The following is a 108,844-nucleotide window of genomic DNA, read 5'->3' on the forward strand; positions in this document are numbered from 1 at the left end:
AGGCGTACGGGCAGGGCGACGAGGGCGTCGCCGACGGCGGCGCGGCCGGCCGGGCGCACGGTCAGGGGGCCGTCCGCCTTGAGGGCGTGAACCGCCTCGCCGCCGGTCGGCCGGGGTGCGGGCGTCAGGGTTTCCTGCGGCGAAGACAGGAGGAGCGCCAGCGCGCCCCCGATGATCCACGAAGCCACGACCTGACCGAACTCCCCACGCTGAGGCGGGCAAGCTCGGCCAGGCGGCGATCTATTTCAAGCCTGCGATCAGACGTTGAAGCGGAAGTGCATCACGTCGCCGTCCTTGACGACGTATTCCTTGCCTTCCGAACGCATCTTGCCGGCTTCCTTCGCGCCGGCTTCGCCGTTCAGCTTGACGTAGTCGTCATAGGCGATGGTTTCGGCGCGGATGAAGCCCTTCTCGAAGTCGGTGTGGATCACGCCGGCGGCCTGCGGGCCGGTGGCGCCCACCGGGATCGTCCAGGCGCGGGCTTCCTTGGGGCCGACCGTGAAGTAGGTCTGCAGGCCCAGCAGCTTGTAGGCCTCGCGGATCAGGCGGTTGAGGCCCGGCTCTTCCAGGCCCAGGGTCTCGAGGAACTCGGTGCGCTCGGCCTCGTCCAGCAGAGCGATCTCGCTCTCGATCTGGGCCGAGATGACCACGCTCTTGGCGTTGTCCTGCTTGGCGCGTTCGGCCACCAGGTCGGAGAACTTGTTGCCCTTGTCGGCGCTGCCTTCGTCGACGTTGCAGACATAGAGGGCCGGCAGCGAGGTCAGGAGCTGCAGCATGGCCCAGGCCTTGGCGTCTTCCTTGTCGATCTGGGCGGCGCGGGCCGGACGGCCGGCGCGCAGCTGCTCCAGCGCCAGGTTGATCAGGCGCAGGGTGGCGATCATTTCCTTGTCGCCGCCGCTCTTGGCGCGCTTCTCGACGTTGGGCAGGCGCTTTTCCAGGCTTTCCAGGTCGGCCAGCATCAGCTCCATCTCGATGATCTCGAGATCGGCGATCGGGTCGATGCGGCCTTCGACGTGGGTGATGTCGCCGTCTTCGAAGCAGCGGGCCACGAAGGCCACGGCGTCGCAGTCGCGGATGTTGGCCAGGAACTGGTTGCCCAGGCCTTCGCCCTTGGAGGCGCCGCGGACCAGGCCGGCGACGTCGACGAAGTTGATGCGGGCCGGGATGATTTCCTTCGAACCGGCGATGGCGGCCAGCGCGTTCAGGCGCGCTTCCGGCACGGCCACGTCGCCGGTGTTCGGCTCGATGGTGCAGAACGGGTAGTTGGCGGCCTGGGCCGACGCCGTCTGGGTCAGGGCGTTGAACAGGGTGGACTTGCCGACGTTGGGCAGGCCGACGATGGCGACTTTCAGGGCCATGGAACTCTCGTGAATTTCGTTGGGCGGGCGCTTAGCACGGATTGTGCTGGAAGTCGCGGGGCGCGGGCGCCGAGGGCATGGCGGTCCGCCGGATCGCTTGCGGGCGACATCGGCCAGCGGCGGTCCTGTCGTTTCGCCAGGGTCAGCCGTCGATGATCGCGCGCATTTCGGCCTTGCCCAGCGCCGTGCCGTTGCCGGTGCGCTCGTTTTCCTGCAGCGCCAGGCGTGCGAAAGCCCTGGCGGCGTCGTCCTGGCCTTCGGCCTTTCTGGTCGTGGCGAAGATGGAGGCGGCGAAGGCCTTGTCGATGGCGAAGCCCCGCAGGTCATAACTCCCCGTCGCCAGGGCCTCGGCGGTCATGATGCGTATCGGCGAATCCGGAGCGGCAAGGGCGGCGAAGGCCGGGCGGCCGATTTCGACATAAACCCGCGCGGCCTTGGCGACGGCGGCGTCCATGCTGGCGCGCGACTTGCCGTAGCGCCACCACTGGTCCGTACCCCGCAGGGCGAGGCGGCGGCCGAACCGGCAATGGATGTCGGTGATCTTGCGAATGTCCTTCAGGCCCTCGATCGGCAGGCTGAGGGGATGGAGGCCGAGATTGATCGCGAACCGGTCGCCGTAGGTCGAGCCCTGCACCTGGACGGTCAGGGCCAGGCCGTCGACGAAGCGGCGGTAGTTGCGTCCCGAGCCGGTGAAGCCGTCCTCGCGCAGCAGCGGCGCGAGGTGCTCGCGGATCGAGGTCTCCAATTTATGTGGAGGCTCGGGCGCCGCCGGCGGGGCAGGGGCGGGCCGCAGTCGGCCGATAAGTCGCGCCAGCCAGTCCATGCTCACCACATCGGGTCGATTTCGGCGCCCTTCAGGGCTTCGGCGATGCGTTGGCGGGTGGCGTCGGTGACGTCGTCGGGCAGGGCGTCGGGGTGGAACCAGCCGATCTCGTGGATCTCGCCCTGCTCGGCAGCCTGGCACGGCTCCCAGGCATGGATGCGGTAGACCAGCACGTGGTCGCCCGGGTGGCGCGGTTCGTTACTGTGGATCGACAGCAGGGTGGGGCGGCCGATGACGCGCACGCCGGCCTCTTCCTTCATCTCGCGCACGAGAGCGGTCTCGGCGACCTCGCCGCGCTCGACCCCGCCGCCGGGCAGGTACCAGCCGGGGACGTAGGTGTGCTGGATCATCAGCACGCGGCCCTCGGCGTCGGTGGCCAGGCCGCGCACGCCCAGGGTCAGCCCCCGGCTCATGCGGAACCAAGCGTAGACGAAGGGGCGGGTGTAGGGTTCGACTTTTCGGCGCCAGAGCATGGGCGCCAGACTAGGCTGCTTCGACGCCGGGCGGCAGGCCTTGCTCCGCCGAACATTGGCCGCTAAAGCCGGAGGCGAGGAAACAACAACCAAGCCGGAGCGGCGCCAACATGCTCGCGATCCTGATCATCGCCATCTTCCTGGGCGTCATCGTCGGCCTGAACGCCTTCGAGTTCGGCCGCATCGACTGATCCGGTCCGCGCGGCGGTTTCCCGCCGCGCTGCTTCTAGTCCCCGACCCGCGCCATCAGCCGCCGGCCGCCGGCGCGCATCAGGAAGCGGGTCTCGGCGTTGGCCGGGATGCGGGGATCGTCCCACAAAGCCAGCTGCAGCCAGGCCTCGATGCGCAGGCGGCGGGTGAGGCCGCGCGCCGTCTCGAAAGCGTCGCCCAGGTCGCGCACGGCCCGGGCCTCGACGGCCTCGGCCACCGCCTCGCCGTCGGCCAGCATCGGATCGGCGCCGGCCAGCACCCAGGCGCGAACGTCCTCGCGGGCCTCCAGCGACGGCGACAGGTCCTCGGCGAAGAACAGCGGCCAGTGCGACAGGGGGCGACGGCCCTCGGCGAGATCGCCGGCCGCCAGTTCCAGGGCGCGGCTGAGCAGCTGGTCGCGGGCCACGGGCGAATGGGCCAGGTCCTCGGCGTGCAGCGACAGTCGCGTGGCGGCCTCGCGCGGCGAAGTTCCGGAAGCGGCCTGGTCCACGTGATCGGCGGCGGCCAGCAGGGCCGCCGCGGCGGCCGCGCCCACGCCATGTCCGGGACTGGGGCAGGGGCCCAGCACGTCGTCAGCCGTCATTGCGCACCGCCAGCACCAGGATGGTCCGCGTCCGGCCGCCGGCTTCCGTCCAGGAAAAGCGCTGGCGGGGTTTGAGGCCCAGCAGGGCCGCGCCGATCGGGGCGGTGACCGACACGCGACGCTCGTCGATGCTGGCCTCCTGGGGCATGGCCAGGCGGATGGTGCGCACCCGGTCGCGGTCGAGGTCGTGATAGTCGACCTCCGAACCCAGGCGCACGCGGTCGGCGGCGGGCCTGCCCTCGACCACGGCGGCGCGTTCCAGTTCCACCGCCAGCAGCGCCTGGCCGGGCGCTGCGCTGGGGTGGGCGATCAGGGCGGCGAGGGCGTCGTAGTCCGCCGCGCAGACGGTGATCGGCGGGCGCGGGTCGCGCTTGGTCGCCCCAGGGGCGGCGCGTGGAGAGAGGGGCGGGGAGGCGGGCATGAAGGCGCTCCTGGCGTTTGGCCATGCGGCATGGCGCGGCGTCGCGGCCTTGGTCGCGCGCCGTAGTAATTGGGGTAGGCGCGCAAGTTTTCTGGACCTCGACCGGTTATGTGTCGAAGTCTTGCGCAACGCTGTTGTCGATGTGGTTTTCGTCCCGAGCCCGGCGCACACGCGTCGATAGGGGCTCGGGACTAGGCTCCTGCGATGAGGTGGCCCGCCCTGTGCTGTTCGCGATTGAAGAATTCGATGCGATACATGGTGACGACATCATAGGTAAGGCAGCGCTGCTGTCAAATCAGGCAATCGGTGTGATCGTCGTTCGCGCGACGCGGGTCGCCGAAGCGGCCGCGGGCGGCTAAACGAGGCGCTGGTCCTTTGCGCCGGAGAGTCGCCCATGTTCCATCGCCTGCCGGCGCTCGCCGCCGCCGTCGCCATCCTGCTGGCCGGTCCCGCCCTCGCCCAGGACCCGAACGCGCCGCCCCCGACCGAGGCGCACTACGCCACCGCCCGGGCGATGATCGCCGACCGCCAGAAGATCGTGGCCCCGAACGGGATCCAGGTGCTGGAGCAGGTGAACCTGAACGGCCTGCCGCAGTGGGTCTCGATCCGCGGCGTCGACAAGGCCAATCCCGTGATCATCTACGTCCACGGCGGTCCGGGCGCGACCGAGATGGGCCGGTCCTGGCCCTACCAGCAGGGCTGGGAGGACTGGTTCACCGTCGTGCAATGGGACCAGCCGGGGGCGGGCAAGACTCTGCGCTCGGGCGGCGAGGCGGCCAACCGCGCGCACCTGTCGCGGGCCCAGATGACCAAGGACCTGCTGGCGCTGATCGACGACGTGCGGGCCCGCGTGGGCGCGCGCAAGGTGATCCTGCTCGGCCACTCGTGGGGCAACGTCATCGCCCTGGACGCGGCCATGGCGCGGCCCGACCTGGTCGCGGCCTATGTGGGCGTCGGGCCGCTGTTCGCCCTGCGCGCCAACGAGGCCGCCCAATACGAGGCGCTGCTGAAGATCGCCGCCGAGCGCAAGGACGAGACGGCCCTGGCCGAACTGAAGGCCATCGCCCCCTATCCCGGCGACGGCGAGATCCCGTTCGCCAAGGTCAATGTCGTGCGCAAATGGGTGATGGCCTACGGAGGGCTGGCCGCCTATCGCGACAACGCCGACTTCTATTTCCGCGCCGCGCGCCTGTCGCCGCTCTATGACTATGCCGACCGCCTGGCCATCGACCAGGGCGGCCAGCTGTCGGTGCCGGCCCTGCTGCCCGACATGACCGCTGTGGATCACACGAAGATCGCGGCGACCAAGTTCCCGGTCTTCATGTTCCTGGGTCGCCACGACATCACCACGCCCTCGTCGGTGATCGAGCCGTGGCTGGGCCGCCTGAAGGCGCCGAAGAAGCAACTGGTGTGGTTCGAAAACTCCGCCCACCTGCCCCCGCACGAAGAGCCCGGCAAGTTCCTGGTCGAACTGGTCGACAAGGTGCGGCCGCTGGCGGTGGAGAAGCCGGCGAAGTAGGAAGGCTGGATGTCCAGCTCTTCCCCCTCACCATCCCCGCGCGGCGGCGCGCTCGTCACCGGCGCGGGGCGCAGGATCGGGCGGGTGCTGGCGCTGGAGGCGGCGCGGGCGGGCTATGACGTGGCGGTGCACTACCGCACCGCGCGGGACGAGGCCGAGGCGGTGGTGGCCGAGATCGCGGCGCTGGGCCGCCGGGCGGTCGCCCTGCCGGGCGAACTCGCCGATCCGGACATCGGCGCGGCCCTGGTCGGGGCGGCGGCAGAGGCGATCGGGCCGCTGACCCTGCTGGTCAATTCGGCCTCGACCTTCGAGGACGATCGCATCGCCGACCTGACCGTCGACAGCTGGGACCGCCACATGGACGCCAACCTGCGCGCGCCGGTGCTGCTGGCCCAGGCCTTCGCCGCGGCCCTGCCCCGGGGGAGCAAGGGGCTGGTGGTCAATCTGGTCGACCAGCGCGTCCTCAAGCCCAATCCGCAGTTCTTCAGCTACAGCGTCTCCAAGGCGGGGCTCTGGTGGGTCACGCGCACCCTGGCCCAGGATCTGGCGCCGGCCATTCGCGTCAACGCCATCGGCCCAGGACCGGTGCTGGCGTCCATCCACCAGGCCCCCGGCGAGTTCGAGGCCGAGGCCGCCGCCACGCCCCTGGGCGGGCCCGTCGATCCGGCCGAACTGGCCGCGGCGATGCGCTATCTCATTGACGCGCCGTCGGTCACGGGCCAGATGATCGCGGTCGACGGCGGCCAGCATCTGGCCTGGCGCACGCCCGACGTCCTCGGTTCCTGAAGGCCCCCGCCCTTGTCCGCCTCCCCCCTCTCCGAAACGCCGTTCCCGGCGCCCGTTCTCGCCAAGGTCATCGTGACCAAGGTCTTCGTGCGCGGCCTCAAGGTCGAGGCCCAGATCGGCGTCTACGACCACGAGCACGGCCGCGTGCAGCCGCTGGTCATCGATGTCGAACTCGACGTGGCCGCCAGCCACTGCGAAGAGCTGGGCGACACGGTCAATTACGAGACCATCCGCACCGCCGCCCAGGACATCGCGGCCGCCGGTCATATCGACCTGGTCGAGACCTTCGCCGAGCGTCTGGCCCAGGCCTGTTTCGACGACCATCGCGTCACCCGCGCCCGGGTGCGGGTCGAAAAGCCCCTGGCCCTGGCCCCCCACGCCGCCGCCGCCGGCGTCGAGATCACCGCCGTCCGCGGGTGAGCGAACTTTCCCACAGCGCCCGCCTGGCCCCGTTCCAGCCTGAGACGGCCTGGAGCCTGGAGGACGGGACGCTGGTGGAGCGCCGCGGCGGGCGTGAACGCCGTTTCGAGCTTTCGCATCTGCGCCGCTTTCGCCTGGCCATGCCGCGGGGCGGCGGCCGCCAGCGCGCCCTGATGCTGAGCTTCGGCCGCCAGCGCGTGGCCATCGCCTCGCAGAGCTGGCGCGGTCCGGGCCTCTATGACGACCGGCTGGAGAGCTTCGCTCTGCTGGCGCGGGCGATCGCCGCCGTCGGCGCTGACCTTTCGCCCCATGCCCGCTTCGAGACCGCCGGCTTCAAGCTGCGCGACGCCACGACCCTGGTCGTCGGCCTGCTGGCGGCGGGCGCGCTGACGCTTCTGATGCTGGCGATCTCGTCGTCGATGCGCGACATGGCCATCGGCCTGGCCGCCCGGATGGTGTTCCTGCTGCTGCTGATCTTCGCGGCCCTGCCGTGGCTGCCCAGGGGCGAGGCGCTGGATCCCCACGACCTGCCCAGGCGCTGGCTGCCCTAGGCGAGGGACGCGGCGGGCCTTCCCTTTCGGAAGCTTCATTTGCATCGCCGCGCGTTTTTGGCGAGCATCCGCGAAACATCGCTTTTCAAGCCAGGAACACCGTGACCGACGTCCAGCCCGATCCCGCCGTCCCGCCCGCCCTGCAGGACGACAAGACCATGCCGATCATCGTCTATGCCTGCTACATCGGCGGCTGGGTGACGGGCGGCGTGTCGGCGATCATCGGCCTGATCCTGGCCTATGTCTCCAAGGGCGCGGCGCCGGAATGGCTGCAGAGCCACTATGTCTTCCAGATCCGCACCTTCTGGCTGTCGCTGCTGTTCGGGGTCATCGGCTTTGCGACCGCGTTCCTGGGCATCGGGCTTCTGATCCTGGCCGGCATCGGCATCTGGGTGACCGTGCGCGCGATCATCGGCCTGTCGTGGCTGCTGAAGGGCCAGGCCTATCCGACGCCCCGCAACTGGATGCTCTGAGGACCGATGACCGACCTTGCTCCCGCCGTCGAACGGCACTCCGAGGACAAGATCGTCCCGGCCGTGGTCTACGGTCTCTACCTGCTGGGCTTCAGTAACGGCCTGACCTTCTTCATCGGCCTGATCGTGGCCTATGTGCAGCGCGGCCAGGCCGGGCCGATCAACGAGAGCCACTACACCTTCGCGATCCGCACCTTCTGGCTGTCGATCGCCTGGTTCCTGGTCGGCGGGGCGCTGGTGCTGTTCGGCATCCCGCTGTCGCTGGTGCTGATCGGTGTGCCGATGATCATCGCGGGGGTGGCGATCATCTCGGCGATCAGCATCTGGTTCATCGTCCGGTGCATCGCCGGAATCGCCTTCCTGGTGCGCGGCGAGGCCTATCCCAGGCCGCGCACGTGGTTGATTTAGAGGCAGGAACGCGCCTCGGCGCCCGCGCGGGCGTCTTCCAGGTTATCAACGTTCCCCTGGCAGGCGAGTATGCTCGACGCCGGTCGCCCGGTCCTATGACTTTCCGCCCCTGGCGGAAGTGCGTCGTGGAGGGGGCGACATGCTGGCTCGCATCGTAGGGATCATCTTGGGGCTGATCCTGGCGACGTCGGGATACGTGATCTCAGGCCTGGGCACGCTGGGGACGTGGGCCGTCGGCTGGGATCTCGGCCCGTTCGAGCCGCATCGGACGACCGCCGGTTGGGCGGCGATGACGTTGGGGGGAATCCTTCTCGTCGCCGCCCTGATACCCCGCATGGGGACGTCGCGTCGGGGGACGCGACGCAGGAAGGGGAGCGCTCGCGGGGGCGAGCGTTCCCTGACCAAACCCTTCGACATGGGCGGGCCCGAGCCGGCGGCGGCGATTCCGGCTATGACGGCGCCCGTCATGACGACCGCTTCCACCGTTCAAGCCGCGCCGGCGCCCGCTCAAGCTCCCGCCAGCGCGCCCGCGCCCGCCGCACCTGTCGGGGCCACCGAATTCGAGATCCTGCGCGCCGAGATGCTGGCGCTGTGCGGCTCGGAGGCCTGGAACCCGGCCGCCCGGGTCCTGGCCAGACTGGTCCGCGCCGCCGAAACCGACCGTGAGCGGACGATCGCCTATCGCGACCTGGGCGACTTCGCCGCCGCGCAGGGGCGGCACGACGACGCCGCCGAGGCCTATGAGGAAGCCGTGTCCTACGCCCGCATGGTCAGGAAGGCCGCGCCGAACGATCCGACGGCGGACGAGCTGCTGGCCGGCGCGCTGGCCGGGGTGGGCGACACGGCCGAGGCCGAGGGACGCCTGAACGAGGCGCTGTCGGCCTTCGAGGAGGCGCTGGCCCTGCGCCGCTCGCCCGGCGGTCGTGAGGCCGCCGATCCCGGCGCGCAGCGGGCGCTGTCGGTGGCGCTGGAGCGCCTGGCCGACCTGCGCGAGGATCGCGGCCACCGCATGCGGGCGCTGGATCTGTATCGCGAGAGCTACGACGTCACCGCGCGCCTGGCCGCCGCCGATCCGGCCCGGTTCGGCCTCGACCTCGTCGCCACCCGCGCGCGCCTGGAAGAGATCGAGGCGCGGGTCGCGGGGTAGGAGAAAGTCTGGCGCCTTGTGGCCAAGCTTTCCCCCCGCCATCATCGCCTGCTTCGGGGACGGTCCCCGCTCTGGGGAAAGTCATGGTCTATCTGCGCTGGCGGCGCTTCATCGAGATGGCGTCGCTGGATCGTCCGTGGCTGGGCGACCTGATGGAGAAGCGCAAGGGCGAGGCCTTCCGCGCGGCTCCGGTCGAGCGCTGGGACCAGGAATATCGTGACGGCGTCTACGACCGCCTGCACCGCTCCGACCAACGCCACCATCACCGCCTGCTGGCCGCCATGATCGCCGACCGCTGGCCCAGCCCCCGCGTGCTCGAGATCGGCGCCGGCGAGGGGGTGTTCTTCGAGGCCCTGCGTAATCACCGGCCCGCGCGCTATGTGGGCGTCGACTTCTCCGAGCCGGCGGTGGCGATGGGGCAAAAGCGCCTGTCGGCCGAGATCGCCTCGGGCCAGGTCCAGATGCTGCTGGGCGACGGCCGCGCCTTCGCCGTCGACGAGACCTTCGACGTGGTGGTGTTCTCCGAGTGCATCGAGCACCTGGGCGAGGTCGAGCCGTTGATCGACCACTACCGCGCCATGCTGGCGCCCGGCGGGGCGGTGGGCTTGACCATGTGGCTGTCGCTCAAGCCCCTGCGCCTGTGGCGACGCCTGAAGGCCATGGGCCAGGTTCGCGACGAGGCGGTGGTCAACACGCCCTGGGGCGGCGGCTGGCTGGTGGCGACGGTGGAGCCCCGCTGAAGCGGGGTCCCCCTCCGGCCTTCCGGGCCACCTCCCCCAGAGGGCGAGGATCTTGGCGCACAGATGCTCCCCCTCTGGGGGAGCTGTCGCGGAGCGACTGAGGGGGTCCTCCTCACACAAAGAAAAACCCCGGAGCGTTTCCGCCCCGGGGTCTTCAGATCAACAGTCCGAACCAGGCCTTACGCCGGCACGACTTCCTCGCGGCGGACCAGGGCGGCGTAGGCGTCCATCAGGTCCAGCGACAGCTTGCCGGGGGTGAAGGTGAACTCGCCGATCTCGGCCACCGGGGTCACTTCCGCGGCGGTGCCGACGATGAAGCATTCGGTGAAGTCGGCCAGCTCCTGCTTTTCGATGTGGCGCTCGACCACCTCGATCCCCTTGCCCTTGGCGATCTCGATCACCGTGCGGCGGGTGATGCCGTCCAGGAAGCAGTCGGGCTTGGGCGTGTGCAGCACGCCGTCCTTGACGAAGAACACGTTGGCGCCGGTCGCCTCGGCCACGTAGCCGCGGTAGTCCAGCATCATCGCGTCGGTGTAGCCGTCCTTCTCCGCGGCGTGCTTGGAGATGGTGCAGATCATGTAGAGGCCGGCGGCCTTGGCGGCGACGGGGGCCGTCTTCGGATCGGGGCGGTTGTACTTGGCCCAGGTCAGGCGGATGCCCTTGGCCTTCAGCGCCGGGTCGAAATAGCTGGGCCAATCCCACACGGCGATGGCCACGTGGATCTTGGTCTGCTGCGCCGAAACGCCGATCATCTCGCTGCCGCGCCAGGCGATCGGGCGCACGTAGCAGTCGGACAGGCCGTTCTTGGCGGCGGTCGCCTTGCAGGCCTCGTCGATCTCGGCCACCGTGTAGGGGATCTCGAAATCGAGGATTTCCGCCGACTTGAACAGGCGCTCGGTATGCTCGGTCAGCTTGAAGATCTCGCCGCCGTACATGCGCTCGCCCTCGAACACCGACGAGGCGTAGTGCAGGCCGTGCGTCAGTACGTGCACCTTCGCCTCGCGCCAGGGAACGAACTGGCCGTCCAGCCAGATCCATCCGTCGCGATCATCGAAGGGAACGAGAGACATCGGTCCAAGACCTCCTTATTTGGAACCCGGTCCTTAGACGCCCGAGGAGCCCGAAGGTCAAACGAAATGGACACCCTCGCATGACGCCACACGCTGATCCCCGCCTGATCCTGCGCGAGGAAGAGCTCGACGGCGGCCTGGAGTTGATTCTCCTGGCCGAGGCGGCGCTGTGGGCGGCGGTCGACGGCGTGCTCGAGACTGAAGGTCCGGGCCTTGGCCGGTCGCACTGGCGGGCGGCGTTCCTGCTGCGGCGGCGTCCGGGCATCGGCGTGCAGGACCTGTCGAAGCTGACCAGCCTGTCGAAACAGGCCGCCAGCAAGACCCTATCGGACCTGCAGCGACTGGGCCTGGCCGAGAAGGCGGCCGGCGACCTGGACGCGCGCCGGCGGCCCGCGGTGCTGACCGAGGCCGGCAAGGCCTTCGAGGCGCGGGTCAGCGAGCGGCTGCGGGCGCTCCTGGGGCGCGCCTATCGCACGGGCGGGCTGGACGGCGTGCCCGGCGCGCGCAGGATCCTTGCGGCCCTGGCCGGTCCGCGCCAAGGGGTTGGCGTCAATCGAAGGGAGGCGCTGTGAGCCCCGAGGAAAGACGCGACCGCCACCTGCTGGTGGTCGACGACGACGACCGCATCCGCGACCTGCTCAAGCAGTTCCTCAGCCGCGCCGGCTTTCGGGTCAGCGCCGCGGCCGACGCCGCCCACGCCGATCGCCTGATCGGGGTGATGGACTTCGACCTCCTGGTGCTCGACGTGATGATGCCGGGCGAGGACGGGTTCTCCTTCACCAGGCGCGTGCGGGCCAAGGGCGGCGAGGTCGGCCGCATGCCGATCCTGATGCTGACCGCGCGCGACACCACCGGCGACCGCATCGAGGGCCTGACGCACGGCGCCGACGACTACCTGGCCAAGCCGTTCGAGCCGCAGGAACTGCTGCTGCGCATCGAGTCGATCCTGCGTCGCGCCGCGCCCAAGCCGATGGGCCCGCAGGAGATCGTCATGGGCGACTGCGCCTTCCTGCCGGATCGGGGCGAACTGACCCGAGGCGGCGCGCCGGTGCGCCTGACCGAGGCCGAGGTCGCCCTGCTGCGTCGCCTGGCCCGCGCCGTGCACGAGCCGGTCGACCGCCTGGAACTGGCCCGCGACACCGCCGACGCCACCGGTCGCGCCGTCGACGTGCAGGTCACCCGCCTGCGCCGCAAGATCGAGCCTGACCCCAAGAACCCGAGGTACCTGCAGACCGTGCGGGGCGTGGGCTATCGGCTGGCGCCGGATTGAAGATGGTCGTGCATCGAGGAACCTCCCCCCTTGGGGGAGGCGGCCGTAGGCCGGTGGGGGGGCGTTTTCAGCTTCCGCAGCGCTGGGCTGATTTCGCAAGAACGCCCCCCACCGATCGCTGCGCGATCGCCTCCCCCAAAGGGGGAGGTTCCTTACCCGCTTACCTCTCCCGCCTCGCGTGGAAGGCCTAGATGCGCCTGCGCACCCGCCTGTTCATTCCCCGCCAGATCAAGCGCTGGCTGCCGACCTCGCTGTTCGGCCGCAGCCTGCTGATCATCGTCCTGCCGGTGGCGGTGATGCAGATCGCCGTCACCTGGGGCTTCTTCGACGCCCACTGGGAGACGGTGAACAGCCGCCTGTCCGAAGGCCTGGCCGGCGACATCGCCTGGGCCGTGGCCACCTATCAGGACGATCCCAGCCCCGCCGCCGTCGACCGCATGGCCCAGCGGGCCGAAGACACCATGGACCTGTCGATCGCCCTGCTGAGGGGGCGCGAGCTGCCCACGGGCAAGCGGCCGGCCATGTTCGCCTCGCTCGACCGCTCGATGCAGCGGGCCCTGGAGGAGCGGCTGGACGAGCCCTTCTGGTTCGACGCGTCGGACCGCTACACCGCCCACGTGCAGATCCAGGTGAAGGTCAAGGAAGGCACGCTGCGGATCTACGCGCCGCGCGATCGCGCCTTCGCCACCCAGGGCCACATCTTCATCCTGTGGATGGTGGTGGCGACGATGCTGCTGACCGCGATCGCCATCCTGTTCATCCGCAACCAGGTGCGGGCCATCGAGCGCCTGGCCGACGCCGCCGACGCCTTCGGGCGGGGGCTGGACCCTGAGTTCAAGCCGCACGGCGCGCGCGAGGTGCGCCAGGCGGCCCAGGCCTTCCTGGCCATGAAGGCCCGCATCCAGCGCCACATCGAGCAGCGCACGGCTCTCCTGGCTAGCGTCAGCCACGACCTGCGCACGCCGCTGACCCGGCTGAAGCTGGAGATGGCGCTCTCCGAGCCGGGGCCGCAGGTCGAGGCCATCAAGCGCGATCTCTCCGAAATGGAGCACATGATCGACGAGTACCTGGCCTTCGCGCGCGGCGAGGGCGGCGAGGCCCTGCAGGCGGTCGAACTGGCGCCGCTGATCGCCGGGGTCTGCGCGGCGGCCGAGCGCGGCGGGGCGCGGGTCGAGACCGTGCTGGAGCAGGACCTGACCGCCAACCTGCGGCCCAGCGCCTTCAAGCGGGCCCTGGCCAATCTGGTCGACAACGCCGCCGCCCACGGCGACACCGTCCGCGTGACGCTGGAGGCGCGGCTGACCGGCGGGGTCAACATCGTGGTCGACGACGACGGGCCGGGTATTCCCGAAGACCGCTACGAAGAGGCCTTCAAGCCCTTCAACCGCCTCGACGAGTCGCGGAACCAGAACGAGAAGGGGGTCGGCCTGGGCCTGGCCCTGGCCCGCGACATGGCCCGCGGGCTGGGCGGCGATCTCGTGCTGGAGCGCTCGCCGATGGGCGGGCTGCGGGCGGTGATGCGGCTGCCGGGCTGACCCTGGACGACGTCCGTTTCCGTCGTCCCGCCGACACAATATCACCGGGTAATTCCGTGAATGCTACTATCGGTTGACTCGCCTTGATGCGTGCGCTTCCGATACCGGCGTTCCTCAAGGAAGGGCCGGGTCATGAAGATCAAGGACATCCAGCAGCAACTGGCCGCGCGCGGCTACACGCCAGGGCCGATCGACGGCATCTGGGGGCGGCAGACCATCGCCGCCGTTCGCCGGTTCCAGAGCCGGCACGGACTGGAGGCCGACGGCGTGGTCGGGCCCCTGACCCTGGCGGCCCTGTTCCAGGGAGCGCCGGCCGCGGCCGCCCCGACGCCGTCGTCGCTGACCGGCTTCGACGATCCCAGCCTGGTGTGGTTCCAGGAGGCGCGCCGCCTGATCGGCACGCGCGAGAAGCCCGGCGCCGGCAACAATCCGGAGATCCTCGACTGGGCCACCGAGCAGGGGCTGAAGAACAGCTACACCGGCGACGACATCCCTTGGTGCGGCCTCTTCGTCGGCCACTGCGTCAGCAGCACCCTCGACCGCGAGGCCACGCCCTCCAGCCTGCTGTCGGCCAGGGCCTGGGAGCGGTTCGGGATCCCGATCGCGCCGACGCCGGGGGCGGTGATGGTGTTCTGGCGGGAAAGCCGGACCAGCGGCAAGGGCCATGTCGGCTTCTATGCCGGCGAGGACGACACCGGCGCCTTCCGCATCCTGGGCGGTAACCAGTCCGACAGCGTGTCGCTGGCCTGGCTGGGCAAGGACCGCTTCCTCGGCGCCCGCTGGCCCGCCACCGTGCCGCCGCCGATCCCGCGCCCGGTCAAGGTGGCCCGCAACGCCAGCCTGTCGTGGAACGAGGCCTGAGGGGTCATGCCCCGGACGCCCTGGCGGGGAGCTCGGTCGGCCTAGAACCCCGCGCCGACCTTGGCCAGTTGCTCGGCCATCTGCTTCAGGCGCTTGTCGAGCTCGGCCATGGTGCGGTTCAGCGCGCCCTCGTCGTCGCGCCAGATCTGCAGGGTGCGGGCCCAGACGGCGGTCATGGCCGCCAGGCGCACGGGCGTGGCCTCGACCCCGGCGGCTTCGAGGATCGCCCGGGCGGTCCTGGGAAAGCGCAAGGCGGCGTGCGGCAGGCCCTCGGACTTGGCGATGGCGATCAGGGCGTGGCGATGCGGCTCCATCGCCTCGACCCGGGCCATGGCCGCGTCGAACAGGCGGTCGTGGGCGGCCGCGCCCTCGCCGGCGTCGGCGTTGAGGGCCGCCTGGTCGAAGCGGCGCGACAGGTGGGAGAGCACCTTGGCCTTGCTGTCGGCCTTCACGTAGAGCTCGGCGAACGGCGCCCCGGCGGCCACGGCGATGTCGCGCAGGGCGATCTGGGGCCAGGGGCGGTCGGCGGCCAGCGACAGGGCGGCGGCGGCCGCGCGGTCGAGCAGGTCTTCGGCGGGCGTGGTCATGGAGGAAGACATGGCCGTGCGGCAGCCGTCGAGCAAGAGGCTACCCGCAGCAGTAGTCCGAGCGGAACGTCTCCAGAATCTTTGCTGCCTGCTTTAGGTTCCGCGCCGCGGTCCGATCTTCGTTCGGTCCCAGACCCTCCTCAAGGGCTCTGTAAGCCGCCTGAGCGTCCACCAGGAGAGTTAGAATTTCCGCTGACGCTTTCTGCAGTTCATGCAGCTTGGAGTTTGCCATTGCCGGCTCCGTCTATGGGAAAGGGCGTCATCCGACGGCCAGTACGACTAGGTATGCCGAGCACTTTGGAGGGCGGGAAGGGGGCTCTTCCGGCTTGCGGAAGTTTTTTTGGCGAGGGAAAGGAGCCGCCATGAGCCTTTCCCACTACCGCTGCGACTGGACCCACGCCCACGCCGACGAGCCGGTCACCCTGTTCTACGAGGTCGACGAGGAAGGCCGCGTGCTGCGGATGGTCGACATCTACCGCGACGGCCGCCGCGAGCGCGACACGGTCGCCAACTATTTCGGCCCCGACGCCGAGAACCTGACGGACGGCGACTTCTTCGAAAGCACCGAGAACCTGCGGGCGGGCTACGAGGCCGTCGACGGCGACGAGCGGATGTCGCTGGTCCAGGTGGACGCCGCGGCCTTTGACGCCGCCTGGCGGCTGGACGCCTGATCTCAACTGAAGCCTAAAGAAACTTGTCATCCCGGCCGGAGGAGCGCGTTAGCGATCCGCAGAGCCGGGATCTCCCACGTCGGCAGGCTCGGCAAGCGTGGGAGGTCCCGGCGCTCCGCTTCGCTACGGCCGGGATGACAGGCAACATCGTACGATGCCCTGGGCTTGGGCAATGGGTTAGGCCCTCTAGCCCAGCAACCAGCGCAGCCCGCCGGCCGCGATGACGCCGATCGGCACGACGGCCAGCATCGGCAGGCGCAGGGCCGCCAGGAAGGTGACGGCCAGGGCCAGCAGGTCGGCCGGGCGGGGCGAGACGAAGTGCGGGGCGATCACCGCGATCAGCACGCAGCCGGGCGCGGCCTCCATCACTGCCGTGGCGCGCGGGCCCAGCGTGCGGTTGCGCAGCACCAGATAGCCGCCGATGCGGGTCAGGTAGGTGACGGCGGCCATGGCCAGGATGGTCGCCAGGACGGGCAGCGAGATCATGCGGCGGCTTCCTTCCTGTTCGGCGCGGCCCACAGCCAGGCGGTCAGCAGGCCGGCCAGCGCGCCGGCCGCCACCGTCCAGGCGCCCGGCGCCAGAAGGTGGCCGCTCGCGGCGACGGCCAGGCTGACCAGCCAGGGGCGGGCGGCCCGGAAGGTGGTCCACATGCCGCGCAGCAGCACCAGGAAGATCGCCGGGAAGGCCATGTCGAAGCCGAGGGTCTCGACGTTCCCCAGCACCGGGCCGACCATCGCGCCCAGCGTCGTGAAGGCGATCCAGGCCAGCCACATCGGCAGGGCGACGCCCAGATAGTGCGCCAGGCTGAAGGTCCCGCGGGCCTTGGCGTCGGCCAGGGCCATGGCCCAGCTTTCGTCGCACATCAGGAACAGCGCCGGCAGCACCCGGCGCTTGGGCAGGGATTTTAGGAACGGCGCCAGCGCCGCGCCCATCAGCAGGTGGCGGCTGTTGACCATCAGGGTCACGGCCGCGATCAGCAGCAGGTGCGGCGGCGAGGTCCACAGGCCGATGGCCGCGAACTCCGATCCGCCGGCGAAGTTCAGGCCGGTCATCAGCGGCGTCTCGACGGCGGACAGGCCCTTCTGGGCGGCCTGGGCGCCCAGCACCAGGGCGAAGGGCGTGAACCCGGCGGTCACCGGCAGCGAGGCCAGCAGGCCGCGCCGAAATTCGGATCGCGATCGGTCGCGCCCGGATTCAGGACGCAGTTCGGAGAGCCGCTCGCCAGGCATGGCGGCGGGAGCGCAGGTTTCGATTGTCATGGGCGACCGGGGGAGGGCGGTTGCGGGAAGGATTGGCAGCCTAGCGCAAACCTCGCGCAATCGGGTTGCGATCATGCTCCCATATGATCAATGATTGGCATCAGGGCGAAATTGATCGCCAAATCTTGGTTCTGGATTCCATGAAGCTCGACGACATCGATCGCCGCATCCTTCGCGAACTGCAGAAGGACGGCCGCATCCAGAACGCCGAACTGGCCAAGCGGGTGGGCCTGTCGCCCTCGCCCTGCCTGCGTCGGGTGAAGATCCTGGAGGAGGCGGGCGTGATCGCCCGCTACGTGGCGGTGCTCGACGCCGCCAAGGTCGGCCGGGGGCAGACCTTCTTCACCCGCATCTGGCTGAACGCCCAGCACGAGGACGCCGTCGACCACTTCGTCGCCGAGGTGAACAAGCTGCCCGAGGTGGTCGAGTGCTACGTCATGCTCGGCGACTGCGACATGCTGCTGCGCGTGGTCGCCGCCGACATCGCCGACTATCGCCGCTTCCAGGCCGATCACCTCAGCCGCATCCGGGGCGTGCTGAACGTCAAGACCGACGTCCCGGCCCAGACGGTCAAGCAGACCTTCGCGGTGCCGCTCTAGAATTTCACCTTCTCCCATAGGGAGAAGGGGGGGCGCGCCGTCAGGCGTGGGAGGATGAGGGGTTACGCCTTCGACCGGCGTGCCGGCACGCCGTCGGGCGCCGTCACCCCTCACCCTCCCGTCGCGATGCGACGGGCCCCTCCCTCTCCCCTCCGGGAGAGGGTTGTTATTCCGCGGCCGCCGCCAGTTCAGCCGCCGGGCGGTACTTGTCCAGCCAGTGCGCGTACGGGGCCGGCAGGGTGGCCCAGGTCGGACGATCCACGCCCAGGATCTGTGCCAGCTCGTAGGGGTAGTGCGGGTTGGCCAGATGGGCGCGGCCGATCATCACCAGGTCCATCTGCTCGCTGGCGACCAGGCTTTCGGCCAGCTTGGGCGCGTCCAGGCCCCATGACGAGGCCACCGGCAAGCCGGCTTCCTCGCGCACGCGCTTGGCGATCGGGCCCAGGAACGGCGTGCCCCACGGAATGCTGGTGTTGGGGATGGTGAAGCCGACGCTGACGTTCAGCAGGTCCAGGCCGCCGGCCTTCATCCGGCGGGTCAGGTCGATCGACTCGGCCAGGGTCTGCTCGTCGTGGCCGTCATATTCCAGCACGCCGAAACGGGCGGTCAGCGGCAGGTTCTCGGGCCATTCGGCGCGGACAGCCGCCAGGGTCTCTTCCATGAACCGGCCCCGGCCGTGCGCGTCGCCGCCGTACTGGTCGGTGCGGTGGTTGGAGTGGTGCGAGAAGAAGCTCTGGGCCAGGTAGCCGTGGGCGAAGTGCAGCTCCAGCCATTCGAAGCCGGCCTCGCGGGCGCGGCGGGTCGCGGCGGCGAAGTCGGCCTTCACCCGCTCGATGTCGGCCAGGGTCATCTCGCGCGGGACCTTCGGCAGGCCCGCGCCGTAGGCGATGGCCGAGGGGGCGATGGTCTGCCAGCCGCGCGGATCGCCGTCGGCGATGTGGTCGTCGCCTTCCCAGGGACGGTTGGCGCTGGCCTTGCGGCCGGCGTGGGCGATCTGGATGCCGGGGACAGCGCCGGCCGCCTTGATGGCCGCGGCGATCCTGGCCAGGCCTTCAGCCTGCTCGTCGGTCCAGATGCCGGTGCAGCCGGGGCTGATGCGGCCTTCGGGCGAGACGGCCGTGGCCTCGACGATCACCAGGCTCGCGCCGCCGCGCGCCAGGCCGGCGTAGTGGGGCAGGTGCCAGTCGGTCGTGACGCCGTCCTCGGCGCTGTACTGGCACATCGGCGGAATGGCGATGCGGTTGCGAAGCTGGGCGTCCTTCAGGCGGAAGGGCGTGAACAGTGCGGACATGCGGGCGGGTGCTTTCGGGGAGGAAAGGGAATGGAGGCGGCAGAGGTGTAGGCCCGACCGGTGCGTCTCAAGTGCCGTTCGGGCGCAAGACCTGTGCCCTGGGGGCACAATGCCCGTTATTCGAGCGGCGCTTGCGAGCGCGCCGCGCGGGCCAGGCCGTGGAGCCAGGCCTGGTGGGCGTTGAGCATCGGGTTGGGCAGGGTGGCCGCCAGGTCGCGGGCCGGCCCGCCGTTCTGGGTCTCCTGGGTCAAGATCCGCAGGCGGCCGCCCGGCAGGTCTTCCAACAGCCAGGCGTGGTGGACGTCGAGCCGGGCCTCGCCTTCGCCCTCGACCCAGCCGCGCCAGGCGATACGGGCCGGCTCGCCCGCGACCGGCGGGACGAACTCGACCACCTGTCCTTCGACGGCGAAACCGAAGGTGGTGAAGGAAAAGCGGGCGCCGTCCGCCAGCCGCGGGCCGGGAACGTCGTGAAACGCAATGTCGGCGGCGTTCTCGTAGTAGGTCGGCCAGGCCGTCGCGGTGGCGAGATAGGGCCAGGCGTCGGCGGCGGTCAGGTCCGGGACGATGATCTCGTTGGAGACGAAGTTGTCGGTGGTTCCGGGCAGGTAGCCCTCGGGCCAGCGGATGGCGTGCATGGGGGAAAGCCTTCAGGCGGGGCGGGGAGGCCCCTGGACCCGGCGAGGGATGCGCCCTAAGCCATCATAAGGCCAATCGTCATTCGATATCGGATCCATCAGCATGCGCGATATCAAAACCCTGGATCTCAATCTGCTGAAGGCGTTCGACGCCCTGATGGACGAGCGCAGCGTCACCCGCGCGGCCGAGCGCCTGGCCCTGACCCAACCGGCGGTCAGCGGCATGCTGGCGCGCCTGCGCGAGGGGTTCGATGATCCGTTGTTCGTGCGCGCCCAGCGCGGCGTCACCCCCACGGCGCGGGCGCTGGAGCTGGCCGGGCCGGTCAGGCAGGTGTTGGCCGAGGTCGAAGCCTTGCTGCGCCCTGCGGCCTTCGATCCGGCGACGGCCAGCTTCACCCTGACCCTGGCGGCGACCGACTACGCCCTGCAGGCCATCGTCGCGCCGTTCATCACCGCCCTGCGCGCCCGGGCCCCGAACATGGTCGTCGCCGTCAGGCCGATGGAGGACGCGCGGGTGCTGACGCAGTTCGAACGGGGCGAGGTCGACATCGGCTTCATGTCGCCCGAGACCCTGCCGCCGGGCGTGCATTCGCGGCGCCTGTTCGACGAGTCCTATGTCTGCGCCTTGCGCGCCGACCATCCCGACGCCGCCGGACCGATCCTGCTGGATCGGTTCTGCGAACTCGACCACGCGCTGGTCTCCTATTTCGGCGAGCCGTTCTTCGGCCCCACCGACGCCGCCCTGGCCAAGCTCGGGCGGCGGCGAAAGGTGGCGCTGTCGGTGACCAGCTTCCTGATCCTGCTGAAGCTGTTGCGGACCACCGACCTGATCGCGGTCGCGCCGCGGCGCCTGCTGGACGACGCCGAGGGCCTGGTCTTCCGCGATCCGCCGGTGGCGATCCCGGGCTTCACCAAGCTGGCCGTCTGGCACGAGCGCACCCACCGCGATCCCGGCCGCCGCTGGGTGCGCGAGCTGTTGTTCGAGATCGCGGGCGAGAAGGTCTAGGGCAGCAGGGCGGCCACGGCGTGGTGGCCGGCGTCCTGCGCCACCTTGCGCGCGGTGCGGCCGCTGTCGTCCTTCAGCGACGGATCCGCGCCATGCGCCAGCAGCCAGCGGACGGACTGCGCCTGCCCGAACTGCGCCGCGCCCATCAGCGGCGTGAAGCCGCCGTCGGGCGCCTGCAGATCGATCTTGCCGCCGTGCTTGAGGCAAAGCTCCAGCGCGGCGATGTCGCCCAGGGCGGCGCTGCCCATGAAGGCGCTGGCGGCGCTCTGGTTGAAGTAGTTGGGGTCGGTTCCGTGGGCCAGCAGGTAGGCGCGGATGGTCGCGGGATCCGCGGCAGGGCCGCCCTTGATCGAGTGGAGGTCGCCGACGACCATGAAGGCCGTGTCGCCATAGGCGTTGAGGCCGTTGGGATCGGCGCCGGCTTCGATCAGCATGCGGACCATCTCGAGGTCGGCGTGGCTGGCGGCCAGGGCCAGCGGCTTGCAGATGTCGTAGGGGCCGCAGGGCGGTTCCAGGTCGGGCTTGGCGGCCAGGGCCTCGCGCAGGGCCGCGACGTCGCGCGCCTGGATGGCGGCCTTGGTCGCCTCCTCGGCGGAGGGCGCGCAGCCCGTCGTCAGGATCGCGGCGACAACGGCGCCGGCCAGTTTCCAGCGGGTCATGCTCACGCCTCCGGGCCGTAGCGGTTGTCGTCGGGCTGCCCCGCCCGGCACAGGAAGACCACCAGCATGACCAGCGAGGCCATGTAGGCCAGGTTGTTGGCGAACAGCGGCAGGAACAGGAACATGGTCGTCTCGTCGCCGGCGATCGCGCCTTCGAAGAGGACCGGGAACAGCGCCAGGCCGATCGCCAGGAACACCGCCGGAGGCAGGCCCCAAAGGCCCGAGCGGCCGATGTCGTGCAACCGGCGGGTCACGGCGGCCGCCAGCAGGGCGACGATCGCGGCCGTGCTCGCGCCCATGATCCAGAAGAACGGGCGGAAGCCCGAGCCGCCGTCCGCGAACGGATCGGCGGCGACGAAGGCGGCCGTGAAGATCGGCAGAATGGCCAGGTTCATCCCGATCAGGCCGCCGATCACGACGAGGCCCGCGAACGGCCAGAACCGACCGCGCCGGTCGCGGCCGGAAAACCGGCAAAGGTTCGAGAAGCCGTGGCGGATCGAGGCGAGCATGAACGCGCTCCAGTGAAGCTTGCGCACCAGCCTTAAGCGCCGTCGCCGCTGCAAGGCAAGCGGGTCGTCCTCGTCTCGGAAATCGTCGGTTGACTTCGGTCGCGCTACAAATGTAGCGTCATCGCTAATGAAGTCGTGAGGCGAGCGCATGGGTGATCCGTCCGAACTGGAGCTGGAGGTCATGAAGGCCTTCTGGCGCGATGGCGCGATGAGCGCGCGCGAGGTGCAGGCCGCCGTACAGGCCTCGCTGGGCTGGAGCGGCTCGACCACGCGCACGGTGCTGGAGCGCATGGTCGCCAAGGGGCTGCTGGAGCGCGGGGCCGTGCACGGCCTGGCCGTCTATCGTCCGCGCAAGGCCAAGGTGGCGGTGATCGGCGGGGTGCTGCAGCGCCTGCGCGGCCTGCTCGACATCGACGGGCCGCTGCCGGCCTCGGCCTTTTCGGGCAGCCAGTTGCTCAGCGCCGCCGAACTGGACGAGCTGCAGGCCCTGCTGGCCGCCGCGGACGACCAGGTCCGGGACGAGGAGCCTTCGAAATGAGCCCCCTGCTCGCCGCCTTCGGCTTTGGCCTCGTCGCCGCCTTTCCCGTGGGGGCCCTCGGCTTCCTGCTCGGCTGGAGCGTCGAGGGGCTGACGCCCGCGCCGCGCGTCCGGGCGCTGGTCTGGGGCCTGGCCTTCCTGCTGCCGGCCGCCGTGCTGGCCGCCACCCTGCTGGGCGCGGCGATCCCGCTGCCCCAGCCGCAGCGGGTGTTGCTGCCGGCGCCGCTGTCGGTCGACCTGACCGAGTTCGGCCCGTCCGGTGCGGAGCGCCCGCGCTACTGGGCCGCCTCGGCCGCCTGGATCGCCGGCGGGTTGCTCGCGCTGTCGCTGGCCGGCGTGCTGTTCAGGGCGACGGGTTGGCTGCTGGCCCGCGGGCGTCTGGCCGCGGTGGTCGCCCGGGCGAGGCCGGCCGACGCCGACCTGGCCCAGGCCGTCGCCGTCGAGGCCGGCGCGCTGGGCGTTGCGCCGCCGCGGGTGCTGATCGGCGCCGGCGTGGCCGAGCCGCTGCTGGCCGGCGTGCGCCGCCCGGCCATCCTGCTGCCGGCCGGACTGGTCGAGACCCTGCCGCGCGAGACCCTGATCCGGATCTGTCGCCACGAACTGGCCCACCTGGTTCGCCGCGACAACCTGCGCCTGCCGGTCGAGGAGCTGCTGGCCGGCCTCTTCTGGCTGTCGCCGCTGACGAGCCTGCTGCGCCGGCGGATGCTGGCCGCCCGCGAGGCCGTCTGCGACGAGATCGCCGTCGGCGCCGCCCCGCCCGAAGCCCGCCGGGCCTATGCCCAGGCCCTGGTCGACGTGCTGCGCCAGGCCGCCGCCGACCCTTCCCTGCACCCCGCGTTCACTGGCCGAGAAAGGACCCCGACCGCCATGCGCCTCGACTCCATCCTGCACCCCGCCGCGCCGATCTCCGGCGCCCGCCGCATCGCCGTCGCGGCCCTGACCCTGCTGGTCGCCGGCGGCGGCGTCATGGGCGCCAACGCCCTGGCCGACGAGGCCCGCCACGCCCAGCCCCGGCCCGAGGCGGCGCCCGCCCGGTCGGTGTCGCTGCCGACGATCAGCCTGCCCTCGGGCGCTTCCTTCAGCCCGGTGCGCATCGAGGCCGACAGCATCGAGACCTTCAAGGACAAGCCCGATCGCGTCGTCTACCAGGGCGACGTGCACGTGAAGGGAAACACTGAAAGCACCGAGTTCCGGCTCGACGGCAAGCCGGCGCCGGCCGGCTTCAATCCGCGCGACCTGCCGCCCGGCGCGGTCAAGCGCATGGAGATGTTCCGCGAGGGCGACCGGACGATCATGGACTTGAAGACCAACTAGGCTCGGATCGTCGCGAAAACGAAGAAGGCGGCCTCTCCTGCGAGGGGCCGCCTTCGATCGTTTTTCCGAGGTTCTGGAGGCGGGTCCTTACGCCACCTTCACCCGGGCGGCGCTTTCCGGCAGGTCCTGGCCGAAGGCGCGCTGGTAGAACTCGGCCACGGTGGGGCGCTCGAGTTCGTCGCACTTGTTGAGGAAGGTCAGGCGGAAGGCCAGGCCGATGTCGCCGTCGAAGATCTCGGCGTTCTGGGCCCAGGTGATCACCGTACGCGGGCTCATGACCGTCGAGATGTCGCCGTTCATGAAGGCGTTGCGGGTCATGTCGGCCACGCGGACCATGGCCGCCAGGGTGCGCTTGCCCTCGGCGGTGTCGTAGTGCGGGTTCTTGGCCAGCACGATGGCCGCCTCGACGTCGTGCTCGAGGTAGTTCAGCGTGGTGACGATCGACCAGCGGTCCATCTGGCCTTGGTTGATCTGCTGGGTGCCGTGGTAGAGCCCCGTGGTGTCGCCCAGACCGATCGTGTTGGTCGTCGAGAACAGCCGGAAATACGGGTTGGCGCGGATCACCCGGTTCTGGTCGAGCAGGGTCAGCTTGCCGCCGGCCTCCAGCACGCGCTGGATGACGAACATCACGTCGGGACGGCCCGCGTCATATTCGTCGAACACCAGGGCGATCGGGCGCTGCAGGCTCCAGGGCAGGATGCCTTCGCGGAATTCGGTGATCTGCTTGCCGTCCTTCAGGACGATGGCGTCCTTGCCGACCAGGTCGATCCGGGAAACGTGGCTGTCGAGGTTCACGCGGACCAGCGGCCAGTTCAGGCGCGCGGCGATCTGCTCGATGTGGGTCGACTTGCCGGTGCCGTGATAGCCCTGGACCATCACCCGGCGGTCTTTGGCGAAGCCGGCGCAGATGGCCTTGGTCGTCTGCGGGTCGAAGCGGTAGGCCGGGTCGATCTCGGGCACGTGCGGATCGCGGTGCGAGAAGGCGGGCACCTTCATGTCGCTGTCGACGCCGAACGCGTCGCGCAGCGTCACCCACTTGTCCGGGACCAGGGTGATCAGGGGATCGGCGGCGTGGCTGTCGGTCAGTTCGGGCATGGGTTTTCGATTAGCGCTCCGCCCCTGGGAGGGGAAGGGGGAATTGCGCCAATTATCCTTCTCCCCTTGCGGGGGAAGGTGGCGCGAAGCGCCGGATGAGGGGTGTCTCAAAAGCGAAACGCCGCGACGGCCTTTCGGCTGTCGCGGCGTTCGGGCCGGTGCGACCCCTCACCCGACCCCGCTCTGCGGGGCCACCCTCTCCCGCAAGGGGAGAGGGGTCGGTTGGGCGCCCTAGTTGTTGGCGATGATCACCGAGGCGATGATGCCGGTGGCGACCGCGGCCAGGATGTACTGGTCGTTCACGCGCTGCCAGCGGTAGCCGCGGGGCGGGGCGCGCAGGCCGTGGCGACGGTAGTCGCTGACATAGTAGCCGTTGCCGCGATAGCGGGCGTCGAGGCGTTGGCCCTTGGCCCAGCGGCGGTACTCGCGGCGATCTTCCTTGCGCTCGTAGCGAGCCTGGTCGCGGCGGCCCTTTTCGTAGGCGCGCTGCTGCTCGTAGCGGTCGTGACGGTCGTCGTGACGGGGCTGGGCCATGGCGGTCCCCGACAGGGCGGTCCCGGCCAGCAGCGAGGCGGCGACGGCGGTGATGATGAGACGTTTCATGACAAGTCCTTTCCCTTCGATGCCTCCACCTTAGTGAGGTCGATTTGGACTGGTGATGAACGAAGCAACTCAGGAACGGTTCATGTTTCTTTCATGAAACATTGTAGCTATACACGACGAATACCGGTTGCGGCCAATCTGCTTTTCGCGCGTTGAGGGTGCATGCCGCTCAAGCTCCGCCTGAACCCCCGTCGCGATCTGCCCCTGCTGCTGCGGTCCGCCCGGCGCGAGATCGCCGCCACCGCCGCCCTGCTGGTGGCGGGTCTTGGCCTGCTGGCCTTCCTGAACATCGCCGACGAGGTGGCCGAGGGCGACACCCGCGCCCTCGATTTCCAGATCCTGAAGGCGCTGCGCGTGCCGGGCCAGCCGCACCAGCTGATCGGTCCGGAATGGCTGCACACGGCCGCCGCCGACGTCACGGCCCTGGGCTCGGTGACGGTGCTGACCCTGCTGGTGCTGCTGGCCCTGGCGATCTGCGCCAGCCTGCGCCGCTGGGCCGAGGCGCTGGTGCTGGTGGTCGGCGCGGTGGGCGGTGTCAGCATCAGCCAGGGGCTGAAGCACCTCTTCCTGCGCGAGCGGCCCGATCTGGTCTATCGCGCCGTCGAGGCGGCCAATCCCAGCTTTCCGTCCGGCCACGCCATGCTGTCGGCGGTGGTGTTCCTGACCCTGGGAACCCTGGCTGCGCGCTTTGCGCCCAGGCGCCGGGTCAAGGCCCTGGCCCTGGCGTCGGCGGTGTTCTTCTCGGTGCTGGTGGGGCTTAGCCGCGTCTATCTCGGCGTCCACTGGGCCAGCGACGTGCTGGCCGGCTGGTGCGTCGGCGCGGCCTGGGCCATGGCCTGCTGGCTGGCCGCCTGGGCCTGGGCGCGGTTCTTCCGCTCGCCCCTGGCGGAGACTTGAAGATCCTCCCCCTGGTGGGGGAGGTGGCCCGAAGGGCCGGAGGGGGAAGTCCCTTCTGACGTCAAGGCCGTCGCCGGTTCACAGGCCACATCCCCCTCCGTCGGCTTCGCCGACACCTCCCCCTTCAGGGGGAGGATTGTTCCAGCCGGGCCTTCAACGCCTCAAGGTCGCGGGTCACGGCGGCGGCGTCGCGCTCGAAGGCGGCGTCGTCCATGTCGGGCAGACGAAAGAGCGTGAGGGTCACCTCGGCCCCGTCGCCGTTGGCCACCACGCGCAGGGGGACGGAGATCTCGGTTCCGTCCGGCAGGATCACCCAGTGGTCGAGCACGCCGAACGGGTTTGCGGGAGAGAACCGCACGCGGACCTCGCCGGCGGGGGTGTCGGCGATCCATACCCCGTCTTCGTCGGCCGATCGGCGCAGGCCCTCGCCCAAGCCCGCGGCCCATTCGGACATGTTTTCGGGATCGGCCGCATAACCGTAGACGGCGTCGGCCGGGCGGGCGACGCCGATGGTGATCGGGCGGCAGGGATGCACGGTCATGCGACGCTCCTCGTCATGGGCGAAGGAACGCGCGGGCCCAGAGCCGTTTCGGTGAAAAGGGCCGTTTCCGTGAAATCAGAAGAGGACGGTGGCCAGGGCGATAAGGCCGGCCCAGAGCACGATGCTGGCGCCGACGACGGCGACTCGGCTCCAACGGACTCGGCGGCGCGAGGGCGCGGTATCGGGGCGCGCGCCCATGCTGAGATAAGCCATGTCTTCCTCCCCCGCCTCTGTTCTCCCTCGGGGGCGGGAGCGGGCGGTTTCATTTGATACGATCTCCTGGGTTGCAACGCTTGGCAAGGGCGAACGGAGCCGCGCAGTCACAAAAATGTGCGTTACCACACAGGGGGTTGCGTCGACTCCCCGACTTGGCGGTTCGTCGCCAGGCGCTCAGATCGATCCGGTCCCATGATATGGGCGGCCGACCACCTGGTCTTCGTCGCCCTCCCAGGCCTCGTCGTCGGGCATCGAGACGTTGGCGTCCCAGTGCTCGGCCTGGCTGGAGCCCGAGCCGCTGTCGGTGTGGCGCACGATCTCGTCGATGTCGCGGGCGTTGCGCGGAGCCGTCCCGGGCGGGATGACCGCCGTCTCGGCCGGGCTCAGCGCGTCGTTCTGGAAGTCGACGTGCTGGGGATAGAAGGCCAGGCGTCCGGCCAGGCGCTCCATGCCCGGCAACGGGGCCTCGTAGGACCACACCGCGTCCTCGATGATCTGGCCGTCGCGATAGATCGTGTAGTAGCTGGCCGAGCCCTTGTAGGGGCAGCGGGTGGTCTTGTCCGAGCGGCGCAGGAAGGCCATGGCCACGTCGTCGCGCGGGAAGTAGCGGACGGGCGGATAGTCGGCCTCGCGCAGCACCAGCACGTCGTCGCTGTCGGCGATTTCGTGGCCCTCGAACAGCACGCGGACGCGGCCGCTTTCGCGGGCGCAGGTGATCGGATGGTTGGGGTCTGACGATTGCATGGGCGTTCCCCAGGCGTTGAAGGTGTCGTTGCGGAACTTGCAGCCAATGAAACGCGCGGCGCGCCCCAACCGCTCCCTCCCGGCAAGCCTTTGCTTGTGAAACGGAAAGCCGCGTGATCTTCTCCCCGCGAACCGGGGAGGGAAGGGCGAAACGACCGTTGGCGTCGCCCTATCTGACTTGAATATAGTCAAGGTCGAGAATGAATAGCATTGTCGTTGTCGCCGGCATTCTCGTCACGTTGGTGACGGGCCTGCCGGTCTTTTTGCAGCTCATCAAGGAGCACCCGAAAGGGCTGATCATCCTGTTCTTCGCCGAGATGTGGGAGCGGTTCTCCTACTACGGCATGCGGGCCATCCTGATCTTCTATCTGACGCAGCACTTCCTTTTCGACCCGAAGGTCGCCAACGGCCATTACGGCTCCTATACCTCCCTCGTGTACCTGCTGCCGCTGATTGGCGGCTTCCTGGCCGACAAGTGGCTGGGCACCCGCAAGGCCGTGGCCTTCGGCGCCATCCTGCTGGTCGCCGGCCACCTGGCCATGGCGGTGGAAGGCAAGCCCGCCACCCAGACCCTGACCTACGCCGGCCAGACCTACAGCTTCCAGGCCGAGGGCCGTGGTGGCGAACGGGTCGCCAAGCTGGTGGTCGCGGGCAAGCCCTACGACGTCTCGGCCACCAAGGCCGGCGACTTCGAGATCAAGGATCTGCCGGCCGCCGCGCCGCTGCCCGCCGTGCTGCCCAAGGGCCAGTACCAGCTGGGCGTCGAGGGGCGTGATCCGACCTACCTGAACATCTTCTGGCTGGCCCTGTCGCTGATCATCGTCGGCGTCGGCTTCCTCAAGCCCAACATCTCGACCATCGTCGGCCAGCTGTACCCGCAGGGCGACCCGCGTCGCGACCCGGGCTTCACCCTCTACTACTACGGCATCAACCTCGGCTCGTTCTGGGCCTCGATCCTCTGCGGCCTGCTGGGCATCAAGGTCGGCTGGTGGGCGGGCTTCGGCCTCGCGGGCCTCGGCATGCTGGCCGGTTTCGTCGTCTTCGTGCTGGGCAAGCCCTGGCTGCTGGGCAAGGGCGAGGCGCCCGAGCCCAAGAAGCTGAAGGAGAAGGTCGCCGGCCCGCTGACCCGCGAGCACGTGATCTACGCCCTGTCGCTGGTGGGCGTGCTGGGCGTGTTCTTCCTGGTCCAGCGCAGCGCCATCGTCGGGGTGACCCTGGTGGCCGGCATGATCGGCTCGATCGGCTACGTCCTGTGGTTCATGTTCGCCAAGGTGCAGAAGGTCGAGCGCGAGCGCCTGGCCCTGGCTCTGTTCCTGATCTTCGGCGCGGTGGTGTTCTGGACCCTGTTCGAGCAGGCCGGCTCGTCGCTGAACCTGTTCGCGGCCACCAACGTCAACCTCAACCTGACCTCGGCCCCCGTGCAGTGGTTCGGCGGCGCGGTGACCTTCGCCACGCCCGCCCAGCTTTCGGCCGCGGCCATCGACCCGGCCAAGACGCTGTGGATCGATTCCAGCTTCAACGCCGCCCAGACCCAGGCCCTGAACGCCGGCTGGATCCTGATCTTCGCGCCGGTCTTCGCGGCGCTGTGGACCTTCCTGGGCCGCCGCGACAAGGACCCCAACCCGGTCGTGAAGTTCGGTCTGGCGCTGCTGCAGGTGGGCCTCGGCTTCCTGGTGCTGCAGTGGGGCTCGACCTTCGCCGACGGCGCCTTCCGCATGCCGCTGTTCTTCCTGGTGCTGATGTACATGCTGCACACCACCGGCGAGCTGTGCATGTCGCCCGTGGGCCTGTCGCAGATGACCAAGCTGTCGCCGGCCTCGATGGTGTCGTTCATCATGGCCGTGTGGTTCATGGCCGTGGCCATCGCCCAGTACGTCGGCGGCTTCATCGCCGGCCTGACGGCGGTGGAAACCGTCGGCGGCCAGGTGCTGGACCCCGAAGCGGCGCTGCGCACCTCGCTGCAGGTGTTCAACGTCATCGGCCTGATCGCCGCGGCGATCGGCGTGCTGTTCCTGATCGCCTCGCCCTTCCTCAAGAAGTGGTCGCACGGCGCCGACGAGCATCACGCGGCCCCGACCGACACCGCCACGGTCGCCGACTGATCCTGGCGATCCGTAACCAAGACGAAGGCCCCGGAGCGATCCGGGGCCTTTTTCTTTGCCGCCCTGTCGGGTTTCGCACAGTCGCCTGCTCGCCGATCGCGCGAAGTGACGCTGATGCACGTCAGGGTCGCGATCGCGGCCGAACGGGGAGACGGCCATGGGAACGACCTACACGATCTTCGGCGCGGGGCCGGCGGGGCTCTACACCGCCTGGCGGCTGGTCACCGGCGGCAAGGCCGTCGCGGGCGACGTGATCCGGCTCTACGAGTGGGGCGACTACGCCTTCGACGGCCCGGGCTCGGGCACGCGCCTGCCGGCGGGCCGCATCGTCACCCACTTCTGCAACGACGATCCGCGACAGTCCTACATCGAGGCCGGCGGCATGCGCTTCATCCAGTGGGACGCGACCAAGAGCGAGGGCCACCAGCTGGTGACCCTGACGATCGAGGCGCTGGGCCTGTCGGGCAAGATCATCGACTTCAACACGACCGACAATCCGCTGCTGTTCCTGCGCGAGGAGCACATCTACCAGAACGACCTGGCGACCCATCCCGCGCCGTACAACACGCCCGGCAACAACGAGAAGCCGGCCGCCACCCTGTTCTCGAACATCTCGGCCCTGATCACCGGGGACGCGCCGGTCTCGACCCGCTCCCAGCAGTGCGCCTTCTACGGCTCGGGCCGGCTGCCCGACACCTTCAACTCGTTCGTCTATCCGCCGGGCTCGATCGCCGGCAACATCGGCTACTGGAACGTCTTCTACGACCAGGCCGGCAACGAGGGCTATGAGTACGCCGCCGACGCCGGCGGCTACACCTCCAACGTCATCAACTGGAACGCCGCCAACGCCGCCGTCTACAACGGCGAGTTCGCGCCCGGCGGGGCCTTCAAGACCCTCAGCGGCGGCTATTCCCAGGTCTTCGTCGAGCTCTACCAGCAGACCCTCAAGGCCGCCCAGGCCGCGGGCGTGACCTTCGACCTGACCCAGCGCACGCGCCTGCACTCGATCTGGCTGGAGGGCGAGACGGTCAACTACCGTCTGGCCAGCGCCGAGACGCCGTTCAAGGGCGGGGCGGTGCAGACCACGCAGAACGCTTTCCTCGCCATGCCGCCCGCCTCGCTGGACCTGGTGGCCGAGGCCACCCAGTACGCCGACATGCCGGGCGGCACGCTCGACATCCTCAACGCCGAGGGCGTGCAGCTCTATATCGACGGGGTGATCCGCCAGCCGTCGATGCGGGTGATGCTGTTCTTCGACCGTCCGTGGTGGAACGATGCGGACGTACCCTATCCGCCCAGCCTGACCGGGGCGCCCAACACCTTCGGCCCGACCATCACCGACCTGCCGCTGCGCCAGGTCTACTACTTCGGGAACAACAGCGACGGGGCGGAGAACCCCGCCTACGGCGTCCTCGCCTCGTACGACGACATGCAGTACGTGCAGTTCTGGCAGGAGCTGGAGGTCGACGTCACCGAGCGCCGCAAGGTGCCGATCGACCAGGACCACCAGGTGCTGTTCGGACCGCGCAAGGCCACCGACACCATGATCCGCATGGTGCTGCTGGAACTGGCCAAGGTGCACTGGGGCGATCCCAACGCCGCCCACCAGATCCCCTGGCCGGTCGAGGCGATCTTCAACGACTTCTCGCTGAACCCGTTCGGGGCCGGCTATCACGCCTGGGCCGCGCACTACGACATCTGCGACGTGATGCAGAGGATCCGCCAGCCCACGGGCCTCGTGCCCGGCGCGACGCCGGCCAATCTGTTCATCATCGGCGAGGCCTATTCCAACGACCAGGCCTGGGTCGAAGGCGCCTTCTGCACGGCCGAGTCGGTGCTGGTCGACTACTACGGAATGACCACAATCGCCGATACGACCAACTACCCGCTGATCTGCAGCTGCGGGTGAGGGATCAGGCGGCGGCTTCGGCCGCCGCCTTGGCCGCCTGCACCTTGGGCTGGCGGGCGGCGACCAGAAACGACAGGATGATCGCGGCCACCCCGATCAGGGCGGTGTAGATGAAGAAGGCCACGTAGCCCGCGCCCATGGCCTGGCCGCTGACGCCCAGCTTGGCGCCGGCCGCCGCGAAGGTCTCGGGCGGGGTGCGGGCGAACAGGCCCTTCAGGCCGGCCAGCGCGCCGTGCTCGGCGGCGGCGGCCGAGGCCTCGACGATGCGGCCCGACTGCGAGGCCACCAGCTTGCCCGGCAGGGCGTAGAGCGACGAGAACAGGGCGTACTGGGTGGCCGTAAAGCCCGCCGTGGTCAGGCTGGACATGTAGGCGATCAGCGCCGTGCCGGCGATGCCGCCGCAGATGTTGTCCAGGCAGATGCTGGTGAACAGCATCGGCACGCTGTGGCCGCTGACGGCCAGCACCGCGAAGCCCAGGTTGCTGATCGGCTGGGCGAAGGCGCCGATGATCAGGGCCTTCATCAGGCCGAAGCGGGCGACGATCACCCCACCCAGGAACACGCCGATCATCGAGGCGATGATGCCGAACACCTTGCGGATCTCGGCGATCTCGGTGAGCGAGAAGCCCATGTCCCGATAGAACGGGTTCATGATGTTGAGCACGAAGTCCGAGACCCGGTAGATGCAGATCGCCGCCAGGATCAGGCCGGCGACGCCAGAAAACCGGGTCATGAACTCCTTCAGCGGCGAGCCCAGGGCGGTCGACAGATAGACGCCGGGCTTGGTGCGCAGGCCGGGGATCGGCCAGGCGGCCAGCACGATGACGCCCAGGCCCACCAGGGCGCCGAGAAGCTGCAGCCAGACGCCGTTGGGCTTGGCCTTCCAGGCCTCGGCCAGGGCATCGCCGCCGACGACCTTGGACAGCAGGTCGGCGTCGCCGGCCAGGCCAGAACCCAGGATCAGGGCGCCGAACGCGATGATCGCCAGGCGGGCCAGCCATTCCAGCACCACCAGGGCCTGGGGCTGGGAGACGTCGTCGGTATGGATCGGGCGGATGGTGTGGGCCGCCTCGCGCGGGGCCCACAGGGTGGCGCCGACGCCGATCAGCACGGCCAGGGCCATGATCGCGTAGGAGAAGTTCCAGCCGAAGCTTTCGGCCAGGATCAGCGGCACGGCGCCGGCCATGACCATGGCTCCGCGATAGCCCCACTGCACGGCCACGGCCATCGGGCCCTGGCGCTCGGCGTCGGCCACCTCGATGCGCCAGGCGTCGATGACGATGTCCTGGCTGGCGGTGAGAAAGCCGGTCAGCACGGCCAGGGCGGCCAGCAGACCGAGGTTGGTCGCGGGATTGAGCGTCGAGATCGTCCACAGGCCCAGCATGATCCCGGCCTGGCAGACCAGCATCCAGGCGCGGCGATGGCCCAGGAGGCCGTGCAGCACCGGAATCTTCGTGCGGTCGATCAGCGGCGCCCACAGGAACTTCAGCGAGAACGACAGGGTGGCCAGGCTGAAGAAGCCGATCACCGCCAGCGACAGGCCCGAGTCGCGCAGCCACAGCGACAGGGTGTCGAAGATCAGCATGTAGGGCAGGCCCGAGGCGAAACCCAGGCCCAGCAGGGCCAGGGCCCGGCGCTCGCCGAACACCGCCAGGGCGCCGGCCAGGCTCTTCTTGGGCGCAGCGGTTGCTTCGCTCTTGGTCTGCTCGGTCATGGTCTTCCCCGAAGTGGACGGGGAGGCTGGGACCGTCCCGTCAGCCGGCGACCTTGGCGCGCGTCGCGTCGTTCGTCCAGCGGCGGGGGCGGTCGGGGCCGGTCCAGCGGGAAAGGGCCTCGCGCAGGGCGGCGGGCGTCAGCGGCTTGACCAGGAAGTCGTCCATGCCGGCGGTCAGGCACTGGCGGCGATCCTCGTCGAAGGCGTCCGCGGTCAAAGCCAGGATCGGGGTGTCGACGCCCTTGGCGCGGACGGCGCGGGTGGCCTCCAGGCCGTTCAGGCCCGGCATGCGCAGGTCCATGAAGACCAGATCGTAGGTTCCGCGCGACAGGGCGGCGACGGCCTCGTCGCCGCTGGCGATCCGGTCGACGGTGCAGCCCTCGCGCTCGAGCAGGGTGCGGGCCAGGAGGGCGTTGATCGGGTTGTCCTCGGCCAGCAGCACGCGGGCCCCGGGGGCGGCGGCCGGAGCGATGCGGTCGTCCTGCGCCTCGGCCGGGGTGACCAGGGCCTCCAGCGCCGCGTCGATCGGCTTGGCGGCCAGCACCTGGGTGACCAGCGAAGCGCGGCGCAGCGGCTTGATCAGGTAGCCCGAGAAGCCGGCCTTGGAGAGGTTGGGGATCAGGTCGCGCTGGTCGGGGGTCAGCAGGGCCACCGCGGCGCGGCCGGCCGGCGCGGCCAGCGGGCGGTCGGGGCCGGCCAGGGCCGCGTCGACCAGCAGCACGGTCTGGGCCGGCAGGGTCTCGACCTTGTCGAGGCCTGCGAGGTTCCTGACCCAGGCGCCGCTGGCGATGGCCTGGGCGCCGACGGCTTCCCGGACCACGGGGTTGGGCGAGACGACGGCGACGAACCGGCCTTCCAGCGGCGGGGCGGCCGGGGACTGGTGATGACGCTCGAACGGGGCCTCGAACCAGAAGTCGGCGCCGCCGCCGGGGTTTTCCGAGACGCCGGCCTCGCCGTCCATGGCGGCGGCCAGGCGGGCGACGATGGCCAGGCCCAGCCCCGCGCCGCCCAGCTGGGCCTGATGCGAGGGATCGGTCTGGACGAAGGCCTCGAAGATTTTCTCGCGCGCCTCGGGGGCGACGCCCGGGCCGGTGTCGGCCACGGAAAAGCGCACGCGGCCGGCGCCGGCGTCGCGGGCGGTGATCAGCACGCCGCCCTTCTCGGTGAACTTCACCGCGTTGCCGGCGAAGTTCAGCAGCACCTGGCGCAGGCGGCCCTCGTCGGCCATCAGCGGCGGCAGGCCGCGCTCGACCGCCCAGGCGATCTCGACGCCCTTTTCGTGGGCGCGTGGGCTCATCAGCTCGGCCACCTGGCGCAGCAGGTCCTCGGGGCTCACGGGCGCCAGGTGCAGCTCCAGCGCCGTGGCGCCCAGGCGCGCGAAGTCGAGCACGTCGTTGACCAGGGAAAGCAGGTGATCGCCGCTCTCGCGCAGGGCCGCGACATAGGAGCGCTGCTCGGCGGTGAGGCGGGTGTTCTCCAGCAGACGCGCCATGCCCAGCACCCCGTTCAGGGGCGTGCGGAACTCGTGGCTCAGGGTGGCCAACTGCTCGGCGGAGACGGCGTCGCGGGTCTTGGTCATGGCGATAATTTTACCGGTCACGACTTAACGGGCGGTGGAGGGCTCGCGCAAAGATCCTCCCCCGAAGGAGGAGGTGGCCCGTAGGGCCGGAGGGGGAAGTCTCTACCGGCGTTGAGGCGGTTGCTGGCTCACAGGCCACATCCCCCTCCGTCGCCTTCGGCGACACCTCCCCCTCCAGGGGGAGGGTCTAGACGACCCCTTCCATCTCCCCCGCCGTACTGGTCCGTCGATGCGCCAGGGCTTCGGCGATGTGCACCCGCTTGACCGATCCGGCGCCTTCCAGGTCGGCGATGGTGCGTGAGAGGCGCAGGGTGCGGGTCCAGCCGCGGGCGCTGATGCGGCCGGCCTCGGCGGCCTTGGCCAGCAGGGCGCGGCCGGCTTCGTCGAGGGCGCAGATGCGTTCGAGCAGTTCGCCCTCGGCCCGGCCGTTCAGCGTCTCGGCGGTTCCCGGCATCAGGTCTTCGGCGCGGTCGGCCTGCAGGCGACGGGCGGTCGCGACGCGGGCGGCGACCTCGGCCGAGCCCTCGCTGGCGGCAGGCAAAGCCAGGTCGGCGGCGGTGACGGCGGGCATGTCTACGGCCAGGTCGATGCGGTCTATCAGCGGCCCCGACACCCGCCCCTGGTAGTCGCGGATGCAGCGCGGGGCCTTGCCGCAGGCGCCGCGCCCGGCCCCGCCATGACCGCAGCGGCAGGGGTTCATCGCGGCCACCAGCTGCACCCGGGCCGGATAGCGGATGTGGGCGTTGGCGCGGGCGACCATCACCTCGCCGGTCTCCAGCGGCGCGCGCAGGCTGTCGAGCGCCTGGACGCCGAACTCGGGCAGTTCGTCGAGGAACAGCACGCCGTTGTGGGCCAGCGACACCTCGCCGGGCTTGGCGCGCAAGCCCCCGCCGGTGAGCGCGGCCATGCTGGCGCTGTGGTGCGGACTGCGGAACGGCCGGGCCCTGGTCAGCGCGCCCCTCGCGATCAGCCCCGCCACCGAATGGACCATCGAGGTCTCCAGCAGTTCCTGCGAGGTCAGCGGCGGCAGCAGGCCCGGCAGGCGCTGGGCCAGCATCGACTTGCCCGAGCCCGGAGGGCCGACGAACAGCAGGTTGTGGCCGCCGGCCGCGGCGATCTCCAGCGCCCGTTTGCCCTGTTCCTGGCCCTTGACGTCGCGCAGGTCCCTGACGCGCTCGCCCTCGATCACCGGGCCGGGGACGGGCGGACCCAGGACCTGGCTGCCGCGGAAGTGGTTGATCAGCGCCACCAGCGAGCGGGGCGCCAGGATTCGCGTGCCGCCGGCCCAGGCGGCCTCGGGCCCGCAGGCCTCGGGACAGATCAGGCCCAGGTCCATGGCCCCGGCGGCCATGGCCGCGGGCAGGGCGCCGGCGCAGGCGACGATGCGGCCGTCCAGCGAGAGCTCGCCCATGGCCGCCCAGCCGTCCAGCGCGTCGGGCGGGATCACGCCCATGACGCCCAGCACCGCCAGGGCGATGGGCAGGTCGAAGTGCGTGCCCTCCTTGGGCAGGTCGGCGGGCGCCAGGTTGGCGACGATGCGCTTGCCGGGCATGGACAGGCCCAGACCCGCGAAGGCGCCGCGCACCCGCTCGCGGCTCTCGGCCACGGCCTTGTCGGCCAGGCCGACCACGGCGAAGGCGATATTGCCGCCGGTCAGCTGCACCTCGACGTCGACGCGGCGCGCCTCGACGCCCTCGAACGCCACCGTGACGACCTTGGCCGCCATCGTTCTCCCCCGAAAAACGTTCGACTTATCCACAAGCCAAGCATGGCTGTCGGCTCGGAGCAAGAACGAAAAACGAACGTTTCAGGAAAGTGTGACGATTCAGTCGTCTATGGCCACTTCCTCACGCAGGGGTTGATCGGATGGTTTCGATCCGATCCCAGAGCACCGCGGCGGCGTCGATGCCGCTGAACCGCTTGAGCTGCTGGGCCCCGGTGGGCGAGGTGACGTTGATCTCGGTCAGGTAGTCGCCGATCACGTCGATGCCGACGAACAGCAGGCCGCGCTTCTTCAGCTCCGGGCCGATGATGGCGCACAGCTCCTTGTCGCGGGCGGTCAGCTCGACGGCCTCGGCGCGGCCGCCGACGCGCAGGTTCGAGCGCACCTGGCCGGCGGCCGGCACGCGGTTGATGGCGCCCACCGGCTCGCCGTCGACCAGCAGCACGCGCTTGTCGCCCTTGCTGACGGCCGGGACGAACTTCTGGGCGATGACCTGCTCGCGGCCGATCATAGCGTGCAGTTCCAAGAGCGCGTCGAGATTGGGATCGTCCGCCAGCAGACGGGCCACGCCCGAGCCGCCGCCGCCGTAGAGGGGCTTCAGGACGATGTCGCCGTGGCGGGCGCGGAAATCGTAGATCGCCTCGTGGTCGGAGGTGATCAGGGTCGGGGGCTGCACGCCCGGGAAGTCGGTGACGAACAGCTTCTCGGGCGCGTTGCGCACCTCGGCCGGATTGTTCACCACCAGGGTGTGGGGGTGCACCTTCTCGAGAAAATGCGTGGCCGTGATGTAGGCCATGTCGAACGGCGGATCCTGGCGCATCAGCACCACGTCGACGTCGTCCTTCATGTCGAGCAGCACGGTCTCGCCGAGCTTGGCGTGCGCGCCTTTTTCCGCGAACACCTCCAGCGGCTGGGCGCGGGCGAAGACGCGGCCGTCCTCGAGGGAGAGCTTGTCGGGCGTGTAGAACCACAGCTTATGGCCGCGGATCTTCGCCTCCATCATCATCAGGAAGGTGGTGTCGGTGTCGATGTTGATCCCCAGGACGGGATCCATCTGGACGGCGACTCTCAGCGACATGACGACTCCGGGTTACTTTCCGATCTGGGGCGCAGTCACCTAGTTAGGCCGATTTTTGGCGATTGCGAGGGCGAAGTGCGCCTTGCTTGGCGCGCGCTTGGATGTCCATGTGGGGTGATCGTGTTGGGGGATGGAATGAACGTTCGGGGTGCCGCGCTTATTATGGCCACGGTTTTGCCCGGCGTTGGCCTGTTGGCAGTGTTCGCTCGCGGGGCGAACTTATTTTCCGACCAAAGTTGGATCTACAGATACCAAACTCTTATTGGTGCTGTGGTGGCGCTTCTGGCTGCTTATATTGCGGTCAGGCCTGTTTGGCGTCAGTTGAAATATATAAAATTTCAATCAAGCGCGATGTATCGTGATTTTGTTGATAGGAGATTGTCTGAAATTCATGAGAGATATAAAATTGTATCTGAATTTGTGAGCGGTGACTTAGATAATTTTGAGAGAAAAATTTACGAAGTGGAGGAACTTGGAATTGGAAAGTATGATATAGAATGGCTTTTTGAAAGTGGGCAAAATTTATACTTCGTTGTTGTAAATATGGAATCTTATAAAAGTAAGCGCCTTGATCCTCTATTTATCGAAGATAAGGTTCAAAATATTATTGAATCGATCAGATTTCTTGTGGATAGGCTTGAAGCTGCGCATCGTCCCCATACGGCTGAGCAATTTGGGGAGGATTATGCTATTAGTGATGAAGATTGGGCGCAGATCGAAAAGGAAGGTGCGCTAGCCGAGGAGCAAATAATTGGGGCGGCATCCAAGGTGCGTCGTGACTTCAATGATCTTCGTGCGTCTTTTGAGTTTGAAATCAATCGTATGCGCACTTCGCTCAGGTCAATCGACCAGGAATTGATAAAAGCCTCGCCACTATAAGCAAAGCTAATTCAGCCGCAGCCGCACGCGCTCGCGCGCCGCTCGGGCCGCGATCGTCGCGCCGCCGTCGAGGGTCTGCGCCCGCGAAAGGGCCTGCAATGCCCCGGCCAGGGCGCCCTGGCCTTCGCGGGCCGCGGCGACGTCGAGCCAGGGGTGGTGGTCGGTGGGGTCGAGCAGGGCGCGGCGCAGGGCCGAGCGCTCGGCCCTGGCCCAGTCGCGCGACTGCTGGGCGCGGGCGAAGATGTTGTTTTGCAGGCGGATCAACACCGCGCGATCCGAGATCGGGGCCATCAGTTGGTCGAGGCGGGCGGCGACGTCGGGCATCAGCCCGGTGCGCAGGGCCCGGCGCGAGAGTTCGGACGGCAGCACCACCCGGCCCTCGCTGAACGGATCCAGCGCCAGCGGCCCCTCGTCGGTCTCGATACGCAGCAGGAAGTGGCCGGGGAAGTCGACGCCGTTGACGTCCAGCCCCGTCTCGCGGGCGGCATGGATGTAGAACACGCCCAGCGCCACCGGCAGGCCCTTGCGGCGCTCGGCGATGGCGATGACGTCGGCGTTGTCGGGATGGTCGTAGGTCAGGAGGTCGCCGGTCAGGCGCAGGTCGCCGGCCATGGCCTCAGCGATGGCCTCCTCGGGCGACTCGCTCTGCATGCGGGCCTTCAGGCGCTCGACGGCCGAGCGGGCCAGATCCAGGGCGGGCTGCTCGTCGCGGTCGGGATCGTCGTGCGCGGCGCAGGCCAGGGCGGCCTCGAACAGCGGGAAGCCGTCGTCGTCGTGCTCGCCGGCGCGGGTGAGGATGGCCTCGGCCTCTTCGCGGGTCATGCCCAGGCCCTCCCGTCGTCGGGCCAGGCGTCGGGCACGTGGCGGGGCGGCCGGCCGGGCGTCATGGCCAGCAGGTCGAGACGCACGGCCATGCCCTTGAGACCAGCGCGCGTCGCCGCGGCCAGCGCGCCCGCGCGGCGCAGGCGCATCCGTTGTTCGAAGCTCACCGCCTCCAGCGCCGCCTCCAGGCTCGTCCGACTCTTGACCTCGACAACGATCAAGACGCGTCCGCGTTGCGCCAGGATGTCGATCTCTCCGGCCCTGGTCGCCAGGCGGAAGCCGAGGATGCGGTAGCCCTTCAGCATCAGCCAGGCGGCGGCCCAGGCCTCGGCGCGCCGGCCCGAGCGCCGCGCGGCCGCGCCGCGGACCTTGCGGATCTCGCGCAGCGGCGGGGCCGTCATCCGGCCTCCTTCAGGGCCAGGGCCTGGCGGTAGAGGTCCTTGCGCGACAGGCCCAGGGCCTTGGCCACCTCGGAGGCGGCCTCGCCCAGGGGCAGGCGGGTCATGGCCTCGCGCAGGGCGGCCTCGGCGTCGTCGGCGCTGGCGGCCTTCTCCTCGCCGGGACCCACCAGGATGACGATCTCGCCCTTGGGGGCCTCGAAACGGGGATCGACGGCCAGCTCGCCCAGCGGGCCGCGCACGCAGGTCTCGTAGAGCTTGGTCAGTTCGCGGCACACCGCCGCCGGGCGCTCGGCGCCGAACACGGCGGCCATGTCGGCCAAGGTGTCGTCCACCCGCGAGGCGCCTTCGAAGAAGATCAGGGTGGCGCGGGTCGCGGCGAACTCCTCGAAGAAGGTCTTGCGCGCGCCGGTCTTGGGCGGCGGGAAGCCGGCGAACAGGAAACGGTCGGTGGGCAGGCCCGCCAGGGTCAGGGCCGCCAGGGCCGCCGAGGCGCCGGGGATGGGAAACACCGGATGGCCGGCGGCGATGGCCTCGCGGGCCAGGCGATAGCCGGGGTCCGACACCATCGGCGTGCCGGCGTCCGACACCAGGGCCACGCGCTCGCCGGCTTCCAGCCGTTCGAGGATGGCCGGGATGGCGCGCTCGGCCACGTGCTCGTCGTGGCGCTCCAGCTTGGTGCGGATGGAATAGGCCGACAGCAGCTTGCCCGTCACCCGGGTGTCCTCGGCCAGCAGCAGGTCGCAGGCGGCCAGCACGTCGAGCGCCCGCAGAGTGATGTCGCGCAGGTTCCCGATCGGCGTGGCGACCAGGTAGAGGCCGGGCGCGAGGGGGGCGTCGGACAGGACGGGCGGGGGAAGCAAACGGCTCAAGCGGCGGTACTTTCCGTTGAGTGGGCCGGGCCAGGGCCCGTGAAGCGAGACGTTATCAGGTCGCGAGCACGCCTGTCAGCCGGTCGAGAAGCAATCGGCCTTGGCGCGTGGCGCGCAACCGAACCGGGTCATCGACCAGAAGTCCCGTCTCGACCAGCGATTTCACCTTGGGCGTGTCCGGCGACAGGTCCAGGGCGGCCATCTCGGCGAAGGCGACGCCGTCGTCGATGCGCAGGCCCAAGAGCAGGCGCTCCTCGGCGGCCTCGACGGGCGTGAGACCCTCGCGCTCGAAGCCGACGCCGTCGCGGGCGACGGCGGCGATGTAGTCGGCGATCTTCGAGCGGGCGGTGGTGGCGATCTTGCCGCCGATTGGGCCGGTCTCCAGCGTCAGGCGGCCGTGGGCCCCGGGGCCCACGCCCACATAGTCGACGCCGCGCCAGTAGACGAGGTTGTGGCGCGAGCGGGCGGCCGCGCCCCGGGCGTGGTTGGAAACTTCGTAGGCGTCGAAGCCGGCGGCTTCCAGCACCTCCTGCGTGGTCTCGAACAACTGGGCGGCCAGATCCTCGTCGGGCGGGACGATCTTGCCGCGGCCGACGGCGCGGTCGAAGGCGGTGCCGGCCTCGATGGTCAGCTGGTAGGGCGAGACGTGCTCGGGGCCGTAGGCCAGCATTTCCGCCAGCTCCTCGCGCCAGGCCGCGTCGGTCTGGCCGGGGCGGGCGTAGATCAGGTCGACCGACAGGCGCGGAAAGAGGCGCGCGGCCGTGGCGATGGCGCGGCGGGCCGAGCCGGCATCGTGATTGCGGCCCAGCATCTTCAGCGAGGCGTCGTCCAGCGCCTGGACGCCCAGCGACAGCCGCGCCACGCCCGCCTGCGCCAGCGCCTCGAAGCGCCCGGCCTCGCCGTCGGTGGGATTGGCCTCGAGGCTGATCTCCAGGTCGTCGGCCGCCGACCACAGGGCCTTGGCCGTCTCGATCACCCGGGCGACGGCGGTGGGATCCATCAGCGAGGGCGTGCCGCCGCCGAAGAAGATCGATAGCAGCCGGCGCTCGCCGGTCAGCGCGCGCTGGGCGGTCATGTCGGCGATGATGGCGTCGGCCAGCGCCGCCTGCTCGTCCGTCCGTCCCCGGTCGCGCACGACGTTGAAGTCGCAATAGGGGCAGATGCGGGCGCAGTAGGGCCAGTGGACGTAGAGGCCGAGAGGGGGGAGGGGGCTTTCCAATATCCCGCCCCCTAAGCCGCGCATCCCCGCGAAGGCGGGGACCCGAGCTGAGATGCCGAATGGATCAAGGCGGTGAAGCTTCCGCGCCGCACGCTTTCCTGGACGCCGGCTTGGATCCCAGCCTTCGCGGGGACAGGCGGATTGAAAGGCGGAAGGCCGGGCTTATTCAAACAGCGCCGCCTTCAGCTTCTCGAAGGCCACGGCGCGGTGGCTCATGGCGTCCTTCTGGGCCGGCTCCATCTCGCCGAAGGTCTGGTCGTAGCCGTTGGGCACGAAGATCGGGTCGTAGCCGAAGCCCTTGTCGCCGCGCGCCGGGAACACCAGGGTCCCGTGCACCTCGCCCTGCACCACCACGGCGGGGCCGCCGTTCGGCCAGGCGACGGCCAGCGCGCAGGTGAACCAGGCCGACAGGTCTTCCGAACCGGTCTCCTCGATGCGCTCGGCCACCTTGTCCATGGCCATGGCGAAGTCCTTGCCCGGGCCGGCCCAGCGGGCCGAATAGATGCCCGGCGCGCCGTCGAGCGCAGTGACCGACATGCCGGAGTCGTCGGCCAGCGAAACCTCGCCCGACAGGTCGGCGGCGTGGCGCGCCTTCAGCAGGGCGTTGCCGACGAAGGTCGTCTCGGTCTCGTCCGGCTCGGGCAGGCCCAGGGCGCCGGCGGCCAGCACCTCGAAACGCCCGTCGAGCAGGGCGGCCAGCTCCTTGGCCTTGCCCGGATTGTGGGTGGCGGCGACGATCTTCTGGCCGTTGATCAGTTTCAGGGTCATCGGAGCCTCCGGGCGGAAAAACAGGAGGTCGTTAGACCCCCGGCGCGCGCCCGCCGCAAGGGCGGATCATTGCGAAAGTTTAATATCGTTTATCGATAAGCAGCATTGTCCGCGGGGCGCGGAGCGGCGATCCTGGCGACGTCGGCGAGGATCGTCCGACACCCCCTGTCCGGAACCGCCTCATGACGCCGCCCCGCCTGTTCAGCCTCCTGGAATCCTCGGTCGTCCGCCTGGCGACCCTGGCGCTGATCGCGGGCCTGCCGATCTCGGCCGTGACGTTCCTGGCTCACTCGCTCTAGACTTCAATCCGACGGCCGCCCGGGGAGGCGAGTCGTGACTGGCGGGGGACAAAGCCCATGCGCGCCTTGGGGCCGGGCTCGGTATCGAGCTTCCTGAAGATCATTCTCGACGTCAGCTACTATGCGCTGTGGGTCTGGGTCAGCTTCCTGGCCCTGGTGACGGTGCTGGTGCTGCTGCTCAGCTTCAATCCCGACCTGCTGACCTCGATGCTGCCGGCCGAGGCGGCGGCGGAACTGCGCAAGTACGGGGCCGGCGCGCCCGTCGCCCTGGCGGGCTGGGCGCTGATGTCCGGCGGCTGGATGGCCATCGTCGAGCGCCTGCGCAAGATCTTCGCCACCATGATCGTGGGCGATCCCTTCCACCCCGACAACGTGCGCCGGCTGCGCGTGGTGGGCGCCATTCTGGCCGGGCTGGAGATCGGCCGTTACGCGTTCGCGGCCCTGACCCAGGTGCTGATGCGCGACGAGCAGGTCGTCGACGGATCCTTCACCCTGAACGCGTGGTTCTCGGTTCTGGTCGTCTTCGTCCTGGCCGAGGTCTTCCGCGAGGGCGCCCGCCTTCGCCGCGAAGCCGAACTGACCATCTGACCGCGTCCCTCCTGATCGCGTAGCCCAGAGTTTTCCATGTCCATTCGCGTCAATCTCGACCGCGTGCTGCTGGAACGCCGCATGTCGCTGACCGAGCTTTCCGACCGTGTCGGGGTCACCATCGCCAACCTGTCGATCCTGAAGACCGGCAAGGCGAGGGCCATCCGCTTCTCCACCCTCGACGCCCTGTGCCGGGAACTGGGGTGCCAGCCGGGCGACCTGATGACCTTCGAGCACGGTCCCGGCGACGGCGGCGAAGGCGACGGGGGCTGACGCCGGGCTTGCGAAGCCGGCGGACGGGCCCACCTGTGGCCCATGCAAATCGTCTGTCCATCGTGCGGGGCGGCCAATCGCCTGCCAGAAGACCGTGATCCCGCCGCGGCCAAGTGCGGCCGCTGCAAGAGCGCCGTCTTCACCGGCGCGCCGGTCGAGGTCGACGCTGCGGGCCTCGATCGCCATCGCCGCCTGACCAAGGGCGCGGCCGTGCTGCTCGACGTCTGGGCTCCGTGGTGCGGCCCCTGCCGGGCCATGGCGCCGAACTATGCCGCGGCGGCGACGAAGCTGGAGCCTCGCGTGCGTCTGCTGAAGCTGAATTCCGAGGCCCATCCCGCGCCCGCCTCGGCCCTGGGCGTCAGCGGCATCCCGGCCCTGATCCTGTTTCGCGACGGCGCGGTGGTCGCCCGCCAGGCCGGCCTGATGAGCGCGCCGCAGATCATCGACTGGACGAGCCGGGCGCTGGCCTGACCGGCGAGCTATCGGCCTTCACAACCTGCGGCTAAGCTGTCTGCGTCAGGGACGCGGGGGCGGACGGCATGTCGGAAACGATTTCTCGGCGCAAAGCGCCTTCCCGTCGCGAGGCGGTGGGCGGGATCGCGGCCGGGGCGGCCGTGCTGGCCGCGCCCGCGATCGCCGCGCCGACGTCCGGCCCGATCATCCTCGACGACGTCAGCGGCCTGAACGCCACGCCGGTGGCCCGCCACCTGCGGCCGCCGGTCGGCGAGGGCCTGGTCGAGACGCTGCGGCGGGAGTTGAAGGCGGCGGCCGCGGAGGGGCGTCCGGTCTGCGTCGGCGGGGCGCGCCACTCGATGGGCGGCCAGAGCCTGGCGCGGGACGGCGCGGCGATCACCTTCGACCGCGGCGTCTGCAGGCCGGACGCCGACGGCCGGACCTACCACGCCGGGGCCGGCGCCCGCTGGCGCGACGTGATCGCGACGCTCGACCCGCTGGATCGCGCGCCCATGGTCACCCAGGCCAACAACGACTTCACCCTGGGCGGAGCGTTCAGCGTCAACGTCCACGGCTGGGCCGCGCCGCTGGGGCCGATGGGCTCGACCGTGCGGTCGATCAGGCTGCTGACGGCTGACGGCCAGCTGGTGCGCTGCTCGCGCGAGGTCGAGCCGGACCTGTTCGCCCTGGCCATGGGCGGTTACGGCCTGCTGGGGATCATCGTCGACCTGGAGGTCGAGACGGCGCCCAACGTCCGCCTCAAGCCCAGCTACGAGAAGACAGCGGCGGCCGGGTTCGGGTCGCGCTTCGCCAAGGCTCTGCACGAACCCGGCGTGGTCATGGGCTACGGGCGCCTGTCGGTGTCGCGGCGCGATTTCTTCGAAGAGGCGATGATGACGGTGTTCCGGCGGGTGGACGGCGATCCCGAACGCCTGTCGGGCAAGGGCGATCCGATGGCCGGAGTGGTGCGCGAGCTCTACCGCGCCCAGATCGGTTCGGAGTTCTGGAAGACCCTGCGCTGGCGCGCCGAGACGCGGCTCAAGCCCAGCCTGGACAACAAGGTCTTCACCCGCAACGCGCTGATCAACTCGTCGGTGGATGAGCTGGCCGGCCGCGACCGCCGCCGCACCGACATCCTGCACGAATACTTCCTGCCGCCCGAAGGGCTGGACGGCTTCCTGGCGGCCTGTCGCGGCATCATTCCGAGGTCGGGCCTTGATCTGCTGAACGTGACGCTGCGCTACGTGGCGGCCGACCGGACCAGCGTCATGGCCTTCGCCCCGACCGACCGGGTGGCGGCGGTGATGTCGTTCTCGCAACCCCTGACGCAGAAGGCCGACGAGGCGATGAAGCCCGTCACCCAGGCGCTGATCGACGCGGCCCTGGCCAGCGGCGGCTCGTTCTACCTGCCCTACCGCCTGCACGCGCGGCCAGACCAGCTGGCGCGGGCCTATCCGGGCCTGTCGCGGTTCGTGGCCGAGAAGCGGCGGCTGGATCCCGGCGGGCTGTTTCGCAACACCATGTGGGACCGCTATTTCGCCGGCGTGGCTTGACGGCTGGGGCGCAAGGCGGTCTTGCCGCCGTGAGCGAAGCGATGAGGTTTCAGATGATCGAACGTATCGGCAAGGCCAAGCGGTGGAGCGACGCGGTCGCCTTCAACGGCGTGGTGTTCCTGTCGGGCCACGTTGCCGAGGAGACCCGCGGCCGCTCGGTGCTGGAGCAGACCAAGGAAGTGCTGGCCCAGATCGACGAGACCTTGGCCGAGGCCGGCTCGAGCAAGGACAAGCTGCTCAGCGCCACCATCTACCTGGCCGACATCGCCGGCTTCGACGAGATGAACCAGGCCTGGGACGCCTGGGTGGACAGTGAAAATCCGCCGGCCCGCACCACGGTCGAGGCCCGCCTGGCCCGTGCGGACTACGCCGTCGAGGTGACGGTGGTCGCGGCGCGCTAGGGAGAAACGGATGCGGGTCTTGAAGCAAGCTCTTGTGGCCGTCCTGGCCGTCGCGGCGGCCGGGTCTTCGCCGGCGCTGGCCTGCACCTTGGCGCCGCCGGCCACGCCGGAGGTCAAGCGCCAGCGAACGCTCGATTTCCAGGCCAGCCTGTGGGATCGCTCCGAAGCGGTGTTCTTGGCCTCGGTCGAGCGACGCGGCCAGGTGACGATCGGGGGCGGCGGCTCGATGACGGGGCAAGAGGCCGTGCTCAGGCCGATCCTGCAGTTGAAGGGGCCGCGCGTGGCCTCGCCCGTCACTGTGCGCCACACCAGCGTCACTTCGTGCGGGCCGGCGCCGTTCCTGGACGCCCTGCATCCGCAGGCCGAAGGGGTCTTCGTGGTCTACGCGTCGTCGGCGGCGCCGACGGGCGACGGGATCATCGGGACGCTGGCGCCCAAGGCGGTGATGGAACCGCGCGTCCTGGAGGCCTGGGCGCAGGCCTATGGGCGCGAGACGTCGCGCTAGGGTCGGTACTCAATTGGCCGAGGGCAATGGGTTATCTGTTTCAACAGCTTATAGCAGTTGTCATCCCGGCCGCAGCGCAGCGGAGCGCCGGGATCTCCCACAGTTCAGAACCTGCCGACGTGGGAGATCCCGGCTCTACGGATCGCTGACGCGCTCCTCCGGCCGGGAAGACACGTTTCTTTGCACGCCAATTGAGTCCAGACCCTAGGCCGGATCGATCTTCAGCCAGCCTGATCCACCGAGCTCCCCGCCGTCGCGGGGAAGCCACGGTTTGTGAGGGCGCCAGGCGGCCACGCCGCGTGGCGCCCTCTTCGTTACTTGCCGATCGCCGCGCGCTGGAAGGCGAACAGTTCGCCGATGCCCTTTTCTGCCAGGCCGAACAGGGTGTCGAACTCGCCGCGGGTGAAGCCGCGCTTCTCGCCGGTGGCCTGGATCTCGACGATGTCGCCGCCGCCGGTCAGCACGAAGTTGCCGTCGGCCTCGGCGTTGCTGTCTTCCTCGTAGTCGAGGTCGAGCACCGGGGTGTCCTTGAAGACGCCGCAGGAGACGGCCGCCACCTGGCCCAGGATCGGGTCGGCCTTCAGCACGCCCTCTTCCAGCAGGTAGTTGGTGGCCAGGCGCAGGGCGACCCAGGCGCCGGTGATGGCGGCGGTGCGGGTGCCGCCGTCGGCCTGGATGACGTCGCAGTCGAGGCTGATCTGGCGCTCGCCCAGGGCCTTGAGGTCGACGACGGCGCGCAAGCTGCGGCCGATCAGGCGCTGGATCTCCTGGGTGCGGCCGGTCTGCTTGCCGGTGGCGGCCTCGCGGCGGCCGCGGGTGTGGGTGGCGCGCGGCAGCATGCCGTATTCGGCGGTGACCCAGCCGGCGCCCTTGTTGCGCATCCAGCCGGGGACGTTCTCCTCGACCGTGGCCGTGACCAGCACCTTGGTGTGGCCGAAACCGATCAGGCACGAGCCTTCGGCGTAACGGTTGACGCCGGTCTCAAGCGTGACGGCGCGAAGCTGGTCGGGGGCGCGTTCGGACGGACGCATGGGCAAACTCCGGTCTAGTGGGCTCCAGGAGAGCCGAAGGGTCTGGTCGTATCTGAAGGCGCCGCTTATCCTCCCCCAGGCGGGAACCTCCAAGTCCCCGCTCGATTTTTTCGTCTCTCGCTCCTATCTCGAAGGGCCATGACGCAGCTTTTTCCGGGACCGATCGCTCGGACGCCCGGCCTTACCGAGCTCGACGCCCGCGCCCGCGACATCTTCCGCCGGGTGGTCGAGGGCTATCTGGAGACCGGCGAGCCGGTCGGGTCGCGCACCCTGTCGAAGGGCGGCGTGCAGCTTTCGCCGGCCTCGATCCGCAACACCATGCAGGACCTGGCGCAGCTGGGCCTGCTGGATGCGCCGCACACCAGCGCCGGGCGCATGCCCACGCACGCGGGCCTGCGGATGTTCGTCGACGGCTTTCTGGAGGTCGGCGACGTCGGCGAGGACGAGCGGCGCGAGATCGAAAGCCGCCTCTACGCCAAGGGCCGCACCTTCGAGGAGGCGCTGAACGAGGCTTCGGCCATCCTGTCGGGCCTGGCCGGCGGGGCCGGCATCGTCGTCACGCCGGTGCGCGAGGGCGGGGTCAAGCACGTCGAGTTCGTGGCCCTGGGCGGCGGCCAGACCCTGGCGGTGATGGTCTTCGAGGACGGCACGGTCGAGAACCGGCTGATGCGCGGCGGGGCGGGGCTGACCCCCTCGGCCTTCCAGGAGGCCTCGAACTTCCTCAACGCCCGCCTGCGCGGCCGCACCCTGACCGAGGCCAAGGACGAGATCCGGGCCGAACTTGAAACCGCTCGCCGCCAGCTGGACGAGACCGCCGCGCGCCTCGTGGAGGACGGCCTGGCCGCCTGGGGCGGCGGGGAGGGGGCAGAGCGGGCGCTGATCGTGCGCGGCCGCGCCAACCTGCTGGCCGACACGGGCGCTCGCGAGGACCTGGAGCGCGTGCGCCAGCTGTTCGACGACCTGGAGCAGAAGGGCCAGCTGATCGGCCTGCTGGACGACGTGCGCGACGCCGAGGGCGTGCGGATCTTCATCGGGGCCGAGACGCGACTCTTTTCGCTTTCGGGTTCCTCCGTGATCGCGGCGCCCTATATGACGGGGCGACAGAAGGTGCTGGGCGCGATCGGCGTGATCGGCCCCACGCGTTTGAACTATGCCCGGGTGATCCCGCTGGTGGACTATACCGCCCGCGTGCTCGGCCGGATGATCGATGGATGAGGACTGTTTGAAATGACCGACGAGCAAACGCCGGCCGAAGACGTCGCTTTCGAAGCCGAGGACCTGGCGCAGGAAATCGAGGCCCTGAAGGCCGAAATCGCCGCGATGAAGGACCAGGCGCTGCGCTATGCGGCCGAGGCCGAGAACGTCAAGCGCCGCGCCGAGCGCGAGATGAACGACGCCCGCGCCTACGCCATCCAGAAGTTCGCCCGCGACCTGCTGGGCGCGGCCGACAACCTGTCGCGCGCCACCGCGGCCAGCCCGCGCGATTCGCAGGACGCGGCGGTGAAGAACTTCATCGTCGGCGTCGAGATGACCGAGAAGGAGCTGCAGGCGGCCTTCGAGCGCAACGGCCTCAAGAAGGTCGACCCGACCAAGGGCGAGAAGTTCGATCCCCACCTGCACCAGGCGGTGATGGAGCAGCCCTCGGACGAAGTCGCCGCCGGCGGCGTCGTCGCCGTGCTGCAGGTCGGCTACGAACTGCTGGGCCGTCTGGTGCGTCCGGCCATGGTGGCCGTCGCCGCCAAGGGCTCCACCGGCCCGGCCCCGGCCGAACCGGCGGCCGCCGCGGCCAACCCCTACAAGGCCTCGGGCGAGGACGCCGGCGGTTCGGCGTTCGACACCAAGGCTTGATGAAGAGGCCCTCTCCGCAAGGAGTGGGCCTTTTTCTTATTTCCTTTTGAGTGTCATCCCGGCCGAAGCGCCGGGATCTCCCACGCCGGCCATGACAACCGGCCTTTCATGGGTAAATATCAACCCATGATTGAGCGAGTTTATTTCGTCTACATCATGTCGAACCGCAAGGGCGGCGTGATCTATGTGGGCGTCACCTCGGACCTCGCGACCTGCGTCCTGCAGCATCGCGCCGGCGACACGGGCGGCTTCACCAAGCGCTACAACTGCCGCCGTCTCGTCTGGTTCGAGGGCTTCGACGACGTCCGCGATGCGATCGATCGCGAAAAGCGGCTCAAGCGCTGGCTGCGGGCGTGGAAGGTCGACCTGATCGAGGCGCGTAATCCGGACTGGAAGGATTTGTGGCCGGCGTTGATGGGGCAGGAGCGCTTTCCGTGGGAGACGGAGGCGGACTTCCTGGCCCCCGGTGATCCAGGAACGCTGACCTGGATGCGAAGGGATTGATCGCCCCCTTGAGTTTGTCATCCCGGCCGGAGGCGCAAAGCGCCGTAGAGCCGGGATCTCCCACGTCAGCAGTTTCTGAGCGGTGGGAGATCCCGGCGCTCCGCTGCGCTACGGCCGGGATGACAGAGAAAGTTGCTGCGCAGCCTAAGCCGCCGCCTTTTCCTTCCCCACCTTGCTCCACACCCGCTCATGCAGGTTGAAGGCCACGGTCTGGACCAGCGGCTCGACGATGCCGACGGCCAGGGCCACGCGCCAGTCGCGGGTCAGGGCGTAGGCGACGGCGATGGCCACCGTCAGGTGCATGGTGGCGTAGGTGGCGGTCTTGATGGCGAGGCGCATGGCGCGATCTCTTGTGCGACTGATTATCAATATAAGAAATTGACTTGACCCTGCAAGGGTTCCGAACGGGATTCGCCCACCGCCGGATGCGCCAAAAGGCCGCGTCAGGCTCTTCCCTGTCGGCCCGATTACGGTAATGTCCGTGGTCCATTGACGACGGGGCCGTTGCGCGAGGGGGATTCTCTTGATCGACCAGGCCCTGCGTCCAGCTTGGACCGAGAAATGAAGCTTACCATCGAGCGGGCGGCGCTGCTGAAGGCGCTGGGTCACGTGCAGAGCGTCGTCGAGCGCCGCAACACCATCCCGATCCTGTCCAACATCCTGCTGTCGGCGGATCGCGACACCCTCTCGTTCTCGGCCACCGATCTCGACATGGAGATCATCGACGAGGGCCTGGCCCAGATCGACGTGCCCGGTCAGATCACCGCGCCGGCTCACACCCTGTACGAGATCGTCCGCAAGCTGCCCGACGGCTCGGACGTGTCCCTGAACTTCTCGGGCGACGACCCGCGCCTGGTGATCCAGACCGGCCGCTCGCGCTTCAACCTGCCGGTGCTGCCGGCCGGCGACTTCCCGGTGATGAGCAACGAGGGCCTGTCGAGCCGCATCGCCGTCGACGTCAACGAGCTGATGCGCCTGATCGACAAGACGCGCTTCGCCATCTCGACCGAAGAGACCCGCTACTATCTGAACGGCCTCTACCTGCACACGGTCAACGAAGGCGGCGAGACCAAGCTGCGCGCCGTGGCCACCGACGGCCACCGCCTGGCCCTGGCCGAGATGCCGGCGCCGGAAGGCTCGGCCGGCCTGCCGGGCGTGATCGTGCCGCGCAAGACCATCGCCGAGGCCCGCCGCCTGCTGGAAGACGCCGGCGAGTCGATCGACCTGCAGGTCTCGCCCCAGAAGGTCCGCTTCGAGTTCGGCCGCGCCGCCCTGACCTCGAAGGTCATCGACGGCTCGTTCCCCGACTACATGCGCGTGATCCCCAAGGACAACGCCAAGATCCTGACGCTGGACAACGACCTGTTCGCCAAAGCCGTCGACCGCGTGGCCACCATCTCGGCCGAGAAGAGCCGTTCGGTGAAGCTGGCCATCGAGCCGGGCCGCATCACCCTGACCGTCCGCAACATGGAAGCCGGCCAGGCCGTGGAAGAGGTCGAGGTCGACTACGACGGCGAGCCCTTCGAAATCGGCTTCAACGCCCGCTACCTGCTCGACGTCTGCGGCCAGATCGGCGGCCCCCAGGCCGAATTCCGCTTCGCCGACCCGGCCTCGCCCACCCTGGTGGTCGACCCGACCGACCCGGGCGTGAAGTACGTGCTGATGCCGCTGCGGGTTTAAGACCGCATATTTTCCGCCTGTCCCCGCGAAAGCGGGGATCCAAGCTGATGTTGAGCCTCCTGGCGCCGCGCCCCTCCTTGCCTCGGCTTGGATCCCCGCCTACGCGGGGATGAACGGTGGAGGGGGCGGTTCCCGGAGACGCCCTCGTGAAATCCCGCCTGCTTGTCCTGACCGCCGCCCTGGCGCTGTCGACCTCGACCCTGGCCCTGGCTCAGACCCAGCCGGTCGAGCGCCGCGAGATCGGCAATCAGATCCTCGAGAACGTGCCGACGGCCGATCCTTCGATCCGGGCCAGCCTGGCGCGCTACCAGAACGCCCGCAGCGCCAGCTTCCAGGACTGGGCCAGCGCCGGCGGCATGCTGATCGTCACGCGTTTCGGCAACACCAACCAGATCCACCAGGTCGCCGCCCCGGGCGCCGACCGCAGCCAGCTGACCTTCCACGACGAGCCGGTCAGCGGCGTCCACACCCTGCCCGCCAATGGGACGTCTACTGGCGAGATCCTGTTTTCCAAGGATACCGGCGGCGACGAGTGGTTCCAGCTGTTCGTGCGCGACGCCTCGGGCAAGGAGACCCAGCTGACCGAAGCGGGCACCCGCAACCAGTCGCCGGCCTGGTCGGGCGACGGCAAGGTGCTGGTCTGGAGCCGCGCCACCAAGGGGTCGGCCAATTACGACGTCGTCATGCGCGACCCCGCCGCCCCGGGCGGTCGCCGGGTGATCTTCCAGGGCGAGGGCCAGGTCTCGCCGATCGACGTCTCGCCCGACGGCAGGACCGTGCTGCTGGGGCGCTATTTCTCGATCGGCGAAAGCAAGCGCTGGCTGCTGGACGTGGCCACCGGCAAGACCACCGAACTGAACCCGGTCAAGGGCAAGGTCTCCTATGACGGCGGCGTCTTCACGCCCGGCGGCAAGTCGGTGCTGATGCTGTCGGACGAGGGCTCGGACTTCATGCGCCTGGTGGAGTTCGACCTGGCGACCGGCAAGAAGGCCCTGGTCTCGGGCGAGCGCCGCTGGGACGTCGAGGACTTCAAGCTGTCGGGCGACGGCCGCGTCCTGGCCTACGTGGTCAACGAGGACGGCTATTCCAAGCTGGTGGTGCAGGACTTCCGCACCCGCCGCGCCCTGCCGCAGCCGGAGCTGCCGGGCGGCGTGGTCTCGAACCTGGCCTTCTCGGCCGACGGCGGCAAGCTGGGCTTCTCGCTGGCCACGCCCACGGCCTCCAGCGACGCCTGGAGCTTCGACCTGGCCAGCGGCCAGGTCACGCGCTGGACGGCCTCGGAGCTGGGCGGCCTGGACGCCAAGGCCCTGGTCAGCCCGGAACTGGTGCGCTTCCCCTCGTTCGACAAGCGCTCGATCCCGGCCTTCGTCTACAAGCCCAAGCTGGCCGCGGGGCAGAAGGCGCCGGTGATCATCGACATCCACGGCGGCCCGGAAGGCCAGTCGCGGCCGACCTTCAACCCGTTCCACCAGCACACGACGGCAGAGCTGGGCGCGGCGGTGATCGTCACCAACGTCCGCGGCTCGTCGGGCTACGGCAAGACGTTTCTCAACCTCGACAACGCCGAGAAGCGCGAGGACTCGGTCAAGGACATCGGCGCGCTGCTCGACTGGATCAAGACCCAGCCTGACCTGGATCCGAACCGCGTCGTCGTCTACGGCCAGTCCTACGGCGGCTACATGTCGCTGGCGGTGATGACCCACTATTCCGACCGCCTGGCCGGCGGGGTCGAGCGCTACGGCATCTCCAACTTCGTCTCGTTCCTGCAGAACACCGAGGCCTATCGCCGCGACCTGCGCCGGGCCGAGTACGGCGACGAGCGCGATCCGAAGATGCTGAAGGCCTTCGAGACGATCTCGCCGCTGAACAACGTCGGGAAGATCACCAAGCCGATGCTGGTCATGCAGGGCTGGAACGATCCGCGGGTGCCCAAGTCGGAGTCCGACCAGGTGGTCGCCAAGCTGCGCGAGAAGGGCGTGGAGACCTGGTACGTCCAGTTCAAGGACGAAGGCCACGGCTTCGCCAAGAAGATCAACAACGACCGCCGCCGCGAGGTCGAGACCCAGTTCCTGCAGAAGGTGCTGGGCGTCGGCGCCGCCCAGTGAGTTCGCGGGGCGGTCCCGCCGGCCTGCTGCGCGAGGACCGCTTCGACGATCTCTTCGAGCGGATGCTGACCCTGTGGGCGGCCATCGACTTCTCGGACTGCTCGACCTGGTTCGAGCGCTCCGAGGCGGTCGCGGCCGCCTTTTCGTCGCTGGAGGGGGCGGTCGACCTGGCGGCCATGAACGCCGCCGTACACCGGGCGATCGCCGTCGATGCGCCGTTCGAGGTTCCGGTGCGGGACCTGGTCGACCGCGCCGTCGCCCGCGAGGTCTTCGAGGTCGAGATGCGCCGCGTGCTGCTGGGCGCGGCCGGCGTGTGGCGACTGACCGAGGTCGAGGTCGCGCGGGGATATTTCGGGTAGGGGGCGCCTTTTATCGCACCTACATTCTTCGTCATCCCGGCCGCAGCGAACCGGAGAGCCGGGACCCAGGAGCCGGCGCAGTGCGGTTGCCCCTGGGTCCCGGGTCTGCGGCCCGCTAAGCGGTCCTCCGCCCGGGATGACGACGTTTGATGGGCTGTGAAATCCGTTGGCTGAGTAGGGATTTACTGCGCTCTTGCCCCTCGCCGTCGGGCCATGCCAACGTCCGTTTCATAAGAAAACGGGAGGCGCCGCCATGGCCAAGATCAGCTACATGACCGTCGGTTCGAACCGGCTGGAGGAGGCCAAGGCCTTCTACGACGCCCTGCTGGGCTCGATCGGCATGCGGCCGCTGTTCGAGCATCCGTCCGGCGGGCGGCTCTATCGCGGCAAGGGCGTGGGCATGTTCGGCGTGCTGGGTCCGTATGACGGCAATCCGGCCTGCATCGGCAACGGCATGATGGGCGGCTTCGACTTCGAAACCCGCGAGGAGGTCGACGCCTTCCACGCCAAGGCCATCGAACTGGGCGGAACCTGCGAGGGCGCGCCCGGCGAGCGGATGCCCAAGGCCTATTTCGCCTATTTCCGGGATCTCGACGGCAACAAGCTGTGCGCCTACCGGCTGGGGGAATGACGGGAAGTAGGGGCGGGGAGCTCTCTGCTAGGGCTGTTCTTTTTTCCGCCCTGATCCGGGCGTAGCGCGGCGGTGTCGCTTCTTCCTCTCTGCTGGAGACACCCCATGCGCCTGGCCTGGGACCGTATCGCCGTCGTGCTCGTGAGCGCCGGGGCCTGGGCCCTGGTGCTGCTGGCCGGTCCGCACCTGATGCACGGCTTGCGGAGCGCGCCGCGTCTTCTGGCCCATGCCGGCGGACGGCGCTGGCAGGGCTGACGGGCGGGCCAGCCGGCGCGTGACGCGGCGGGCGACCTACCGTAAGAGACGCCCATGGCGTCCGCCACCATCGCCCGCCTGCGGCTCACCGACTTCCGATCCTACGAGCGCGCCGACCTGATCACCGGCGGGCGCAGCGTCTACCTGTTCGGGCCCAACGGCTCGGGCAAGACCAACCTCTTGGAAGCCGTCAGCCTGCTGTCGCCCGGCAAGGGGCTGCGGGGATCGAGCCTGGCCGAGGTGGGCCGCCGCCTGCCGGGCGAGGCCGTCGGCCGGGCCTGGGCCGTGGCCGCTGAGATCGAGCAGGCCGACGGCGAGCCGCTGAAGGTCGGCACGGGCACGGAAGCGGCCGGAGCCTCGCGCCGCATCGTCCGCGTCGAGGGCGAGACCGTGCCGCCGGGCCGCCTGGCCGACCATGTGCGGCCCATGTGGCTGACCCCCGCCCAGGACCGCCTGTTCCTCGAGGCCGCCTCTGAGCGGCGCAAGTTTTTCGACCGGCTGGTGTTCGCCGCCGAGCCCGCCCACGCCAGCCACGCCAACGCCTACGACAAGGCCCAGCGCGAGCGCATGCGGCTGCTGTCCGACGCCGCCGACGGCGGGGCGCCGGCCGATCCGGCCTGGCTGACCGTGCTGGAGGCCCGCCTGGCGGCGGCCGGCGCGCTGATGGCGCAGGCCAGGGCCCGGACGCTCATCGCCCTGCAGGCCGAGATCGACGGCCGCGGCGACCGCCCGTTCCCGCAGGCCCGGCTGACCCTGACCGGCGCCTGGGAGCAGATGGCGCTGGACGGGGTTTCGGCCGCCGAGATCGAGCTTCAACTGGCTGGCGCGCTGGCCGCGGCGCGGCCGCGCGACGGGGCCGCGGGAAGGGCCTTGACCGGGCCGCACCGGGGCGATCTGGCGGTGTTCCACGTCGACAAGGACCGTCCGGCCTCGGAATGCTCCACCGGCGAGCAAAAAGCGCTGATTTTGAACCTGGTTCTGGCCCAGGCGGCGAGACTTTCGCGTGCGGAATCCGCGCCGAATCCTATAGTGTTGCTCGACGAAGTCGCCGCGCATCTCGACCTTACCCGGCGAGCCGCTCTGGCCGATGAACTCACGGCGCTCAAGCTCCAGGCCTTCCTCACCGGCACGGACGAGTCGCTGTTCGACCACCTCAAGGGTCGGGCGTTGGGCGTTCGCGTCAGCGAGGCCGGCCTGACCCCCCTTGAGTTTACGGCTCTGGAAGACGAATGACCGAGAATACCGAAGGCCAAGTTCCCGAAGCTCCCGAAGAAGCCGTCGCCGGCGAATACGGCGCGGACTCGATCAAGGTCCTCAAGGGCCTGGATGCGGTGCGCAAGCGTCCCGGCATGTACATCGGCGACACCGACGACGGCTCGGGCCTGCACCACATGGTCTACGAGGTGGTCGACAACGCCATCGACGAGGCCCTGGCCGGCCACGCCACCAAGGTTCAGGTGATCCTCAACGCCGACGGCTCGGTGACGGTCACCGACGACGGGCGCGGCATCCCCACCGACATCCACGAGGGCGAAGGCGTCTCGGCGGCCGAGGTCATCATGACCCAGCTGCACGCCGGCGGTAAGTTCGACCAGAACAGCTACAAGGTCTCGGGCGGCCTGCACGGCGTGGGCGTCTCGGTCGTGAACGCCCTGTCGGACTGGCTGGAGCTGCTGATCCACCGCAACGGCAAGGTCCACCAGATGCGCTTCGAGCGCGGCGACGCGGTGACCTCGCTGGCGGTGACCGGCGAGTCGCCGGTGCGCGAGGACGGCCCCAAGGCCGGCGAGACCCTGACCGGCACCGAAGTGACGTTCTTCCCGTCGAAGGACACCTTCGCGTTCATCGAGTTCGACCGGAAGACCCTGGAGCACCGCCTGCGCGAGCTGGCGTTCCTGAACTCGGGCGTGACGATCTGGTTCAAGGACCATCGCGACGCCGAGCCGTGGGAAGAGAAGCTGTTCTTCGAGGGCGGCATCGAGGCCTTCGTGCGCCACCTCGACAAGGCCAAGGCCCCGCTGCTTAAGGCCCCGATCACGGTGCGCGGCACCAAGGACAAGGTCGAGCTCGACCTCGCCATGTGGTGGAACGACAGCTACCACGAGCACATGCTGTGCTTCACCAACAACATCCCGCAGCGGGATGGCGGCACGCACCTCTCGGCCTTCCGCGGCGCCCTGACCCGGGTGATCACCGCCTATGCCGAAAGCTCGGGCATCTCCAAGAAGGAGAAGGTCAGCCTGGGCGGCGAAGACAGCCGCGAGGGCCTGACCTGCGTGCTGTCGGTCAAGGTGCCCGATCCCAAGTTCAGCTCGCAGACCAAGGACAAGCTGGTCTCGTCGGAAGTGCGCCCCGCCGTCGAAAGCATGGTGCAGGAAGGCCTGGCCACCTGGTTCGAGGAGCACCCGAACGAAGCCAAGCAGATCGTCAGCAAGATCGCCGAGGCCGCCGCGGCCCGCGAGGCCGCCCGCAAGGCGCGTGAATTGACCCGCCGCAAGAGCGCGCTGGAAATCTCCAGCCTGCCCGGCAAGCTGGCCGACTGCTCGGAACGCGATCCGGCCAAGTCCGAGATCTTCATCGTCGAGGGCGACTCGGCCGGCGGCTCGGCCAAGCAGGCCCGCAACCGCGACAACCAGGCCGTCCTGCCGCTGCGCGGCAAGATCCTGAACGTCGAGCGCGCGCGGTTCGACAAGATGCTGTCGTCCGACCAGATCGGCACGCTGATCACGGCGCTGGGCGCCGGCATCGGTCGCGAGGACTTCAACCCGGACAAGGTGCGCTACCACAAGATCGTGCTGATGACCGACGCCGACGTCGACGGCGCCCACATCCGCACCCTGCTGCTGACCTTCTTCTACCGGCAGATGCCGCAGCTGATCGAGCGCGGCTACATCTACATCGCCCAGCCGCCGCTCTACAAAGCCAGCAAGGGCAAGTCGTCGCGCTACCTGAAGGACGACACAGAGATGGACGCCTTCCTGGTGGACGAGGGCGTCGACGGCGCCGAGCTCGACCTGGGTTCGGGCGAGCGCCTGATCGGCCAGGACCTCTTGGCCCTGGTGCAGCTGGCCCGTTCGGCCAAGGCCAACATCGATCGCCTGGCGGCCCGCGCTCCGGCCTCGGCCATCGAGCAGGCGGCGCTGGCCGGCCTGCTGGGCGAAAGCCCCGAAGCGGCCAAGGCCGCCCGCCGCCTCGACCTCTACAACGAGGAGGGCGACGGTCCCTGGAGCGGCGAGCGCGCCGACACCGGCTTCGTGTTCAGCCGCGTGCGTCGCGGCGTGTCCGAGCGCATCGTGCTCGACGACGTGCTGCTGCACGCCGCTGACGCCCGTCGCCTGGCCGAACGCGCGGCCAAGCTGGCCGAGGTGTTCGAAAAGGCGGCCGTCTTCCGCCGCAAGGACAAGAGCACCACGATCCGGGGTCCGCTCGACCTGGTGCAGGCCGTGCTCGACGCCGGCCGCAAGGGCCTGACCATCCAGCGCTACAAGGGCCTGGGCGAGATGAACCCCGAGCAGCTGTGGGAGACCACGCTCGACGTCGACGCCCGCACCCTGCTGCAGGTCAAGGTCAACCACGCCGACGACGCCGACGACATGTTCAGCCGCCTGATGGGCGACCTGGTCGAGCCGCGCCGCGAGTTCATCCAGGAAAACGCCCTGGACGCCGAAGTCGACGTCTGACGAAGCTTCGCCCTTGCGGGTGAGCGATGTTCTGTGAAACCCTCCCAGGTTGAGCGACCTGGGAGGGTTTTTCATGTCGGTTTCGGTGTTGGCGGCCTTGATGCTGGCGCTGTCGGTCGCGCAGGGCGCGGCGCAGCCTCCGGCCGTGGACGAGGTCGAGGTCTCGCCCCAGGGCGTGGATCCCTATCCGGGCTTCGTGCGGCGGGCCACGCCCCTGACGCCGGCCGGCAAGGTGATGATGTGGGCCGGCCCCCTGTGCCCTTACGTGGCCGGCGGGCGCACGGAAGAGAACCGCTACCTGCATGACCGCATCAGCCAGATGGCGCGCGATGCGGGGGTGCGTATGGCCGCCAAGGGCTGCCAGCCCAACCTCACCGTCGTGCTGGCCGACGAGCCCGAAAAGCTGGTGCGCAAGGCCAGGGCGGCGGGCAAGTTCTGGGTCGACCGCGAACGGCCCTTGAGCTTCGAGCGCTACGCCACGACCGATCGTCCGGTGCGGGTGTGGACCAACTTCGCCGAGGTCGACGTGATGCGCGGCGCGGTCAGCGCCGACGGCCTGGGCAACGACCTGCTGATGTTCACCACCAGCAGCGCCGGCTCGCGCGTGCGCACCTCGGTGGTGGGCGTGATCCAGGACCAGTTCGTGGTGGTCGATCGCCGCCGGATGGGCGGCCGCAAGCTGGGCGGCCTCGCCGACTACGTGGCGCTGGCCGGCGTCGCCTCGGCGCGCGCCGATCGCGACTACGAGGGGTTCAACACCGTGCTCAACCTCTTCACCGAGGAAGGCAGGACCGACGCCTCGCCGATGGACCGGGCCTATCTGCGCGGCCTGCAGACGGTGAAGCCCGACTCGCCCGGCGGCTCGCAGATCGGCCAGGTGGTCACCGCGATGCGCGCCGAGCGCGACGGGCGGGCCAAGCCCTAGTCCGCAGGCGGAATGTCGGCCTTGGTCGGGCGGAAGATCTCGAACATGGCCGACGGATCGACGGCGACGTAGTCGCCGCGGCCGCCCCAGCGCAGGATCGGCCGGCCGGCGGGCGCGTCGTAGACGCGGTCGTCACGGATCAGGCGGCGGTCGATGTGGACGGCGACGACCTCGCCGAAGGTCATCCAGGTCTCGACCGCCTCGCCGGCTGCCGTGGTCAGCTGGAACGACTGGGTGACGCGGCACTCGAAATTGACCGGGCTTTCCAGCACGCGCGGCGCGGCGATCAGCGTGCTGTCGACCGGCGTCAGCCCGGCCAGCGCGAACTCGTCCTGGCCGGGGGCGGCGGGGGCCGAGGTCATGTTCATCGCCTGGGCCAGCTCGCGCGTCGCCAGGTTCCAGCAGAACACGCCGGTGGCCTGGACGTTGGCGATGGTGTCCTTCCAGCCCGTAGAGGCGAAGCCGACGATCGGCGGGGTGTAGTTGAAGGCGTTGAAGAAGCTGTAGGGCGCCAGGTTGCGCCGCCCCTGGGCGTCGACGCTGGAGATCCAGCCGATCGGGCGCGGGCCGACGATGGAATTGAACGGATCGTGGGCCAGGCCGTGGCCGTCGCGGGGGTGGTAGAGGTAGGCATCGGCGGCGGCCATGCGGGCTCCGAGTAAAGGGCGCGGACGCCATATAAACCTCTCCCATGGGGAGAGGGAGGGGCCCGCGCCGCAGGCGTGGGAGGGTGAGGGGGTAAGGCGCCGGCCCGCGCATGGCTTGAACGACGGCGCTGGGTTTGGGGGAGGGGACCGCAGGCGGTGCAACCCCTCACCCTCCCATGCTGCGCATGGGCCCCTCCCTCTCCCTCTGGGAGAGGTGTTTCCTTACGACCACCCGCCTCCCAGCGCCTTGTAGATGGCCACGACGTCGGTGTTGACGCCGGTCTCGGCGACGGTCAGCGCGTCTTCCGCCGCCAGCAGGGTGCGTTCGGCGTCGAGCAGCACCAGGAAGTCGATGCCGCCTTCCTTGTACTGGATGCGGGCCAGCTCGGCCGCGCGGCGCGAGGCGGCGGCCTGGTCGGCCAGGCTTTTGAGCCGGGCCTGGCGCTGGGCGTAGGAGACGAGCGCGGTCTCCAGGTCCTCGATCGCCGCCAGCACGGTCTGGTCGTAGGCCGCCAGCGCCGCGTCGTTGCGGGCTTCCGCCGCCTTCAGCCGCGCCCGGGCGCCGCCGAGGTCCAGAGCCGGCCAGCTGACCGCCGGGGCGATCGACCAGGCCTGGCTGGCGCTGTTGCCGAAGCCCGACGAGGTGCCCGACAGGAAGCCGACGAAGCCGCTGACCCGCACGCGCGGGAACAGGTCGGCGGTGGCCACGCCCACCTTGGCGGTCTGGGCCGCCAGGCGGCGTTCGGCCGCCTGCACGTCGGGACGGCGGCGCAGGAACTCGGACGCCTCGCCGATCGGCAGGGCGGCGACCAGCGGCGCGGGCTCCTCGGCGCGGGGCGCGAGCTGGGCGTCCAGTGCGCCCGGGCGCTGGCCGGTCAGGACGGCCAGGCGATAGTTGGCGCGCGTGGCGGCGGTGACCAGGTCGGGGATCGTGCCTTCCGTGGCGTTGAGGCGCGCCTCGGCGCTGGCGACGTCGATGGCCCCGCCGGCCCCGGCCTCGAACCGCACGCGGGTCAGGCGCAGGGTGTCGCGCTGGGTCTCGAGGTTGCGGCGGGCCACCGCCAGGCGGGCCTGGGCGCCGCGCAGTTCCAGATAGTTGCGGGCCACCTCGGCGGCGACGCTGACCTGCACGTCGCGCAGGTCGGCCTGGGCCGCGCCGGCCTCGGCGCCGGCGGCCTGCACGCCGCGGCGCACCCGGCCGAACAGGTCGATCTCCCAGGCCGCGTCGAGGCCGGCGCGATAGCTCTCGACCTCGACCCGCTGGTCGGAGAAGCCGGGCTGCTGCTGCTTGGTGTCGGTGTAGCCGCCCGAGGCGGTGACCCGCGGGATCTGGTCGAGGCGCGCGTCCTTGAACAGGGCGCGGGCTTCGTCGACGCGGGCCACGGCGACCTTGAGGTCGAGATTGGCGGCCAGGGCCTGGGAGACCAGGGCGTCGAGCGTCGGGTCGCCGAACGCCTTCCACCACTGGGCCTCGGGATTGGCGGCGGTGGAGGCGACGGCGGGCGTCGCGTTCTGGAGGGCGACGGGGGCGGGCGTCGGGGCCTTGTAGGTCGGGCCGACGGCGCAGGCCGTGGCCAGCAGCGAGGCGCCGGCGATCAGGGCTGTGCGAAGGAGGGTCATGGGAGCCTCGGAAGTCTCCCTTCCCCCGAGAGGGAAGGGACAGGGATGGGTGTGCTTGGGTTGGGAAGCGAGGCGATCAGCCGTGGGCCTGGGCCTCCGCCGCCGGGGCCGTCTTGACGGTCGCCAGCGACTTGCGGCCCGAGAGCCGGCGGATGACGTAGTAGAACACCGGCGTCAGGATCAGGCCGAAGACGGTGACGCCCAGCATGCCGGAGAACACCGCCACGCCCATGGCCCGGCGCATCTCCGCGCCCGCCCCGTGCGACACCACCAGCGGCCAGACGCCCATGATGAAGGCGATCGAGGTCATCAGGATGGGACGCAGGCGCAGGCGGCAGGCCTCCAGCACCGCCTGGAGCGGCGTGTCGCCCTCGATCTCGCGTTCGCGGGCGAACTCGACGATCAGGATGGCGTTCTTGCACGCCAGCCCCACCAGCACGATCAGGCCGATCTGGGTGAAGATGTTGTTGTCGCCGCCGGTGACCAGCACGCCGACCAGGGCCGACAGCAGGGTCATCGGAACGATCAGGATCACCACCAGCGGCAGGCTCCAGCTTTCGTACTGGGCGACCAGCACGAGGAAGGCCAGCAGCACGCACAGCGGGAAGATGTAGATCGCCGTGTTGCCGGCCAGGATCTGCTGGTAGGTCAGCTCGGTCCATTCGAAGCCGATGCCGTTGGGCAGTTCCTCGGCCGCGATCTTCTCCAGCGCCGCCTGGGCCTGGCCGGTCGAGAAGCCGGGCGCCGGGCCGCCGTTGATCTCGGCGGTCAGCATGCCGTTGTAGTGCATCTCGCGGTCGGGACCGGTGGCCTCCTTGAAGCTGACAAAGGCGCCCAGCGGGATCATCTGGCCGTCGCCGTTGCGGGTCTGCAGGCGCAGCATCTGCTCGGGCTGCAGGCGGAAGTCCTGGTCGGCCTGCACGTTGACCTCGTAGGTCCGCCCGAAGCGGTTGAAGTCGTTGACGTACAGCGAGCCCAGATAGACCTGCAGGGTCTCGAACAGGTCGGTCAGCGACACGCCCTGGGCCCGGGCCTTCTCACGATCGATGTCGGCCTGGATCTTCGGAACGCTGACCTGGTAGCTGGAGAAGACGCCGGCCAGGGCCGGATCCTTCTGCGCCTTGGCGATGATCGCCTGGGTCTGCTTGTAGAGCTCGTCCGAGCCGAGGCCGGCCTTGTCGACGATCTGCATGCGGAACCCGCCGATGGTGCCCAGCCCCTGCACGGACGGCGGCGGGAAGACCGCGATCTGGGCGTCGGGGATGGCGGCGAACTTCTGGTTCAGCTGGCCCACGATGGCCCCGGCCGAGAGCTCCTTGCCGCGGCGGTCCTTGAAGTCGCTGAGCGGGAAGAACACCGCGCCGGCGTTGGGGCTGTTGATGAAGCCGTTGGCCGACAGGCCCGGGAAGGCCACCGAGTGCTCGATGCCCGGGGTCTTCATGGCGATGTCGCCCATCTGCTTGATCACGGCCTCGGTGCGGTCCAGCGAGGCGGCGTCGGGCAGCTGCACGACGGCGACCACATAGGCCTTGTCCTGCTGCGGCACGAAGCCGGACGGGGTGCGGGCGAACGCGAGAGCGGTGAGCAGCAGCAGGCCGCCATAGACGAACAGCGAGGCGGTCGAACGGCCCAGCGTCGCCTTCACGCCGCGGACATAGCCGTTCGAGGCGCGGTGGAAGACCTTGTTGAAGGGAACGAACAGCCAGCCCAGCAAGCGGTCGATCAGCTTCTGGAAGCGGTCCTTGGGCGCGTGGTGCGACTTCAGGAGCACGGCGGCCAGGGCCGGCGACAGGGTCAGCGAGTTGACGGCCGAGATGATCGTCGAGATGGCGATCGTCAGGGCGAACTGACGGTAGAACTGGCCCGACAGGCCGGTGATGAACGCCGTGGGGATGAACACGGCGCACAGCACCAGGGCCACGGCGATGATCGGGCCGGTGACCTCGCTCATCGCCTTGCGGGTGGCTTCGGGCGGCGAGAGGCCGTTCTCGATGTGCCGCTCGACGTTCTCGACCACGACGATGGCGTCGTCGACGACGATGCCGATCGCCAGCACCAGGCCGAACAGGGTCAGCGCGTTGAGGCCGAAGCCCAGCAGCAGCATGATCGCGAAGGTGCCGATCAGCGACACCGGCACGGCCAGCAGCGGGATCACCGAGGCGCGCCAGCCCTGCAGGAAGATCACCACCACGATGACCACCAGGATGATGGCCTCGATCAGGGTGTGGACCACCGAGTCGATGCTTTCCTGCACGAAGGCGGTGGTGTCGTAGATGATCTCGTAGTCGACGCCCTCGGGGAAGTCCTTCTTCAGCTCCTTCATGGTCTTCTTGACCTCGGCCGCCATCTCCAGGGCGTTGGAGCCCGGGCGCTGGAAGATCGGCACGGCCACGGCCGACTTGTTGTCGAGCAAGCTGCGCAGGGCGTAGTTGTTGGCGCCCAGCTCCACGCGGGCCACGTCGCCCAGGCGGGTGATCTGGCCGTCGGCGCCCGAGCGGATGATGACGTTGCGGAACTGGTCCTCGTCGGTCAGGCGCCCGGGGGCGTTGATCGACAGCTGGAAGTCGGCGCCCGAGCCGGCGTTGGGCGGCGCGCCCAGCTGGCCGGCGGCCACCTGCACGTTCTGCTCGCGCAGGGCGCGGACGACGTCGCCGGCGGTCATGCCGAGCGCGGCCACCTTCTCCGGATCCAGCCACACCCGCATGGAGTAGGCGCCGGCGCCGAAGATCTGCACGTCGCCCACGCCGTCGATGCGCTTGAGCCGATCACGCACGTTCAGCTGCGCGTAGTTGCTGAGGTACAGCATGTCGTAGCGGTTGTTGGGCGAGACCATGTGCACGACCAGGGTCAGGTCGGGCGAGGCCTTGTTGGTGGTCACGCCGATGCGCTGCACCTCCTGGGGCAGTTTCGGCAGGGCCTGGGCCACGCGGTTCTGAACCTGCACCTGGGCCTTATCCAGGTCGGTGCCCAGCGCGAAGGTCACGGTCAGGATCATGGCCCCGTCCGAGGCCGACTGGGACGACTGGTAGATCATCCCCTCGACGCCGTTGATGGCCTGCTCCAGCGGGGCGGCCACGGTCTCGCCGATCACCGACGGGTTGGCGCCGGGATAGGCCGCGCGCACGACGACCGTCGGCGGCACCACTTCGGGGTACTCGCTGATCGGCAGGTTGGGCAGGGCCACGAGCCCCGCGATGAAGATGACGATGGACAGCACGGCGGCGAACCGCGGTCGTCCGACGAAGAATTTTGCGAAATTCATGGGAGGCGTCCGGGGAGGGGAGGGACGTACAAGGTCGTTCCCTCCCCCTTTGATGGGGGAGGGGAGCGTTCAGAGGGGCCGCCCTCGTCCTTCGACAGGCTCAGGATGAGGGCTAGTTTTGCGAGGGGCGGGTCGGTTGAGACCCTCATCCCGAGCTTGTCGAAGGACGAGGGGGTCGCGCTCCGCCGTCAGTTCTGCTGCACGGGGCTGGCGACCGCGGCCACCTTCTGCGGGCCGACTTCCAGCTGGCCGAGGTCGGCGGCTTCAGTCTTGACCGCCACCGGCGCGACGGTGTCGCCCGGCTTGACCTTCTGCAGGCCGCCGACGATCACCCGGTCGCCGGGCTTGAGGCCCTGGCGGACGACGCGAAGGTTGCCGGCCAGCGGACCCACCTCGACCGGGCGGTACTGGGCCTTGTTGGCCTGGTCGACGACGATCACATAGCGCTTGCCAAGGTCGGTCGCGATGGCGCGGTCGGGGGCCAGGGCCACCGTCTGGGCGGCGGCGCTGACCAGGCGGATGCGGGCGAACAGGCCCGGCGTGAACTTGCCGTCGGCGTTGGCGAAGATCGCCCGGCCGCTGATCGTGCCGCTCTTGGCGTCCAGCGCGTTGTCGATGAACGACAGCTTGCCCACGTGCGGATAGCCGTCCTCGGTCATCAGCCCCATATAGACCGGGCTTTCCTTGCCGCGCTCGGCGGCGGCGTACTTCAGGAAGGTCTGCTCGTCGGCGCTGAAGGCCGCGTAGATCGGCGCGTCGGAGACCACCGTGGTCAGCATGTCGGCCTGGGTGACCAGGTTGCCGCGGGTGATGCGGGCCTTGGAGACGCGGCCGTCGATCGGCGAGACCACGCGGGTCCATTCCAGGTTCAGGCGGGCGGTCTGCAGGGCGGCCTGGGCGGCGGCCAGATTGGCCTGGGCGGCCTTCTCTTCCGAGGCCAGGCGGTCGAATTCGCTGCGGGCCAGGGCGTTCTGGTCGATCAGCCGCTGGCCGCGCTCGCGGTTGACGACGGCCAGATCAAGGCCGGCCTTGGCGCGGGCCACTTCGGCGCCGGCGCGGGCGGCTTCGGCCTGGAACGGGCGCGGGTCGATCTCGAACAGCACCTGGCCCTTGCGGACATAGGCGCCTTCGGCGAAGCGCACGGCGTTCACGTAGCCGCCGACGCGGGGCCGGATGTCGACGGTGTCGACCGCTTCCAGGCGGCCGGTGAAGTCGTCCCACTGGCGCAGCGACTTGAAGGCCACGTCGGCGACGGTGACCTGCACGGCGGGAGCGGGGCCCTGTTCGGGCTTGGCCTGGGCGCTGCAGGCGGTGAGGACCGCCAGCGCGGCGAGGCCGGCGAAGGTGTTGATGGCTTGGCGCATCGGAAGACCTGTCGAAAAGAACGCCCGGGGGAGCGGGCGGACGGGGAGGGGACGCTTGGGACGGCTATTCCCAGGTCGGCGGGCGATAGGGCCGCGACGACCGGGTGCGGGGCTTGGGCGCGGCGGCCTTGCCGATCCACCGCTGGATCGAACGGCCGTGACGCGCGGCGCTGGCCAGCCACCCGGAGGCGCAGGCCGTGGCGGCTTCGGGGGCGGCGGTGATGTCGCTCGCGTTCGGCATGGCTTGCGCTCCGTTCAAGGGGTAAGAGGGGGAGAAATGTCGCAGGGTCTGTTGCTTGACTTGGCTCGGCGGAATGACGATTTAGGATGTGACGATACCGTTCGGTATCACTCCCTGGCGGAGAGATACTGACCGGTAACTCTCACGTCAAGGCGAGGTGCTGCGAAAATGGCTGCGAGAAAATCTGGGGAGGTCGGCTCGGGGGAGCTGGGAGCCGGGACGGCGTGCGCGCCGGACGGTCCGCCAGCGTCCAAGAGGCCCGCCCGCGACCGGATCTTCGAGACGGCCCGCGAGCTCTTCTACCAGCACGGCATCCGGGCCGTCGGCGTCGAGGCCATCGCGGCCGAGGCCGAGGCCACCAAGATGACGCTGTACCGGAACTTTCCGTCGAAGGACGAACTGGTCGCCGAGGTCCTGCGCGAGCAGGAGCGCGAGTACTGGGCCTGGTGGGACGGGGTGACGGCGTGCTGCTGCACCGACCCGCGCGCCCAGCTGGAGGCGATCTTCGACGCCTTCGAGACCAAGGCCTGCGACATGAACGTCCACGGCTGCCCGCTGTCGAACGCCGCCATCGAGCTGCACGAGGAAAACCACCCGGCCCAGCAGGTGTCGGTGAACTACAAGCGCTCGCTGCACGGCCGGCTGATCGACCTGTGCCGCCGCGCCGGCGCGGCCGACGACGAACTGGCCGACGCCCTGATGCTGCTGATGGAGGGCTCCTACACCGCCCGCGTCACCCTCGGCGCCGACGGCCCGGCCCGCTCGGTCGCCCGCGCCGCGCGGAGCCTGATCCGCGTGCATCTGGGGTAGGGTCCGATGGGGCTGGTCTGGCGCTTCCTGGCCTTCGTCCTGCTGGTCGCCGTCGTGTTCGGCGGCAAGCTGCTGGTGATCGACGGCGGCTGGCCGGGCCAAGACCTCGGCGCCTGGGCCATGTTCGCCGGCGTCACGGTCGGGATCGCCGCGCTGCTGTTCGGGCTTGAGCGTCTGCTCAGCCTGTTATCGCCGCGCCGGGGGCGCTTTGGCCGCCGTAAGCCCGTCGATCTCCTGAAGGACTGGCCGCCCGGGCTCTAGCTCGCGATCTTCGCCGCCAGGCCACGGGCCCCCGCAACGGCGTCGGCCCAGGTGATCTCGAAGCCGGCGTCGTCGCCGTAATAGGGATCGGCCACGGCCTGACCGGCGCGTCCGTCGACATGGTCGAGCAGCAGGCTCAGCCGCGCCGGGCTTCCCGCCGGCGCCAGCCGCCGCAGGTTGCGCAGATTGTCGAGGTCCAGCGCCACCACGTGGTCGAAGCGCTCGAAATCGGCCGCCGTCACCTGGCGGGCCGCATATTGGCCGATCTCGACCCCGTGCCGCCGCGCCGTCGCCTGCGCCCGACGGTCGGGCGGATCGCCCGCGTGCCAGCCGCTGGTGCCGGCCGAATCCACGACGACGTCCAGCCCCCGCCGTTCGGCTTCCTGCCGGAAGGCGGCCTCGGCCAGAGGCGATCGACAGATGTTGCCCAGGCAGACGAACAGCACGGAAACGGTCATGTGCAATCGCTAGGGCCAAACCCGCCGCGCCGACAACGCCTATTTTTGGATGGCTCCCAGGGGGCGACGCCCCGCCGTAAAGGCGACGAGCCGAAGCCCGGCTCGTCGCCCGTCTCATGAAACGGCAGTTGCGCGCGTCAGACGGCGCAGCTGGCGGTTTCGGTGTCTTCGTCGGTCTTGTCGTAGGCGCGCAGGCTGCCGTCTTCGTTGGTGTAGATGAACAGCAGCATGTTCGGATCGGCGGTGATGCCGCGCGGCAGCGTGGTGCTGTTGACCAGGGCGTTGTACTGGTCCCAGTCGCCGCCCACGTGGTTCGACGGCGTGCGGTCGTCGACGCCGGCGACGTCCGGATGGTTGTGGACGTAGCCGACGATGCGGGCGCCGTCCGGCACGCCGCTGGAGCCGATCTGGACCTGACCGGTGTCGTTCTGGGTGTAGATGGCGCCCATGCCGACCGTGCCGTTGAGCTCCCAGATGAGCGCGCCGTACTCGAAGGTCTCGTCGTTGCCGGCGGCGATCTGAGCGGCTGCCGAGCGGGCCGTGTCGAGGATCGCGCCCGGCGCCACGCCCTCGGGCGAGGCTTCGACGCAGGGCGGATATTCTTCGGTGATGCCGTCGCCGCCGCCGTCGGGGCCGACGCCGCCGTCACCGCCGTCCCACCAGCCGTCGCCGCCGTCGCCGCCGTCCCACCAGCCGTCCCAGCCGTCGCCGTCGCCGCCGTCGGCCGTGACGGTGATGCCGTCGACTTCGTCGGCGCCGCCGGTGACGAAGTCGAGCTCTTCTAGGGTCAACTCACGCATACAGAATCCACCTGTCTGGAAAACACCCTCAAAGCGGGTGTTGTGAAATCATGCATGCCAAGGTCGAGCTTGCGAGGCGCCTCTGCGGGCTGCGTGATAACAATATCGTTATCCTGGGTTGCAGTTATGAAAATACGCATTTGGCGCGAAACGGCGAGCCGAAAGTGCGGCTCGCCGTCCGCATCAGGCTGAGCGCGTCAGACGGCGCAGCTGGCGGTGGTCGTGCCTTCGTCGGTCTTGTCGTAGGCGCGGACCTTGCCGTCTTCGTTGGTGTAGATGAACAACAGCATGTTCGGGTCGGCGGTGATGCCGCGCGGCAGCGAGGTGCTGTTGATCAGGCCGTTGTACTGATCCCAGTCGCCGCCGGCGTGGTCGGAAGGCGTGCGGTCGTCGATGCCGCCCACGTCCGGGTGGTTGTGGATGTAGCCCACGATACGGGCGCCGTCCGGCACGCCGCCGGCGCCGATCTGGACCTGACCGGTGTTGTTCTGCGTGTAGATGTTGCCCACGCCGACAACGCCGTTGAGCTCGTAGATGAGCGCGCCGTACTCGTAGGTCTCGTCGTTGCCGGCCGCGATCTGGCTGGCCGCGTTGCGGGCCGCGTCGAGGATCGCGCCCGGCGCCACGCCCTCGGGCGAGGCTTCGACGCACGGCGGATACTCCTCGGCCGGGGGATCGCCGCCGTCTCCGCCGCCGCCGTCGTACCCGCCGTCGCCGCCGTCATAGCCGCCGTCCCACCAGCCGTCCCAGCCATCCCAGCCGTCGCCGTCGCGGGTGCCCGTGACCGTGATCGTCTCGAGCGTATCGATACCGCCGCTGATCAGTTCAAGCTCTTCCAAGGTCAGCTCACGCATTCATCACACCTGTCTGGAGCCTCGCCCTTCCTGGGCGACGCGCTCTTTGACGCATGCTTTCCGCGTATTTCACAGAGAACATTTTAAGGTTGCATTGTCACGTCTCTGTGATCGGAAGTGGCGCTGTGGACGACGCCGACAATCCGGTTGCCAAGGGTTCGTGTACGCCCATAGGTTGTCAGCTTCGAGAGGGGATTCCGTTGACGCCAGCGCCGTTGCCCATCGCGCCCCGCACCCTTGGCGAGGCGCTCGCCCGGAGCATGCGCGAGGCCGGTTTCGAGGCGAGCGCGCGACTGTTCGACGACATCACCTCCAGGCACCGCGTGCCGCCCAAGATGGCTTCGGCCTTCGGCGCCTACGCGGCCTATTGGGGCCAGGCCGACGCCGCCGAGCGGGCCTACGCCCTGGCGGTGGAGCCCGGCGCGTCGCCGGAAATGCTGATGAACCGGGGTCTGGCCCGCCTGCGGCTGGGCGACTGGCGCGACGGCTGGGGCGACATGGAACATCGCCTCGAGGCTCTGCGCCTGACCCCCTTCGCCGAACTGCGCGGCAAGGAGAGCGGGCGCTCGGTCGAGCGCTGGCGCCGGGGCGAGCCCGTTCCCCAAGAGCTGTTGGTGTTTCCCGAGCAGGGGCTGGGCGACACCCTGCAGTTCGCGCGCTTCCTGCCCGACCTGGTCGGGCGCGGGGTCGCCGTCACCGTGGTCGGCCGGCCGTATCTGGAGCCGGCGATCGCCAGCCTGAGCGACGCGCCCGACTTCTCGCCGCTGGGCCGGCCGCTGACGTCGCGGGCCGGGCGCTGGTGCTGCCTGATGAGCCTGCCGGCGCTGCTGGGGCTGGACCACGAGGCCGACCTCGTCCGCCCGCCCTATCTCTTCCAGGATTTCGCGCCCGCGGGCGATCGCCGGCCGGGGCCGTTGCGGGTCGGCCTCAGCTGGCAGGGCAATCCCGACCATCCGCACGACGCCCGCCGCTCGGCGCCGCTGGCGGCCTTCGCGCCCCTGCTGTCCATGCCGGACCTGCAGGTGGTCAGCCTGCAGATCGGTCCCGGGGCGGCCCAGATCGCCGCGACGCCGCAAGCGGCCCGGATGCTCACCCCGCTCGACGATTCGGCGTCGCTGACCGACACCGCGCGGGTGATCGCCGACCTCGACCTGGTGGTCAGCGTCGACACCGCCGTGGCCCACCTGGCCGGCGGCATGGGGCGGCGAACCGCGCTGCTGCTGGCCGCAGCCAGCGTCGACTGGCGCTGGCGTCGCGGGGGCGGGGCCACGCTCTGGTACGGCCAGACCGAGGTTTTCCAGCAGGCCGCGCTCGGCGACTGGTCCGTGCCCGTGGCCGGCGCGCTGAACCTCGCGCGCGCCATGAACGAGCGGCTGAAACAGCGGGTCGCCGGGCGCTGACAGAAAGGTTGCCGTGCCTGCGCTACTTTGTGTTGATTATTGCTGAAATGCACACTTAGGGTGTTTCGCAAGGGCGCGTCGTCGGAAGTTAGCCGATGGTCTTGATCGGGGGTTTGAGCGTGAGTTTGGGTTCAGCTGCGTTGGTCGCCAAGGGCTTGCTGCGGCGTGCAACCCGGGCGGCGAGCGGGTCGTGAAGAATATCGGTTCCCCGATGCATCCGCCCCCGGCCGACGACGCCAAGCCGTCGCCCCTGTTCCGCGAGCGCGCCGTCGAGGCCGCCCGTTCGCGCATCGGATCGCCCGGCGGCACGTTCGGCGTCAGCAGCTGGCTGCTGACCGGCTTCATGGGCGCGCTGCTGGTCGCCGGCTTCGCCTTCCTGATCCTCACCCGCTATTCCCGCGTCGAGCGCGCGCCCGGACTGATCCAGCCGGACGCCGGCGCCATCAAGCTGACGACAACCCGCGCCGGCGTGATCTCGGAGGTCTACGTCAAGGACGGCCAGGCGATCACGGCGGGCGCGCCGCTGATGAAGATCGCGCTGGACGCCACCGTCGAGGGCGGTCACGTCTCGGGCCTCTATTCGGCCGCCACCGCCCAGCAGGAGCAGGCGATCGGCGCCCAGGCCGAAGCGCGCCGGGCCAGCGCTCAGCAGACCGAGGCCTACAGCCTGGCCAAGCAGGACGGGCTGGTCGCCAACATCGCCCAGCTGGAGCAGCAGCTGGACCTGCAGCGCGGCCGCCAGGCGCTGAACGAGCAGAGCGTGGCCTCGGCGCGCGAGCTGTTCGAGAAGCGGCTGATGCCGGCGATCCAGCTGCGCCAGCGCGAAGACAGCCTGCTGGAAGCCAAGATCAGCGTCGCCAACCTGGAGCGCCAGCTGGTCGAGGCGCGCACCAGCCTGCTGCAGGCCAGGATCGAGACGCGGCGGGCCCAGGCCGAGGGCGCCTCGGCCCAGGCCGACATCGCCAAGGCCCGCGCCGAGCTGTTCGAGCGCCGGGCGGCCCTGGCCAGCGAGGGGCAGATCATCCTGACCGCCGAGCGGGCCGGTCGCGTGGCCGCCCTGGCCGCGCGCCCCGGCCAGACCGCCGCGCCGGGCGGGCAACTGGCCATCCTGCTGCCGACCAACGCTCACCAGACGGCCGAACTGTGGGTGCCGTCCAAGGCGGTGGGCTTCGTGCGCAAAGGCGATCGCGTCAGGCTCCTCTACGACGCCTTTCCCTACCAGCGCTTCGGCGTGGGCGGCGCGACCATAACCGAGATCTCCGACGCGCCGGTCGCGCCCGCCGACCAGCCCGCCGGCGTCGCCGGGCCGGAGTCGAAGGAAGCCCTGTACCGGATCGTCGCCAAGCTGGATCGCCAGAGCGTCGCCGCCTACGGCCGCGAATGGCCGCTGATGCCCGGCATGCGGCTGCAGGCGGAGATCGTCCTGGATCGCCACTCGCTCATCGATGCGCTGTTCGATCCCATCCTGGCCATGCGCGCGCGTTCGAAAGCCCAGTAGCCATGACACCCGACTACAGACTGCAGCAGACCGAGGCGGCGGAGTGCGGCCTGTCGTGCCTGGCGGCGGTGTCGCAGATCTTCGGCGACGAGACCGACCTGGCGACCCTGCGCAAGCGCTTCCCCATGTCGTCGCGCGGCATGTCCTTCAAGGACATCATCGACCTGGCCGGCTCGATGAACATGTCGGCCAGGCCCCTGCGCTGCGATCCGCACGAACTGGTCGACGTGAAGTGCCCCGCCATCCTGCACTGGGGGCTGTCGCACTTCGTCGTGCTGATCAGCGTCAAGCGCGACTCCGCCAAGATCTTCGATCCTCGCCGCGGCCACGTGAAGGTGAGCCTCAAGGACCTGGACAAGAAGTTCACCGGCGCGGCCCTGGAGCTGTCGCCGACGCCGGCCTTCCAGCGCCGCCGCGAGCGCTCGCCCCTGAACATGTGGAGCGTGGTGCGCTGGGCCCCGGGCCTGGGCAGCGGGCTCGGCCAGGTGGTGGTGCTGTCGCTGGTGCTGCAGGCCTACATCCTGGTCAGCCCGTTCTACATGCAGTTCGTCGTCGACGACGCCGTCCTCAAGGGCGACTTCGACCTGCTGACGGGCCTGGCCATCGGGTTCGGCGTGTTCGCGATCTTCAACGTCGGGGCCGAGACGCTTCGCGGTTTCGCCACCCAGAAGCTGTCGGCGCTGATGAACTGGGACATGACCCAGCGGCTGTTCCATCACCTGATCCGGCTGCCGCTGCCGTGGTTCCAGCGCCGGCGGCTGGCCGACGCCCTGATGCGGTTCCAGGCCCTCGACCCGATCCGCAACCTGATCGCCGGCGGCCTGATCGCGGTGATGCTCGACGGCGTGCTCTCGGTGGCCACGGCGGTGATGATGTTCGTGTTCGCGCCGGTGCTGGCCGGGGTCACGGTGGCCTGCCTGCTGCTCTATCTCGTCGTGCGGCTGATCTCGATCCCGCTGACCATGAACTATGCGGCCAAGGCGCTGACCTCCAGCATCGCCGAGAACGGCAAGCGCATCGAGACCCTGCGCGCCATCCAGACCATCAAGGTCATGGGCGCCGAGCCCGAGCGTCAGGCCGACTGGTCCAACCGCATGGCCGACAGCATTCGGGCCAGCCAGCTTTCGGCCTTCGCCAATGTCGGGATCAACGGCGTGCAGCGGTTGATCCGCGGGCTGGCCAGCATCGCGGTCATCTATCTGGCCGCGCGCATGATCATGACCGACCAGATGTCGATCGGCGTGCTGTACGCCTTCATGGCCTACCACACCCAGTTCCTCGACCGCGGCGCCAACCTGATCGAGCAGGGCGTGGCCTGGAAGATGCTCGACCTCTACACCTTCCGTCTGGCCGACATCGTGCTGACCCCGACCGAGGCCGACATCGAGAAGTCGACCAGCGGCCTGCCCGAGATGAAGGGCAAAGTCAGCCTCGAAGGGGTCGGGTTCACCTACGCCCCGCACGAGCCGGCGGTGCTGCGCAACCTGACCTTCACCATCGAGCCCGGCGAGTTCGTGGCCGTCGTCGGCCCCTCCGGCTCGGGCAAGTCGACCTTGATGAAGGTGCTGTGCGGCCTCTATCCGGCGACCTACGGGCAGGTGTGCATCGACGACATGCCGCTGAGCGCCTGGGGGCCGCGCGGCGTGCGCCGGAACATCGGCGTGGTGCTGCAGGACGACGAACTGCTCTCGGGATCGATCGCCGACAACGTGACCTTCTTCGACGAGGTGGTCGACATCGACCGCGTCAACGAGTGCCTGCGCCTGGCCGGGCTGGAGGAGGACGTCAACCGCATGCCGATGCGGACCGAGACCTTCGTCGGCGACATGGGCTCGTCGCTGTCGGGCGGGCAGAAGCAGCGCGTCCTGCTGGCCCGCGCCCTCTATCGCCAGCCCAGCATCCTGATCCTGGACGAGGCCACCTCGCATCTGGACGTGGCGCGCGAGCGGCTGGTCAACACCTCGCTGTCGAACCTGAAGATCACGCGCCTGGTCGTCGCGCACAGGCCCGAGACCATCGCGGCGGCCGATCGGGTGATCATGATCCAGGACGGCACCGCGATCGCCGACCGGCGCATGACGCGGGTGTCGTCGACCGGCCCGGCCGAGGGCGAGCAACCCCCGGTGAACGCGGCTTGATCGGCATGGGCAAGACCGCAAGGCGCAGACCCTTCGCGCGAGGGTGGCTGTTGGGCCTGATCACCAGCGGCCTGCTGGGCGTGGCCGGCGGGGCCGGGGCCGAGACCCTCGCCGAGGCCGCATCGCTGGTCTACGAGGGCAACCCCCAGCTTCTGGCCCAGCGCGCCCAGCTGCGCGCGGTGCAGGAGGCCTATCACCAGGCGCTGGGCGCGTTTGCGCCCACCGCGTCGGCGCGGTTCTCAAGGACGCGCACCGACGTTCCCGACCTGGACGTCGAGGCGAGCTATGCGTCCGACCAGTTCTCGCTCGAGCAGCCGCTCTATCTGGGCGGCGCGGGCCATGCGAGCCTCAAGCTGGCCCTGGCGCAGGCCGCCTCGGGCCGCGAGGCGCTGCTGCAATCGGAGCAACAGATCCTGCAGGCCCTGGTCGTCGCGTTCTCGGCGGTCCGGCGCGACGAGGAGGGCGTGGCCATCGCCCGCGAGAACGTCCAGGTGCTCGAACAGCAGCTGAGCGAGACCGAGGCCAAGTTCGCGCTCTACGAGGTGACGATCACCGATCGCTCGCAGGCCGAGGCGCGCCTGGCCGCGGCGCGTGCGCGCCTGCTGGCCAGGGAAGGGCAGCTGGCCCAGAGCCGCGGCGACTATCTGGCGGTGGTCGGCCAGAACCCCGGCGAACTGGCGCCGCCGCCGGTGACGCCCAACCTGCCGGCGACCATCGACGACGCCCTGAGCCGGGCCGAACGCAACAATCGCAACCTGCGCATCGCCGTCTACACCCTGCAGGAGACGCAGGCCCGCCTGGAGATGGCCAAGGCCCAGGCCCGGCCGACGGTGTCGCTGCAGGTGCAGAACGCCGAGTCGCCGCTCAACAGCTTCAATCCGGTCGACAGCGTGCGGGCCACGACGGCCGGCCTGGTCTTTCGTCAGCCCTTCCCGAATGGAGCTGTCCGATCACGGATCGTCGCGGCCGAGGCCCAGGGCCAGCGCGACGAACTGCTGATCGACGACGCCCGGCGCCAGGCGATCCGCAGCGTGTCGCAGGCCTGGAACCAGCTGGCGGCGGCCCGCGCCACGGTCTCGGCGCGACGGCTGGAGATCCGGGCCCAGCAGACCGCCTATGACAGCGTCAAGGAAGAGCAGCGGCTGGGCCTGCGCACCGTGCTGGAGGTGCTGAACGCCGAGCAGGAGCTGCGCGACGCCAAGTTCGGCCTGGTCGAGACCACCTACCAGGAATACGTCGCCTCGACCGCGCTGCTGGCGGCGATGGGCGAGCTGCGGTTCATCGACTTCGTGCCGGGGCTGCAGGAAATCTCGCCCACGCGGCGGCGCGCCTTCCATGCGCCCTGGGTCCATGTGCTGGACAAGGTGGACTCGATCGGCGCTTCGGATCCCGCGCCGATCGAGACGGTCGTCGCCCGGTCCGGGGGGCGGCCGGACCGGTCGCTGGCCTTGCCGCCGGCGTCGCAGGACGGACCCTGAGCGTGGGCCTGCGCCGGCGTTCGCTGTTTGCCTGGCCCGAGTGGCGCGAGGCGTCGGACGAGACCATCGCCCTGGTGCGGCTGGGCGAGCAGCATCTGAACGCCGCCCCGCCCGAGATGGAAGCCAGGACCGAGGCGTGGCTGGCGACCAGGCCGCTGGCGACCGGCGCCGGCTATCCGGCCGAGCTTGGTCTTTCCCATCCGCTGGCCGAGCGCTTCTCGGCCCGGCTCGCGCCCCGGCCCGTCGAGGACGGCCGCTCTCTGCAGGAACGGCGGGTGCTCGACCAGTTCGGCGAGCGCCTGGCCGATGCGATCGTCGCCGACGATCCCCATGACTTCACGCGCGGCCTGGCCACCCTGGCCAGCCACGGGCTGGGGCGGCGGGTCTGTCCGCGCCGCAGGCTGGTGGGCACGCAGCGCGACCTCGAGGGCGAGCAGATCGCCTTTCCGCCGGCCGAGCAGATCGCCGAGCGCCTGGCGCTGGTTCATGGCCGGATGGGCGAGGCGGCGGTTCCGGCCCTCTACCGGGCGGCGGTGGGGATGGCGGCGATCTCCAACTGCCACCCTTTCGAGGACGGCAACGGCCGCACCGCGCGCATGCTGTTCAGCGCGGTGGTCCGGCGCGCCTATGGCCGGCCGGCCTTCTATGCGCCCCTGCACGAGCTGACGACCCTCTCGGGGGGCAGCCTGACGCTGGCCCTGCGCGAGGCCGAGGTGCACGGTCGCTGGGCGCCGCTGTTCCGCTTCGTCGAGCGCTGTCTCTTCCTCATGGCCGGCGATCTTCGGCCGGAAAGGCCCCTTTCGGCGGCGTCTGTGGAAATCAACTCAGAATTGCCTTTTGGCGTCTTGCGCGCGATTCAAGATTAAACCTAGAGTGGCGTTGATCGGCGGCCTCGCACGGGTGAGCGCGGCGTCAGGCGTAGGATCGGCGGGGCGTGTCAGCGAGCTTGTTTCTTCAGCTTCGACCTGTCGCAGAGGCGTCGAAGTGACCGGCCTGGCGGCGGCGCCGCAAACCTTCCGCGAGGTGACGGAGTCCTGCTTCAGGCAGGCCGAGGCGCTTGATTTCCCGCCCTTCGTGACCGCGGAGCGGCAGAGCACGCCGGTCAACGCCACCCCCTATCTGGTCAGTCTCTCGGCCCTGGTCGCGGGGCAGGCGCTGGCCCGTCGCAAGCGCTTCATCGACGAGCTGGCCGTCACCCTGGGCGAGCTTTCCGACGCCGGCGGGCAGGGCGTCGCGGCCCTGCTCGGCGGCAGCGCGATCGGACCCAAGCCCAATCCCGGCGATCTCGACTGCGCGCTGTTCTATCGATGGACCGCCGGAACCGCCGATGTCACGGCCCTGGCGCGGCTGCAGAGATCGGCCAAGGCGCGCGGCCTGGACCTGCGGCTGCTGCCGGTGGACGGCGATCCGCTGCTGCTGATCAAGACGGTGTCGTTCTTCAGCATGCTCTACAGCAAGAACGAGGGCGAGCGGACGATCATCCGCGGCCTCGTCCTGGTCGACTGCCTGTCATGACGCGCGCGGCGCCGGCCGACCCTCCCCCTTTCTCCCGCCCAAACCGAGTAAGCCAATGAGCGATCTTTCCGACGTCTCGCTTCTGGATCGTCCCGCGCCGGAAGCCGCGCCCTCCGAGCCGTCCTTCGAGGCCAAGCTGCAGTTCCTGAGCCAGTTCGGGGCGGGCGGCGTGGGGCATTCCGGCCATGTCCTGCTCGACCACCTGAAGGGCACCGCGGCCCTGCTGGAGGCCTGGGGCGTGGACGAGGCGGTGCGCGATGCGGGCCTGTTCCATTCGGTCTACGGCACCGAGAGCTTCCAGCGCGCCATCCTCACGCTGGACCGCCGCGGCGACGTGGCCGCGGTGATCGGCGAGCGGGCCGAGCGGCTGGCCTATCTGTTCGGGGCCATGACCAAGCGCAGTTTCATGCTGGCCCTGGCGCCGCGCGGCCCGGGCATGCTGACGCTGCAGGACGGTCGCCAGGAGCCCGTGGCGCGCAGCGACCTGAAGGACCTGGCGCACATCTTCACCGCCAACTGGCTGGAACAGTTTCCCCGCATGCAGCCGCGCCAGCGGGCCGACGCCGGGCCGCGCTTGCGCGGGTTGCTGGCCTGGCTCGACGAGGCCGGCCACAAGGCGCTGTCGGACACCTACGGCTTCGATGCGTCGTCGCGCGTCGTGCGCGGGCCGATCGGCGCGCCGCGGGCCGGCGAGATCCGCACGCTGGAGGGCATTGTTCCGACCGACCTGCAGCTGCAGCTTTCGGGGCTGATGGACCGGAACATCTGGCGTTACGGCTGGCGGGCCAATTCGACCCAGGTCAATCACAGCTTCTGGCACTCGCACTTCGGCGGCGGCGACGAGAACAGCCTCGACAACTGCGAGAAGGAGCTTCTGGGCCGCCCGCTGATCACGCCGGTGATCGCGCTGTGGAAGCTGATCTGCGACCAGGTGGTGGGCGACCACGTGCCGGTGCGGGTCTACGCCAACGGCCATACGTTCGGGGGCGACGGGCACATGCACACCGACAGCGCCCAGCCCGACTACTTCACCACGATCTACTACGCCCACCCCCAGTGGGAGGCCAACTGGGGCGGCGAGACGGTCTTCTTCGACCAGGGCGGCCGGGACGTGATCCGCTCGGTCTTTCCGATCCCCGGCCGGCTGGCGGTGTTCCCGGGCGACATCCCGCACGCCGCCCGCACGCCCAGTCGCGACTGCCCCGCGCTGCGCACCGTGCTGGTGTTCAAGTCGCGCGCCCGCAAGGCCCACGACGGTCCCAGCCTGCTGTAGGCGGGGAAGGGGAAGGGGAAGGGGAAGGGGAAGGGGAAGGCGGCCTCGCCGCCTTCCGAAGGCCTCAGGGCGGCGCGATGGCGCGGGCCAGCGCGGAGAGGTCGCGGCGCCGGCCCGCGGCGTCGAGGCGCTGGTTCACCTCGGCGCGGAAGCGCTCTATCCATTCGGCGCTGGTCTGGTCGGCCTGGCGGGCCAGGGGCTGGATCCGCACCGGGGGGCAGTCGGCGCGTTCGGGCAGGCCCAACGCCGCCCTGATCTGGCCGGCCACCTCGTCCTCGCGGCCCACGCAGTCCTCGTAGGCGATCGAGATGCTGGGCGCGCCGACCAGGGCGAAGACCGTCGCCCACCACTGCTCCTGTCGCGCGATGCTGGTCAGGCAGCGGCCGATGAGGTCGCGGTCGTAGCCGGGCGGCCCGTTCTCCTGGCCCCACGACGCCCAGGCCTGGGTCTGCTGGGCCCGGGCCAGGGATACGGCCTGGGCCACCTTGTCGCGACGATAGAGGTGCACGGTCAGGTCGGCCGCCAGCATCGGCATGAAGCCGGGCTCCTCGCGGGCCGCCATCACGTAGTAGGGCTGAAACAGCTTGTGGCCGAAGACCCCGTTGGGCGAGGTGCGCAGCGCCCACAGGGCGCGCCAGTAGTCGGGCCGGCCGGCCGCGCCCAGCCGCGGCGACATCTGCTCGATGTGCAGCGGATTGAGATATTCGAGCGGCGCGCCCAGGTCGCCGGCGCGCCAGAGGCAGGCGGCCAGGTGCGTGCTTCCGCTGCGCGGCGTGCTGGCGATGACGTAGCTCAGGCGAGGGGCGCCGTCGCGGCGGGGAAAGTCGTGGGCGGCGTCGTAGAGGTCGTGAAGATCGGGCATGTCGGACGCAGGTCTTTCGGACGGTTCGAAGCTCCAGGGTCGTCGAGAACGGGCCCGTTTCTCAAGGTGGTATTTTAAATAAAGACCGCTTAGGCTGCACTGGCTCTGTTCACGGTCGAGTTGTGAAGCGTGCCGCTTTTTCTTCTGATCGCCGCGTTGGCGTCCGCCCAGCCCGAGGGGCGGGTGGAGATTGAAATCCGGCAGAACCGCTTCGAGGGCGGGCCGATACGATACTCGGTTCCGGTCTCCATCGAGGGGCGCGCCCCGGTCGACGTGATGCTCGACACCGGCTCGACGGGCCTGCGCCTGCTGCCGACGGCCGCGCCGTCCGGCAAGGGCCAGCGCGCCCAGCGCTACGCCTACCGCAATGGCGTGGTGCTCGAGGGACAGGTGGTGCGGACCAGGCTGGCGATCGGCGGGTTCGAGACCGAGGCCGACGTCAGCGCGACCGCCACCGTCGCCTGCGCGCCCGATCGACCCGGCTGTCCCGCCGCGGGCCTGCCGCCGGAGCGGTTCAGGATCGGCGGGTCCGGCCCCACCAACGGCTTCGAGGGCATCCTCGGCGCGGGCCTGCGCGCCAGCGACGCCGAGAACCCGCTGACGCACGCCCGCGACCAGGCCTGGATCGTGCTGCTGCCGCGGCCGGGAGAGGCCGCGCCGGGCAGGCTGATCCTCAACCCCAGCCCCGAGGAGCGCGCGAAGTTCACGCTCTTTTCCCTGCAGAAGGATCCGCGCGGGCGCGGTCACTGGGCCGACAACGCCATTCCCGCCTGCCTGACCAGCGGTGCGGCGCGCCTGTGCGCCCCGACCCTGCTCGACAGCGGCGGCCCGGCGCTGAACTTCGTGTCCCGCGCGCCGCAGACGCCGTCCGACTGGCCGGCAGGGGCCGAGGCGGGCCTGACGTTCGGGCCGCCGGACGCGCCGGGGCCCTCGCAGGACTTCGTCATCGGCCGGGGGGCGGGCGCGCGCCTGCAGTTCTCCATGCCGCCCGCGAGCCTGCCGTGGGAGGGGCTGAACGCGGGGGTCCTGCCGTTCTACGACTTCGCCGTGTTGTACGACGCCAAGGCCGGCCAGGTCGGTCTGGCGCCCCGGAAGGTCTTCGCGCCGCCCGCCGCGCCCTGAGGCGCCGAGGGCCGCTTCGCCCAAGTCACGCCGTGTTTGAGAGAGGAAAGCACCGTCCATGACCAGTCTCGTCGCCCTGATCGCTCTGCTGGCGCCCGCCCAGGCCGAGCCCCCGCTGCTGACGATCACCGAGCCCCGCCCGCCCGAGCTGCTCAGCGCCGGCTTCGAGGCGCGGTGCGAAGGCCGAACCCTCGCGCTGCAGGGCGCCGGCGCCCGCCGCCCGACCTCGGACGCCCCCCTGCTGAAGCTCGACGGCCAGAACGTCGCCCTGCCGCCGGCGGCCCTGGCGTTCCTGTCGGCCGACCGCTCGGCCTATCGCTTTGCGGCCGTCTGCGACCGGGGCGGCGCCTTCCACGTCAAGCTGAACCGCGTCTCGGGCACGGCCGACGGCGCGCTGTCCTTCGACGTCCACGCCTTCGACGTCGACGGCCAGGGCAAGCTGACCGACCGAGGCGGCCAGAAGGGCACGGCCGAGGGGTTCTCCTACCGCTAGGCGCGGCCTGCCTGCCGACGTACGCCGAGGAGGCGGGGAAGGGATGTTCGGATAGCCCAGGGCGTGACGGCGCCGCGGTCGACGACCGCGGTGGCTGGGCTTGTCGTGGGAATTTACGGTCCAAGACCGAAGTGGCGCGCCCGGAACGATTCGAACGTCCGACCCTCAGATTCGTAGTCTGATGCTCTATCCAGCTGAGCTACGGGCGCGCATTTCTGAACAAGACGACTGGCGCACCCGACACGATTCGAACGTGTGACCTTTGCCTTCGGAGGGCAACGCTCTATCCAGCTGAGCTACGGGTGCATCCGCCTTGCGGAAGCGCGGTCTTAGCCGAAAGCCGCGCTCGCGCAAAGGGTTTTGGTCAGCCTTTCGCCAGATAGACGAAGCGGATCACGAACAGCGCCGCGAGGATGACGAGCAGCCAGTCGCCCTTGCGCAGCTTGCCGGTCACGGCCTTGAGCACGGCGTAGCTGGTGATGCCGAACGCCAGGCCGTTGGCGATCGAGAAGGTCAGCGGGATGGTGATCACCGTCAGGAAGGCCGGAATGGCCACCGTCGGGTCGGCCCAGTCGACCTCGGCCAGCGAACCGATCATCAACGCGCCCACCAGCACGAGGGCCGGGGCGGTGGCGGCGGCCGGGATGGCCTGCACCAGCGGGGCGAAGAACAGGGTGATCAGGAACAGGATCCCGACCACCACGGCGGTCAGGCCCGTGCGGCCGCCGGCGGTGACGCCCGAGGCGCTCTCGATGTAGCTGCAGACGGTGCTGGTGCCGGCCGCGGCGCCGATCATGGTGGCGGCGGAGTCGGCGGTGAGGATGCGGTTGAGGCGCGGGATCGTGCCGTCGGGCTCCACCAGGCCCGCCTTCTTGGTGACGGCCACCAGGGTGCCGACATTGTCGAACAGGTCGACGAACAGGAAGACGAAGATGATCTCGAGCAGGGCGATGCCCATGCCGCCCTGCAGGTGCAGGGCCGCGCCGACGTCCATCTTGAAGAAGGTGGCCGACAGGTCCGACAGGCTGTAGGCGCCGGGCGTGAACTTCGACAGGCCCAGGAGCCAGCCGGCGACGGCGGCCAGCAGGATGCCGATCAGGATCGCGCCCTTCACCCGCCAGGCTTGAAGCGCGGCGATCAGCACGAGGCCGATCAGGGCCAGGGCGGCCGACGGCGTGGTCAGGTCGCCCAGGGCCACGGCGGTGGCGGGGTTGGCGACGATGACGCCGGCGCTTTTCAGGCCGATGAAGGCGATGAACAGGCCGACGCCCGCGGCGACCGCCGAGAACAGCGGCCGGGGGATGGCCGCCACGATCATCTGGCGGATGCCCGCCACGGTCAGGATCAGGAACGCCACGCCCGAGATGAACACGCAGCCCAGCGCGGTCTCCCACGGCACGCCCATGCCCTTGACCACGGTGTAGGTGAAGTAGGCGTTGAGGCCCATGCCGGGGGCCAGGGCCAGCGGGTAGTTGGCGATCAGGCCCATCAGGATCGAGCCGAGGCCGGCGGCCAGGCAGGTGGCGGCGGCGACGGCGGCGATCGGCATGCCGGTCTCGCCCAGGATCGCCGGGTTGACCACGACGATGTAGGCCATGGTCATGAAGGTGGTGAAGCCGGCCAGCACCTCGGTGCGGACGTTGGTTCCCTGGGCCTGCAGCTTGAAGAGACGTTCGAGCATGGCTTATCGGGCTCCAACCTGGGGCAGGGCCAGCGCGTGGCGGTCCCAGTTCTTGACGAGATCGCGGGCGACGACGCCCCCGACCAGGAATTCGGCTTCGAAGGCGGCCTTGGCGCCGTCGTCGTGCAGCACGCGCGGGAAGGTCGGCTCGCCCAGCGGCGGGCGGGTGTAGTTGCTGGCCGTGCGCAGCACCAGGACCCGGCGCCGGTCGATGCGGCCGCTGTCGGCATGGGCGTCGAGCACGTCGAGGATCCCCTGATCTTCGCAGTCGCTCATGGTGAAGGTCCCCGCGCCGTCGGTCCAGAGCTTGACCCAGTCGCGGGCCCACTGGGTGCGGTGCGTCCCGTGCCAGAAGCGCACCGCGCCCAGGGCGTCGCCCTGCAGCACGAACGGCGGGCGCAGGGCCTGCGGCTCCTTCACATAGCCGGCGCGCAGCTTCGCAAGGTCGGGGTTGTCGGGCAGCTTCACGCCCTTGGTCAGGTCGTAGGCCCAGTCGACCAGGCCGCGGTCCAGCGTCCAGACCATGGCGCTGGAGCCCTCGGCCTTGCCCTTCACGTTCGGGCGGTCGGCGTCGTTGGAATAGAGGCCATAGGGCCAGTCGGCCGGGATCTCGCGGTCGTCGACCTCGTAGATCGGGTCGGCGTCGACGACGTAGCGGGCCCAGGCGGCGCTGCCGACCGAGGCCGAGGCGGGATCGACGCCGGCGATGCCGCTGACGATCCAATAGGCTTTCGTGAGGTCGAACTGGTTCGACAGGATCAGGGCCGCCACGCTTTCACGGGTGCGGCCGCGCATGTCGCTGACGATGGCCAGCACGCCGTCGTCGGAATAGCGGGCGACGTGGCGGATGCCCGGCACCTTGATCTCTTGCTTGAGGGGCCAGCCCTCGACCCAGGGCTGGAACTCGCCGGCCACGTCGCCGGCATCCGCGCCGATCTCGAAGGTGGTGACGACCACCACCTTGATCGGGATCGGCTTGGAGGCGGCCTGGGCCAGTCCCGGAGCGCTCGCGCCCAGAAGGGTCGCCAAAACGACCAATGTTCTTAGAATCCAAGCCCTCATGCCTGCCCCGCTCACTTAAAAACGGCGCGAAAATCGTCGGAAGCGGCCGGCGATGCAACAGCCTGGCCGTCGGCCCTTCCGGCCATGGCGCGCCCGAGGCTAGGGTGCCGCCGAATCGATCATCGGAAGCCTCCGCCCATGCGTATCGCCGCGCCCCTCGCCCTGACCTGCGCCGTCCTGCTGTCGCCCCTGGCCGCCAGCGCCGCCGAACGGCTGGACGCCGCGCCGCGCACGGCCGTGGTCAGCGCCTTCCCGCCGGAGATGGCGGCGCTGGAGGCGGCGACCTCGGGCAAGCAGGAATTCACGGCGGCCGGCGCGCGTTTCGTCACCGGCACGCTGGAGGGCAAGCCGGTGGTGCTGTTCCTGTCGGGGATCAGCATGGTCAACGCGGCCATGACCACCCAGGCGGCCCTCGACCGTTTCCACGTCACCCGCATCGTGTTCTCCGGCGTGGCCGGCGGGGCCGATCCCGACCTCGAGGTCGGCGACGTGGTGGCGCCGGAGACCTGGGCCCAGACCTCGGAAATGGCCTATGCCCGCGAGGTTCCAGGCGGCTTCGCGCCCACGCCGGGCCTGGTCAGCGACCTGCCCAATTTCGGCATGATGCATCCGCGCGCGGTGACGGTGACGCAGGACCCGGCCAAGCCGGAGGATCGGTTGTCGTTCGCCGCCGATCCGGCGCTGATCGCCCTGGCGCGCAAGAGCGTCGAGGGCCTGGCCTTGAAGCGCTGCGCGGCCGACCAGTGCCTGACCAAGCCGCCCAAGGTGGTGGTCGGCGGGGCCGGCGGCTCGGGCCCGGTGTTCGTCGACAACGCCGCCTTCCGCGACTACGCCCACAAGACCTTCGGCGCCCGCGTGCTCGACATGGAAAGCGCCGCCGTGGCGCAGGTGGCCTATGTGAACAAGACCCCGTTCATCGCCTTCCGCAGCCTGTCGGACCTGGCCGGCGGCGACCCGGCCACCAACCAGTTCCCGGTGTTCCTGCGCCTGGCGGCGGACAACTCGGCGACGGTGGTGCGGGCGTTCGTGAAGGCGCTGCCGTAGTAAAAACCCTCTCCCAGAGGGAGAGGGAGGGGCCCATGCGCAGCATGGGAGGGTGAGGGGTTAGGGACCTTTCCGGACAGGGCGGGATTTGGGGGATGAAACGTTTGACGTCTTACCCCCTCACCCTCCCACGCCTTCGGCGCGGGCCCCTCCCTCTCCCCATGGGAGAGGTTTCCCGTGGTCGCCCCCTCAAGTCTTCAGCGGATCCTTGGCGTTCGGATCGCCGTAGGTCAGCGACACGAAGACGTCCTCCAGGTCCGGATCCTCGGTGGCGATGTCCTTGATCGACACGCCGGCGCCGCGCACGGCGGCCAGCACGTGTTCGACGCTGGACTGGCCGGTGCGGTAGCTGACCGAGAAGGCGCCGCCCGCGCGACCCTTGGTCTCGAAGCCTTCCAGCGCCGGGGGCGTCGCCAGCGGGCTCTCCGGCGTCACCACCACGTTGCGGATGTCCATCCGGCCCAGCAGCGTCGGGGTCGGCTCGCACACCACCACCTCGCCGCGGTTGACGATGGCGATCTGGTCGCACAGCTCCTGGGCCTCTTCCAGGTAGTGGGTGGTCAGCACGATGGTCACGCCCAGCTCGTGCAGGCCCTTCACATACTCCCAAAGCTGGCGGCGCAGTTCGACGTCGACGCCGGCGGTCGGCTCGTCGAGGATCAGCACCGGCGGCTGGTGGACCATCGCCTTGGCCACCATCAGGCGCCGCTTCATGCCGCCCGACAGCTGGCGGACATAGGCGTTGGCCTTGTCGCCAAGGCCCAGCGCATTGAGCAACTCGTCGGTGCGGCGCTCGTTCTTGGGCACGCCGTAGTAGCCGGCCTGCACCTCGAGCGACTCGCGCGGGGTGAAGAAGACGTCGGCGGCCAGTTCCTGCGGCACCACGCCGATGGCGGCGCGGGCGTCGCGTGGGCGCTCGTCGATGTCGCGGCCCCAGATCCTCACCGTGCCCGACGACTTGCGGGTCAGGCCGGCCAGGATGTTGATGAAGGTCGACTTGCCCGCCCCGTTGGGACCAAGGAGCCCGAAGATCGAGCCGCGCGGCACCTTAAGGTCGATGCCGTTCAGCGCGCGCTTTTCGGGCGCGGTCTTGGTGGCGGGGTAGGTCTTGAACAGGCCCTCGGCTTCGATCGCGTAGGCAGGCAGGTCCATGAAGCGTCCAATCGGGGGCCGAAGGCTTTGAAAACAGAGGCGTGCGCGGCTTCGTCGAATTGACGCGGCGCCGACGCGTCGCATAGGTATGCCTCGTTCGCCGCCTAGCCAAGGCCGCGCTCAGAATTCGAAGGTAGTTCCCCCATGGCCAAGGCCAAGTCCGAAGCTCCGACCGCCCCCACTGCCATGGACGTCGCCGCCGTCGCCGGCCCGGCGCCCGAGATCGTCCACGTCCATTCGCACCGCATCGCCTGCGACGGCGTCGGCGGCGCGCTGGGCCACCCGCGCGTGTGGCTGGAGATGGGCGCGGCCGGCTCGGTCGACTGCCCCTACTGCGACCGCCGCTTCATCGCCGCCGAGCATGCCGGCCACGACGAGGACGAGCGCCTGGCTCCCGGCGTCTATGAAGGTCCGAGCGGCCACTAAGGCCGACTAGCCGAGATGGACGATTCCTCGCTGACCGGCCCGCGCGCCGAGACCCTCGCCAAGGCGTGGGAAGCCGCCGAATGGCCGCACGACCCGCCGGTGCTGCGGGCCATCGCCATGCCGTCGGACACCAACCCCGAAGGCGACATCTTCGGCGGCTGGCTGCTGTCGCAGATGGACTTGGCCGCGGCCTCGATCGCCTTTCACCGGGCGGCCGGCCGCTGCGCCACGATCGCCGTCGACGGCATGGTGTTCATCAGCCCGGTGGTCGTCGGCGACGAGGTCAGCCTCTTCGCCCGCATCATCCACACTGGGCGCACCTCGCTGAAGGTCGAGGTCGAGGCCTGGCGCCGGCGCCGCGACGGCGAGAAGGCCCACAAGGTGACCCAGGGCGTGTTCACCTTCGTCGCCATTGGCGAAGACCGCAAGCCAAGGCCTCTGCCTTGATAAGACGCTCCCCCTGAAGGGGGAGCTGTCGGCGAAGCCGACTGAGGGGGAAGTGATCGCGGCGTTTCGGCAGCCGCTTCCCCCTCCGGCCCTTCGGGCCACCTCCCCCTTCAGGGGGAGGGTCTCCGAAACTACTCCAAACCTTTGGCCACGCCCTCGCGGCGCGGATCCGCGCCGCCTTCAAGCCTGCCGCCCCCTCCTGCTTTGTTTGGGCGCACGATCACGCCGTGCAGGCCCGAATTCTCGTTCTGGCCTTCCTTGACCATCACGCCGCGCGCCTGCAGGGCGGCGGTCAGTTCGGGGCCGAAGCGGTTCACCTCGCCCGAGAACACGTCGCCGCGCGCCACCAGGTTGGGCAGGGCCACGGCGTCCTGCATCGACAGGCCCCAGTCGAACACCCCGACCATGGCCTTGAGATTGTAGGACAGGATGGCCGAGCCGCCCGGCGAGCCGACGGCGGCCAGGAACTTGCCCTTCTTGTCCAGCACCACCACCGGCGACATCGACGAGCGCGGGCGCTTGCCCCCGGCCACGGCGTTGGCGCCGGGCAGGCCGTCCTTGTCGGTCGGCGCGAAGTTGAAGTCGGTCAGCTGGTTGTTGAGGAAGAAGCCGCCGACCATCCGGCCCGAGCCGAAGATGCTCTCGACCGTGGTGGTCATCGACACCACGTTGCCGGCCGCGTCGACGATGACGAAGTGGGTGGTGCCGCCCGGCTCGACCGTCGAGTCCGGGCCGACCTTTGGCGCGCCCTTGGGCAGGCCGAAGCTCGGGGCCGGGCCGGCGCTCGTGCCGATCAGCTTGGCCCGTTCCTTGACATAGGCCGGCTCCAGCAGGCCCTCGATCGGCACGGTCACCTTGCCGGGGTCGCCGACATAGCGGTCGCGGTCTGCGTACATCACCCGCTCGGCCTCGGCGATCTGGGTCCAGGCGACCGGATCCTTGGGGCCGCGCTTGGCGATGTCGGTATGCTCGAGCATCAAGAGGGCCTGCAGCAGCGACACGCCGCTCGACGACGGGTTGGGCACGCAGACGCTGTAGACCTTCCACGGTCGGCACAGGGCGTCGGCCGAGCGCGGCTTGTAGGCTTTCAGGTCGGCCAGGGTCATGGCTGACGGCCGCTCGCCCTCGTGCAGCTTGGCGACGATGGCCTGCGCCAGCGGGCCTTCATAGAGCGCCGAGGCCCCCTCGGCGGCCAGGCGGCGCACGGTGGCCGCGTAGGCCGGGTTCTTCAGGGTGTCGCCGGCCTGGTAACGCTGGCCGTCGGGCTTGGTGAAATAGGCGGCCGCGTCGGGCGTCTGGCCCTGCGGCGCGCGGCCGTTGATCATCGAGGCCAGGCGCGGGCTGACGACGAAGCCCTGGTCGGCCAGTTGCTCGGCGTCGAGGAACAGGCGATCCCAGCCGATGGCGCCATGCTCCTTCTGGGCCTGGGCCAGCATGGCCACCGCGCCCGGCACGCCGGTCGAACGACCCGACAGCACCGCCGAAATGAACGACACCGGCTTGCCGTCCTCGCCCAGGAACAGGGCCGGCGTCGCGCCGGCCGGGGCGGTCTCGCGGCCGTCATAGGCCGTCACCTTGCCGGTCCTGGCGTCGTAGAAGACCATGAACGAGCCGCCGCCCAGGCCCGAGCTCTGCGGCTCCACCAGGCCCAGCACGGCCTGCACGGCCACCGCCGCGTCGACGGCCGAGCCGCCTTCGCGCAGCACCCGCAGGCCCGCCTCGGTCGCCAGCGGATTGGCCGAGGCCACCATGCCGCGCGGGCTGTAGGCGGCCGCGGCGCCGGAGGTCTGTGGAGCGCTCTGCGGAGCGGTCTTCGGGGTGGTCGCGGCCGCCTGCGGCCCCATCGCGGTCGCGCAGCCGGCGATCCCTCCGCAAGCGGTCAGGACGGCGAGGGCGGCGAGAACGGGCAGACGCATGGGCGGATCCTTCGGAAGACCTGGCGTTGGGGCGCGGAACGGGCCGTCGAAGCGTCGGAAATCCGACTCGGACGGCGGAGATTCGACGAACCATGCCCCCGACGCCGCCACCACGCTCGCGAAAAATCGCTCCCGCGCGCCCCTGCGACATCTTTTTCTCGCCCGAAAACCCTTATGCGCCAAGGGATCGGGCACTTATCCACCGAACTTGGCGACTTTCTTACGACAAGACGCTTGCGCACCCCCGGGGTACGGGGTATCTCCCCCGCCTCGCCGCAAGGCAGTGCGCGCCCGTAGCTCAGCTGGATAGAGCATCAGACTACGAATCTGAGGGTCGGACGTTCGAATCGTTCCGGGCGCGCCATTCTTCTTCTCCCCTGAAAATTCAGACGGTTCGAGCGGCGCGGTGCGTCAGGCTTCGGGCGATTTGGCGCGTGGGGCCAGGGCGGTTTCCAGGCAGCCGATGATGCTGTCGCCGCTGAAGGGCTTCTTCAGAAAGCAGGTGGCGCCGAGGTCGAGGCCGCGGGTGCGGGCGCGTTCGTCGTCGAAGGCGGTGATCAGGATCACCGGGGTGGGCACGCCGCGTTCGCCCAGGGCCTGTTGCAGGTCGAAGCCGGAAAGGCCGGGCATCTGCACGTCGCTGATCAGGCAGTCGGCGCCGTCCGAGATCTCCGAGGCCAGGAAGGCGGCGGCGGAATCGAAGGTGGCGACGCGGTGCCCCAGCGAGCGGATCAGGGCCTCCAGCGAGGTCCGGACGGCTTCGTCGTCGTCCACGACGGCGATCAACGGGGCTTGCGACACCAACTCGTCCTCTTTCGTCCCGTCGGCGCGTCCAGGCAAGCGGCGGCGACGAGGCTTCTATCTGCCGCAAGCGGCGAGCGGACGGAACTATACTCGGGTGTGTGGCGTCAGGTCGCGGCGGCGCCCTTGGCGCCCAGCTGCTCGGCCATGCGCACGAACTCGACCACCGAACGGGCCTGCATCTTCCGCATGGCCGCGCCGCGGTGGATCTTCACGGTGATCTCCGACAGGCCGATCTCGAAGGCGATCTGCTTGTTCATCAGGCCCTCGGCGACCAGGCCCATCACCTGGCGCTCGCGCGTGGTCAGGGTCTCGTAGCGGCGGCGCAGGTCGTCCAGGCCCGAGCGCTCGGCGCGCTGGGCGTGGTCGCGGTCCATGGCGGCCATCACCGCGTCGAGCATGTCCTGGTCGCGGAAGGGCTTGGCCAGGAAGTCGACGGCGCCGGCCTTCATGCCGCGCACGGTCATGGGGATGTCGCCGTGGCCGGTCATCAGCACCACCGGCATGCGGATGTCGGCGGCGTTCAACTGGGCCTGGAAGTCGAGGCCGCTGACCCCGGGGAGTCGAACGTCCAAGACAAGGCAGCCGGCGTCATGCGCATGTCCCGAGCGGAAGAAGTCCTGGGCGTTGCCGAACAGGCGCGTCTCCAGCCCGACGGACCTGAACAGGCTGTCGAGGGCCTCCCGCAGGGGGCCGTCGTCGTCGACAATGTGCACCGTCGGACCGGACATGGGCAAATAGCTGGACCCGCCGCCAGCGCGGCGTCAACAATGAGGGAGCGCATCCTTCGGTGAGCTCGATGCACGACCATCCGGGCGACGTCTTGCACATATCGGCCAATAGTCTGGCCGGGCTCCTGGACGCGGCCCACGAGCCGATCCTGGTGCGCGACCTGGACGGGCGCATCCTGTTCTGGAACCAGGGCTGCGAGGCCCTGTACGGCCATGGCCGGCAGGCCGCGCAGGGCGCGCTGGCCCGCGACCTGCTGGGCACGGTGTTTCCCGCGCCGCTCGACGAGATAGAGGCGCGCCTGCTGGCGCAGGGGCGCTGGGAGGGCGAGGTCACCCGCCGCCTGGCCGACGGCCGCGAGGCGGTGATCGCCCTGCGCTGGTCGCTGCGCCGGGATGCTCTCGGCGCGCCCGCCCAGGTTCTTGAGACCGGCCGCGACGTTACCGAGGCCCGCAGGGCCGAGGAGGCCCTGCGGCGCAGCGAGTACCGCTTCCGCAACGTCTTCCACGCCATGAGCGTGTCGTTCTGGGAGCTGGATTTCTCGGCCCTGGCCGGGATGTTCGGGGCCCTGCGCGCCAAGGGCGTGACCAGCCTTCGGGCCCACATCGCCGAGAACCCGCGCTTCGTGCGGCAGATGATGGAGGCCAGCCAGGTCGTCGACGTCAACGAGAAGTCGCTGCAGCTGTTCTCCGCCACGCGCGAGCAATTGCTGGGGCCGGTCGACCGCTTCTGGCCGCCGTGCAGCGAGCACGTCTTCGCCGCCAGCGTGATCGCGGCCCTGGAGAAGCGGCCGCACTATGAAAGCGAGGCGCGCTTTCGCACCTATGACGGCCGCGAGTTCGACGGCCTGTTCACCTGCTGCTACCCGCGCGAATACCTGCCGCAGGGTGCGACCCTGGTGGGGGTCATCGACATCACCGACCGCCTGCGCGCCCAGGAGGACCTGGCCCGCGTACAGGCCGAGCTGGCCCACGCGGCGCGGATCTCGACGCTGGGCGAGCTGACCGCCTCGATCGCCCACGAGGTCAACCAGCCGCTGTCGGCCATCGTCACCAACGGCGAGGCCGGGCTGCGCTGGCTGCGGCGCGACGCGCCGGACCTGGACGAGGTGGGCCGCGCCTTCGACCGGATGATCGGCGAGGCCAACCGCGCCTCGGGCGTCATCGGCCGCATCCGCACCATGGCCGTGAAGGGCGAGCCGGAGAAGGCGCGCCTGTCGCTGGGCGCCCTGGTGGAGGACGCGGTGCTGCTGGTGCGGCGCGAGCTGACCACCCACGACGTGGCCCTGCGCGTGCAGGTCGCGCCCGACCTGCCGGAGGTCGAGGGCGACCGGGTCCAGCTGCAGCAGGTGATGGTCAACCTGATGGTCAACGCCGTGCAGGCCATGGCCCATTCCGACGAGCGGGTGCTGGTCGTGCGCGTCCAGGCCGGCGAAGAGGGGGTGACGGTGTCGGTCTCCGACACCGGGCCCGGCGTGCCGCCCGAGCGCCTGGGCCAGCTGTTCAACGCCTTCTACACGACCAAGGCCGGCGGGATGGGCATGGGGCTGTCGATCTGCAAGACGATCGCCCAGGCCCATGGCGGCGAGATCGCCGTGGTCTCGCGGCCGGAGGAGGGGGCGAGCTTCGTGCTGAAACTGCCGCGAGCGGTTGATCCGCAAGAGGTCGATTGATGAAATGTGCTCATCAGCCCGTGCAAATCTGAGCGGCTAATTTTACGGTCGCGCGCGCGCTAGTTTGGCTTGGCGAGATCCTCCGGGGTCTCCGCCTCCCCCAAAAAGCCAATCGGAACATCCTGCACATGGCCATCAAAGCCTATGGCGCCTTCGCCGCCGACAAGCCGCTGGAAGCGATGGACATCACGCGCCGCGCGGTCGGCCCCAACGACGTCCAGATCGAGATCGCCTATTGCGGCGTCTGCCACTCGGACCTGCACACCGTGCGCTCGGAATGGGCCGGCACCCTCTTCCCCTGCGTGCCCGGCCACGAGATCGTCGGCCGCGTGTCGGCCGTCGGCGGCCAGGTCAGCCGCTTCAAGGAAGGCGACGTCGTCGGCGTCGGCTGCCTGGTCGACAGCTGCAAGCACTGCCACTCTTGCGACGAGGGCCTGGAGCAGTTCTGCGAGAACGGCTTCGTGGGCACCTACAACGGCCCCACCAGCGACGCCCCCGGCCACACCCTGGGCGGCTATTCACAGCAGATCGTCGTCAAGGACGACTTCGTGCTGAAGATCAGCCACCCCGAGGAGCAGCTGGCCGCCGTGGCCCCGCTGCTGTGCGCCGGCATCACCACCTGGTCGCCGCTGCGCCACTGGAACGTCGGCCCGGGCAAGAAGGTCGGCGTCGTCGGCATCGGCGGCCTGGGCCACATGGGAGTCAAGCTGGCCCACGCCCTGGGCGCCCACGTCGTGGCCTTCACCACCTCGGAAGCCAAGCGCCAGGACGCCCTGGACCTGGGCGCCGACGAGGTCGTGGTGTCGCGCAACGAAGGTGAGATGGCCGCCCACGCCAATTCGTTCGACTTCATCCTCAACACCGTCTCGGTCAGCCACAGCCTCGACGCCTTCACCGCCCTGCTGAAGCGCGACGGCACCCTGTGCCTGGTCGGCGTGCCCGAGCACGCTCACCCCAGCCCCGACGTCGCCGCCCTGATCTTCAAGCGCCGGTCGATCGCCGGTTCGCTGATCGGCGGCATCGCCGAGACCCAGGAGATGCTCGACTTCTGTGCGCAGCACGGCATCGTCTCGGAGATCGAGAAGATCGACATCCAGGACATCGAGACCGCCTACGAGCGCATGCAGAAGAGCGACGTGAAGTACCGCTTCGTCATCGACAGCGCTTCGCTGGCGAAGGGTTAAGCCTCCGGTTCCGCGCGGCCTTCCGGGTCGCGCGGACCACCCCTGGCGATAGCGGTCTCATACCTGGGTATGACGCCGCCAAACCCAGGGAGCGCGACGATAAGCCCAGGTGCGATGGCGGCGCGCACGCCCTGGGAAGAACAATGATCCCCGAAAAGAGAGTGCCCTTGGGGGGCGCTCCAGCCAGGGATCGAAACCATGTCCTTCCTCGCCATCGACACCGCCTCGGCCGTTTCCGTCCCGGGCCTGCTGGCCGGCCACGAACTGGCCGGCGAGGCGCGCAGCTTCGCCGACCTGCGCGAGGTTCTGGAGGCCCTGGAACGCTCGCTGGAGCCGGAGGCGCAGGCCGCTCGCGCCCTGGTCGCCCGGGCCTCGGCCATCGTCGTCGGCGTGGGCGCGCCGGCCGCCGTCGCCCCGATCCAAGGCGGCCTGGCCCCCTGGCAGGCGCGCAAGCTGCGCAAGCACATCGACGAGAACCTCGACACGACCCTGACCACGGCCGTGCTCGGCGACCTGGTGGCGCTCAGCGCCAGCTATTTCGGCCGCGCCTTCAAGTCGACCTTCGGCGAGACGCCCCACGCCTACATCACCCGCCGCCGGCTGGAGGCGGCCAAGGACCTGATGCTGGCCACCCGCGACCCGCTGAGCCAGATCGCCTACCAGTGCGGCTTCGCCGACCAGTCGCACCTGTGCCGCCTGTTCCGCCGCTCGGCGGGCATGGCGCCCCAGGCCTGGCGCCGGGCCAACCGCATGGCGGCTTGACTATTGGCGGCTCGGCTCGGGCATAAGCGGGGGCGTGGTGTCCATGAACTGCAGCCAGTTCAGCCAGACCTGGTGGGTGCGCGCCTTGGTGACCTCCTGCCAGCAGCCTTCGTACATCGACCCGCGAATGGTGCCGCCCATGTAGCGGCTGTAGGTGGCCGAGCATTCGGCCTTGCGGAAAGACTCCCAGGTCTTCTGAGCGGCGTCGAACTCGGCCATCGCGCTTTTCGCCTCCGGGTCGGCGAATTCGCCGCTCAGCTCCTCGGTCAGGTTCTTGCGGGCTGCGGCGAGATAGCGGTCCAGCTCCCGGTCGGCGCGGCGTGAGTACTCGGCCCCGCACGCATTGACGTCCATCGTGCTGCCTGCGCTCAAGCAGATCGGCGGCTCGTCGAAGACCGCGCCCAGCTGCTTGATCTGCCGCTGATAGGCGGCCGACAGGCAGGCGACGTCGGCGCAGGCGTCGCGCTGCTTCAGCCAGGCCAACTGCCTGTCCTTCACCGACGCGGGCTGGTTGGAGCGGTCCAGCGCCCCGCGATAGGCGCCGTCGAGCTGGGAATCGAACGAGTTGAGTTCGGGGTCGTCGCAGACCAGGCGCTCGATCCGGCTCGCAGCCTTTTTGCAGTCGAAGCTCGCGGCCTGGGCCGCGTCGCCCCAGAGACCGCTTAGCATCATGAGGGAGGCGACCATCGCGGCGCCCGGAACGATCCGGCCAGTCAGGAGACCCTTGAACGCTTTCAAGCCGATCCCCTCGTCTGGCCGTCTGCTCAACCCAGACTAGCCGCGGGCCGGGCCGTTTTCCAACCCGTGTCGATGCATCGGAGCGGTGTTCGCGGCTCCTCACTACGCGACCTTTCCTGCCGAACGCCGTGTTGCCGGCGCCGATCCGGGCCACACCTCCTGCCGGGAGACCCCAGGAGGACAGGACCATGGCCAGGTGGTTGAAGACCGGCGCCGACGCCGGCGCGGTGGCGAACGCGGATCGGGCGGTGCGCGAGACGGTGGAAGGCATTCTCGCCGACGTGGCCGCGCGCGGCGACGCGGCGGTGCGCGACCTGTCGGTGAAGTTCGACGGCTGGGACCGTGAAAGCTATCGCCTGTCGAACGCCGAGATCCAGGCCTGCGTCGACCAGCTGTCGGCCCGCGACCTGGCCGACATCGAGTTCGCCCAGGCCCAGGTGAAGGGCTTCGCCCAGAAGCAGCGCGAGACGCTGCTGGACCTGGAGGTCGAGACCCTGCCGGGCGTGGTGCTGGGCCACAAGCACATCCCCGTGGGCGCGGCCGGCTGCTACGTGCCCGGCGGCAAGTATCCGCTGCTGGCTTCGGCCCACATGTCGGTGCTGACGGCCAAGGTGGCCGGCGTGCCCCGCGTGGTCACCTGCGCCCCGCCGTTCGGCGGCGAGCCCGCCCCGGCCATCGTCGCGGCCCAGGCCCTGGCCGGCGCCGACGAGATCTACTGCCTGGGCGGCGTGCAGGCCGTGGCCGCCATGGCGCTGGGCACGCAGACCATCGCGCCGGTCGACATGCTGGTCGGCCCCGGCAACGCCTATGTGGCCGAGGCCAAGCGCCAGTTGTTCGGCCGCGTGGGCATCGACCTCTTCGCCGGTCCGACCGAGACCCTGGTCATCGCCGACGACACGGTGGACGGCGAGCTGTGCGCCACCGACCTTCTGGGCCAGGCCGAGCACGGTCCCGACAGCCCGGCCATCCTGCTGACCACCTCGCGCAAGCTGGCCGAAGACACCATCGCCTGGGTGGAAAGGCTGCTGCAGGTGCTGCCCACCGCCGCCGTGGCCCGCCGGGCGTGGGAGAGCTTCGGTCAGGTGATCCTCGCCGACAGCGACGCCGAGATGGTCGAGATCGCCGACCGCATCGCCTCCGAGCACGTGCAGGTGATGACCGCCGACCCGGACTATTTCCTGCGCAACATGAGCAACTACGGCGCGCTGTTCCTGGGCGAGCGCACCAACGTCTCGTACGGCGACAAGGTGATCGGCACCAACCACACCCTGCCGACCAAGCTGGCGGCCCGCTACACGGGCGGCCTGTGGGTGGGCAAGTTCCTCAAGACCTGCACCTACCAGAAGGTGCTGACCGACGAGGCCTCGGCCCTGGTCGGCGAGTACTGCTCGCGCCTGTGCGCCCTGGAGGGCTTCGCCGGCCACGGCGAGCAGGCCAACATCCGCGTGCGCCGCTATGGCGGTCGCGAGGTGCCTTATGCGGGCGCGGCCTCGCCCGTGCTGGCGGCGGAGTAGGGGCCTTGGATCTGCCGCGCACGCCCTCGTTCCGTCTCGACGGGCGTCGGGCCCTGGTGACGGGGGCGGGGCGGGGCATCGGCCTGGCGGCGGCGGCGGCCTTGGCCCAGGCCGGGGCCGCGGTGACGCTGGCGGCGCGCTCGGCCAGCGAGATCGAGGCCGCGGCGCAGGCGATCCGCGCCGAGGGCGGGACGGCCGACGCCCTGGTGCTCGACGTCGGCGATCTCGCGGCGGTGAGGGCGGCCGTGGCCGCGCGACCGGCCTTCGACGTGCTGGTCAACAACGCCGGAACCAACCGTCCCAAGCCCTTCGTCGAGGTCACCGAAGACGACTACGACGCCGTGCTCGACCTCAACCTGAAGGCCGCCTTCTTCGTGGCCCAGGCCGTGGCGGCGCGGATGGTCGAGGCCGGCGTGAAGGGCTCGATCGTCAACCTGACCTCGCAGATGGGCCATGTGGGCGGGGCCCGGCGCAGTCTCTATTGCGCGTCGAAATGGGGCCTGGAGGGGCTGTCCAAGGCCATGGCGCTGGACCTGGCACCGCACGGGATCCGGGTCAACACCATCGCCCCGACCTTCATCGAGACCCCGCTGACCAGGCCGTTCTTCGAAGACAAGGCGTTCCTCGACAGCGTGCTGGCCAAGATCAAGCTGGGCCGCCTGGGCCAGGTCGAGGACCTGATGGGCGCGGTGGTGTTCCTGGCCGGCGACGCCAGCGCCCTGATGACCGGTAGCGCCCTGGTCGTCGACGGCGGCTGGACGGCCGACTGAGGGCTCGACGCCTTCCGCGAGCTAGGCTAGGCCTCGCTTACCAGTGCGGGCATGGCGAAACTGGTAGACGCAGCGGACTTAAAATCCGCCGGCCGCAAGGCCTTGCCGGTTCGACCCCGGCTGCCCGCACCAGGTCGATCCGCCGATCAGATGATCGTCAGCGAGGGCGAGGTCTCGAGCGTGCCGTTGACGACGCAGGCGCCCGGCGTGCCGGGAATGACGGCGCTTGAGAAGATCACCTTGCCGGGGCTGCCGTTGGCCCATCCGGTGGTCAGCGACCCGCTGCACGATCCAAGGATCGTGTAGAAGCTGAAGGTCGAGAACTGCACCTGGGTGGTCGTGTTGGGGTAGATGTACCAGGGGAAGGCGGTGGGGAACATCAGCCAGCCGCATTGCCAGTCGCCCGGCGAGAAGTTGCCGCCCCTGATCTCGGCGTGAAAGCCTCCGGCCAGGACCTTGGCGTCCAGCAGGACGCGGCAGGTGATCGGGGCGAGCCCGCTCTGCTCGATGGTGATGTCGCCGCTGAAGGTGACCGGGTCGAGGGGATTGGGGACGAAGTTCGCGGCGGACGCCGAAGCGGCGGGGATCGTGGCTGCGGCGACGGCGGCGCAAAGGACGGCGACGCTTCTCGACATGATGAGACCTCCCTGTTTGTTGTTCAGTCGTGCTGGCGGGCCGCAGGCGGGCGCGGCTACTGCAGGGTGACGCCGTCGGAGACGACGAGGTCGCCGGTCAGGCGGCAGTCGACGGGCAGGCCCGCTACCGGCGTGGACGAGAAGCGCACGATGCTGGTGGGCCAGACGTAGGGATTGTTCCAGGACGCGTGGGCGCTGCCGCTGCATGCGCCCAGGGTGGTGACCAGGGCCACGCCCGTCAGGGTGATCGCGTGCGCGCCGCTCGGCGTGATCGTCCAGGGGAACGCGACCGGATAGATCAGCCATCCGCACTGCCAGTCGCCCGAACTGAAGGAGCCGCTGGTGATGGTTATCGAGGCGCCGGTGGGGTTCACGGCGCCGTTCAGCGTGACCTGGCAGTTGAGGGTGGTCGCCTCGGCGATGGTCACGTTGCCGGTGAGGGTGACGTAGCCGGGAAAGGTCGGCGTGAACGTCTGGGCGAAGACCTGGGTCGGAGCGGTGAGGCCCGCGACGGCGAGCGCGAAGGCAGAAGCAACAGTGGCGCGCTTGAACATTGAGCGACTCCCTGAATGCAACTTATGATTTTGTCGCTATTTACTCCGATATAAATTGTATTGCAACGATTGCGTCAGCGCGCCCGGCGCCGCCGCCACGCCAGCGCCCCCAGCCCGATCACGAACGCCACCAGTTCGGCGTAGCTCCACAGGTAGTAGGCCGAGAAGAAGCCCCACTGGCGCAGCGAGCGGTCCAGCGCGAAGGCGACGTGGGTCAGCACGATCAGCAGCTGGAAGGCGGTCATGAACAGCAGCCAGATGCGGCGGTCGAACAGGGTCAGGCCGACCAGCACGCTGAGATAGACCAGATCGATGGCGAAGATGCCCCACTGGGTGAGGCTGTGGTCCTCGATCTCGGCCAGGGCCGAGCCGACCCAGGCCAGGACGGTGGCGACCGCCAGCAGCCGTTCGAGCCGGCCGCCCATCCACAGCGCCACGCCGCAGACCACGAACATCGCGCCGGCGCCGAGCTGGGTCGGCAGGATGCTGAACATGAGGCCCCCGAACAGTGTCCGGGGGCCATTGTCGCGACGAATCGCACGGGTCGGAAGGGGTGGGTCGGCAAGCCGACGCTTGGGAGGGCCCTCAGGCCGAGCGCACGATCTCCAGGCGGCCGGCGACGCGGTCTTCGACATAGCCCTCGGGGCGCGGGGGATCGGTGTCGGACTTGTCGCCGCCGCCGACCAGGGTGACGCGGCGCAGGCCGATCTGGTCCTTGGCGTCGGCCAGGGCGCCGTGGGCGGCGATCAGCGAGCGGCGCACGTCGGCCAGGCCCGAGGCGGCCTCCATCACGTGGTCGACGGCCTGCTGGCCGACGCCGGCGGCGACGCGGGCCTCCAGCCGGGCGCGGGGCATGGCGGCGATCAGCTCGCCCATGGCGGCCAGGGTGTTGTCGACGGCCTCCTCGGCGGTGAACAGGCGGGTGGCGAGATGCTCTGCGACGATGCGACGGTTCATTGAGCGGGGGTCCCCTCGGTTGTCCGGCGCTCCGGCAGGCGCGATCCGGACGATGATCGAAGGCGCCGGCGGGCGCCTCCTTGGGGAAGGCCGCCTCAGCCGTGGCGCAGGTTCTGGAAGAGCTCGACCACCTGGCGGGCGCTCAGCAGCCCGCCGATCAGCATGGCGAAGCCGAGCGCGATGGCCAGGACGGCCAGGAGGCGGAAGGCGGGGGTCAGAGCATGGTCGAGTCCTCCGCGTATTTCTCGCGGAAGCCCTCGTCCAGCACCGTGGCGGTGATGGTCAGGATCTCCCTCAGCACCATCTCGGCCGGCTTGGCCGCCGACTCCTTGCGGATCGCCGAGACCAGGTCGGCCACCAGCGGCGAAAGCTCGGGCGGGGCCAGGTCCGTCAGCTGGCGCTGCAGCTGCGACCAGCCGAAGGCCGGGACCGCCGGCTCGGGCGGCAGGGGCGGCCAGGCCTGCTCGAAGGCGCTCACCGCCTGGCGGATCTGGCGGGCCTTCCAGACCAGCAGCCCCAGGCGATGCTCCTGCAGGCTGGTCGGGCTGGCGGTGGTCGGGACCGGATTGTCTGGAAACTCTTTCACTGGGGTCGAAGGCCTCGGTTGATTGCGAGGCCGACGGTGGCGAGGCGGAGGGGGCGTCCGCCAGTCGGATTGGATCGGGGTGGGATTGAATCCCATAGTCGCCGCCGGCGAATCCCACACCCGCGGCGACCCGCTCGTGCTCGCTCAGCACCCGCGCGGCGGCCCTGCGGCCGTTGACGCCCAGCTTGCGGCAGGCGCTTTCCACCAGAGCGTCGGCGCGCGACTTGGAGACCCCCATCAGCGGGCCGATCTCCTTGGAAAGCCGGTGCTCGCTGACGAGGCGCAGGGCTTCTCGTTCGCGCTTGGTCAACAGTTCGAGGCCGGCGGCGATGTTGCTGGGTTCGGTCATGCGGGCGAGCGGAAGGAAACTACTCGATCTAAGAGGGAGGTGCGTTGCGGCCGGTGACGGCTACGTCGATAGATAGCCGAGTTCTGCGAGCTTCGGACAATATCGATGACGACAACCGGCCCGGATCCCATCGACCTTGCGGTCGGAACCCGCATCCGTATTCGTCGTCGTTATCTGAAGGTCAGCCAGGACGACCTGGCCGCGGCGCTGGGCCTGACCTTCCAGCAGATCCAGAAGTACGAACGCGGCGAGAACCGCGTCTCGGCCTCGATGCTGGTGCGCATCGCCGGACGGCTGGAGACGACGGTGGCGGCCCTGGTGGGCGAGGACGCCCCCTCCGGCGAGGATTCGGCCATGCTGGCGGCGCTGACCCTGCCGGGCGCGCTCGACCTGCTGCACGCCTACGCCGCCGCCGGCCCCAAGACCCAGCGGGCCCTGCTGGGCCTGGCCCAGTCGCTGCTGGCGGCCGACGAGGAGTAGGCGCGGCTCAGGCCTGCAGCCGTTCGACGTTGGAAACGCCCAGGTCGGCCAGGGTCTTCTCGAGCTCGACGGCGGCGGCCTCGACCTCGACCGGGTCGCGGCCGCGGATCACCAGGCTGGCGCCGTAGAGGTCCGGCGGGGCGAAGAACGGATAGCTGCCGATCGACAGGTCCGGGTGGGCCTTGGCCACGGCTTCCAGCGGCGCGGCGATCGTGCCCTCGCCCGTGCCGGTGACCCGCACCGTCGTGGCCACGACCACGGCGCCGGTGCGCAGGCGGGGACCCACGTCGTCGAGCATGCCGCGCATGATCGCCGGCACGCCCGCCAGCACGAACACGTTCTCCTTCTGGAAGCCGGGCGGGCCCTGCACCGGGTTCTTCACCAGGCTGCCGCCCTCGGGCACGTGGGCCATGCGGCGGCGGGCGGCGTTGGGCTCGCCCCAGCGCTCGCGCAGCATGGCCATGATCTCGGGATGCTCGGGCGCGGTCACGCCGAAGGCCTTGGCGACCGAGTCGGCGGTGATGTCGTCGTGGGTGGGGCCGATGCCGCCGGTGGTGATCACGTAGTCGTACTTGGCGCGCAGGGCGTTGACCGCGTCGACGATCTCCTGCTCGACATCGGGCACCACGCGGGCTTCGGCCAGGTCGACGCCGTAGGTCGCCAGGTACTTGGCGATGGCGTTGAGGTTCACGTCCTGGGTGCGGCCCGAGAGGATCTCGTCGCCGATGATCAGCACCGCCGCCGTCACCCGATCCTTGCTGGCCGTCATGATCGCCGTCCCCTACACCCTGTCTCAGACACCTATCCGACTTAGGCCCCGCATGCTTCTGCCGCAACCGCTTACCCACGGCCGCATCGTCCAGCGCTACAAGCGCTTCTTCGTCGATCTGGTGCTGGACGACGGGCGCGAGATCACCGCCCACTGCCCCAACTCCGGCGCCATGCTGGGGGTCAACCTGCCGGGGCAGGGGGCGTGGGTCTCGTATTCCGACGATCCCAAGCGCAAGCTGGCCTGGACCCTGCAGTTGGTCGAGGCCGCCGGACCGGACGGGACGGGCCTTGTCGGGATCAACACCATGCTGCCCAACAGGCTGGTCGCCGAAGCCCTGGCGAGCGGGACGATCCCCGAACTGACCGGCTACGCCAACGTGCGGCCCGAGGTGAAGTACGCCGCCGCCAGCCGCGTCGACTTCCTGCTGACCGATCCCGAGCGCCCACCGTGCTGGCTGGAGGTCAAGAACGTCCACCTGTCGCGCAGCCCTGGCCTGGCCGAGTTCCCCGACTGCAAGGCCGCCCGCTCGACGCGGCACCTGGAGGACCTGGCCGCCCAGGTCGCGGTGGGCGACCGGGCCGTGGCGCTGTTCGTCGTACAGCGCGAGGACTGCGAGGAATTCATGGCCTGCCGCGAGCTGGATCCGGCGTTTGCGCGCGGGCTCGACGTGGCGGCCGAGGCGGGCGTCGAGATCATGGTCTGGGCCTGCGCGATGAGCACGCAGGAGATCAGGATCGCAAGGCCGATCGCCTGGAAGCGTTGAGAGGCGGGATGGGCGAGGACCTTCTGGAGGAGAACGCCGACGTGCTGGCCGATCTGGCGGCGCGGGGCGTTGACCTAGCGCGCACTCGGCAGGTCGATTTTACGGCGGTTTTCGCGTCGGAGGCCGCAGCCGATCGGTTCGCCGCAGTGGCGGCCGCCGAGGGCTTTTCGGGCAAGGTGGAGCGCAGCGGCTGTGTGGAAGCGCTGCCTTGGGACGTCGTCGTCTGCTGCGAAATGGTTCCGTCGACCGAAGCCGTGACCGGAGCCGAGATTCGTCTGGGCATCCTGGCAGCCGCCGAGGGTGGTCGAACAGACGGTTGGGGCTTTCCAGGCTGACACGGGGCACACAGCCGCGCCCCCAGTTGAAATTTCATGCTATGGTCGCGACATAAGCCCGACCGGCATCTGTGTTTGCGGCGCGCCCTCGCGGCCGCGCCCCGTTTTGAGATTGAACCGCCCATGACCCTCGACGACGCCTTCGAGATCGAGACCGAGACCCGCACGGGTCAGATCAAGATCCACAAGCCCGAAGACTTCGAGGGCATGCGCAAGGCTGGCCGCCTGGCCGCCGAGTGCCTGGACATGCTGATCCCGCACGTCGTTCCGGGCGTCTCGACCGATCACCTCGACGCGCTGGCCCGCGAGTTCATCCTCGACCACGGCGCCTTGCCGGCCTGCCTGTTCTATCGCGGCTATCCCAAGACGGTCTGCATCTCGCGCAACCACGTGGTCTGCCACGGCATCCCGGGCGACTGGACCCTGCGCGAGGGCGACATCGCCAATATCGACGTCACCGTCATCGTCGACGGCTGGCACGGCGACACCTCGCGGATGTACGGCGTGGGCGAAGTGGGGCCGCGCGCCCGCCGCCTAGTGGACATCACCTACGAAAGCCTGGCCCGCGGCCTGGCGGCGGTGAAGCCGGGGGCGACCCTGGGCGACATCGGCCACGCCATCCAGTCCTATGTCGAGGCCCAGCGCTGCAGCGTCGTGCGCGACTTCTGCGGCCACGGCCTGGGCAAGGTGTTCCACGACGCCCCCAACATCCTGCACTTCGGCCGTCCCGGTCAGGGCGCGGTGCTGAAGGCGGGCATGTTCTTCACCGTCGAGCCGATGGTGAACCTGGGCAAGCCGGCGGTGAAGGTGCTGGGCGACGGCTGGACGGCCGTGACCCGCGACAAGTCGCTGTCGGCCCAGTGCGAGCATTCGATCGGCGTGACCGAGGACGGCTGCGAGATCTTCACGGCCTCGCCCACGGGCCTGTTCCAGCCGCCGATGCAGGGCGCCTGAGGCCAAGACCCTTACGGGCGCGAAGCCACTAGGCGAAACTGACATTTCAGCCTACCTATCAGTCCGAGGATAATACTCGGAGCGGTTTCGTGCGCCAGCCTTCGCCCCCTCGGGCCCCTGACGACGCCCCCTACAACGTCGCTGGCGGCGGCGCGCGTTCGCGCATGCTGGTGCTGGACGTCTGCTCCTCGTCGGGCCTGGAAGACTGGTCGCCCGACCTGCAGAAGGCCAAGGTCTACGAGAAGATCCTGCTGGACCTGATCCTGGGCGAGCTGCCGCCGGGCGCGCGCCTGGACGAGCAGTCGCTGGCGGCGCGCTACGACGCGGGCCTGGCTGGCGTGCGCGACGCGCTGGGGCGCCTGGCTCTGGAGGGGCTGGTGATCCGCCGCGCCCGTTCGGGCACCACGGTGGCGCCGCTGGACCTGGTCGACCTGCGCCAGGGCTACGAGGCCCGCGCCCTGATCGAGCCGCACTGCGCGGGCCTGGCCGCCCGCCATGCTTCCAAGGCCGACATCGCCGCCATCAAGGCCGTGTTCGACGACGCCGAGGCCGCCGCGAAGGCCCGCGACCTGCCGGCCCTGGTGGCCATGGACCAGCGCTTCCACGCCGCCGTGGCGCGCGCTTCGGGCAACCTGGCGCTGGCGCGGATCCTGATCCCGCTGCAGCACAAGGCCGCCCGCTTCTGGGTGTTCTCGTTCGGCGGCGCCACCGAGGCCGAGCTGATGGCCGACATCGAGCAGCACCGCGAGGTCGCCGACGTGATCGCCAGCGGCGACGTCGAGGCCTCAAAGGCCGCCATGATGCGCGTGCTCAGCGTCACGCCCGAGGCCGTGCAGCGGCCGCCGGTGGAGGCTTAAGGGCCTTCATCCGTCGCGTTGTCATCCCGGCCGGAGCGCCTGGACGACAGGGAAAGCGGGCGTCCTCTTTCGCAAAGTCCAGATTTGGACTATATGTGGATCTGGATGGAGGTCCGCATGTCGCTCGCCAAGCACCGACCTGTCGAAGTCGCCGCCGGTCCGGGCGTGCTGGACCTGTCGCGGTTCTCGGCCGCCAATCGCCGCCGGCTGAGCGGGGCGGGGCTTCGCACCTTCCTGTCGATCGCCGACCTGTGGGGCCTGACCGAGGACGAGCGCCTGCTGGTGCTGGGCCTGCCGTCGCGCTCGACCTACTACAACTGGATCAAGGCGGTGCGGGAGCATCGCGACATCACCCTCGACCTCGACATGCTGACCCGCATCTCGGCGGTGCTGGGCGTGCACCAGGCGCTGGGCGTGCTGCATGCGAGCGAGCGCGAGGGGATCGCCTGGCTGCGCAGCCCCCACGCCGCCCCGCTGTTCGGCGGCCGCCCGCCCATGGCGCTGCTGACCTGCGGAACGCAGGACGGCCTGATCAGCGTGCGCCGCTTCCTCGACGCCGCGCGGGGCGGGCTCTACATGCCGCCGGGCGACATCGACCGCGACTTCCGCCCGTACGAAGACGGCGAGATCGTCTTTTCGTGAGCGGCGAGCCCCACGCGCCCGCGCCGCGTCCGGCCTGGCGCCTGATCCCCTCGCGCTTCCCGCCGATCGGCCTGTTCGACACCGTGGCGACGGCGGCCGATCTCGACGCGGTGATGGACCTGGCCGGCTGGACCAACGACCGGCTGGTGGCCGAGCGCATCGCCCGCCTGCCGTCCGAGGAGCGGGTCTATGGCCGGCCCAACGCCAGCATCGTCATGGCCTCGTTCCTGCACGTCGCGCCCGGCGGCATGCGCTTCAACGGCCCGGATCTCGGCGCCTGGTACGCCGCCGAGCGCCTGACGACGGCTGTGGCCGAGGTGGCCCATCACCTGCGCCGCGAGGCGGTCGCGACGGGCGTCGAGACGATCAGCCGCCAGTACCGCGTCTATACCGCGCGGCTGGAGGGCGACTATCTCGACATCCGCGGCCAGCAGGCGTCGCGGCCAGGGGTCTACGCCAGCGACGACTACACCGCCGGCCAGGTGCTGGGCGAGGCGGTGCGGGCCTCGGGCGGGGCGGGGATCCTGTTCGACAGCCTGCGCCACGCCGGCGGCGTCAATGTCGCGGCCCATCGCCCCCGCAACGTTCAAGACGTGACGCAGGGCGACCACTACGAACTGCGGGTGCAGGCCGCCTCGCGCCGCATCGAGGCCAAGCGGCTGGCGGCCTGAGGCGGCGGGCAGCTCCGTTCTTCCCCGCGAAGGCGGGGATCCAAACGGAGACTGCGGAGGAGGGCTCGGCTGTGCTCCATCCCGAAAGCCAGCTTGGGGCCCCGCCCTGGCGGGAAGAACGGGCAGGAGCCGGAACATCCCGCCAACTGTGAGGCTTTCCCGACACAGGCCTTCGCAATCCAGTGTAAAATGTCAGAAGAGATTTTGACGAACGTCAAGTCATCCCCATTTGGTGCGGCGAGACGGGGCCGTGGCCCCGCTCCCCGGAGCCCGCTTGCATGTCCCGCCGCCTCGCCCTGCTCGCCGCCGCCTCGTTCATCGGGGCCTTCGCCGGCCTCGCCGCCGTTTCGGCCGCGCATGCCGACGACCAGCTGGCCGAGGTCGACGCCGTGGTGGTGGTCGCCCGCGATCGCAATGCGGGCCTTCTGGAAAAGCAGCCGAACGACACGGTCTTCGGCCTCGACAAGCCGCTGATCGAGACGCCGCGCTCGGCCAGCTTCGTCTCGGGCCTGACCCTGCAGCGCTATGGCATCGAGACCCTCGACGGCCTGACCGCCGTCTCGCCGGGCACCTACACCGCCAGCTTCTATGGCGTGCCCGGCGCGCTCAACATCCGCGGCACCCTGGCCGAGAACTACTTCCGCGGCTTCAAGCGGATCGAGAACCGCGGCACCTATTCGACCCCGATCGGCGCGGCCGACCAGATCCAGATCGTGCGGGGACCGCCGACGCCGATCTACGGCTCGGGCAAGGTCGGCGGCATGCTGAACTTCATTCCCAAGTCGGGGAAGGGCGAGGGCGGCTACCTGACCGCGCCCGAGGGCGAACTGACCGCCACCTTCGGCAGCTACAATCGCAAGAACGCCACCGCCCAGATCGGCCTGCCCGCCAAATTCGGCGAGGTGGTCGGCGGCGTGCATGTCTATGGCGAGATCGAAGACAGCCACAGCTACTACAAGGGCGTCTATCCGCGCCGCCAGACCCTGCAGGTCTCGTCCGACTTCGACCTGGGGAACGGCTGGAGCACGGCGCTGGGCGGCATGGTCTATCGCTCGAAGGGCGACGTGCAGACCGCCGGCTGGAACCGCCTGACCCAGGACCTGATCGACAACGGAACCTACGTCACCGGCCGCGATACGAGCCTCGTGGACGCCGACCGCAACGGCCGCCTGACGCCGGGCGAGATCGGCGGGGCGCTGTACCTGCCCTATTACGGGTTCCCGAGCAGCGACGCCGCCCACACCCTGGACGTCGGCGTCGGCACGACCAAGCTGTCGCCGCGCACCGTCTACATCTCGGGCGCGGACTTCTCGAAGACCGCGACCAACACCCTCTATTTCGACATCGCCAGGAAGCTGTCGCCCGACAGCGCGGTGAAGCTGCAGCTGTTCTACGACGACCTGGAGAACAAGCGCTTCGTCTCCTACGGCTATCCGGCGCGCTTCGACAGCAAGGTCTGGGAAGCCCGGGCGACCTACGAGTTCGCCAATCGCTTCCTCGACGACGCCGTGACGGCCCGCTCGTTCGTCGGCGCCTCGTACCGTTCGTTCAAGGGCCGTCGGCGCGAGAGCTACAACAGCGGCCTGATCGCGCTGGACCGGCGCGACCTGTCGGTGGGCCAGACCGCCACCGACCTGATCGGCAGCCCGTTCACCGATCCGTCGATGACCTGGGAGAACGACAACCACACCACGTGGACGCAGGTCGGGATCTTCTTCACCACCGACATCAAGGTGGGCGAGCGCCTGAACCTGATGCTGGGCGGCCGCTACGACGACTACGACGTCACCTCCGAAGACACCGGCTCGCTCAGCTTCACCACGCCCGGCGTGCAGAGTGACGCCAAGGGCAAGGGGACCTACACCGCCAGCGTCACCTACAAGGCGCCCTTCGGGCTGATGCCCTACGTCTCCTACGCCAAGGCCAGCGCCCTGGAGATGAGCCAGGCCGGCGACGTCAATCCGGGCCTGGTGGCCGACGCCGGCGACGCCTGGCTGTCGGACAGCGATCTCGCCGAAGCCGGCGTGAAGTTCCAGTGGCTGAAGGGTGCGCTGATCGGTTCGCTGGCCGGCTATCGCCAGAACCGCACCCAGCTGATGGGCATCAACGGCGATCCGGCCGGCACGCGCTCGAAGGGCGTCGAACTGGAAGTACGCTGGCTGGCCTCGCAGCACTTCAGCTTCACCTTCTCGGGCAACACCCAGCACACGACGGTGAAGGGCCCCGACACCTCGTTCCAGTACGTGCCGACCTATACGGCCGGCGTGTCCGGCGCCCAGGGCTATGGCGGCTCGTACGTGGTGTGGAGCTTCGCCAGCGTCCGGCCGGGCG

General features: G+C 69.7%; 118 protein-coding genes, 4 tRNA genes and 1 pseudogene (2 of these 123 running past the window's edge). 69 read left to right on the top strand and 54 right to left on the bottom strand.

Features of this window, described 5'->3' with window-relative positions:
• From G5B46_RS19135 to G5B46_RS19160, 6 genes are all read right to left on the bottom strand, one after another.
• Positions 1–188 carry the start of a hypothetical protein gene (locus G5B46_RS19135; protein ID WP_165261463.1) on the bottom strand. Its footprint begins 598 nt before the window's first position, so the window shows 188 of its 786 coding nt (coding positions 1–188); it begins with the start codon at positions 186–188; the stop codon falls past the left edge of the window.
• Between the two features lie 69 nt (positions 189–257).
• Complete coding sequence (gene ychF / locus G5B46_RS19140; RefSeq protein ID WP_165261465.1) at positions 258–1,358, bottom strand: redox-regulated ATPase YchF; 1,101 nt, start codon at positions 1,356–1,358, stop codon at positions 258–260.
• Between the two features lie 142 nt (positions 1,359–1,500).
• Positions 1,501–2,103, bottom strand: coding sequence for a DUF4304 domain-containing protein (locus G5B46_RS19145; protein WP_165261467.1), 603 nt, complete (start codon positions 2,101–2,103; stop codon positions 1,501–1,503).
• 80 nt (positions 2,104–2,183) lie between these two features.
• The gene (locus G5B46_RS19150; protein WP_165261469.1) at positions 2,184–2,654 is read right to left on the bottom strand and encodes an NUDIX domain-containing protein; all 471 of its coding nucleotides are present in this window, start codon (positions 2,652–2,654) and stop codon (positions 2,184–2,186) included.
• Positions 2,655–2,880: 226 nt separating this feature from the next.
• Positions 2,881–3,447: a hypothetical protein gene (locus G5B46_RS19155; protein ID WP_165261471.1), complete on the bottom strand. Its 567-nt coding sequence runs from the start codon at positions 3,445–3,447 to the stop codon at positions 2,881–2,883.
• On the bottom strand, positions 3,437–3,868 hold the full coding sequence (locus G5B46_RS19160; protein WP_165261473.1) for a GreA/GreB family elongation factor: 432 nt from the start codon (positions 3,866–3,868) through the stop codon (positions 3,437–3,439). Before G5B46_RS19160 ends, G5B46_RS19155 begins: the two co-directional genes overlap by 11 nt.
• A gap of 221 nt (positions 3,869–4,089) precedes the next feature.
• On the opposite strand from G5B46_RS19160, the gene G5B46_RS19165 reads away from it, so the two are divergent.
• From G5B46_RS19165 to G5B46_RS19205, 9 genes are all read left to right on the top strand, one after another.
• Positions 4,090–4,227 carry a hypothetical protein gene (locus G5B46_RS19165; RefSeq protein WP_165261475.1) on the top strand — a complete coding sequence of 46 codons (138 nt, stop codon included), beginning with the start codon at positions 4,090–4,092 and terminating at the stop codon, positions 4,225–4,227.
• Between the two features lie 35 nt (positions 4,228–4,262).
• On the top strand, positions 4,263–5,387 hold the full coding sequence (locus G5B46_RS19170; RefSeq protein WP_165261477.1) for an alpha/beta hydrolase: 1,125 nt from the start codon (positions 4,263–4,265) through the stop codon (positions 5,385–5,387).
• Between the two features lie 9 nt (positions 5,388–5,396).
• Entirely contained in the window at positions 5,397–6,173 is a 777-nt protein-coding gene (locus G5B46_RS19175; RefSeq protein ID WP_165261479.1) for an SDR family oxidoreductase, read from the top strand.
• 12 nt (positions 6,174–6,185) lie between these two features.
• Positions 6,186–6,593, top strand: a complete 408-nt coding sequence (gene folB / locus G5B46_RS19180; RefSeq protein WP_165261481.1) for a dihydroneopterin aldolase — start codon at positions 6,186–6,188, stop codon at positions 6,591–6,593.
• Positions 6,590–7,144 (top strand): hypothetical protein, encoded by a 555-nt coding sequence (locus G5B46_RS19185; protein ID WP_165261483.1) that lies wholly within the window; start codon positions 6,590–6,592, stop codon positions 7,142–7,144. Before folB ends, G5B46_RS19185 begins: the two co-directional genes overlap by 4 nt.
• Before the next feature lie 101 nt (positions 7,145–7,245).
• The gene (locus G5B46_RS19190) at positions 7,246–7,617 is read left to right on the top strand and encodes a hypothetical protein (protein WP_165261485.1); all 372 of its coding nucleotides are present in this window, start codon (positions 7,246–7,248) and stop codon (positions 7,615–7,617) included.
• Positions 7,618–7,623: 6 nt separating this feature from the next.
• Positions 7,624–8,025: a hypothetical protein gene (locus G5B46_RS19195; RefSeq protein WP_165261487.1), complete on the top strand. Its 402-nt coding sequence runs from the start codon at positions 7,624–7,626 to the stop codon at positions 8,023–8,025.
• Between the two features lie 466 nt (positions 8,026–8,491).
• Positions 8,492–9,172 carry a tetratricopeptide repeat protein gene (locus tag G5B46_RS19200; RefSeq protein ID WP_240903575.1) on the top strand — a complete coding sequence of 227 codons (681 nt, stop codon included), beginning with the start codon at positions 8,492–8,494 and terminating at the stop codon, positions 9,170–9,172.
• Between the two features lie 83 nt (positions 9,173–9,255).
• A complete protein-coding gene (locus G5B46_RS19205; RefSeq protein ID WP_165261491.1) occupies positions 9,256–9,912 on the top strand; it encodes a class I SAM-dependent methyltransferase in 657 nt (218 codons plus the stop codon).
• A gap of 179 nt (positions 9,913–10,091) precedes the next feature.
• Here G5B46_RS19205 and G5B46_RS19210 read toward each other — a convergent pair whose 3' ends face one another.
• Complete coding sequence (locus G5B46_RS19210; RefSeq protein WP_165261493.1) at positions 10,092–10,982, bottom strand: branched-chain amino acid aminotransferase; 891 nt, start codon at positions 10,980–10,982, stop codon at positions 10,092–10,094.
• A gap of 80 nt (positions 10,983–11,062) precedes the next feature.
• On the opposite strand from G5B46_RS19210, the gene G5B46_RS19215 reads away from it, so the two are divergent.
• The 4 genes from G5B46_RS19215 (at position 11,063) to G5B46_RS19230 (ending at position 14,648) form a co-directional block, all read left to right on the top strand.
• A complete protein-coding gene (locus tag G5B46_RS19215) occupies positions 11,063–11,554 on the top strand; it encodes a helix-turn-helix domain-containing protein (RefSeq protein ID WP_165261495.1) in 492 nt (163 codons plus the stop codon).
• Positions 11,551–12,252, top strand: coding sequence for a response regulator (locus G5B46_RS19220; protein ID WP_165261497.1), 702 nt, complete (start codon positions 11,551–11,553; stop codon positions 12,250–12,252). The genes G5B46_RS19215 and G5B46_RS19220 overlap by 4 nt, the downstream gene beginning before the upstream one ends.
• 191 nt (positions 12,253–12,443) lie before the next feature.
• Positions 12,444–13,787 (top strand): ATP-binding protein, encoded by a 1,344-nt coding sequence (locus G5B46_RS19225; RefSeq protein WP_165261499.1) that lies wholly within the window; start codon positions 12,444–12,446, stop codon positions 13,785–13,787.
• Positions 13,788–13,919: 132 nt separating this feature from the next.
• Positions 13,920–14,648, top strand: coding sequence for a TIGR02594 family protein (locus G5B46_RS19230; protein ID WP_165261501.1), 729 nt, complete (start codon positions 13,920–13,922; stop codon positions 14,646–14,648).
• 41 nt (positions 14,649–14,689) lie between these two features.
• Here the strand turns inward: G5B46_RS19230 and G5B46_RS19235 are convergent, their stop codons facing one another.
• Positions 14,690–15,235 (bottom strand): TetR family transcriptional regulator, encoded by a 546-nt coding sequence (locus G5B46_RS19235; protein WP_165261503.1) that lies wholly within the window; start codon positions 15,233–15,235, stop codon positions 14,690–14,692.
• Between the two features lie 362 nt (positions 15,236–15,597).
• Between G5B46_RS19235 and G5B46_RS19240 the strand changes: the two genes are divergently transcribed.
• Entirely contained in the window at positions 15,598–15,906 is a 309-nt protein-coding gene (locus G5B46_RS19240) for a hypothetical protein (protein WP_165261505.1), read from the top strand.
• Between the two features lie 186 nt (positions 15,907–16,092).
• Here G5B46_RS19240 and G5B46_RS19245 read toward each other — a convergent pair whose 3' ends face one another.
• Positions 16,093–16,392: an AzlD family protein gene (locus G5B46_RS19245; protein WP_165261507.1), complete on the bottom strand. Its 300-nt coding sequence runs from the start codon at positions 16,390–16,392 to the stop codon at positions 16,093–16,095.
• The gene (locus tag G5B46_RS19250; protein ID WP_205691771.1) at positions 16,389–17,165 is read right to left on the bottom strand and encodes an AzlC family ABC transporter permease; all 777 of its coding nucleotides are present in this window, start codon (positions 17,163–17,165) and stop codon (positions 16,389–16,391) included. Before G5B46_RS19250 ends, G5B46_RS19245 begins: the two co-directional genes overlap by 4 nt.
• A 140-nt stretch (positions 17,166–17,305) precedes the next feature.
• On the opposite strand from G5B46_RS19250, the gene G5B46_RS19255 reads away from it, so the two are divergent.
• Positions 17,306–17,764, top strand: a complete 459-nt coding sequence (locus tag G5B46_RS19255; protein ID WP_165261509.1) for an Lrp/AsnC family transcriptional regulator — start codon at positions 17,306–17,308, stop codon at positions 17,762–17,764.
• Positions 17,765–17,930: 166 nt separating this feature from the next.
• Here the strand turns inward: G5B46_RS19255 and G5B46_RS19260 are convergent, their stop codons facing one another.
• Positions 17,931–19,055, bottom strand: a complete 1,125-nt coding sequence (locus G5B46_RS19260) for an NADH:flavin oxidoreductase/NADH oxidase (protein ID WP_165261511.1) — start codon at positions 19,053–19,055, stop codon at positions 17,931–17,933.
• Positions 19,056–19,171: 116 nt separating this feature from the next.
• Positions 19,172–19,690 carry an SRPBCC domain-containing protein gene (locus G5B46_RS19265; RefSeq protein WP_165261513.1) on the bottom strand — a complete coding sequence of 173 codons (519 nt, stop codon included), beginning with the start codon at positions 19,688–19,690 and terminating at the stop codon, positions 19,172–19,174.
• A gap of 103 nt (positions 19,691–19,793) precedes the next feature.
• Here G5B46_RS19265 and G5B46_RS19270 point away from each other — a divergent pair, with 103 nt between their 5' ends.
• Positions 19,794–20,696, top strand: a complete 903-nt coding sequence (locus tag G5B46_RS19270) for a LysR family transcriptional regulator (RefSeq protein ID WP_165261515.1) — start codon at positions 19,794–19,796, stop codon at positions 20,694–20,696.
• On the opposite strand, the gene G5B46_RS19275 is transcribed toward G5B46_RS19270, so the two are convergent.
• Together G5B46_RS19275 and G5B46_RS19280 are read right to left on the bottom strand one after the other, a co-directional pair.
• Positions 20,693–21,355 (bottom strand): ankyrin repeat domain-containing protein, encoded by a 663-nt coding sequence (locus G5B46_RS19275; protein WP_165261517.1) that lies wholly within the window; start codon positions 21,353–21,355, stop codon positions 20,693–20,695. The two genes, G5B46_RS19270 and G5B46_RS19275, sit on opposite strands and share 4 nt — an antisense overlap.
• A 2-nt stretch (positions 21,356–21,357) precedes the next feature.
• Entirely contained in the window at positions 21,358–21,864 is a 507-nt protein-coding gene (locus tag G5B46_RS19280) for a DUF805 domain-containing protein (protein WP_165261519.1), read from the bottom strand.
• A 148-nt stretch (positions 21,865–22,012) separates the two neighbouring features.
• On the opposite strand from G5B46_RS19280, the gene G5B46_RS19285 reads away from it, so the two are divergent.
• Together G5B46_RS19285 and G5B46_RS19290 are read left to right on the top strand one after the other, a co-directional pair.
• Positions 22,013–22,402 carry a BlaI/MecI/CopY family transcriptional regulator gene (locus tag G5B46_RS19285; protein WP_165261521.1) on the top strand — a complete coding sequence of 130 codons (390 nt, stop codon included), beginning with the start codon at positions 22,013–22,015 and terminating at the stop codon, positions 22,400–22,402.
• Positions 22,399–23,715, top strand: coding sequence for a M56 family metallopeptidase (locus tag G5B46_RS19290; RefSeq protein ID WP_165261523.1), 1,317 nt, complete (start codon positions 22,399–22,401; stop codon positions 23,713–23,715). The genes G5B46_RS19285 and G5B46_RS19290 overlap by 4 nt, the downstream gene beginning before the upstream one ends.
• Before the next feature lie 87 nt (positions 23,716–23,802).
• Here the strand turns inward: G5B46_RS19290 and cobS are convergent, their stop codons facing one another.
• Both cobS and G5B46_RS19300 read right to left on the bottom strand, forming a co-directional pair.
• Positions 23,803–24,810: a cobaltochelatase subunit CobS gene (gene cobS, locus G5B46_RS19295; RefSeq protein WP_165261525.1), complete on the bottom strand. Its 1,008-nt coding sequence runs from the start codon at positions 24,808–24,810 to the stop codon at positions 23,803–23,805.
• A gap of 231 nt (positions 24,811–25,041) precedes the next feature.
• The gene (locus G5B46_RS19300) at positions 25,042–25,413 is read right to left on the bottom strand and encodes an RcnB family protein (protein ID WP_165261527.1); all 372 of its coding nucleotides are present in this window, start codon (positions 25,411–25,413) and stop codon (positions 25,042–25,044) included.
• 162 nt (positions 25,414–25,575) lie between these two features.
• Here G5B46_RS19300 and G5B46_RS19305 point away from each other — a divergent pair, with 162 nt between their 5' ends.
• On the top strand, positions 25,576–26,310 hold the full coding sequence (locus G5B46_RS19305) for a phosphatase PAP2 family protein (protein ID WP_165261529.1): 735 nt from the start codon (positions 25,576–25,578) through the stop codon (positions 26,308–26,310).
• A gap of 124 nt (positions 26,311–26,434) precedes the next feature.
• Here G5B46_RS19305 and G5B46_RS19310 read toward each other — a convergent pair whose 3' ends face one another.
• The 3 genes from G5B46_RS19310 to G5B46_RS19320 all read right to left on the bottom strand — a co-directional run bounded on the left by G5B46_RS19310 (position 26,435) and on the right by G5B46_RS19320 (position 27,811).
• Positions 26,435–26,851: an SRPBCC family protein gene (locus tag G5B46_RS19310; RefSeq protein ID WP_165261531.1), complete on the bottom strand. Its 417-nt coding sequence runs from the start codon at positions 26,849–26,851 to the stop codon at positions 26,435–26,437.
• 75 nt (positions 26,852–26,926) lie between these two features.
• Complete coding sequence (locus G5B46_RS19315; RefSeq protein WP_164467259.1) at positions 26,927–27,064, bottom strand: hypothetical protein; 138 nt, start codon at positions 27,062–27,064, stop codon at positions 26,927–26,929.
• 177 nt (positions 27,065–27,241) lie between these two features.
• The gene (locus G5B46_RS19320; protein ID WP_165261533.1) at positions 27,242–27,811 is read right to left on the bottom strand and encodes a DUF427 domain-containing protein; all 570 of its coding nucleotides are present in this window, start codon (positions 27,809–27,811) and stop codon (positions 27,242–27,244) included.
• Positions 27,812–28,011: 200 nt separating this feature from the next.
• Here G5B46_RS19320 and G5B46_RS19325 point away from each other — a divergent pair, with 200 nt between their 5' ends.
• Positions 28,012–29,913, top strand: coding sequence for a peptide MFS transporter (locus tag G5B46_RS19325; protein ID WP_165261535.1), 1,902 nt, complete (start codon positions 28,012–28,014; stop codon positions 29,911–29,913).
• A 157-nt stretch (positions 29,914–30,070) separates the two neighbouring features.
• Positions 30,071–31,822, top strand: a complete 1,752-nt coding sequence (locus G5B46_RS19330) for a hypothetical protein (RefSeq protein ID WP_165261537.1) — start codon at positions 30,071–30,073, stop codon at positions 31,820–31,822.
• 4 nt (positions 31,823–31,826) lie between these two features.
• Here G5B46_RS19330 and G5B46_RS19335 read toward each other — a convergent pair whose 3' ends face one another.
• The 4 genes from G5B46_RS19335 to gshB form a co-directional block, all read right to left on the bottom strand.
• Entirely contained in the window at positions 31,827–33,536 is a 1,710-nt protein-coding gene (locus tag G5B46_RS19335) for an MFS transporter (RefSeq protein ID WP_165261539.1), read from the bottom strand.
• 40 nt (positions 33,537–33,576) lie between these two features.
• Positions 33,577–35,115, bottom strand: a complete 1,539-nt coding sequence (locus G5B46_RS19340) for a response regulator (RefSeq protein WP_165261541.1) — start codon at positions 35,113–35,115, stop codon at positions 33,577–33,579.
• A 187-nt stretch (positions 35,116–35,302) separates the two neighbouring features.
• Positions 35,303–36,841, bottom strand: a complete 1,539-nt coding sequence (locus tag G5B46_RS19345) for a YifB family Mg chelatase-like AAA ATPase (protein ID WP_165261543.1) — start codon at positions 36,839–36,841, stop codon at positions 35,303–35,305.
• 121 nt (positions 36,842–36,962) lie between these two features.
• Entirely contained in the window at positions 36,963–37,916 is a 954-nt protein-coding gene (gene gshB / locus G5B46_RS19350) for a glutathione synthase (RefSeq protein ID WP_101716777.1), read from the bottom strand.
• Between the two features lie 75 nt (positions 37,917–37,991).
• Here gshB and G5B46_RS19355 point away from each other — a divergent pair, with 75 nt between their 5' ends.
• Positions 37,992–38,795 (top strand): hypothetical protein, encoded by an 804-nt coding sequence (locus G5B46_RS19355; protein ID WP_165261545.1) that lies wholly within the window; start codon positions 37,992–37,994, stop codon positions 38,793–38,795.
• A 6-nt stretch (positions 38,796–38,801) separates the two neighbouring features.
• On the opposite strand, the gene G5B46_RS19360 is transcribed toward G5B46_RS19355, so the two are convergent.
• The 5 genes from G5B46_RS19360 to rdgB form a co-directional block, all read right to left on the bottom strand.
• The gene (locus G5B46_RS19360) at positions 38,802–39,617 is read right to left on the bottom strand and encodes a transglutaminase family protein (RefSeq protein WP_165261547.1); all 816 of its coding nucleotides are present in this window, start codon (positions 39,615–39,617) and stop codon (positions 38,802–38,804) included.
• A complete protein-coding gene (locus G5B46_RS19365; protein WP_165261549.1) occupies positions 39,614–40,018 on the bottom strand; it encodes a YraN family protein in 405 nt (134 codons plus the stop codon). The genes G5B46_RS19360 and G5B46_RS19365 overlap by 4 nt, the downstream gene beginning before the upstream one ends.
• On the bottom strand, positions 40,015–40,887 hold the full coding sequence (rsmI, locus tag G5B46_RS19370; RefSeq protein ID WP_165261551.1) for a 16S rRNA (cytidine(1402)-2'-O)-methyltransferase: 873 nt from the start codon (positions 40,885–40,887) through the stop codon (positions 40,015–40,017). The genes G5B46_RS19365 and rsmI overlap by 4 nt, the downstream gene beginning before the upstream one ends.
• Before the next feature lie 55 nt (positions 40,888–40,942).
• Positions 40,943–42,106 carry a radical SAM family heme chaperone HemW gene (hemW, locus tag G5B46_RS19375; protein WP_240903576.1) on the bottom strand — a complete coding sequence of 388 codons (1,164 nt, stop codon included), beginning with the start codon at positions 42,104–42,106 and terminating at the stop codon, positions 40,943–40,945.
• Positions 42,107–42,268: 162 nt separating this feature from the next.
• Positions 42,269–42,874, bottom strand: a complete 606-nt coding sequence (gene rdgB, locus G5B46_RS19380; RefSeq protein ID WP_165261555.1) for an RdgB/HAM1 family non-canonical purine NTP pyrophosphatase — start codon at positions 42,872–42,874, stop codon at positions 42,269–42,271.
• 356 nt (positions 42,875–43,230) lie between these two features.
• On the opposite strand from rdgB, the gene G5B46_RS19385 reads away from it, so the two are divergent.
• The 6 genes from G5B46_RS19385 to G5B46_RS19410 all read left to right on the top strand — a co-directional run bounded on the left by G5B46_RS19385 (position 43,231) and on the right by G5B46_RS19410 (position 46,946).
• Positions 43,231–43,761, top strand: a complete 531-nt coding sequence (locus tag G5B46_RS19385) for a DUF2975 domain-containing protein (protein ID WP_165261557.1) — start codon at positions 43,231–43,233, stop codon at positions 43,759–43,761.
• A 36-nt stretch (positions 43,762–43,797) separates the two neighbouring features.
• Positions 43,798–44,034, top strand: a complete 237-nt coding sequence (locus G5B46_RS19390) for a helix-turn-helix transcriptional regulator (RefSeq protein WP_165261559.1) — start codon at positions 43,798–43,800, stop codon at positions 44,032–44,034.
• A 42-nt stretch (positions 44,035–44,076) separates the two neighbouring features.
• On the top strand, positions 44,077–44,505 hold the full coding sequence (locus G5B46_RS19395) for a thioredoxin domain-containing protein (protein ID WP_165261561.1): 429 nt from the start codon (positions 44,077–44,079) through the stop codon (positions 44,503–44,505).
• A 68-nt stretch (positions 44,506–44,573) separates the two neighbouring features.
• The gene (locus tag G5B46_RS19400; protein WP_165261563.1) at positions 44,574–46,040 is read left to right on the top strand and encodes an FAD-binding oxidoreductase; all 1,467 of its coding nucleotides are present in this window, start codon (positions 44,574–44,576) and stop codon (positions 46,038–46,040) included.
• 53 nt (positions 46,041–46,093) lie between these two features.
• Positions 46,094–46,441, top strand: a complete 348-nt coding sequence (locus tag G5B46_RS19405) for a RidA family protein (protein ID WP_165261565.1) — start codon at positions 46,094–46,096, stop codon at positions 46,439–46,441.
• 19 nt (positions 46,442–46,460) lie between these two features.
• Positions 46,461–46,946: a hypothetical protein gene (locus tag G5B46_RS19410; RefSeq protein WP_165261567.1), complete on the top strand. Its 486-nt coding sequence runs from the start codon at positions 46,461–46,463 to the stop codon at positions 46,944–46,946.
• A 314-nt stretch (positions 46,947–47,260) separates the two neighbouring features.
• Here the strand turns inward: G5B46_RS19410 and rph are convergent, their stop codons facing one another.
• Positions 47,261–47,977 (bottom strand): ribonuclease PH, encoded by a 717-nt coding sequence (gene rph / locus G5B46_RS19415; protein ID WP_165261569.1) that lies wholly within the window; start codon positions 47,975–47,977, stop codon positions 47,261–47,263.
• 138 nt (positions 47,978–48,115) lie between these two features.
• Here rph and hrcA point away from each other — a divergent pair, with 138 nt between their 5' ends.
• The 3 genes from hrcA to G5B46_RS19430 all read left to right on the top strand — a co-directional run bounded on the left by hrcA (position 48,116) and on the right by G5B46_RS19430 (position 50,329).
• Positions 48,116–49,192, top strand: coding sequence for a heat-inducible transcriptional repressor HrcA (hrcA, locus tag G5B46_RS19420; RefSeq protein ID WP_165261571.1), 1,077 nt, complete (start codon positions 48,116–48,118; stop codon positions 49,190–49,192).
• Positions 49,193–49,204: 12 nt separating this feature from the next.
• Complete coding sequence (gene grpE / locus G5B46_RS19425; protein ID WP_165261573.1) at positions 49,205–49,825, top strand: nucleotide exchange factor GrpE; 621 nt, start codon at positions 49,205–49,207, stop codon at positions 49,823–49,825.
• Positions 49,826–49,951: 126 nt separating this feature from the next.
• A complete protein-coding gene (locus tag G5B46_RS19430) occupies positions 49,952–50,329 on the top strand; it encodes a GIY-YIG nuclease family protein (protein ID WP_165261575.1) in 378 nt (125 codons plus the stop codon).
• A gap of 144 nt (positions 50,330–50,473) precedes the next feature.
• Here G5B46_RS19430 and G5B46_RS19435 read toward each other — a convergent pair whose 3' ends face one another.
• Positions 50,474–50,668, bottom strand: coding sequence for a DUF2061 domain-containing protein (locus tag G5B46_RS19435; RefSeq protein ID WP_165261577.1), 195 nt, complete (start codon positions 50,666–50,668; stop codon positions 50,474–50,476).
• Positions 50,669–50,890: 222 nt separating this feature from the next.
• Between G5B46_RS19435 and dnaN the strand changes: the two genes are divergently transcribed.
• The 9 genes and pseudogenes from dnaN to G5B46_RS19475 all read left to right on the top strand — a co-directional run bounded on the left by dnaN (position 50,891) and on the right by G5B46_RS19475 (position 59,964).
• The gene (gene dnaN / locus G5B46_RS19440; RefSeq protein WP_101716762.1) at positions 50,891–52,009 is read left to right on the top strand and encodes a DNA polymerase III subunit beta; all 1,119 of its coding nucleotides are present in this window, start codon (positions 50,891–50,893) and stop codon (positions 52,007–52,009) included.
• Between the two features lie 146 nt (positions 52,010–52,155).
• Complete coding sequence (locus tag G5B46_RS19445) at positions 52,156–54,114, top strand: S9 family peptidase (RefSeq protein ID WP_346764954.1); 1,959 nt, start codon at positions 52,156–52,158, stop codon at positions 54,112–54,114.
• Positions 54,111–54,473, top strand: coding sequence for a hypothetical protein (locus G5B46_RS19450; RefSeq protein ID WP_165261579.1), 363 nt, complete (start codon positions 54,111–54,113; stop codon positions 54,471–54,473). Before G5B46_RS19445 ends, G5B46_RS19450 begins: the two co-directional genes overlap by 4 nt.
• Positions 54,474–54,505: 32 nt before the next feature.
• Positions 54,506–54,592: pseudogene (locus G5B46_RS24530) on the top strand (hypothetical protein); the annotation flags it as partial.
• Positions 54,593–54,726: 134 nt separating this feature from the next.
• Positions 54,727–55,104 (top strand): VOC family protein, encoded by a 378-nt coding sequence (locus G5B46_RS19455; RefSeq protein ID WP_165261581.1) that lies wholly within the window; start codon positions 54,727–54,729, stop codon positions 55,102–55,104.
• Between the two features lie 105 nt (positions 55,105–55,209).
• Positions 55,210–55,359: a hypothetical protein gene (locus tag G5B46_RS19460; RefSeq protein ID WP_165261583.1), complete on the top strand. Its 150-nt coding sequence runs from the start codon at positions 55,210–55,212 to the stop codon at positions 55,357–55,359.
• A gap of 54 nt (positions 55,360–55,413) precedes the next feature.
• On the top strand, positions 55,414–56,592 hold the full coding sequence (gene recF, locus G5B46_RS19465; RefSeq protein WP_165261585.1) for a DNA replication/repair protein RecF: 1,179 nt from the start codon (positions 55,414–55,416) through the stop codon (positions 56,590–56,592).
• A complete protein-coding gene (gyrB, locus tag G5B46_RS19470) occupies positions 56,589–59,039 on the top strand; it encodes a DNA topoisomerase (ATP-hydrolyzing) subunit B (protein ID WP_165261587.1) in 2,451 nt (816 codons plus the stop codon). The genes recF and gyrB overlap by 4 nt, the downstream gene beginning before the upstream one ends.
• A 73-nt stretch (positions 59,040–59,112) precedes the next feature.
• Positions 59,113–59,964 carry a hypothetical protein gene (locus tag G5B46_RS19475; protein WP_165261589.1) on the top strand — a complete coding sequence of 284 codons (852 nt, stop codon included), beginning with the start codon at positions 59,113–59,115 and terminating at the stop codon, positions 59,962–59,964.
• Here G5B46_RS19475 and G5B46_RS19480 read toward each other — a convergent pair.
• From G5B46_RS19480 to G5B46_RS19500, 5 genes are all read right to left on the bottom strand, one after another.
• Positions 59,961–60,611: a flavin reductase family protein gene (locus tag G5B46_RS19480; protein WP_165261591.1), complete on the bottom strand. Its 651-nt coding sequence runs from the start codon at positions 60,609–60,611 to the stop codon at positions 59,961–59,963. The two genes, G5B46_RS19475 and G5B46_RS19480, sit on opposite strands and share 4 nt — an antisense overlap.
• A gap of 222 nt (positions 60,612–60,833) precedes the next feature.
• A complete protein-coding gene (locus tag G5B46_RS19485; RefSeq protein ID WP_165261593.1) occupies positions 60,834–62,231 on the bottom strand; it encodes an efflux transporter outer membrane subunit in 1,398 nt (465 codons plus the stop codon).
• Positions 62,232–62,307: 76 nt separating this feature from the next.
• Entirely contained in the window at positions 62,308–65,493 is a 3,186-nt protein-coding gene (locus G5B46_RS19490) for an efflux RND transporter permease subunit (RefSeq protein WP_165261595.1), read from the bottom strand.
• Positions 65,494–65,681: 188 nt separating this feature from the next.
• On the bottom strand, positions 65,682–66,857 hold the full coding sequence (locus tag G5B46_RS19495; protein ID WP_165261597.1) for an efflux RND transporter periplasmic adaptor subunit: 1,176 nt from the start codon (positions 66,855–66,857) through the stop codon (positions 65,682–65,684).
• 64 nt (positions 66,858–66,921) lie between these two features.
• Positions 66,922–67,098: a hypothetical protein gene (locus tag G5B46_RS19500; protein WP_165261599.1), complete on the bottom strand. Its 177-nt coding sequence runs from the start codon at positions 67,096–67,098 to the stop codon at positions 66,922–66,924.
• Positions 67,099–67,266: 168 nt separating this feature from the next.
• Here G5B46_RS19500 and G5B46_RS19505 point away from each other — a divergent pair, with 168 nt between their 5' ends.
• Positions 67,267–67,908 (top strand): TetR/AcrR family transcriptional regulator, encoded by a 642-nt coding sequence (locus G5B46_RS19505; RefSeq protein ID WP_165261601.1) that lies wholly within the window; start codon positions 67,267–67,269, stop codon positions 67,906–67,908.
• 6 nt (positions 67,909–67,914) lie between these two features.
• A complete protein-coding gene (locus G5B46_RS19510; protein WP_165261603.1) occupies positions 67,915–68,169 on the top strand; it encodes a hypothetical protein in 255 nt (84 codons plus the stop codon).
• On the opposite strand, the gene G5B46_RS19515 is transcribed toward G5B46_RS19510, so the two are convergent.
• The 3 genes from G5B46_RS19515 to G5B46_RS19525 all read right to left on the bottom strand — a co-directional run bounded on the left by G5B46_RS19515 (position 68,166) and on the right by G5B46_RS19525 (position 70,281).
• A complete protein-coding gene (locus G5B46_RS19515; protein WP_165261605.1) occupies positions 68,166–68,627 on the bottom strand; it encodes a low molecular weight protein-tyrosine-phosphatase in 462 nt (153 codons plus the stop codon). The two genes, G5B46_RS19510 and G5B46_RS19515, sit on opposite strands and share 4 nt — an antisense overlap.
• A 137-nt stretch (positions 68,628–68,764) precedes the next feature.
• Entirely contained in the window at positions 68,765–69,427 is a 663-nt protein-coding gene (locus G5B46_RS19520) for a hypothetical protein (protein WP_165261381.1), read from the bottom strand.
• A 197-nt stretch (positions 69,428–69,624) separates the two neighbouring features.
• Positions 69,625–70,281: a hypothetical protein gene (locus tag G5B46_RS19525; RefSeq protein WP_165261383.1), complete on the bottom strand. Its 657-nt coding sequence runs from the start codon at positions 70,279–70,281 to the stop codon at positions 69,625–69,627.
• Positions 70,282–70,496: 215 nt separating this feature from the next.
• On the opposite strand from G5B46_RS19525, the gene G5B46_RS19530 reads away from it, so the two are divergent.
• From G5B46_RS19530 to G5B46_RS19560, 7 genes are all read left to right on the top strand, one after another.
• Entirely contained in the window at positions 70,497–71,681 is a 1,185-nt protein-coding gene (locus G5B46_RS19530; protein ID WP_205691772.1) for a hypothetical protein, read from the top strand.
• Positions 71,682–71,892: 211 nt separating this feature from the next.
• Positions 71,893–73,179, top strand: coding sequence for an HlyD family efflux transporter periplasmic adaptor subunit (locus tag G5B46_RS19535; protein WP_165261609.1), 1,287 nt, complete (start codon positions 71,893–71,895; stop codon positions 73,177–73,179).
• Between the two features lie 2 nt (positions 73,180–73,181).
• Positions 73,182–75,317 (top strand): peptidase domain-containing ABC transporter, encoded by a 2,136-nt coding sequence (locus G5B46_RS19540; RefSeq protein WP_165261611.1) that lies wholly within the window; start codon positions 73,182–73,184, stop codon positions 75,315–75,317.
• Positions 75,318–75,367: 50 nt separating this feature from the next.
• The gene (locus G5B46_RS19545; RefSeq protein ID WP_165261613.1) at positions 75,368–76,795 is read left to right on the top strand and encodes a TolC family outer membrane protein; all 1,428 of its coding nucleotides are present in this window, start codon (positions 75,368–75,370) and stop codon (positions 76,793–76,795) included.
• 2 nt (positions 76,796–76,797) lie between these two features.
• A complete protein-coding gene (locus G5B46_RS19550) occupies positions 76,798–77,661 on the top strand; it encodes a Fic family protein (protein WP_165261615.1) in 864 nt (287 codons plus the stop codon).
• A 118-nt stretch (positions 77,662–77,779) separates the two neighbouring features.
• Complete coding sequence (locus tag G5B46_RS19555) at positions 77,780–78,310, top strand: hypothetical protein (protein ID WP_165261617.1); 531 nt, start codon at positions 77,780–77,782, stop codon at positions 78,308–78,310.
• 55 nt (positions 78,311–78,365) lie between these two features.
• Positions 78,366–79,583 carry a 2OG-Fe(II) oxygenase gene (locus G5B46_RS19560; RefSeq protein WP_165261619.1) on the top strand — a complete coding sequence of 406 codons (1,218 nt, stop codon included), beginning with the start codon at positions 78,366–78,368 and terminating at the stop codon, positions 79,581–79,583.
• A gap of 64 nt (positions 79,584–79,647) precedes the next feature.
• On the opposite strand, the gene G5B46_RS19565 is transcribed toward G5B46_RS19560, so the two are convergent.
• Complete coding sequence (locus G5B46_RS19565) at positions 79,648–80,445, bottom strand: Stf0 family sulfotransferase (protein WP_165261621.1); 798 nt, start codon at positions 80,443–80,445, stop codon at positions 79,648–79,650.
• A gap of 129 nt (positions 80,446–80,574) precedes the next feature.
• Here G5B46_RS19565 and G5B46_RS19570 point away from each other — a divergent pair, with 129 nt between their 5' ends.
• Positions 80,575–81,567, top strand: coding sequence for a hypothetical protein (locus tag G5B46_RS19570; RefSeq protein WP_165261623.1), 993 nt, complete (start codon positions 80,575–80,577; stop codon positions 81,565–81,567).
• 58 nt (positions 81,568–81,625) lie between these two features.
• A complete protein-coding gene (locus G5B46_RS19575; RefSeq protein ID WP_165261625.1) occupies positions 81,626–82,060 on the top strand; it encodes a hypothetical protein in 435 nt (144 codons plus the stop codon).
• A 132-nt stretch (positions 82,061–82,192) separates the two neighbouring features.
• On the opposite strand, the gene G5B46_RS19580 is transcribed toward G5B46_RS19575, so the two are convergent.
• From G5B46_RS19580 to G5B46_RS19595, 4 genes are all read right to left on the bottom strand, one after another.
• A tRNA-Arg gene (locus G5B46_RS19580) sits at positions 82,193–82,269 on the bottom strand.
• Between the two features lie 20 nt (positions 82,270–82,289).
• Positions 82,290–82,366, bottom strand: a tRNA-Arg gene (locus G5B46_RS19585).
• A 58-nt stretch (positions 82,367–82,424) separates the two neighbouring features.
• A complete protein-coding gene (locus G5B46_RS19590; RefSeq protein WP_165261627.1) occupies positions 82,425–83,741 on the bottom strand; it encodes an NCS2 family permease in 1,317 nt (438 codons plus the stop codon).
• 3 nt (positions 83,742–83,744) lie between these two features.
• Positions 83,745–84,803, bottom strand: coding sequence for a purine nucleoside permease (locus G5B46_RS19595; protein WP_165261629.1), 1,059 nt, complete (start codon positions 84,801–84,803; stop codon positions 83,745–83,747).
• A gap of 138 nt (positions 84,804–84,941) precedes the next feature.
• Here G5B46_RS19595 and G5B46_RS19600 point away from each other — a divergent pair, with 138 nt between their 5' ends.
• Complete coding sequence (locus G5B46_RS19600; protein ID WP_165261631.1) at positions 84,942–85,847, top strand: 5'-methylthioadenosine/S-adenosylhomocysteine nucleosidase; 906 nt, start codon at positions 84,942–84,944, stop codon at positions 85,845–85,847.
• 189 nt (positions 85,848–86,036) lie between these two features.
• Here the strand turns inward: G5B46_RS19600 and G5B46_RS19605 are convergent, their stop codons facing one another.
• Positions 86,037–86,999: an ABC transporter ATP-binding protein gene (locus G5B46_RS19605; RefSeq protein WP_165261633.1), complete on the bottom strand. Its 963-nt coding sequence runs from the start codon at positions 86,997–86,999 to the stop codon at positions 86,037–86,039.
• Positions 87,000–87,143: 144 nt separating this feature from the next.
• On the opposite strand from G5B46_RS19605, the gene G5B46_RS19610 reads away from it, so the two are divergent.
• The gene (locus tag G5B46_RS19610) at positions 87,144–87,425 is read left to right on the top strand and encodes a zinc-finger domain-containing protein (RefSeq protein WP_165261635.1); all 282 of its coding nucleotides are present in this window, start codon (positions 87,144–87,146) and stop codon (positions 87,423–87,425) included.
• Positions 87,426–87,440: 15 nt separating this feature from the next.
• Positions 87,441–87,872, top strand: a complete 432-nt coding sequence (locus tag G5B46_RS19615) for an acyl-CoA thioesterase (protein ID WP_165261637.1) — start codon at positions 87,441–87,443, stop codon at positions 87,870–87,872.
• A 131-nt stretch (positions 87,873–88,003) separates the two neighbouring features.
• Here the strand turns inward: G5B46_RS19615 and ggt are convergent, their stop codons facing one another.
• Complete coding sequence (gene ggt / locus G5B46_RS19620) at positions 88,004–89,788, bottom strand: gamma-glutamyltransferase (RefSeq protein ID WP_240903577.1); 1,785 nt, start codon at positions 89,786–89,788, stop codon at positions 88,004–88,006.
• Positions 89,789–90,075: 287 nt separating this feature from the next.
• On the opposite strand from ggt, the gene G5B46_RS19625 reads away from it, so the two are divergent.
• A tRNA-Arg gene (locus G5B46_RS19625) sits at positions 90,076–90,152 on the top strand.
• Between the two features lie 47 nt (positions 90,153–90,199).
• On the opposite strand, the gene G5B46_RS19630 is transcribed toward G5B46_RS19625, so the two are convergent.
• Both G5B46_RS19630 and G5B46_RS19635 read right to left on the bottom strand, forming a co-directional pair.
• Positions 90,200–90,589, bottom strand: a complete 390-nt coding sequence (locus G5B46_RS19630; RefSeq protein ID WP_165261743.1) for a response regulator — start codon at positions 90,587–90,589, stop codon at positions 90,200–90,202.
• 107 nt (positions 90,590–90,696) lie between these two features.
• A complete protein-coding gene (locus G5B46_RS19635; RefSeq protein WP_165261639.1) occupies positions 90,697–91,320 on the bottom strand; it encodes a response regulator transcription factor in 624 nt (207 codons plus the stop codon).
• A gap of 68 nt (positions 91,321–91,388) precedes the next feature.
• On the opposite strand from G5B46_RS19635, the gene G5B46_RS19640 reads away from it, so the two are divergent.
• From G5B46_RS19640 to G5B46_RS19650, 3 genes are all read left to right on the top strand, one after another.
• A complete protein-coding gene (locus G5B46_RS19640) occupies positions 91,389–92,990 on the top strand; it encodes an ATP-binding protein (protein WP_240903583.1) in 1,602 nt (533 codons plus the stop codon).
• Positions 92,991–93,118: 128 nt separating this feature from the next.
• Positions 93,119–94,174, top strand: coding sequence for an NAD(P)-dependent alcohol dehydrogenase (locus G5B46_RS19645; protein WP_165261643.1), 1,056 nt, complete (start codon positions 93,119–93,121; stop codon positions 94,172–94,174).
• Positions 94,175–94,372: 198 nt separating this feature from the next.
• Positions 94,373–94,936, top strand: a complete 564-nt coding sequence (locus G5B46_RS19650) for an AraC family transcriptional regulator (RefSeq protein ID WP_165261645.1) — start codon at positions 94,373–94,375, stop codon at positions 94,934–94,936.
• Here G5B46_RS19650 and G5B46_RS19655 read toward each other — a convergent pair whose 3' ends face one another.
• On the bottom strand, positions 94,937–95,674 hold the full coding sequence (locus tag G5B46_RS19655; protein WP_165261647.1) for a lysozyme inhibitor LprI family protein: 738 nt from the start codon (positions 95,672–95,674) through the stop codon (positions 94,937–94,939).
• 188 nt (positions 95,675–95,862) lie between these two features.
• Between G5B46_RS19655 and hisD the strand changes: the two genes are divergently transcribed.
• The 3 genes from hisD to G5B46_RS19670 all read left to right on the top strand — a co-directional run bounded on the left by hisD (position 95,863) and on the right by G5B46_RS19670 (position 98,090).
• Complete coding sequence (gene hisD, locus G5B46_RS19660; RefSeq protein WP_165261649.1) at positions 95,863–97,188, top strand: histidinol dehydrogenase; 1,326 nt, start codon at positions 95,863–95,865, stop codon at positions 97,186–97,188.
• A gap of 5 nt (positions 97,189–97,193) precedes the next feature.
• Positions 97,194–97,958 (top strand): SDR family oxidoreductase, encoded by a 765-nt coding sequence (locus tag G5B46_RS19665; RefSeq protein WP_165261651.1) that lies wholly within the window; start codon positions 97,194–97,196, stop codon positions 97,956–97,958.
• A gap of 45 nt (positions 97,959–98,003) precedes the next feature.
• Positions 98,004–98,090, top strand: a tRNA-Leu gene (locus G5B46_RS19670).
• Positions 98,091–98,104: 14 nt separating this feature from the next.
• On the opposite strand, the gene G5B46_RS19675 is transcribed toward G5B46_RS19670, so the two are convergent.
• From G5B46_RS19675 to G5B46_RS19695, 5 genes are all read right to left on the bottom strand, one after another.
• The gene (locus tag G5B46_RS19675) at positions 98,105–98,593 is read right to left on the bottom strand and encodes a protein activator of alkane oxidation PraB (protein ID WP_165261653.1); all 489 of its coding nucleotides are present in this window, start codon (positions 98,591–98,593) and stop codon (positions 98,105–98,107) included.
• A 56-nt stretch (positions 98,594–98,649) separates the two neighbouring features.
• Entirely contained in the window at positions 98,650–99,147 is a 498-nt protein-coding gene (locus tag G5B46_RS19680) for a protein activator of alkane oxidation PraB (RefSeq protein ID WP_165261655.1), read from the bottom strand.
• Positions 99,148–99,221: 74 nt separating this feature from the next.
• Positions 99,222–99,641, bottom strand: coding sequence for a hypothetical protein (locus G5B46_RS19685; RefSeq protein WP_165261657.1), 420 nt, complete (start codon positions 99,639–99,641; stop codon positions 99,222–99,224).
• A 91-nt stretch (positions 99,642–99,732) separates the two neighbouring features.
• A complete protein-coding gene (locus G5B46_RS19690; protein ID WP_165261659.1) occupies positions 99,733–100,104 on the bottom strand; it encodes a hypothetical protein in 372 nt (123 codons plus the stop codon).
• Between the two features lie 214 nt (positions 100,105–100,318).
• Positions 100,319–100,690 carry a hypothetical protein gene (locus tag G5B46_RS19695; RefSeq protein ID WP_165261661.1) on the bottom strand — a complete coding sequence of 124 codons (372 nt, stop codon included), beginning with the start codon at positions 100,688–100,690 and terminating at the stop codon, positions 100,319–100,321.
• A gap of 454 nt (positions 100,691–101,144) precedes the next feature.
• On the opposite strand from G5B46_RS19695, the gene G5B46_RS19705 reads away from it, so the two are divergent.
• Complete coding sequence (locus G5B46_RS19705; protein ID WP_116488708.1) at positions 101,145–101,519, top strand: helix-turn-helix transcriptional regulator; 375 nt, start codon at positions 101,145–101,147, stop codon at positions 101,517–101,519.
• A 7-nt stretch (positions 101,520–101,526) separates the two neighbouring features.
• Here G5B46_RS19705 and G5B46_RS19710 read toward each other — a convergent pair whose 3' ends face one another.
• Complete coding sequence (locus G5B46_RS19710) at positions 101,527–102,288, bottom strand: molybdopterin-binding protein (protein WP_165261663.1); 762 nt, start codon at positions 102,286–102,288, stop codon at positions 101,527–101,529.
• 52 nt (positions 102,289–102,340) lie between these two features.
• Between G5B46_RS19710 and sfsA the strand changes: the two genes are divergently transcribed.
• From sfsA to G5B46_RS19745, 7 genes are all read left to right on the top strand, one after another.
• Positions 102,341–103,054 (top strand): DNA/RNA nuclease SfsA, encoded by a 714-nt coding sequence (gene sfsA / locus G5B46_RS19715; RefSeq protein ID WP_165261665.1) that lies wholly within the window; start codon positions 102,341–102,343, stop codon positions 103,052–103,054.
• Positions 103,055–103,062: 8 nt separating this feature from the next.
• Complete coding sequence (locus tag G5B46_RS19720; RefSeq protein ID WP_165261667.1) at positions 103,063–103,389, top strand: ribonuclease E inhibitor RraB; 327 nt, start codon at positions 103,063–103,065, stop codon at positions 103,387–103,389.
• A gap of 123 nt (positions 103,390–103,512) precedes the next feature.
• Positions 103,513–104,343 (top strand): type I methionyl aminopeptidase, encoded by an 831-nt coding sequence (gene map / locus G5B46_RS19725; RefSeq protein ID WP_101716666.1) that lies wholly within the window; start codon positions 103,513–103,515, stop codon positions 104,341–104,343.
• Between the two features lie 164 nt (positions 104,344–104,507).
• A complete protein-coding gene (locus tag G5B46_RS19730; protein WP_116488713.1) occupies positions 104,508–105,200 on the top strand; it encodes a GntR family transcriptional regulator in 693 nt (230 codons plus the stop codon).
• A gap of 117 nt (positions 105,201–105,317) precedes the next feature.
• The gene (locus G5B46_RS19735; protein WP_205691774.1) at positions 105,318–105,842 is read left to right on the top strand and encodes an MbcA/ParS/Xre antitoxin family protein; all 525 of its coding nucleotides are present in this window, start codon (positions 105,318–105,320) and stop codon (positions 105,840–105,842) included.
• The gene (locus G5B46_RS24535; RefSeq protein ID WP_165261669.1) at positions 105,839–106,513 is read left to right on the top strand and encodes an RES family NAD+ phosphorylase; all 675 of its coding nucleotides are present in this window, start codon (positions 105,839–105,841) and stop codon (positions 106,511–106,513) included. The genes G5B46_RS19735 and G5B46_RS24535 overlap by 4 nt, the downstream gene beginning before the upstream one ends.
• A gap of 278 nt (positions 106,514–106,791) precedes the next feature.
• Positions 106,792–108,844 carry the 5' portion of a TonB-dependent receptor gene (locus tag G5B46_RS19745; RefSeq protein ID WP_165261671.1) on the top strand. Its footprint extends 332 nt past the window's final position, so only the first 2,053 of its 2,385 coding nucleotides appear in the window; its start codon is at positions 106,792–106,794; its stop codon lies beyond the right edge, outside the window.

The sequence above is a fragment of the Caulobacter sp. 602-2 genome, assembly GCF_011043625.1.
In the GTDB taxonomy this organism is placed as follows: Bacteria; Pseudomonadota; Alphaproteobacteria; order Caulobacterales; family Caulobacteraceae; genus Caulobacter.

Coding starts and splice junctions, on each gene's coding strand:
- G5B46_RS19160 (WP_165261473.1), bottom strand. CDS start 3,868: ATGCCCGCCTCCCCGCCCCTCTCTCCACGCGCCGCCCCTGGGGCGACC.
- G5B46_RS19210 (WP_165261493.1), bottom strand. CDS start 10,982: ATGTCTCTCGTTCCCTTCGATGATCGCGACGGATGGATCTGGCTGGAC.
- G5B46_RS19195 (WP_165261487.1), top strand. CDS start 7,624: ATGACCGACCTTGCTCCCGCCGTCGAACGGCACTCCGAGGACAAGATC.
- G5B46_RS19510 (WP_165261603.1), top strand. CDS start 67,915: ATGGGGCTGGTCTGGCGCTTCCTGGCCTTCGTCCTGCTGGTCGCCGTC.
- G5B46_RS19270 (WP_165261515.1), top strand. CDS start 19,794: ATGCGCGATATCAAAACCCTGGATCTCAATCTGCTGAAGGCGTTCGAC.
- G5B46_RS19280 (WP_165261519.1), bottom strand. CDS start 21,864: ATGCTCGCCTCGATCCGCCACGGCTTCTCGAACCTTTGCCGGTTTTCC.
- G5B46_RS19575 (WP_165261625.1), top strand. CDS start 81,626: ATGACCAGTCTCGTCGCCCTGATCGCTCTGCTGGCGCCCGCCCAGGCC.
- G5B46_RS19205 (WP_165261491.1), top strand. CDS start 9,256: ATGGTCTATCTGCGCTGGCGGCGCTTCATCGAGATGGCGTCGCTGGAT.
- G5B46_RS19495 (WP_165261597.1), bottom strand. CDS start 66,857: ATGCGCCAAGCCATCAACACCTTCGCCGGCCTCGCCGCGCTGGCGGTC.
- G5B46_RS19225 (WP_165261499.1), top strand. CDS start 12,444: ATGCGCCTGCGCACCCGCCTGTTCATTCCCCGCCAGATCAAGCGCTGG.
- G5B46_RS19245 (WP_165261507.1), bottom strand. CDS start 16,392: ATGATCTCGCTGCCCGTCCTGGCGACCATCCTGGCCATGGCCGCCGTC.
- G5B46_RS19430 (WP_165261575.1), top strand. CDS start 49,952: ATGATTGAGCGAGTTTATTTCGTCTACATCATGTCGAACCGCAAGGGC.
- G5B46_RS19335 (WP_165261539.1), bottom strand. CDS start 33,536: ATGACCGAGCAGACCAAGAGCGAAGCAACCGCTGCGCCCAAGAAGAGC.
- grpE (WP_165261573.1), top strand. CDS start 49,205: ATGACCGACGAGCAAACGCCGGCCGAAGACGTCGCTTTCGAAGCCGAG.
- G5B46_RS19385 (WP_165261557.1), top strand. CDS start 43,231: ATGCGCGCCTTGGGGCCGGGCTCGGTATCGAGCTTCCTGAAGATCATT.
- G5B46_RS19390 (WP_165261559.1), top strand. CDS start 43,798: ATGTCCATTCGCGTCAATCTCGACCGCGTGCTGCTGGAACGCCGCATG.
- G5B46_RS19230 (WP_165261501.1), top strand. CDS start 13,920: ATGAAGATCAAGGACATCCAGCAGCAACTGGCCGCGCGCGGCTACACG.
- G5B46_RS19615 (WP_165261637.1), top strand. CDS start 87,441: ATGGACGATTCCTCGCTGACCGGCCCGCGCGCCGAGACCCTCGCCAAG.
- ggt (WP_240903577.1), bottom strand. CDS start 89,788: ATGCGTCTGCCCGTTCTCGCCGCCCTCGCCGTCCTGACCGCTTGCGGA.
- G5B46_RS19360 (WP_165261547.1), bottom strand. CDS start 39,617: ATGACCCGCGAAGAGGCCGAGGCCATCCTCACCCGCGCCGGCGAGCAC.
- cobS (WP_165261525.1), bottom strand. CDS start 24,810: ATGCCCGAACTGACCGACAGCCACGCCGCCGATCCCCTGATCACCCTG.
- G5B46_RS19540 (WP_165261611.1), top strand. CDS start 73,182: ATGACACCCGACTACAGACTGCAGCAGACCGAGGCGGCGGAGTGCGGC.
- G5B46_RS19215 (WP_165261495.1), top strand. CDS start 11,063: ATGACGCCACACGCTGATCCCCGCCTGATCCTGCGCGAGGAAGAGCTC.
- G5B46_RS19310 (WP_165261531.1), bottom strand. CDS start 26,851: ATGACCGTGCATCCCTGCCGCCCGATCACCATCGGCGTCGCCCGCCCG.
- G5B46_RS19525 (WP_165261383.1), bottom strand. CDS start 70,281: ATGCGTGAGCTGACCTTGGAAGAGCTTGAACTGATCAGCGGCGGTATC.
- G5B46_RS19275 (WP_165261517.1), bottom strand. CDS start 21,355: ATGACCCGCTGGAAACTGGCCGGCGCCGTTGTCGCCGCGATCCTGACG.
- rph (WP_165261569.1), bottom strand. CDS start 47,977: ATGCGTCCGTCCGAACGCGCCCCCGACCAGCTTCGCGCCGTCACGCTT.
- G5B46_RS19290 (WP_165261523.1), top strand. CDS start 22,399: ATGAGCCCCCTGCTCGCCGCCTTCGGCTTTGGCCTCGTCGCCGCCTTT.
- hrcA (WP_165261571.1), top strand. CDS start 48,116: ATGACGCAGCTTTTTCCGGGACCGATCGCTCGGACGCCCGGCCTTACC.
- G5B46_RS19320 (WP_165261533.1), bottom strand. CDS start 27,811: ATGCAATCGTCAGACCCCAACCATCCGATCACCTGCGCCCGCGAAAGC.
- sfsA (WP_165261665.1), top strand. CDS start 102,341: ATGCTTCTGCCGCAACCGCTTACCCACGGCCGCATCGTCCAGCGCTAC.
- gyrB (WP_165261587.1), top strand. CDS start 56,589: ATGACCGAGAATACCGAAGGCCAAGTTCCCGAAGCTCCCGAAGAAGCC.
- G5B46_RS19590 (WP_165261627.1), bottom strand. CDS start 83,741: ATGCTCGAACGTCTCTTCAAGCTGCAGGCCCAGGGAACCAACGTCCGC.
- G5B46_RS19265 (WP_165261513.1), bottom strand. CDS start 19,690: ATGCACGCCATCCGCTGGCCCGAGGGCTACCTGCCCGGAACCACCGAC.
- G5B46_RS19605 (WP_165261633.1), bottom strand. CDS start 86,999: ATGGACCTGCCTGCCTACGCGATCGAAGCCGAGGGCCTGTTCAAGACC.
- G5B46_RS19155 (WP_165261471.1), bottom strand. CDS start 3,447: ATGACGGCTGACGACGTGCTGGGCCCCTGCCCCAGTCCCGGACATGGC.
- map (WP_101716666.1), top strand. CDS start 103,513: ATGACCCTCGACGACGCCTTCGAGATCGAGACCGAGACCCGCACGGGT.
- G5B46_RS19685 (WP_165261657.1), bottom strand. CDS start 99,641: ATGTTCAGCATCCTGCCGACCCAGCTCGGCGCCGGCGCGATGTTCGTG.
- G5B46_RS19260 (WP_165261511.1), bottom strand. CDS start 19,055: ATGTCCGCACTGTTCACGCCCTTCCGCCTGAAGGACGCCCAGCTTCGC.
- G5B46_RS19565 (WP_165261621.1), bottom strand. CDS start 80,445: ATGCCCGATCTTCACGACCTCTACGACGCCGCCCACGACTTTCCCCGC.
- G5B46_RS19150 (WP_165261469.1), bottom strand. CDS start 2,654: ATGCTCTGGCGCCGAAAAGTCGAACCCTACACCCGCCCCTTCGTCTAC.
- G5B46_RS19435 (WP_165261577.1), bottom strand. CDS start 50,668: ATGCGCCTCGCCATCAAGACCGCCACCTACGCCACCATGCACCTGACG.
- G5B46_RS19325 (WP_165261535.1), top strand. CDS start 28,012: ATGAATAGCATTGTCGTTGTCGCCGGCATTCTCGTCACGTTGGTGACG.
- G5B46_RS19735 (WP_205691774.1), top strand. CDS start 105,318: ATGTCGCTCGCCAAGCACCGACCTGTCGAAGTCGCCGCCGGTCCGGGC.
- G5B46_RS19690 (WP_165261659.1), bottom strand. CDS start 100,104: ATGAACCGTCGCATCGTCGCAGAGCATCTCGCCACCCGCCTGTTCACC.
- G5B46_RS19490 (WP_165261595.1), bottom strand. CDS start 65,493: ATGAATTTCGCAAAATTCTTCGTCGGACGACCGCGGTTCGCCGCCGTG.
- G5B46_RS19455 (WP_165261581.1), top strand. CDS start 54,727: ATGGCCAAGATCAGCTACATGACCGTCGGTTCGAACCGGCTGGAGGAG.
- G5B46_RS19705 (WP_116488708.1), top strand. CDS start 101,145: ATGACGACAACCGGCCCGGATCCCATCGACCTTGCGGTCGGAACCCGC.
- G5B46_RS19560 (WP_165261619.1), top strand. CDS start 78,366: ATGAGCGATCTTTCCGACGTCTCGCTTCTGGATCGTCCCGCGCCGGAA.
- G5B46_RS19365 (WP_165261549.1), bottom strand. CDS start 40,018: ATGACGGCCCCGCCGCTGCGCGAGATCCGCAAGGTCCGCGGCGCGGCC.
- gshB (WP_101716777.1), bottom strand. CDS start 37,916: ATGTCGCTGAGAGTCGCCGTCCAGATGGATCCCGTCCTGGGGATCAAC.
- G5B46_RS19600 (WP_165261631.1), top strand. CDS start 84,942: ATGCGTATCGCCGCGCCCCTCGCCCTGACCTGCGCCGTCCTGCTGTCG.
- G5B46_RS19405 (WP_165261565.1), top strand. CDS start 46,094: ATGATCGAACGTATCGGCAAGGCCAAGCGGTGGAGCGACGCGGTCGCC.
- G5B46_RS19300 (WP_165261527.1), bottom strand. CDS start 25,413: ATGAAACGTCTCATCATCACCGCCGTCGCCGCCTCGCTGCTGGCCGGG.
- ychF (WP_165261465.1), bottom strand. CDS start 1,358: ATGGCCCTGAAAGTCGCCATCGTCGGCCTGCCCAACGTCGGCAAGTCC.
- G5B46_RS19640 (WP_240903583.1), top strand. CDS start 91,389: ATGCACGACCATCCGGGCGACGTCTTGCACATATCGGCCAATAGTCTG.
- G5B46_RS19475 (WP_165261589.1), top strand. CDS start 59,113: ATGTCGGTTTCGGTGTTGGCGGCCTTGATGCTGGCGCTGTCGGTCGCG.
- rdgB (WP_165261555.1), bottom strand. CDS start 42,874: ATGACCCTGAAACTGATCAACGGCCAGAAGATCGTCGCCGCCACCCAC.
- G5B46_RS19285 (WP_165261521.1), top strand. CDS start 22,013: ATGGGTGATCCGTCCGAACTGGAGCTGGAGGTCATGAAGGCCTTCTGG.
- G5B46_RS19520 (WP_165261381.1), bottom strand. CDS start 69,427: ATGCGTGAGTTGACCCTAGAAGAGCTCGACTTCGTCACCGGCGGCGCC.
- G5B46_RS19460 (WP_165261583.1), top strand. CDS start 55,210: ATGCGCCTGGCCTGGGACCGTATCGCCGTCGTGCTCGTGAGCGCCGGG.
- G5B46_RS19175 (WP_165261479.1), top strand. CDS start 5,397: ATGTCCAGCTCTTCCCCCTCACCATCCCCGCGCGGCGGCGCGCTCGTC.
- G5B46_RS19720 (WP_165261667.1), top strand. CDS start 103,063: ATGGGCGAGGACCTTCTGGAGGAGAACGCCGACGTGCTGGCCGATCTG.
- G5B46_RS19485 (WP_165261593.1), bottom strand. CDS start 62,231: ATGACCCTCCTTCGCACAGCCCTGATCGCCGGCGCCTCGCTGCTGGCC.
- G5B46_RS19330 (WP_165261537.1), top strand. CDS start 30,071: ATGGGAACGACCTACACGATCTTCGGCGCGGGGCCGGCGGGGCTCTAC.
- G5B46_RS19345 (WP_165261543.1), bottom strand. CDS start 36,841: ATGGCGGCCAAGGTCGTCACGGTGGCGTTCGAGGGCGTCGAGGCGCGC.
- G5B46_RS19595 (WP_165261629.1), bottom strand. CDS start 84,803: ATGAGGGCTTGGATTCTAAGAACATTGGTCGTTTTGGCGACCCTTCTG.
- G5B46_RS19680 (WP_165261655.1), bottom strand. CDS start 99,147: ATGTTCAAGCGCGCCACTGTTGCTTCTGCCTTCGCGCTCGCCGTCGCG.
- G5B46_RS19170 (WP_165261477.1), top strand. CDS start 4,263: ATGTTCCATCGCCTGCCGGCGCTCGCCGCCGCCGTCGCCATCCTGCTG.
- G5B46_RS19340 (WP_165261541.1), bottom strand. CDS start 35,115: ATGACCAAGACCCGCGACGCCGTCTCCGCCGAGCAGTTGGCCACCCTG.
- G5B46_RS19315 (WP_164467259.1), bottom strand. CDS start 27,064: ATGGCTTATCTCAGCATGGGCGCGCGCCCCGATACCGCGCCCTCGCGC.
- G5B46_RS19255 (WP_165261509.1), top strand. CDS start 17,306: ATGAAGCTCGACGACATCGATCGCCGCATCCTTCGCGAACTGCAGAAG.
- G5B46_RS19400 (WP_165261563.1), top strand. CDS start 44,574: ATGTCGGAAACGATTTCTCGGCGCAAAGCGCCTTCCCGTCGCGAGGCG.
- G5B46_RS19505 (WP_165261601.1), top strand. CDS start 67,267: ATGGCTGCGAGAAAATCTGGGGAGGTCGGCTCGGGGGAGCTGGGAGCC.
- G5B46_RS19395 (WP_165261561.1), top strand. CDS start 44,077: ATGCAAATCGTCTGTCCATCGTGCGGGGCGGCCAATCGCCTGCCAGAA.
- G5B46_RS19675 (WP_165261653.1), bottom strand. CDS start 98,593: ATGTCGAGAAGCGTCGCCGTCCTTTGCGCCGCCGTCGCCGCAGCCACG.
- recF (WP_165261585.1), top strand. CDS start 55,414: ATGGCGTCCGCCACCATCGCCCGCCTGCGGCTCACCGACTTCCGATCC.
- G5B46_RS19710 (WP_165261663.1), bottom strand. CDS start 102,288: ATGACGGCCAGCAAGGATCGGGTGACGGCGGCGGTGCTGATCATCGGC.
- G5B46_RS19730 (WP_116488713.1), top strand. CDS start 104,508: ATGCTGGTGCTGGACGTCTGCTCCTCGTCGGGCCTGGAAGACTGGTCG.
- G5B46_RS19500 (WP_165261599.1), bottom strand. CDS start 67,098: ATGCCGAACGCGAGCGACATCACCGCCGCCCCCGAAGCCGCCACGGCC.
- G5B46_RS19650 (WP_165261645.1), top strand. CDS start 94,373: ATGTCCTTCCTCGCCATCGACACCGCCTCGGCCGTTTCCGTCCCGGGC.
- G5B46_RS19610 (WP_165261635.1), top strand. CDS start 87,144: ATGGCCAAGGCCAAGTCCGAAGCTCCGACCGCCCCCACTGCCATGGAC.
- G5B46_RS19200 (WP_240903575.1), top strand. CDS start 8,492: ATGACGACCGCTTCCACCGTTCAAGCCGCGCCGGCGCCCGCTCAAGCT.
- G5B46_RS19635 (WP_165261639.1), bottom strand. CDS start 91,320: ATGTCCGGTCCGACGGTGCACATTGTCGACGACGACGGCCCCCTGCGG.
- G5B46_RS19535 (WP_165261609.1), top strand. CDS start 71,893: ATGCATCCGCCCCCGGCCGACGACGCCAAGCCGTCGCCCCTGTTCCGC.
- hisD (WP_165261649.1), top strand. CDS start 95,863: ATGGCCAGGTGGTTGAAGACCGGCGCCGACGCCGGCGCGGTGGCGAAC.
- G5B46_RS19305 (WP_165261529.1), top strand. CDS start 25,576: ATGCCGCTCAAGCTCCGCCTGAACCCCCGTCGCGATCTGCCCCTGCTG.
- G5B46_RS19250 (WP_205691771.1), bottom strand. CDS start 17,165: ATGACAATCGAAACCTGCGCTCCCGCCGCCATGCCTGGCGAGCGGCTC.
- G5B46_RS19235 (WP_165261503.1), bottom strand. CDS start 15,235: ATGACCACGCCCGCCGAAGACCTGCTCGACCGCGCGGCCGCCGCCGCC.
- G5B46_RS19480 (WP_165261591.1), bottom strand. CDS start 60,611: ATGGCCGCCGCCGATGCCTACCTCTACCACCCCCGCGACGGCCACGGC.
- G5B46_RS19240 (WP_165261505.1), top strand. CDS start 15,598: ATGAGCCTTTCCCACTACCGCTGCGACTGGACCCACGCCCACGCCGAC.
- G5B46_RS19515 (WP_165261605.1), bottom strand. CDS start 68,627: ATGACCGTTTCCGTGCTGTTCGTCTGCCTGGGCAACATCTGTCGATCG.
- dnaN (WP_101716762.1), top strand. CDS start 50,891: ATGAAGCTTACCATCGAGCGGGCGGCGCTGCTGAAGGCGCTGGGTCAC.
- G5B46_RS19645 (WP_165261643.1), top strand. CDS start 93,119: ATGGCCATCAAAGCCTATGGCGCCTTCGCCGCCGACAAGCCGCTGGAA.